Origin of the sequence: Dyella psychrodurans (genome assembly GCF_003363265.1) — a bacterium.
GTDB classification, from domain to species: Bacteria; Pseudomonadota; Gammaproteobacteria; order Xanthomonadales; family Rhodanobacteraceae; genus Dyella_B; species Dyella_B psychrodurans.
Genome location: NZ_QRBF01000003.1, coordinates 346,858 through 462,200 on the forward strand (window position 1 = coordinate 346,858; position 115,343 = coordinate 462,200).

General features: G+C 61.2%; 84 protein-coding genes (1 of these 84 running past the window's edge). 29 read left to right on the forward strand and 55 right to left on the reverse strand.

All coding sequences use genetic code 11. From position 1 onward, the window contains the following. Window positions 1-397 precede the first annotated feature (397 nt). The 15 genes from DWU99_RS10740 to DWU99_RS10810 all read right to left on the reverse strand — a co-directional run bounded on the left by DWU99_RS10740 (window position 398) and on the right by DWU99_RS10810 (window position 22,959). Entirely contained in the window at window positions 398-844 is a 447-nt protein-coding gene (locus DWU99_RS10740) for an SRPBCC family protein (protein WP_115478013.1), read from the reverse strand. 237 nt (window positions 845-1,081) lie between these two features. Beyond that, a complete protein-coding gene (locus tag DWU99_RS10745; protein WP_147292911.1) occupies window positions 1,082-9,319 on the reverse strand; it encodes a beta-1,3-glucanase family protein in 8,238 nt (2,745 codons plus the stop codon). Window positions 9,320-9,954: 635 nt separating this feature from the next. Beyond that, window positions 9,955-11,181 carry a CaiB/BaiF CoA transferase family protein gene (locus DWU99_RS10750; RefSeq protein ID WP_115478015.1) on the reverse strand — a complete coding sequence of 409 codons (1,227 nt, stop codon included), beginning with the start codon at window positions 11,179-11,181 and terminating at the stop codon, window positions 9,955-9,957. A gap of 39 nt (window positions 11,182-11,220) precedes the next feature. After that, the gene (locus DWU99_RS10755; RefSeq protein WP_115478016.1) at window positions 11,221-12,054 is read right to left on the reverse strand and encodes an enoyl-CoA hydratase-related protein; all 834 of its coding nucleotides are present in this window, start codon (window positions 12,052-12,054) and stop codon (window positions 11,221-11,223) included. Next, window positions 12,051-12,842, reverse strand: a complete 792-nt coding sequence (locus tag DWU99_RS10760; RefSeq protein ID WP_115478017.1) for an enoyl-CoA hydratase-related protein — start codon at window positions 12,840-12,842, stop codon at window positions 12,051-12,053. Before DWU99_RS10760 ends, DWU99_RS10755 begins: the two co-directional genes overlap by 4 nt. Before the next feature lie 42 nt (window positions 12,843-12,884). Then, on the reverse strand, window positions 12,885-14,105 hold the full coding sequence (locus tag DWU99_RS10765) for an acyl-CoA dehydrogenase family protein (RefSeq protein ID WP_115478018.1): 1,221 nt from the start codon (window positions 14,103-14,105) through the stop codon (window positions 12,885-12,887). 88 nt (window positions 14,106-14,193) lie between these two features. Continuing rightward, on the reverse strand, window positions 14,194-15,153 hold the full coding sequence (locus tag DWU99_RS10770) for a 3-hydroxyacyl-CoA dehydrogenase NAD-binding domain-containing protein (protein ID WP_115478019.1): 960 nt from the start codon (window positions 15,151-15,153) through the stop codon (window positions 14,194-14,196). A gap of 1 nt (window position 15,154) precedes the next feature. After that, window positions 15,155-16,084, reverse strand: a complete 930-nt coding sequence (locus tag DWU99_RS10775; protein WP_115478020.1) for a 3-hydroxyacyl-CoA dehydrogenase — start codon at window positions 16,082-16,084, stop codon at window positions 15,155-15,157. 160 nt (window positions 16,085-16,244) lie between these two features. Beyond that, entirely contained in the window at window positions 16,245-16,925 is a 681-nt protein-coding gene (locus DWU99_RS10780; RefSeq protein WP_115478021.1) for a YoaK family protein, read from the reverse strand. Window positions 16,926-17,156: 231 nt separating this feature from the next. Then, entirely contained in the window at window positions 17,157-18,575 is a 1,419-nt protein-coding gene (locus DWU99_RS10785) for an alginate export family protein (RefSeq protein WP_199535767.1), read from the reverse strand. Between the two features lie 110 nt (window positions 18,576-18,685). Further along, on the reverse strand, window positions 18,686-19,603 hold the full coding sequence (locus tag DWU99_RS10790; RefSeq protein WP_233511044.1) for a VOC family protein: 918 nt from the start codon (window positions 19,601-19,603) through the stop codon (window positions 18,686-18,688). Window positions 19,604-19,617: 14 nt separating this feature from the next. After that, on the reverse strand, window positions 19,618-20,070 hold the full coding sequence (locus tag DWU99_RS10795) for a DoxX family protein (protein ID WP_115478023.1): 453 nt from the start codon (window positions 20,068-20,070) through the stop codon (window positions 19,618-19,620). Between the two features lies 1 nt (window position 20,071). Next, complete coding sequence (locus tag DWU99_RS10800; RefSeq protein ID WP_115478024.1) at window positions 20,072-21,955, reverse strand: amidohydrolase; 1,884 nt, start codon at window positions 21,953-21,955, stop codon at window positions 20,072-20,074. After that, window positions 21,952-22,245 (reverse strand): XapX domain-containing protein, encoded by a 294-nt coding sequence (locus DWU99_RS10805; RefSeq protein WP_115478025.1) that lies wholly within the window; start codon window positions 22,243-22,245, stop codon window positions 21,952-21,954. Before DWU99_RS10805 ends, DWU99_RS10800 begins: the two co-directional genes overlap by 4 nt. Before the next feature lie 60 nt (window positions 22,246-22,305). Continuing rightward, complete coding sequence (locus DWU99_RS10810; protein WP_115478026.1) at window positions 22,306-22,959, reverse strand: hydrolase; 654 nt, start codon at window positions 22,957-22,959, stop codon at window positions 22,306-22,308. Window positions 22,960-23,077: 118 nt separating this feature from the next. Between DWU99_RS10810 and DWU99_RS10815 the strand changes: the two genes are divergently transcribed. Together DWU99_RS10815 and DWU99_RS10820 are read left to right on the forward strand one after the other, a co-directional pair. After that, window positions 23,078-23,242, forward strand: a complete 165-nt coding sequence (locus tag DWU99_RS10815) for a hypothetical protein (RefSeq protein ID WP_158543266.1) — start codon at window positions 23,078-23,080, stop codon at window positions 23,240-23,242. A gap of 688 nt (window positions 23,243-23,930) precedes the next feature. Further along, window positions 23,931-27,026 (forward strand): sensor histidine kinase, encoded by a 3,096-nt coding sequence (locus tag DWU99_RS10820; RefSeq protein WP_115478028.1) that lies wholly within the window; start codon window positions 23,931-23,933, stop codon window positions 27,024-27,026. A gap of 137 nt (window positions 27,027-27,163) precedes the next feature. On the opposite strand, the gene DWU99_RS10825 is transcribed toward DWU99_RS10820, so the two are convergent. Together DWU99_RS10825 and DWU99_RS10830 are read right to left on the reverse strand one after the other, a co-directional pair. Further along, the gene (locus tag DWU99_RS10825; RefSeq protein ID WP_158543267.1) at window positions 27,164-27,535 is read right to left on the reverse strand and encodes a tautomerase family protein; all 372 of its coding nucleotides are present in this window, start codon (window positions 27,533-27,535) and stop codon (window positions 27,164-27,166) included. A 19-nt stretch (window positions 27,536-27,554) separates the two neighbouring features. Next, window positions 27,555-28,811: an MFS transporter gene (locus DWU99_RS10830; protein WP_115478030.1), complete on the reverse strand. Its 1,257-nt coding sequence runs from the start codon at window positions 28,809-28,811 to the stop codon at window positions 27,555-27,557. A 263-nt stretch (window positions 28,812-29,074) separates the two neighbouring features. Between DWU99_RS10830 and DWU99_RS10835 the strand changes: the two genes are divergently transcribed. Both DWU99_RS10835 and poxB read left to right on the forward strand, forming a co-directional pair. After that, window positions 29,075-32,164: a sensor histidine kinase gene (locus DWU99_RS10835; RefSeq protein ID WP_158543268.1), complete on the forward strand. Its 3,090-nt coding sequence runs from the start codon at window positions 29,075-29,077 to the stop codon at window positions 32,162-32,164. Between the two features lie 294 nt (window positions 32,165-32,458). Beyond that, a complete protein-coding gene (gene poxB, locus DWU99_RS10840) occupies window positions 32,459-34,177 on the forward strand; it encodes a ubiquinone-dependent pyruvate dehydrogenase (protein ID WP_115478032.1) in 1,719 nt (572 codons plus the stop codon). A 161-nt stretch (window positions 34,178-34,338) separates the two neighbouring features. Here the strand turns inward: poxB and DWU99_RS10845 are convergent, their stop codons facing one another. The 3 genes from DWU99_RS10845 to DWU99_RS10855 all read right to left on the reverse strand — a co-directional run bounded on the left by DWU99_RS10845 (window position 34,339) and on the right by DWU99_RS10855 (window position 35,852). After that, window positions 34,339-35,142: an acetoacetate decarboxylase family protein gene (locus DWU99_RS10845; RefSeq protein ID WP_115478033.1), complete on the reverse strand. Its 804-nt coding sequence runs from the start codon at window positions 35,140-35,142 to the stop codon at window positions 34,339-34,341. Window positions 35,143-35,287: 145 nt separating this feature from the next. Next, window positions 35,288-35,572, reverse strand: a complete 285-nt coding sequence (locus DWU99_RS10850; RefSeq protein WP_115478034.1) for a DUF2384 domain-containing protein — start codon at window positions 35,570-35,572, stop codon at window positions 35,288-35,290. A gap of 16 nt (window positions 35,573-35,588) precedes the next feature. Next, complete coding sequence (locus DWU99_RS10855; RefSeq protein WP_147292913.1) at window positions 35,589-35,852, reverse strand: hypothetical protein; 264 nt, start codon at window positions 35,850-35,852, stop codon at window positions 35,589-35,591. A gap of 302 nt (window positions 35,853-36,154) precedes the next feature. On the opposite strand from DWU99_RS10855, the gene DWU99_RS10860 reads away from it, so the two are divergent. From DWU99_RS10860 to DWU99_RS10905, 9 genes are all read left to right on the forward strand, one after another. Further along, window positions 36,155-36,766 carry a response regulator transcription factor gene (locus DWU99_RS10860; RefSeq protein ID WP_199535777.1) on the forward strand — a complete coding sequence of 204 codons (612 nt, stop codon included), beginning with the start codon at window positions 36,155-36,157 and terminating at the stop codon, window positions 36,764-36,766. A gap of 359 nt (window positions 36,767-37,125) precedes the next feature. Then, the gene (locus DWU99_RS10865) at window positions 37,126-38,670 is read left to right on the forward strand and encodes a LuxR C-terminal-related transcriptional regulator (RefSeq protein ID WP_115478036.1); all 1,545 of its coding nucleotides are present in this window, start codon (window positions 37,126-37,128) and stop codon (window positions 38,668-38,670) included. A 36-nt stretch (window positions 38,671-38,706) separates the two neighbouring features. Further along, window positions 38,707-41,760 carry an ATP-binding protein gene (locus tag DWU99_RS10870; protein ID WP_115478037.1) on the forward strand — a complete coding sequence of 1,018 codons (3,054 nt, stop codon included), beginning with the start codon at window positions 38,707-38,709 and terminating at the stop codon, window positions 41,758-41,760. Window positions 41,761-42,109: 349 nt separating this feature from the next. Then, entirely contained in the window at window positions 42,110-43,039 is a 930-nt protein-coding gene (locus DWU99_RS10875) for a helix-turn-helix domain-containing protein (protein ID WP_158543269.1), read from the forward strand. Between the two features lie 44 nt (window positions 43,040-43,083). Further along, window positions 43,084-43,371 carry a YtcA family lipoprotein gene (locus DWU99_RS10880; protein ID WP_158543270.1) on the forward strand — a complete coding sequence of 96 codons (288 nt, stop codon included), beginning with the start codon at window positions 43,084-43,086 and terminating at the stop codon, window positions 43,369-43,371. Between the two features lie 15 nt (window positions 43,372-43,386). After that, window positions 43,387-44,412, forward strand: a complete 1,026-nt coding sequence (locus DWU99_RS10885) for an HlyD family efflux transporter periplasmic adaptor subunit (RefSeq protein WP_115478040.1) — start codon at window positions 43,387-43,389, stop codon at window positions 44,410-44,412. Next, on the forward strand, window positions 44,396-46,339 hold the full coding sequence (locus tag DWU99_RS10890) for an FUSC family protein (RefSeq protein WP_115478041.1): 1,944 nt from the start codon (window positions 44,396-44,398) through the stop codon (window positions 46,337-46,339). Before DWU99_RS10885 ends, DWU99_RS10890 begins: the two co-directional genes overlap by 17 nt. Further along, window positions 46,320-47,750 (forward strand): TolC family protein, encoded by a 1,431-nt coding sequence (locus DWU99_RS20795; protein WP_158543271.1) that lies wholly within the window; start codon window positions 46,320-46,322, stop codon window positions 47,748-47,750. The genes DWU99_RS10890 and DWU99_RS20795 overlap by 20 nt, the downstream gene beginning before the upstream one ends. A 53-nt stretch (window positions 47,751-47,803) precedes the next feature. Then, the gene (locus DWU99_RS10905; protein WP_115478043.1) at window positions 47,804-49,513 is read left to right on the forward strand and encodes a thiamine pyrophosphate-dependent enzyme; all 1,710 of its coding nucleotides are present in this window, start codon (window positions 47,804-47,806) and stop codon (window positions 49,511-49,513) included. Between the two features lie 73 nt (window positions 49,514-49,586). On the opposite strand, the gene DWU99_RS10910 is transcribed toward DWU99_RS10905, so the two are convergent. After that, the gene (locus DWU99_RS10910; protein ID WP_115478044.1) at window positions 49,587-50,234 is read right to left on the reverse strand and encodes a response regulator; all 648 of its coding nucleotides are present in this window, start codon (window positions 50,232-50,234) and stop codon (window positions 49,587-49,589) included. Then, a complete protein-coding gene (locus DWU99_RS10915) occupies window positions 50,219-53,137 on the reverse strand; it encodes a sensor histidine kinase (RefSeq protein WP_158543272.1) in 2,919 nt (972 codons plus the stop codon). Before DWU99_RS10915 ends, DWU99_RS10910 begins: the two co-directional genes overlap by 16 nt. Before the next feature lie 215 nt (window positions 53,138-53,352). Between DWU99_RS10915 and DWU99_RS10920 the strand changes: the two genes are divergently transcribed. Both DWU99_RS10920 and DWU99_RS10925 read left to right on the forward strand, forming a co-directional pair. Beyond that, window positions 53,353-53,706 carry a hypothetical protein gene (locus tag DWU99_RS10920; RefSeq protein WP_115478046.1) on the forward strand — a complete coding sequence of 118 codons (354 nt, stop codon included), beginning with the start codon at window positions 53,353-53,355 and terminating at the stop codon, window positions 53,704-53,706. Between the two features lie 30 nt (window positions 53,707-53,736). Then, entirely contained in the window at window positions 53,737-54,765 is a 1,029-nt protein-coding gene (locus tag DWU99_RS10925; RefSeq protein ID WP_115478047.1) for a helix-turn-helix domain-containing protein, read from the forward strand. Here the strand turns inward: DWU99_RS10925 and DWU99_RS10930 are convergent. Next, on the reverse strand, window positions 54,713-56,191 hold the full coding sequence (locus DWU99_RS10930) for an HD domain-containing phosphohydrolase (protein WP_115478048.1): 1,479 nt from the start codon (window positions 56,189-56,191) through the stop codon (window positions 54,713-54,715). The two genes, DWU99_RS10925 and DWU99_RS10930, sit on opposite strands and share 53 nt — an antisense overlap. 468 nt (window positions 56,192-56,659) lie before the next feature. On the opposite strand from DWU99_RS10930, the gene DWU99_RS10935 reads away from it, so the two are divergent. After that, window positions 56,660-57,433 (forward strand): alpha/beta fold hydrolase, encoded by a 774-nt coding sequence (locus DWU99_RS10935; protein WP_115478049.1) that lies wholly within the window; start codon window positions 56,660-56,662, stop codon window positions 57,431-57,433. A 71-nt stretch (window positions 57,434-57,504) separates the two neighbouring features. On the opposite strand, the gene cueR is transcribed toward DWU99_RS10935, so the two are convergent. The 9 genes from cueR to DWU99_RS10980 all read right to left on the reverse strand — a co-directional run bounded on the left by cueR (window position 57,505) and on the right by DWU99_RS10980 (window position 65,904). Continuing rightward, window positions 57,505-57,963, reverse strand: a complete 459-nt coding sequence (gene cueR, locus DWU99_RS10940) for a Cu(I)-responsive transcriptional regulator (protein ID WP_115478050.1) — start codon at window positions 57,961-57,963, stop codon at window positions 57,505-57,507. Window positions 57,964-57,973: 10 nt separating this feature from the next. Next, window positions 57,974-60,409 carry a heavy metal translocating P-type ATPase gene (locus DWU99_RS10945; RefSeq protein ID WP_115478051.1) on the reverse strand — a complete coding sequence of 812 codons (2,436 nt, stop codon included), beginning with the start codon at window positions 60,407-60,409 and terminating at the stop codon, window positions 57,974-57,976. Window positions 60,410-60,492: 83 nt separating this feature from the next. Next, window positions 60,493-60,690: a heavy-metal-associated domain-containing protein gene (locus DWU99_RS10950; protein WP_115478052.1), complete on the reverse strand. Its 198-nt coding sequence runs from the start codon at window positions 60,688-60,690 to the stop codon at window positions 60,493-60,495. A gap of 134 nt (window positions 60,691-60,824) precedes the next feature. Then, the gene (locus DWU99_RS10955) at window positions 60,825-61,385 is read right to left on the reverse strand and encodes a hypothetical protein (RefSeq protein WP_115478053.1); all 561 of its coding nucleotides are present in this window, start codon (window positions 61,383-61,385) and stop codon (window positions 60,825-60,827) included. A 404-nt stretch (window positions 61,386-61,789) separates the two neighbouring features. After that, window positions 61,790-62,551: a substrate-binding domain-containing protein gene (locus DWU99_RS10960; RefSeq protein ID WP_115478197.1), complete on the reverse strand. Its 762-nt coding sequence runs from the start codon at window positions 62,549-62,551 to the stop codon at window positions 61,790-61,792. 93 nt (window positions 62,552-62,644) lie between these two features. Next, the gene (locus DWU99_RS10965) at window positions 62,645-63,157 is read right to left on the reverse strand and encodes a TlpA disulfide reductase family protein (protein ID WP_158543273.1); all 513 of its coding nucleotides are present in this window, start codon (window positions 63,155-63,157) and stop codon (window positions 62,645-62,647) included. A 26-nt stretch (window positions 63,158-63,183) separates the two neighbouring features. Further along, window positions 63,184-64,260: a TQO small subunit DoxD gene (locus tag DWU99_RS10970; RefSeq protein WP_115478055.1), complete on the reverse strand. Its 1,077-nt coding sequence runs from the start codon at window positions 64,258-64,260 to the stop codon at window positions 63,184-63,186. A gap of 41 nt (window positions 64,261-64,301) precedes the next feature. Continuing rightward, window positions 64,302-65,282 carry a substrate-binding domain-containing protein gene (locus tag DWU99_RS10975; RefSeq protein WP_115478056.1) on the reverse strand — a complete coding sequence of 327 codons (981 nt, stop codon included), beginning with the start codon at window positions 65,280-65,282 and terminating at the stop codon, window positions 64,302-64,304. Between the two features lie 67 nt (window positions 65,283-65,349). Further along, window positions 65,350-65,904, reverse strand: a complete 555-nt coding sequence (locus DWU99_RS10980) for a DsrE family protein (protein ID WP_115478057.1) — start codon at window positions 65,902-65,904, stop codon at window positions 65,350-65,352. Between the two features lie 133 nt (window positions 65,905-66,037). Here DWU99_RS10980 and DWU99_RS10985 point away from each other — a divergent pair, with 133 nt between their 5' ends. Beyond that, window positions 66,038-66,928, forward strand: a complete 891-nt coding sequence (locus DWU99_RS10985; RefSeq protein WP_115478058.1) for a LysR family transcriptional regulator — start codon at window positions 66,038-66,040, stop codon at window positions 66,926-66,928. Window positions 66,929-67,075: 147 nt separating this feature from the next. Further along, window positions 67,076-68,278: an aminotransferase class V-fold PLP-dependent enzyme gene (locus DWU99_RS10990; protein ID WP_115478059.1), complete on the forward strand. Its 1,203-nt coding sequence runs from the start codon at window positions 67,076-67,078 to the stop codon at window positions 68,276-68,278. 60 nt (window positions 68,279-68,338) lie between these two features. Here the strand turns inward: DWU99_RS10990 and DWU99_RS10995 are convergent, their stop codons facing one another. From DWU99_RS10995 to DWU99_RS11015, 5 genes are all read right to left on the reverse strand, one after another. Then, window positions 68,339-69,760 (reverse strand): carbohydrate porin, encoded by a 1,422-nt coding sequence (locus DWU99_RS10995; RefSeq protein ID WP_115478060.1) that lies wholly within the window; start codon window positions 69,758-69,760, stop codon window positions 68,339-68,341. Window positions 69,761-69,948: 188 nt separating this feature from the next. Beyond that, a complete protein-coding gene (locus DWU99_RS11000; RefSeq protein WP_115478061.1) occupies window positions 69,949-71,595 on the reverse strand; it encodes an NRAMP family divalent metal transporter in 1,647 nt (548 codons plus the stop codon). A gap of 64 nt (window positions 71,596-71,659) precedes the next feature. Then, window positions 71,660-72,094, reverse strand: a complete 435-nt coding sequence (locus DWU99_RS11005; RefSeq protein ID WP_115478062.1) for an S-adenosylmethionine decarboxylase — start codon at window positions 72,092-72,094, stop codon at window positions 71,660-71,662. Window positions 72,095-72,179: 85 nt separating this feature from the next. Then, window positions 72,180-72,359 (reverse strand): hypothetical protein, encoded by a 180-nt coding sequence (locus DWU99_RS11010; RefSeq protein WP_115478063.1) that lies wholly within the window; start codon window positions 72,357-72,359, stop codon window positions 72,180-72,182. A gap of 145 nt (window positions 72,360-72,504) precedes the next feature. Continuing rightward, window positions 72,505-72,819, reverse strand: a complete 315-nt coding sequence (locus DWU99_RS11015) for a hypothetical protein (protein WP_115478064.1) — start codon at window positions 72,817-72,819, stop codon at window positions 72,505-72,507. Between the two features lie 434 nt (window positions 72,820-73,253). Between DWU99_RS11015 and DWU99_RS11020 the strand changes: the two genes are divergently transcribed. Continuing rightward, the gene (locus DWU99_RS11020) at window positions 73,254-74,135 is read left to right on the forward strand and encodes a LysR family transcriptional regulator (protein ID WP_233511046.1); all 882 of its coding nucleotides are present in this window, start codon (window positions 73,254-73,256) and stop codon (window positions 74,133-74,135) included. Between the two features lie 19 nt (window positions 74,136-74,154). On the opposite strand, the gene DWU99_RS11025 is transcribed toward DWU99_RS11020, so the two are convergent. Further along, window positions 74,155-74,823: a peroxiredoxin-like family protein gene (locus DWU99_RS11025; RefSeq protein WP_115478066.1), complete on the reverse strand. Its 669-nt coding sequence runs from the start codon at window positions 74,821-74,823 to the stop codon at window positions 74,155-74,157. 242 nt (window positions 74,824-75,065) lie between these two features. Between DWU99_RS11025 and DWU99_RS11030 the strand changes: the two genes are divergently transcribed. Next, window positions 75,066-76,031, forward strand: coding sequence for an AraC family transcriptional regulator (locus tag DWU99_RS11030; protein ID WP_115478067.1), 966 nt, complete (start codon window positions 75,066-75,068; stop codon window positions 76,029-76,031). A gap of 21 nt (window positions 76,032-76,052) precedes the next feature. Here DWU99_RS11030 and DWU99_RS11035 read toward each other — a convergent pair whose 3' ends face one another. Continuing rightward, window positions 76,053-76,589 carry a carboxymuconolactone decarboxylase family protein gene (locus DWU99_RS11035; protein ID WP_115478068.1) on the reverse strand — a complete coding sequence of 179 codons (537 nt, stop codon included), beginning with the start codon at window positions 76,587-76,589 and terminating at the stop codon, window positions 76,053-76,055. A 335-nt stretch (window positions 76,590-76,924) separates the two neighbouring features. Here DWU99_RS11035 and DWU99_RS11040 point away from each other — a divergent pair, with 335 nt between their 5' ends. From DWU99_RS11040 to DWU99_RS11050, 3 genes are all read left to right on the forward strand, one after another. Further along, window positions 76,925-77,680 (forward strand): SDR family NAD(P)-dependent oxidoreductase, encoded by a 756-nt coding sequence (locus DWU99_RS11040; protein WP_115478069.1) that lies wholly within the window; start codon window positions 76,925-76,927, stop codon window positions 77,678-77,680. An 84-nt stretch (window positions 77,681-77,764) separates the two neighbouring features. After that, on the forward strand, window positions 77,765-78,343 hold the full coding sequence (locus DWU99_RS11045) for a carboxymuconolactone decarboxylase family protein (protein WP_199535768.1): 579 nt from the start codon (window positions 77,765-77,767) through the stop codon (window positions 78,341-78,343). 213 nt (window positions 78,344-78,556) lie between these two features. Then, window positions 78,557-81,913, forward strand: a complete 3,357-nt coding sequence (locus DWU99_RS11050) for a hypothetical protein (protein WP_115478070.1) — start codon at window positions 78,557-78,559, stop codon at window positions 81,911-81,913. Between the two features lie 55 nt (window positions 81,914-81,968). Here DWU99_RS11050 and DWU99_RS11055 read toward each other — a convergent pair whose 3' ends face one another. Further along, window positions 81,969-82,496, reverse strand: a complete 528-nt coding sequence (locus DWU99_RS11055; RefSeq protein WP_115478071.1) for a MarR family winged helix-turn-helix transcriptional regulator — start codon at window positions 82,494-82,496, stop codon at window positions 81,969-81,971. A gap of 232 nt (window positions 82,497-82,728) precedes the next feature. Here DWU99_RS11055 and DWU99_RS11060 point away from each other — a divergent pair, with 232 nt between their 5' ends. From DWU99_RS11060 to DWU99_RS11075, 4 genes are read left to right on the forward strand one after another with little or no spacing between them, the layout of a single operon-like run. Beyond that, window positions 82,729-83,814, forward strand: a complete 1,086-nt coding sequence (locus DWU99_RS11060) for an HlyD family secretion protein (protein WP_115478072.1) — start codon at window positions 82,729-82,731, stop codon at window positions 83,812-83,814. Next, the gene (locus DWU99_RS11065) at window positions 83,811-85,391 is read left to right on the forward strand and encodes a DHA2 family efflux MFS transporter permease subunit (protein WP_115478073.1); all 1,581 of its coding nucleotides are present in this window, start codon (window positions 83,811-83,813) and stop codon (window positions 85,389-85,391) included. The genes DWU99_RS11060 and DWU99_RS11065 overlap by 4 nt, the downstream gene beginning before the upstream one ends. Window positions 85,392-85,422: 31 nt before the next feature. Beyond that, on the forward strand, window positions 85,423-86,997 hold the full coding sequence (locus tag DWU99_RS11070; protein ID WP_199535769.1) for an efflux transporter outer membrane subunit: 1,575 nt from the start codon (window positions 85,423-85,425) through the stop codon (window positions 86,995-86,997). Window positions 86,998-87,020: 23 nt separating this feature from the next. After that, the gene (locus tag DWU99_RS11075; protein ID WP_115478074.1) at window positions 87,021-87,566 is read left to right on the forward strand and encodes a MarR family winged helix-turn-helix transcriptional regulator; all 546 of its coding nucleotides are present in this window, start codon (window positions 87,021-87,023) and stop codon (window positions 87,564-87,566) included. 12 nt (window positions 87,567-87,578) lie between these two features. On the opposite strand, the gene DWU99_RS11080 is transcribed toward DWU99_RS11075, so the two are convergent. From DWU99_RS11080 to DWU99_RS11100, 5 genes are all read right to left on the reverse strand, one after another. Next, window positions 87,579-88,655 carry an acyltransferase family protein gene (locus DWU99_RS11080; protein WP_115478075.1) on the reverse strand — a complete coding sequence of 359 codons (1,077 nt, stop codon included), beginning with the start codon at window positions 88,653-88,655 and terminating at the stop codon, window positions 87,579-87,581. Beyond that, window positions 88,652-90,994: a beta-N-acetylhexosaminidase gene (locus DWU99_RS11085; protein WP_115478076.1), complete on the reverse strand. Its 2,343-nt coding sequence runs from the start codon at window positions 90,992-90,994 to the stop codon at window positions 88,652-88,654. Before DWU99_RS11085 ends, DWU99_RS11080 begins: the two co-directional genes overlap by 4 nt. A gap of 50 nt (window positions 90,995-91,044) precedes the next feature. Continuing rightward, complete coding sequence (locus DWU99_RS11090) at window positions 91,045-94,077, reverse strand: TonB-dependent receptor plug domain-containing protein (RefSeq protein WP_115478077.1); 3,033 nt, start codon at window positions 94,075-94,077, stop codon at window positions 91,045-91,047. 104 nt (window positions 94,078-94,181) lie between these two features. Next, window positions 94,182-95,201 (reverse strand): ROK family protein, encoded by a 1,020-nt coding sequence (locus DWU99_RS11095; protein WP_199535770.1) that lies wholly within the window; start codon window positions 95,199-95,201, stop codon window positions 94,182-94,184. 14 nt (window positions 95,202-95,215) lie between these two features. Then, window positions 95,216-96,628 (reverse strand): APC family permease, encoded by a 1,413-nt coding sequence (locus DWU99_RS11100; protein ID WP_115478079.1) that lies wholly within the window; start codon window positions 96,626-96,628, stop codon window positions 95,216-95,218. A 206-nt stretch (window positions 96,629-96,834) separates the two neighbouring features. Between DWU99_RS11100 and DWU99_RS11105 the strand changes: the two genes are divergently transcribed. Then, window positions 96,835-98,034: an ROK family protein gene (locus tag DWU99_RS11105; protein WP_115478080.1), complete on the forward strand. Its 1,200-nt coding sequence runs from the start codon at window positions 96,835-96,837 to the stop codon at window positions 98,032-98,034. Window positions 98,035-98,179: 145 nt separating this feature from the next. Here DWU99_RS11105 and DWU99_RS11110 read toward each other — a convergent pair whose 3' ends face one another. From DWU99_RS11110 to DWU99_RS11135, 6 genes are all read right to left on the reverse strand, one after another. Beyond that, complete coding sequence (locus DWU99_RS11110; RefSeq protein ID WP_115478081.1) at window positions 98,180-99,229, reverse strand: hypothetical protein; 1,050 nt, start codon at window positions 99,227-99,229, stop codon at window positions 98,180-98,182. A gap of 249 nt (window positions 99,230-99,478) precedes the next feature. Then, window positions 99,479-100,201, reverse strand: a complete 723-nt coding sequence (locus DWU99_RS11115; RefSeq protein ID WP_158543274.1) for a DUF1223 domain-containing protein — start codon at window positions 100,199-100,201, stop codon at window positions 99,479-99,481. 1,066 nt (window positions 100,202-101,267) lie between these two features. Beyond that, window positions 101,268-102,302 (reverse strand): HDOD domain-containing protein, encoded by a 1,035-nt coding sequence (locus DWU99_RS11120; RefSeq protein ID WP_115478083.1) that lies wholly within the window; start codon window positions 102,300-102,302, stop codon window positions 101,268-101,270. A 209-nt stretch (window positions 102,303-102,511) separates the two neighbouring features. Continuing rightward, window positions 102,512-104,443, reverse strand: coding sequence for a M61 family metallopeptidase (locus DWU99_RS11125; protein ID WP_325048471.1), 1,932 nt, complete (start codon window positions 104,441-104,443; stop codon window positions 102,512-102,514). A 136-nt stretch (window positions 104,444-104,579) separates the two neighbouring features. After that, window positions 104,580-106,136: an amino acid permease gene (locus DWU99_RS11130; RefSeq protein WP_115478085.1), complete on the reverse strand. Its 1,557-nt coding sequence runs from the start codon at window positions 106,134-106,136 to the stop codon at window positions 104,580-104,582. A gap of 272 nt (window positions 106,137-106,408) precedes the next feature. After that, the gene (locus DWU99_RS11135; RefSeq protein ID WP_115478086.1) at window positions 106,409-106,825 is read right to left on the reverse strand and encodes a DoxX family protein; all 417 of its coding nucleotides are present in this window, start codon (window positions 106,823-106,825) and stop codon (window positions 106,409-106,411) included. A gap of 327 nt (window positions 106,826-107,152) precedes the next feature. On the opposite strand from DWU99_RS11135, the gene DWU99_RS11140 reads away from it, so the two are divergent. Next, a complete protein-coding gene (locus DWU99_RS11140) occupies window positions 107,153-109,681 on the forward strand; it encodes a TonB-dependent receptor (protein WP_115478087.1) in 2,529 nt (842 codons plus the stop codon). A 44-nt stretch (window positions 109,682-109,725) separates the two neighbouring features. Here DWU99_RS11140 and DWU99_RS11145 read toward each other — a convergent pair whose 3' ends face one another. The 4 genes from DWU99_RS11145 to DWU99_RS11160 form a co-directional block, all read right to left on the reverse strand. Then, window positions 109,726-110,994 carry a sterol desaturase family protein gene (locus tag DWU99_RS11145; protein WP_115478088.1) on the reverse strand — a complete coding sequence of 423 codons (1,269 nt, stop codon included), beginning with the start codon at window positions 110,992-110,994 and terminating at the stop codon, window positions 109,726-109,728. Between the two features lies 1 nt (window position 110,995). Continuing rightward, on the reverse strand, window positions 110,996-111,733 hold the full coding sequence (locus tag DWU99_RS11150) for a lysoplasmalogenase (protein ID WP_115478089.1): 738 nt from the start codon (window positions 111,731-111,733) through the stop codon (window positions 110,996-110,998). Window positions 111,734-111,924: 191 nt separating this feature from the next. Then, window positions 111,925-114,273 carry a beta-N-acetylhexosaminidase gene (locus tag DWU99_RS11155; RefSeq protein WP_115478090.1) on the reverse strand — a complete coding sequence of 783 codons (2,349 nt, stop codon included), beginning with the start codon at window positions 114,271-114,273 and terminating at the stop codon, window positions 111,925-111,927. Continuing rightward, window positions 114,233-115,343: the 3' portion of a glycoside hydrolase family 9 protein gene (locus DWU99_RS11160; protein ID WP_115478091.1), read on the reverse strand. 725 nt of this gene lie beyond the right edge of the window; the window shows 1,111 of its 1,836 coding nt (coding positions 726-1,836); its start codon lies off the right edge, out of view; its stop codon occupies window positions 114,233-114,235. The genes DWU99_RS11155 and DWU99_RS11160 overlap by 41 nt, the downstream gene beginning before the upstream one ends.

The following is a 115,343-nucleotide window of genomic DNA, read 5'->3' on the forward strand; positions in this document are numbered from 1 at the left end:
CTAGCGTGCGTGCCGTATGATCGAGGATAACCATGGTCAACTTCTCTTCAGTTGGTTGTGGCCAGCGGATCGTTTGGGTTGCCGCCCAGGCGATCCGCGCTACTTCACTCATGTCGGGCGTGCCGTAATCATCGAGTCGGGATGGGCACGCCCGACGGAAGCACCTTTGCATAAGTGGGGTGCGGTGTTCTGTCAGGGGACGCGGATTGGTGGGGGCGGGAAAGCTGATTGCGCTTGCGGCAGCAGAGCCGACATGCGGCGCGTTCGCTCGTTATTTATGTTGAGTGCTTTGCACTGCGTATTGATACTGGGTCCCGGCTTTCGCCGGGACGACGGTGAGGGGAGATGGGAGACCTCGGATCTCGGGGGCTGGTCGCTTTTTTTCGGTGTGTTTTTCTTACTGCCTGATTTCGGCTTCGACCAGCTTTGCCAGCAACACCAGTGATTCTTGCCAACCGAGGTAGCAAGCTTCGGCGGGAATCACTTCGGGAATGCCTTCCTGCACCACGTTCAGTTCCGTGCCGCAGAATACGGCTCGCAGTGTCACTGTCGTCTGCATGGTTCCCGGCAGGTTCGGGTTGTCGAACACACCGTTGTAGCGAAGGCGCTCGTTCGGCACCAGCTCCAGGTACTCGCCGCCGAACGATTGGCTATCGTCCGTGGTGAAGTTGGTGAACGACATTTTGTAATGCCCACCCACCTTGGCATCCATCTCGTGGACTTTGCCGGTGAAGCCGTTGGGCGGCAGCCATTTGGCCATGGCTTCGGCATTGAGGAAGGCGCGGTAGACGCGCTCGGGCGTGGCACGGAGTACGCGGTGGAGGCGAACCGTTTGGGTGGTCATGTGTCAATTCCTTATGCAGAGGACGGCCCTCTGATGGTACGACGAACGCCGTACGGTGGAATCGACATATCGCTTTGCTGCTGTCATCAGGCTGTGCAGGCAGTACGCCGATAGGGGCACACTGCCTGAAGCCTTCTCATTTTCCTCACATCCAGCGGACTCGTTCTCGACGTCGAGTCCGCCTTCTCGACCATCCTGCTGGACCTCGGTCCAGCAGGATGGGTTGAACTTCAAGCATTACCAGCCGATGCCGAATGCCATGTGTTCCGGCTGTTGCGTGGCGATGGTGGTGCTTTGGTTGTTGTTGTCGTCATACGAGAAGCCGTACGCCAATCCACCTACCGAGTGCTGGTGCCAGAACCACGAGTAGAAGTTGGCTGGCGAGGATTGGTAGTAGGTCGACGCCGTTGCCCAGCTCGTGGACGTGAGCAGTACGCCACGGTTGGTTGCCGCGCAGATCTGGTTTTCCAGCTGCAACTGGATGGCGTTTTCGTCTTGTTGCTGCGGCGAGCTTCCCGGCACGCCGGTGGCCATCGTGCCTGCGCATTGCAGGATGTCCTGCGTGGACGGTTGCTGGACGACGAAGGTTTCGCCCACGTTGGCCGCGGCGGGATTGACCTCGGCGAAGGTGATGGCCGATCCGGAGGCGGTGCCGTTGAATTGGCGGCCGTTGACGGTGATCGTCACGGGTGTGGTGCTGTACTGCGCCCACGCGCCGGCGATGTAGCTGTCGAAGTAGTTGCCGTTGGTTTGTCCGCTGCCGAAGGTGGTCTGCGCGGGCGCGATGATGCGCAGGTTGTTGGGCGCAGGCGTGTGGAACGCTGCCGGCGTCTGGTTGACGTATTCCTGGTCGATGTTCGCGATCGACTCGTTGATACCCACCTGCATGTGGAAGGTTTCGTTGGAACCCCACACATCCAGCAGCAGCGGCAGGCCGAACTGATTGACCTGGGTGGTGTTGATGAAGATGCCGCCGTTGGTGCCGTAGGTGAACTCGTACCAATCGTAGTGAACGTTGATATTCGGATCGGTGTTGTTGAGCGGATTGGGTCCGGCGTATCCGTTATTGCCACCGTTCGCACCGGCCACGATCGACATGTACAGCGGGCCGCCTTCCGAAATGTAGATGCGTCCGGAAGTCAGCGGCGGCAGCTTGAGCTGATGGCTCTGGGCCAGCGTGAAGGCGTAGTTGGGATACGTCTTTCCGTTCGGCCCGACCAGTGCGTTGGACGCGGTGTTGTCCGCGACATTGGCCGGCGTGATCGTGCCGTCGTAGTTCACCCACGAGAGCACGCCGGTGGCCGGATCGTTGCCGAGAATCTCGACATAGATCTGGTTATCCGGCCATGCGCCGCCGGTGTTGTTGTTGAGGTCGGTGACGATGTAGCCGGGAACGACCGAGTACGTGGGCGAAAGGTTGACGCTCAGCGTTGCCGCCGACGATGTCGCGGAACCGGCGGAGTTGGTGACGGTGACCGTGAAGCTGGCGGTGTTGTCTGCCGCCGTGGTTCCCGGCGTGGTGTAGCTCGCGCCGGTTGCACCGCTGATGGCCGCGCCGTTCTTGTTCCACTGATAAGTGAGCGAACCGCCGCTGGCAACCACGGAGAACGTGGCCGCCTGTCCAACGGTGACCGATTGATTGGTTGGCGCCGTGGTGATGGCGGGTGCCGTCGTCGGTCCCGAACCCGTTGCCGATGTCGTCGAGATGGCGGTGTTGGAAGCGGGCGACGCGCCCGCCGCGTTCACGGCTTCGACAACGTAGGAGTACGTGGTCGATGCCGTGAGGCCGGTATCGCTGTACGTGGTGCCGGCCAGGCCATTCGCGACGGAGGCGCCGTTGCGTATCACGGTGTATGTCACACCGGATGTCGTCGACGCGGTCCAACTCAAGTCGATTTCGCTGGAAGACGCCGCCGTGGCCGTCAGGTTGGTCGGCGCAACCGGAATCGCCAAGGTGCTGGCGCTCGCTTGCGTCGTCGGTGCCGACGTGCCGGCGGTATTGGAAGCCTCGACCACGTAGTAGTACGTGGTGTTCACCGTCAGGCCGGTATCCGAGTAGCTGTTGGTGTTCGCCGTGGCAATTTGGTTGGCACTGGAAGGCGTGAAGCCAGCCGTCGTGCTGCGGAACACGTCGTAGACGACGCCGGGCGCCGACGAAGCCGTCCAGCTCAAGTTGATCTGGCTGGCGGAAACGGCCGTCGCGGTCAGGGTGCTGGCGGAGGCCGGCGGCGGTGCGATCACTTCGATGCCGTTGATCTCGGCATTGTCGGTGATCGTGGTGAACTGCAGCACGATCTGTCCCTGCGCATTGGCGGTCGCCGTGAAGGGTTCGACGATGGCAATGTCCTGCCCGCCCGCGGTCGCGACGATGTCGAAGTTGCCCAACACCTGCGTGCCGTTGATGGCGACGTTGAACACGCGCTGGCCTGCCTTGGTCCAGTAGAACTCGTCGAAGTGCAGGCGCACCGTGTAGCTGGCACCGGCGGTGAGACCGGGAAGCGTATAGGTGAAGTTGTTGCCGGAACGCTGGTGCTGGTAGACCGACTGCGGCGCGGGATTCGTCACACCGGAGGTGTTGATCGTCGAGCCCGTGCCGGATTCGCCGCCGCCATTGAAGTATTCGTCGGCGGCGTAATCACCCGAAGCAGTACCGCCGGCGCTGATCGCCAACGCATCCGTGCCGCAACCCGATACGCAGTCGACATCGAACGTGGTGGCGGTGGCGGTGTTGGACGCCATCGACGTACCCGCCGTATCCAAGGCTTCGACCGTGTAGGAGTACGTGGTGGAGTTGGTCAGGCCGGTGTCGCTGTAGGTGGTTCCGGTCTGGCTGTTGCTTACCGCTGTGCCGTTGCGGAAGACCGTGTACGTCACGCCCGAAGTGGCCGAGGCCGTCCAGCTCAGGTTGATCTGGCTGGAGGAAGCCACGGTGGCCGTCAGGTTCGACGGTGCATTGGGCGGCGTGTTCGTTGCCGTCGCGTTTTCGATTTCGATGCCGTTGACCGCGGCATTGTCCTTGACGGAGACGAACTGGATCACGACCTGACCCTGCGCATTCGCCGTTGCCGCGAACTGCTCGGCCACTGCAATGTCCTGGCCGCCGGCGGCTGCGAGGATGTCGAAGTTGGTCAACACCTGCGTGCCGTTGATGCTGACGTTGAATACGCGCTGGCCTGGCTGAGTCCAGTAGAACTCGTCGAAGTGCAGGCGCACGACGTAGCTGGTTCCTGGCGTCAGGCCGGGAAGCGTGTAGCTGAAGTTGCCGAAGCGTTGATTCTGGTACACCGACTGCGGCGCAGGATTGGTGACGCCGTTGATGTTGATCGCCGCATTGGTGCCCGAGGGCGTACCGCCGTTGAAGTCTTCGTCGGCGGCGAAGTAGCCCGCACCGGGACCGCCCGCGCTGATCGCGATCGCATCCGGGCTGGTGCAGTTCGTCGTGCACGTCGAGACGGGCGTGGTCACCGTGGCGGTGTTGGAAGCGGCCGAAGCGCCGACCGCGTCGCTGGCTTCGACGATGTAGTAGTACGTTGCGGCGGCCGCCACGCTTGTATCCGTGTACGTCGTTCCAGATGTGGTGGCTATCTGGTTGGCGTTGGACGGCGTGAAGCCGGCGGCGGCGCTGCGATAAACGGTGTAGCTGACATTGCAGCTGCTGCCCGCCGTGCTTGCGCCCCACGCCAGGTTCACCTGGTTGGATGCGTTGAGTGCCGCAGCCAGTCCGCCCGGTGCGCTCGGCACGGCGGTGCAGGTGTTCTGTTGCACGCTGAGCGTGGCGGTGCTGCTGGTGGTCGCGCCAAACACATCGCCGATCGCCACGCTGAACACCGAGCCATTGTCGGCTGCGGCGGTTGCCGGCGTCGTGTAGGTGGGCAAGGTTGCGCCGACGATGGGCGTGCCGTTCTTGGACCACTGATAGGTCAAGCTGCCAAGACCGGTGGCCGCGACGCTGAAGGTGGCCTGTTGTCCGACGTTGACCGCCTGGTTCGCCGGTTGCGACGTGATGACGGGCGCGGCACCGGCATCGGTGCCGGAGGTACACAGCGTGGCGCCAGGATAGTTGTTGGTCACCTGATAGGCGGACGTGCCGTCGAAGTTCACCACGGCGGACTTGGTGGAATCGTCCGGGTCCACCGTCGAGGTCCACGTGCTCCACGTGCCCGAGATGGCGCAGGTGGTGTTATTGGAACCGCTGATGGTGTGCGCTTCCGATTGCGTGGGCAGACGCATATTGATGCCCGCGCAATACGCCTGCGCGTTCACGCCGGTGAACTGCGAACCGGGCGTGGTGTACGTCATCACGGTGCGGGTCCAGTTCAAGCCGGTCAGGTTGTCCGTCACCAGATTGGGATTCGCGGCGTTGACGGTATAGCGCTCGGTCGAGCCGCCGCATTGCGGCACGTTGTAGACCTGGAACTCGTAGACCGAGTAGCCGTACTGCGTGGCGCGCTGCGTGCCGTTCAAGCGGACATAACGCGCGCTGACCGTCGGGAAGGTGAGCGTTTCCGTGCCGCCGGCGCCGGCGCTGTTGGAGGTCGCCGTTTTCCAGGAGGTCGGATCGTTGGGATCGCCGTTGCTATAGAGGATCTGGTACTGGGCCGCATAGGCGTTTTCCCAGTTGATGACCACGGTGTTGAACGGCTGCACCGAGCCCAGATCGATTTGCAGCCACGACGGATCGACGCCCGGAACAGCCGGTGTCGGCGGTGCATTGGCGGTCGCGGAACCCCAGCGCGTGGAAAGATTGCCGTCGACGGCATTCTCCGCGCCGAGGCAGTTGGTGCCCGAGTACGGCGGATTTGTCGTTCCGTCGTTGCACGCGTTCTGCGAGCTGCTGGCAGTCGCCACGGCATCCAGCGCCAGATTGACGCCCGGCGGCGCGAGCGTAAGTTGCGCGGCGTTGCTGGTGGCAGGCGCACTGGCGGCGTTGTTCACCGTCACGCTGTACGCGCCGACGTTCGCGGCGCTCACCGCGGGAATCGTATAGCTGAGCGTGCTCGACGGTTGCGACCCGCTGGTGAGAATGATGGGCGAGCCGCCCGCGGGCGTGAACTGCCATTGATACGTGTACGGACCGGAACCGGCAACGACAGCGGTGAATTGCACCGGCTCGTTCACCGGAACAATCGCGTTGGTCGGTTGCGTGGTGAAGGATACGGGCGTTGCAGCGCCCACCGTCACGGTGGCGTTATTGGATTGAACCGTGCCGAGATCGTTCGTGACCGCGACATAGAAACTCTCGGTACCGGCCGCGCTAAACACAGGCGTGGTGTACGACGCTTGCGTTGCGCCGGCAATGGCGCCGGAGCCGACCTGATACCACTGATAGGTAAGTTGCGGCGAACCTGTCGCCGCTACCGTCAGCGTTGCCGATTCGCCCACCACTACCGCCTGGGAAGCAGGCTGCGTGGTGATCACCACATTGGCGGGCGCATCGACGCTGAGCGTGACGGGCGTCGACGTCACCGAACCGACACTGTTGGCGATCGTCACCGTGTAGGTGTCGCCGTTGTTGGCCGAGGTGGTGGCAGGCGTGGTGTACGTGGCGCTGGTTGCACCGGCGATCGGGCCGTTCACGTCGGACCACTGATAGCTGAGCGTGCCGGAACCCGAGGCCACGACACTGAAGGTGGCCGTATAACCGGACGTGGTGGCCACATTCACCGGAGGCACGATGATGACCGGCGCTTCCGATTGCGTCTGCACCGGCGGTGCCACCGAACTCAACGTCACGCTGCCGCTTTGCAGACCGGGTGCCGTTGCCGTCACCGTGACGCTGCCGGGCGTGAACGTGCTGCGCAAGGCGATCTTCTGCAATCCGCCTTCGAAATTCAGTTCCGGATCGCCGGGCGAATGGAAGAAGGCATAAGGCAAGCCGCCAATCACATTGGCGTTGGCTTGGGAGAATGCGTCCTGGTAGTAGCTGGTCCACGACGGATCGGCCACCAGCTGCTGCGTGCCGCCCATGTAGGTGGCCGGTCCGCTGACGGAGAACGTGACGTTGTCCTTGGCCGTCGGCACGAGGTTGCCATCGGCATCTTCCACTTGCGCAACCACGAAGGCGGCATCGGAACCGTTGGCGGTCCATTGGAAGCTCGTGCCGTCCGGCTTGATCACGTCAGGCACGACGCTGAGCACGATCTTGGCTTCCGCGCCTGCTGTCGTGCGCGTATCGCTTACACCCGCAACCGGATTGCCATTCGCATCCAGGCATTCGGCGGTGACCGTGCCGGGGGCCCAGTTCACCATCCAGTGCACCTGCCCCGGCATGACCGTGGTGTTCTGCGCCAGGTTCGAACTGGAATTGATGTTCCACGGATTGGGCGTCTGATCCTGAAGCACGGTGCCCGTGACCGGATCGTTGGGAACGCCGTTGATAAGCAGACGCACACCCGGGCAATTGCTGAATGCGTTCTCCTGGATCGGCGTGCCCGCGGTGTATTCGTAAGCGCGGTTCCAGTGATGCGCCAGGTGCACGACCGGCTGCACCGAATACGGAATCCAGTTGGCCTGATAGATGTAGTAGAGCAAGCGCGGGAAACGATTCGCGTCGGTCGAGGAGTAACCCAGCGAGCGCACGAAGTTGAGCATGGCGGGCTGGTTTTGATATTCCGCCCACAGGCTGATTTCGCCCGGCGATTCGGCGAAATACCACTGCGCCATGCCGAAGGCATTGGCCGCCCTGCCCTTGCGCCAGTCGTCGAGATACGGCGCGGCAAACGCGAGCTCATAGTCGTAAGCCAGGCCGCGGCCCGTGCCCATGTTGTCCCAATACTCGGCGCCGAAGGCCGGGTTGTTCGGGTTCTGCTGCTTGTTGCCGGCCTCGCAGCCGGCGCCGTCGCACTCGTCGATCAAACCGTAGGAGGAGCTGTACGTGCGGTCAGCGCTTCCGCGCGGATTGATGTTGTCCCACGTCGTCTCGATGGTGCCGAGTTCGCTCGCGAGCGTGGCATTCATGCCGCCGTTGTCGCGCTCCCAATCGAGAATCGACGGATGGCTGCGGTCGCGGATGATCATGTCGCGATGCAGTTCCTGCTTCAGTTGCAAGTCGTCGGCGGACGGATTGGAGCTGGCGTTCCAGTAACCTTCGCCGTCGCCGCTGGGCTGGTCGATCATGATGCCGTAGGCATCGGCGGCGGCGACCAGCTCTTCACTGCTTGTCGAATGGCCGGGACGCCAGACGTTGCCGCCTTGCGCCGCGATCTGCGCCATGTCGCGCCACACTTGCTCGTCGGGCACCGACGAGCCAAGCGCGGGATAGTCGTAGCGGCCCGAACCGCCCCACAGATAGACGGCGTGACCGTTGAAGTACGGAAAGTTCGCATCCCACGTAATGGTGCGGATGCCCAGCGTGTCTTGCGTGGAATCGACCACGACGCCGTTCACGCTGACGATGTGGTAGACCTTGTAGAGGTAAGGCGAACCGCACGACACCGCCGGTGTTCCGCAGCTCGCATTGTTCGGGTACCACAACGTCGGATTGTTGATCGTGATCAGCTGATCGAACATCGGCGTGGCGCCGGACGGAAAGCTGCTGGCCGTCATCGCGGGCACGGACTGCGTGACCGGCGGCGCCGTGGCCACGACATTGCCCTTGGCGTCCACGATCTGCGTCGTCAGCGTGACCTGCTGCGCCGTCGATGTTTCGTTCACGACATTGGTTTGCACATCGACGACCGCCGAAGCGGCCGTTGCCGTGCCTTGCGCGGCCGGGACTTCGGAGACCGTTCCGACGTAGGTACCCCAGGTCTTCTGATTCGAATAGACGTTCGGCGGAATATGGATCGGGTTGGTGACGTACAGCTTCACGTTGCGGAACAATCCCGCCATGGCCTGGCCGAAACGGAAAGCGCCCGAAAAGTTGGGCTGCTCATACCACGGCGCACCGCGCGAGACGTCGATGGCAATGACGTTGTCCGTGCTGCCATCCGCCACGATATACGGCGTCAGGTCGACGACCACCGGGATGAAGCCCACCACGTGCGTGGCCTGCGAGTCGGCGGCGACGGCGCTGACACCCTGCAACAACTTGCCGTTGATAAAGACCTGGACGCCGGTGTGCGAGCCTTCCAGCTTCAGCAGGAACTTCTGGCCTGCGTACTTCGGGTCCACCTTGAAGTGCAGGCGGTACCAGTTGTAGTTGCCCGTCAAGGAACCCTGCCCGCCACCGGACGCCTGGTTGATGAAGGTGCGCGAGATGTTCGCGTCGTAGGGCAGGCCCACTTGCGTCCAGTTCGCGGTGGTGTCGGAGCTCTCGTTGAAGCTTGTCGTCGAGTAGGCGGTCGAGTTGTTGGTGTTCTCGAACCACCAGTTGCTCTGCGGCGCATTCGACGTCGAGCTGGCGCTCCCGATGTACTGCGGAATGCCCGCGGCAAGATTGATCGTCTGGCGCTGCGAGGTGGGCAACGTCGACTCCACCTCCTGGCCATGCGCGTAGCGGCCGCTCACCGATGCCAGCAGCATAAGCAGCATCATGCAGAACGCACGCGCGCTGTCCGCTTTCGTCACGCTGTCGAATAGCGTTCTTCGGTGTTGAGGAGCCGGACTGCACTTCGAAGCTACGAAATCCCACGCACCAAACGTATGCAGTCTCACTGTTGCCCCCTGTTACTATCCAGCCGCACACAAAGCTATGTATGCAGCGCGTAGTTTCCGTCAGATAGCCGTAAGCCCGGCTACGACAGACTCATGTTCCACGGATCAGTCCTGAGCGACCCTGATCGAACGGGCGGAATGATCCGCACTGCTCATGAGCACCGCAATGAACAAAAGAAGATTTTTACGCGGGTTTTGTGTAAATGTTTGTAGTATTGCGATGCACTGCTCATTTAGACGTCTAAATTTAGGCATACGCATTGCAATAAAAAGGACACAAATGCGCTGGTCGCGGTGGTTTGTTTATTCGACCGACAATTTTCCGGCGAGAAAGTCAGTCGTCTTATAGTTGCGGATTGAAGCTTTCGCGAGGCGCACCTTTGATGCTCGCTGATGCTCGTCATTCCGGCGAAGGCCGGAATCCAGTGTCCACACGCTCAATTCAAGCCGCGCACTTACAAACGGTGTCGACACTGGATTCCGGCCTTCGCCGGAATGACGAGGAAAGGGCCGCGCTAGACGGCGTGCTCTTTTACGTTCGGGATCGCACCGCTCGCGCGCAACTCATCGATATCGCCCGCACTGAATCCAAGCTGCGAAAGAATCTGCTCGTTGTGCTCTCCGATCTTCGGAGCGCGCTTGGCGGACACCTTGGTGACGCCATGCACCTGCAGCGGGCTGCTGATCGTGGACGTCAGCTTGCCGCCGGCACCTTCGAGCGGAACGATGATGTCATTGGCGTGCAGCTGCGGATCGTGGATCACTTCCTGCGGAGAACGCACGGCGCCAAAGGTCACATGGACGCCACTGAATACCTTGTACCAGTACTCCATCGGTTGCGACTCGAAAACGCCGTCCAGGATGGCCGTGAGCTGCGGCATATTCGCCATCAACTTCGTTGGATCGGCGAATCTCGGGTCGGTCAGCAGATCAGGCCGGCCGATCGCTTTTGCCACGGCCTCCAACTTGTCGGACGTCACGACCAGGACGAACCACGTGTCATCCGCCGAGCGATAGACGTTCATGGCCGCGTTCGCAGGATTCCTGCGATCGTGCAGCCCGAAGAATTTGGCGTCGCATAGCGCCGCCTGGATCGACACGCTTGCGGACCAGATGCCTTCCGCAAGCAGCGATGTGGTGACGTGCGCGCCCTCCCCCGTTCGCTCTCGACGATACAAGGCAGTGACAATCGCCGAATAGAGACCCATGGCGGTCGCGTTGTCGCCACTGCCCGCCACCGGCCACGTTGGCGGCGCACCGGCGTCGCGCGTCATCGACAGCAATCCGCTGCGTGCCCAGTACGACGTGATATCGAAACCGGGAAGGTCCGCGTCGGGACCCTTTTCGCCGAATCCCGTGATGTCCGCGTAAATCAGGCGCGGATTCCATGGCAGCACATCCTGGTATTCGAGCTTGAGCCGCGCGCGTGCCGGGTGCGGCGTATTGACGATAAGAACGTCGGCCCATTTGATGAGCTTCTCGAGCACCTTCCGGGCCGCCGGCGATTTCAAGTCGAGCGCCATGCCACGCTTGTTGCGATTGGCCAGATGCCAGGGGTAAGCATCCTCGGCGACCGGCTGCGGCGGAAAGTTGTGCGCGTGTCGCCACAACTCGCCGCTCGGCGGCTCCACCTTGATCACGTCGGCGCCGAAATCGGACAGGATCACCGCGGCGCTGGGGCCGGCGATGAAACTCGCCAGATCCACCACTTTCAGTCCAGCAAAAATAGGATCGTTAGCCATGTCTATCCCTTCTGAATCGCTAAGCGCGGCGCGGTTGTCTTACCGGCCGCGAAACTGAGGCACACGTTTCTCGAGGAAGGCGGCGGTGCCTTCCTGCTTGTCTTCCGTAGCAGCACAAATGCCGAAGTAAGCGGCTTCCAAGGCAAGGCCTTCGCGCTGGCTGGTCTCCAGGCCCTTGTTCACGGCATCCAGCGAGAACTTCACGGCGATCGGTGCGTTGGCCGCTATCTGCTTCAAAAGGCTTTCGGCGCGCCCGATCAGGTCGGCTGCAGGAACGACTTCGTTGACGAGGCCGATGCGATAGGCCTCCTGCGCTGAAATCGTTTCGCCAGTAAGAATCAGCTGCAGTGCGCGCCCCTTCCCTACCAGGCGCGGCAAGCGTTGCGTGCCGCCACCGCCGGGCAGCAGGCCCAGCTTCACTTCGGGTTGTCCGAACTTGGCGTGTTCCACGGCGATCCGCATCGTGCAGGCCATCGCGGTTTCGCAACCGCCACCCAGCGCAAAGCCGTTGACCGCCGCGATCACCGGCTTGCCGAGGTTTTCGATGAGGTTCAGTACGTCCTGCCCAAACCGGCTGGATTGCTCGGCGTCGTAAGCGCCGACGTGCGCAAGCTCGCCGATGTCGGCGCCGGCGATGAACGCCTTGTCGCCCGCGCCGGTGAGGATCACACCTCGCACCGAGGCGTCGGCCTGCGCGTGCTCGAATGCTGTCTGCAGATCGGTCCAGGTCGCCGTATTCAGCGCATTGAGCACCTTGGGCCGATTCACCGTCACGTAGGCGATCGAATCCTTTTTCTCATACAGAACGTTCTCGAGCTTCAGCTCCGTCGCTGAAGAAGGTTCGAGTGTCGAGGCAGTCAGGGGCGAGGTCATTGCAAGGATCCTCCAACGATGGCGTTGGACTTAGTGAAGTCGGGCTGGCGCTTTTCGAGGAAGGCCGCGAGGGCTTCCCTGGCATCGCCCGACTGCAAACGCGACGCGTACTCCTGGAACTCGATTTCCGCAGCGGCCGCCATGTGGGCGTTCAAGGTGCGCCTCATCATCCGCTTGCTCGCGCGCACGGCCCCGGCCGGCAGTCGTGTCAGTTTGTGTGCCGTGTCCAGCGCTGTCGCCATGAGGTCCGCCTCGGCCACGACGCGCGTGACGAACCCCAGCTCCGCGGCGCGGTGTGCATCGAACGGCTGCGCCAGCAGCACCAATTCCGCGGCGGCGAGGTAGCCGATCTGCGCGGGAAGCCAATAGCTCGTACCCAGCTCCGGCACCAGGGCGAGGTTCACGAACGGCATCTGGAATCTCGTGTGCTCCGCGGCGTACACGAAGTCGAAGTGCGTGAGCATGGTCGTGCCACCGCCGATCGCGACGCCATGCACCGCGGCGATAAGCGGCTTGTCGAACGCGATCAGCGCAGCGAAGAATCGCGCCTGCGGGCTGTCGTCGCCCTTCGGGGGGTTGTGGAGGAAATCCCCGAGGTCGTTGCCCGCGCAGAATGCATCGCCGATGCCGTGCAGGAGCACAACCCGCGTTTCGTCGTCCTTGGCAGCGGCATCGAGCAGCTCGGCTATGGCCGAGTACATGCCGGACGTCATCGCGTTCTTCTTTTCCGGCCGGTTGAACTGGATGCGAAGCATGTTCCCCAAGCGCTCGGTTACGATCTCGGGCATTTCCATCTCCTTAGAATCTCTGGCTGCTTGTCGTGGCGCGCATCAGACAAAGGCGCCGTAGCCGGTGATGGCTTTGCCGACGATCAGGTTTTGCATCTGATACGTGCCTTCGTAGGAATAGAGTGCTTCGGCGTCGGCAAAGAAACGGCCGACGTCGTAGTCGGCGAGAATGCCGTTGCCGCCCAGCAGCTCTCGCCCCCACGCGACGGTCTCGCGCGATTTGGCCGTGCAAAATGCCTTTGCGAGTGCGGCCTGGTGATCGCTGAGCTTGCCCTCGTCATCGAGTTGCGCGAGCCGCAGCATCAAGCACTGGCACGCCGTCACGTTGGCGAGCATTTTTGCAAGCATGTCCTGCACCATCTGGAACGAAGCGATCGGCTTGCCGAACTGCACTCGTTCCTGGGTGTATTTGAGCGTTGCCTCGAACGCACCCATCTGGATGCCGGTGGAAGCCCAACCCACCATGTACCGCGTCATCCGCAGCACGCGTGCCGTATCGCGGAACGAGTTGCCGCCCTGCAGGCGGTTCGCCTCGGGCACGCGCACGTCGGTCAAGGTGATCTGTCCGTTCTGGACCACCTTCAGCGCGATCTTGTGCTCCATCTTTTCCACGCTGAAGCCCGGCGTGGTCTTGTTCTCGACGATGAAGCCCTTGACCTGATTGTCGGCCACATCCCGCGCCCAGATGATCGAAATGTCGCACCATGGCGAGTTGCCGATCCATCGCTTCTGGCCATTGAGAATCCAACTGTCGCCGTCGCGCTTAGCGGTCGTGGTCATGCCGCCGGCAGTACCCGAACCGACCAGCGGTTCGGTCAGCCCGAAACAACCGATTTTTTCCCACCGTGCCATGGCCGGCAGCCACTTTTGTTTCTGCTCTTCCGATCCATCGAGATAAATCGAGCCCATCGCCAGGCCGCTGTGCACGCCGAAGAACGTACACATCGATGCGTCGGTGCGCGCGATTTCCATCGCGACGTAGCCGAACAACTTCTGGCTTCCGCCCGCGCAGCCATAACCTTCATAGCCAAGGCCGCCGATGCCCAGCTCCTTGAACGAAGGCAGCAGTTCGAACGGAAACGCGTCATCCGACCAATACTTGTTGATGATCGGCCGGACCTTGGTCTCCATGTACGTCCGAACTTTTTTGACGACCGCCCTCTCCTCGGGAGTGAGAAGCTCGACAAGTTGATAGAAATCGCCGTTCGGTACGGGAATCGGGTTCGGTTCGGCGGTTTTGCTTGTTGCAGTTGCGGTGGACATGAGGCACTCCCATTCCTTCGGCTTGAAAGCCCGAAACAAAGTAAAGACGATTGATCACTACGGACGGCGATGTCTGGACCGGCGCCGCCTATCTGGCCTGGCTCGACTTGCCGGCTTTGCTGCGCAGCTCAAGCAGTCCAAGCAGAACTTCATCGCGCTCCGCCGCGAGCTCGTCGATCGAGCGCGAACCGACCTCGGCGTGCACGCCATCGATCAGTTTCTTCTGGACGTCGGGGGTCAGTTGCGGGTTCCCCAGCACCTTCCACCAGGCGGTCATGGGGCCGGTGAATTGCTGAAAGAAGTGTTCGATGCCGCCTTGGCCGCCACCGAGATGATTGAGCATCAGCTGACCCATGATGCCCCAGCGTAGACCGGGCCCCCAGCACAACGCAGTGTCGACATCGGCGGCGCTGACGACATCGTCGGCGACGAGATGGTAGACCTCCCGAGCCAATGCAGCTTGCAAACGATTCGCCACATGCCCGGGCACTTCCTTCTTCACGCGGACAGTCCGCTTGCCAAGGCTCGTGTAAAACGCGTCGACACGCTCGATCGTATCCTTCGATGTCTTTGTCCCGCCGACAATCTCGACCAAGGGAACCAGATGCGGCGGATTGAAGGGATGGCCGATGACGCAGCGTTCGGGATGCCGTTCGCACGCCGATTGGATCTCGCTCATCGTCAGGCCCGACGAGCTCGAAGCGATGATGACGCCGGGCTGCAGCAGCTCGTCCAGTTGCCGATAGAGCGTCCGCTTGAACTCGATCTTCTCGGGTCCGTTTTCCTGCACCAGATCGGCGTCCTTGACGGCGTCGGCAAGGCTCGCCGTGAACGACAGCCTGTTCTGGGAAGCACCGGCTGCGAGGCCAAGCCGTTGCAGTGCGGGCCATGCCGCCGCAACAAAGCGCCTCAGCGCTTCTTCCGCACCCGGTGCAACGTCCGTTGCCACGACGTCGAGGCCTTTGGCCAGGAACAGTGCCGCCCAGCTCGCGCCGATGACACCCGTACCGATGATCGCAACCCGCCGAATGGGCTTGTTATCCGACATGTCACTTCTCCTGGGGGATTTCGGCGTATGCGATGCCGGTAAGGTTGCCTTGCGCGTAGAGGAAATTTTTCTCGCCGGATCCGTCGAGTCGCGCGGAATAGATCGATCCCGCGAGATCGGTCACGAACATGCGGTCGCCGGCTACATCCAGGGCGATGCCGATGCCTTCCATCAGATGGGTTATCACGATTTCCGGCTCGGCCGGCCTGTCGTCGACGGACGCGCGATTGACCGTGTTGCCGCGTGGCGGGTCGCCGCGGTCGGTCCAGTATAAAACGCGATTTTCGACATCGAGTTCGAGATCGATCGGCTCTGGCAGGCCGTCGAAGAAAACCTCGATGTCGGATCTTGCCGCCGCGGTTTGACCAGCAGGGATTTCGATATTGGCGCGGTAGATGCAGCCGAGCCCGCCATTATCCGGCCCCTTTTGCGTCCAGTAGATCTGTCCGCGTTGCGCATCGATCGTCAGTCCGACGCACCACCGTTTCAGGTCCTTGCGATCGGACTCGCCATGGCCGGTCTGTATGAGCGCCTCGAGCTGCGAGCCGTCGAGATTGCAGCGCATGACGCGCATGCCCTCGCGATCGCACCAATAGAGTTTGCCGTTGCTCTTGTCGAGAATGATCTGTTTCGGCGTGTGGGTCTGTCCCTGCGCGACGATCGTCTGGCGATTCTTGCCGTCGATGTCGGCACGCTCGATCGATCCGTCATTGAGATTGGGGACGCCCATGTTGGTCCAATAGATATGACCGGCGTCCACATCCACGACGATGCCGTCCGGCAAATGGCAATCCGTCACGATGGTTTTGCGGTCGGAACCATCCGGATTCATCGTGTGGATGCATCCGGCATTGAGCTCAAGGACAAACAGGCGAGGGATGGTGGAGTTGGCGTCAACGCTTCGATTGTTTCTTTCGGCTACTTTGGACATGCGATACCTGCGGGGCGGTCTGACACGAGTTCGATGGGAACTGGAGCGTTACCATGCCGCGAATACCGATGTCCGTATAGGACGAAACTATCGCCTCAAGAATGATTGTGCTTACGCCCGATGTCATTGCATCGACATTAACTCGGTCGAATCTTGGTTTTTATTTGGTGTTTGTTTCGTTGTGTGCGTAAGCCAACGCAGCAACGATCGGTAGCAGCGCGAAGCACTTCACGCTGAAGATGGCGAACAGAAGCGCACCGCATCCGCATCCCAGTGCGAACACGGCGACGTTCGCGCTGAAACGGACCAGGCGGGAATCGATGGCCGATGCCTGCTCCTCGCTCAAGCCGCCATGCCACTTGTCCGCCAGGTCGAGCATGATTTGCGTGGTGGTGCCCGTCATGAGCGTCGAAGGCGGCGCGTAAGTAAGATGAACGCGATGCACCGCGTTCTGGATTGCCATGGCGGTGACGAAGATCATGCCCACGACGACCGTTCCGGTGTTGTCCGCATCCGGGAAAGGTCCAAGTGCCCACGCCAGCGATGCCCCTGCAATCAGGAAAATCAATTCCACCAGGAAGAGCGTTCGCAGAATGGGTTTGCCGAGCGACTTCAATTTGTAATGCAGAAGGCGTGCGCACACGACGACGACGCAAAAGACGGGGATCGCCAAAATCTTCGCCAACGTGCCACTCGTTCTGAATACGAGCGAGGCACCCAGCGTCACGAAGTTGCCTGTGACATGCGCGGTGAACAAACCGTGCAGCGCCAGAAATCCGGCCGCGTCGACATAGCCGGCATTGAAGCTGAGCAGGGTTGGAAGATTCGGCTTTTTCAACATGGTGCTACTCCGAATGATTTTTCTGAATCATGACGACGCGATGGAGAAATCCGTCAATGCGAAATACACACTCCCTCCCCTGCTTGCAGGGGAGGGCTGGGGTGGGGTCATTCAATCTTGCCCTGAGGCAAGTGCGAGCCACCCCCTCCCAACCTCCCCCTGCGAGCAGGGGGAGGAGATCAACTCCGCGCCTCATCCGAGCACGCCTGTATCAAACGAAGCGCTTCATAGTCACCATCCCCAGCGAAGTTCAAGCTCGAAGAAATCGGAATCGTGGCCGCCTGCGCGCCTGAGCGCCTCCGCTACCCAGTACCGATCGAACTCGGCGTCGAACGATAAGCTTCGCGAAACATTCCATGTCGCTTGCAACTGCCCGTAAGTGCTACTCCGCTTGCCAGCCTCTCCCGCGGTGCCAGGCACGGGCAGATCCGGTTGCACGTAGATGGCGTCATGCGTCGTCTGGCGCCATAGCAATCCCACGGATGCGATCAGCTTCAATGCCTGCAAGGGCTTCAGAGTCAATGACGGCTTGACGTGAATGAAGTTCGTGTAGCCCGTATAGCCGGACAACGTGACGTAGTAGCCGTTTGGAAAGAGCGGGTTGAACGTGCCCACATGGTTGTCGGACAGGTTGTGATCGCCGGATGCGGCATCCCACTGCAATCCGATGCGCGGCGCCCAGGGCAGGCCGGACAATGTGTATCCGCTTAGCGATCCGAAGGCCCAGGCGTTGACGTCCTTGGGCCCGATGCTTCCGTCCTGGTGCATGCCTTCAATATCCCAGTCCAACCCGTCATAAGTGCCGTTGTAGTGCACGTCGACGTTTTTTCGTGTCTCGTCGCCCGTGGCCGCGAGGAAGTGCACGTTGTCCTGCCTGAATTCCGAAAAGCTGACACTCAATTCGCTCGTCGCGCTCATCCGGCGCTGAGCACGAACGCCGCTGAAGGTGAGGTGACGGTTGCTGAAATCGTCGAAATCCGTTTGATTGCGGTACTGCACGGGCTGGCTCGTGAATCCCGTGAATCGCCAGTCCCTGGTTTCGTAGTCCGCCCAGATGGCATCGTAGGCCTGGCGCACGTTCGGGCCATCTCTGACGGACACGAATCGCTGCAGATCGAAGGCGATTTCCTGCCGCCCGACGCGCAGTTTGAATTCGCCGTCGCCAAGCTTCTTCTTGGTGTCCAGAAAGAACAGGCGCAGATCCAGCCGATTGACGTCGACGGGCGTTGGATGTTGAAGCCACGGCGCCAGGGCATTTTCCAGCTGCACGAAGACACGCGTGTCGGCGGTGATATGGGCGTCGGCGTGCAATTCCAGGCGATGCAATAGATAGTCCTGATGCTTGCCGCGCGTCACGCCGAACATCGGCGGGTCCGTGCTTACGAACCGCTCGCGCACGGTCAGCCCCAACGACAGATAGCTTTCAGGATCGGTGCTGGAGAGCGGAATGTATTTGAGTGCGTCGCCCGGTTCCCTTGGTATGCGAGGGTCGGCGAGCACGGACCAATCCTCCTCCCATCGATAGAAGTTGATCGCGGGACGCTGCGGCACAGGCTGGGCATTCGTCACCGATGGCGTCTGGTCGGCGACCATGGAGCTATCGGTAGCGGTGCACGCCATGATCAGCAGTAGTAAGCAACCCGTCGCCACGAATCACTCCATCAACCGGCTTAAAAAAGCCGGCACGCTGGGGGCGCGCCGGCTGCGGCAAAAGAGGCAACCCCAAGCAACCGCGTGGGACGCCGGCGCCTGGAAGAGGCTCAGTGCGCCTTGAGCGCGTGAATCTCGGCGATGTAGCCGCCAGGAAATTGCACCATGGCCGAACTGCGATCCGCGGAGTCGAAACGTGGCGAAAGGACCTTGGCACCGGCCGCCGTGGCCTTCGCCAGCGTCGCGTCGAGATCGCTCACTTCGTAGCCCGAGATTTCATAACCGAACGGATAAGGCAGTTGCCCATCGGTGACGTTCACCTGCATCTTGCCGAAGCCGGACTCGATGCGAATGCGGCGATAGGTCTGACCGGACTTGCCGATTTCGCCGGCGTCGGCCTTGCGATCGTCCGAAACGACCTTGCCGTGCGAGAAGCGCACAAAGTCCCGCACGAAGGTATCGGCCGTATCCGCCGACACGTAGACGCGATTGTCGGGCACGGTCTGCAAGGGATCGTAGTGCGGCGCCGTGAAGTGCCAATACAGCTGCATCTTCACGCCGCCGGGCCACTGGATCACCGCATCCAGTCCGATCGGATCCTTGAATTTGTCGACGATGACTTCCGCGCCGGCCGCGCGCGCCTCTTTGATCGCCTGATCCATGTCCGTCACGAGATAGCCGGTGCGCTCCTGCCCGAACGGATAAGGAATCGGCGTCAGGAAAGCGAACGTCGACAGCGTGCCTATCGGCGTCCACACGTATTGCGCCTGCGTGTTGGCGGGAACAGGCATGACGTTGAAGGTGCCGCGCTTGGATGGCTTGCCGCCGAACGTGGCGGTGAAGCTGTTGACGAAGGCGTCAAAGTCGGCAGGTGCGATATAGACGTGCGTCGTATCGTATTGCGGACCCACCGACACGCCCTGCGTTGCGGCTTCCTTGGCGCTTAGCGGCGCGAGTGCCGATACCGACCAGGCGATGGCGACGATGGCCGCCATCCGAACACCGGCGTTGAGCGATCGAGTAATCATGATATGCCCCATATTTAGATGCCACCCGGCTTCCGTCGACTCCGGGCCTTGTGTAGATACATCGCCGCGAAGGCAAATCCGGCCATCAAAGCAATGTGCTCCAGAAACGTATTCATCTCCGCCATGCGCTGCGCCCCTTCCAGCTTCCAGAAAGCATGCGCCAGGTAGGTGACGATCAACGTGAACACGGCCAACGCGCCTGCTCCAAGCCATGCGCGGCGATTGAAGATCACGGCAAACGAACCGCCGAGCTGCACGAGCAATAGCAGACCATAGATCGTCCACGATGGTGGCAGCCCCGTGGCCTGGAACTCCGCCAACGCCGCCATGGGATGGAACAGCTTGTTGAGACCGCTCCACCAATACGGCAGCGTCAGTGCGATACGCGCCAATACATCCGTTCCTCTCCATTCCAAAAGGATGCGGATCAGTTCGGGCGTATCGCTCTGTCGATTCGATGCGGACATCTCAGACCGCCCAGCAGGCGCAGCCCAGGGCGCCCCAGAACGACTTCAGATCCGCATCCGATATCGGCAGGTTCGTGGTCCATGCACGGGGATGATTGTGTCCATGCACCGCGCATCCGCCGCAATTGCAACTGTGCATCTGCCTGGCCGCCGCGGGCGCCGTGTCGGCACCCCACGCCGCGTAGCCGCCGTAACGACGCACGGGCGACCAATCCGGCATGGCGGGCGGTAGGGGCTGGTCGTCGAACTCCTTGAAGCCGTTCGCGCCGTACACGACTTTGCCGCCCACGATCGTCAGGTCGGAGGTGATGTCGGCGATGTCGCCTTCCGCGCAGAAGAAGAAGTCGCGCGAGGGCACGATGAGATCGGCGAGCTGTCCGACCTTGATCTGGCCCTTCGCCCCCTCCTCGTTGGAGAACCAGGTGACGTACTGCGTCCACATGCGCAGCGCGCGCTCGCGGTCGATACAGTTGTGCTGCGGATAAATCCGCATGCCGCCGACTGTCCGGCCCGTCACGTGCAACGAGAGCGATACCCACGGGTTATAGGAAGCGACCCGCGTCGCGTCCGTTCCGGCCGAAACGCGAATGCCTTTTTCCAGCATGCGTGCGACCGGCGGCGTGGCCTCCGCCGCAGCGACACCGTAGCGCTGGACAAAATACTCGCCCTGGTACGCCATGCGATGCTGGACGGCGACACCGCCACCGAGTGCGGCGACGCGATCCATGGAGCGCTCGGTAATCGTTTCGGCGTGATCGAAAAACCAGTTCAGGCCTTTGAGCGGAATATCGCGATTGACCCGCTCGAACACGTCGAGTGCGCGCGAGATCGTTTCGTCGTACGTCGCGTGCATGCGCCACGGCCAGCGATTCTCGGCCAGCACGCGCACCACCTCTTCAAGATCGCCTTCCATCGACGATGGCAGGTCCGGACGGGGCTGCCGGAAGTCCTCGAAATCCGCGGCGGAGAACACCAGCATTTCGCCGGCGCCGTTGTGCCGGAAGTAGTCGTCGCCCTGCTTGTACTTGGACATCTTCGTCCAATTGAGAAAATCTTCCTTCTCGGCCTTGGGCTTCTGGGTGAAAAGGTTATAGGCCAGCCGGATGGTCAGATGCCCCTCTTCGGACAGCTTGCGAATCACCTCGTAATCTTCGGGGAAGTTTTGAAAGCCTCCGCCAGCATCGATGGCACCCGTTACGCCCAGGCGATTCAGTTCGCGCATGAAGTGCCGCGTCGAATTGAGCTGGTATTCGAACGGCAGCTTGGGTCCCTTCGCCAACGTTGCATACAGGATGCCCGCGTTCGGCTTGGCCAGGAGAAGACCCGTGGGATTACCCGCACTGTCGCGCACGATCTCGCCGCCGGGAGGTTCCTGCGTGTCCTTGGTGTAGCCCACGGCGCGCAAGGCCGCTCCGTTGAGCAAGGCGCGATCGTAGAGGTGCAGAAGGAACACCGGCGTGTCGGGCGCCACGGCGTTGAGTTCGTCGATCGTCGGCAATCGCTTTTCGACGAACTGGTGTTCGGTGAATCCGCCGACGACGCGAACCCACTGCGGCGGCGGCGTGATCGCGACTTGCCGGCGCAACATGTCCATGGCGTCGGCCAGCGAGCGCACGCCGTCCCAGCGCAACTCCATATTGAAGTTGAGACCGCCGCGTATGATGTGCAAATGGTTGTCGATGAGACCCGGCAGCGCAGCGCGGCCTTTCAGGTCGATGACGCGCGTACCCGGTCCCGCCAATGCCATGACTTCGCTGTCATCGCCGACGGCCGTGAATCGACCGCCCGAGATGGCCACGGCGGTCGACGCCGGATTGCCCGTATCGAGCGTCGTGAATCGTCCGCCGCGCAGAATGAGATCGGGGACGGAAGTAGATGTACTCATGATGCATCTCCTCCTTGCGGGGGAATATCTTTGTCCTGCGAACTTTTTTTAAGTTGCCCGCAGGGCAATTCGCCGAAGACATGCGGTTTGACCTGGTGGCCCACCCATGCGCTGGTGGTGGCTTGTCGGCTCACCACCTGCTTGAACCATGGCGGAATCTGTTCGCCGATGAGTATCCCCAACAGTCCGACCAGTGCGATCACCGGCGGTGCCGGCGAGCGCACGTTGATCAATCCGTAGACGACGCCTACCAAAAGCCCGGCAGCAAGCGATAACAAGTAGGGTTTCATGGCGCTTTCTCACATGTGGCGAACGGACTCCGGCGATGCGACAGCTACTCGCGCCGGCGCTCAGCCACCTTGCGCGTGTAACATCGTCTTGGCGTAGATGAGGCCGAGGCCGTAACTGCCGCCGAAGTCCTTCGCGATACCGGTCGTGCTTTCGTAGGTCTCCGTGCGAGCCCAATCGCGCTGGAGTTCAAGCAGGTATTGCAACGCCGTCATGGGGCGCGCACCCGCTTGCATCATGCGGTCCAAAGCACGGTTGTGCGCTTCGGCGGAAACGTCGCCGCACGCGTCGGCCACGACATAAACCTCGAAGCCCTGCTCGATGGCCGAGAGCGACGGACCGACGATGCATACCGACGTCCACAGACCACCGAAGACGAGGCGCGTCTTGCCGATCGCATTGACCTGCTTGATGACGGCGGCATCTTCCCAGGTATTCATCGACGTGCGGTCGATCAATGCCTGCCCCGGAAACGGATCGGTGACTTCGGAGAACATCGGACCCGAGAAGCTCTTCTCCGCCACCGTCGTCAGGATCGTCGGCACCTTGAAGCTGGCAGCCGCGCGGGCAATCAGGCCTGCGTTATTGCGCAGCGTGACCGCGTCGATCGAATGAGTGGCGAACGACATCTGCGATTGATAGTCGATCAAGATCAGCGCGTGATCTTTGGGCGTCAGCAGCTTGGAACCGGGCGTGGGTTTTGCGGTAATGCTCATGACGGTGCCTCGATGTGGAGTGATGAAGTGTTCGAACGGAACGAAATCCTTCGACGAATTCGCACATCCTCGGATGAAGACGAACAAGATCACATGGAATGGCGATGGATCGCTTGACGTGATCCACCCGATGCACGCTCAGTGCTACGTGCGCGGCGAAGCCTTGATCGGCTATTGGACGGTCGATCGACACCAACCGCTGGTTGTCGCGTCGGGCAACCAAGGTCGATCCATCGACCCTTTCGCATCTTCGGTGACGTTGTTCGTGATCACTGCGTGGTAGAGACGCATTCTATCCATCGCCACTCTGCGAATCGCCCCCCGAACGGGTAGCTATTTGCCTCGCGCTTCAGCAACCGTGTCCCATTTGAAACACCTTGTACAAACATGGTCATCATGTTTGAAAGGAACGACGTTGCGAACGCTATTGTTGCGCTCCACGGACAAGGATTTTTTAAACCTTCAACGTGTCGTTTTGGTAGAATTGTCGGTCTTGTCTGCCACTAAGATGACGACGTTCCGGACTTCGCGCGATGCATTGATCTTGAGCCGGCGTCTCTGATGATCAAGTATTGGTACGACTCAGTTCCTCCAGCGGGAGAGGAACGATTCACAGGATCACTTGGCCGCATGATGATCTTCAGTCGCGGGCTTATTTTGTTGGGGATAGTCTCTCAAGAAAATCCATCTCCAACTCGCCCTCGTAAGTCTCGGCACCGGCCATCAATGCTTTCGTGACACATGCCTAGGCGCCATAGATTCGATATGGCCAGGGTTGCTTCTTGATTCAAAAACTCTTCCTAAGGACCCATAGGCCAAGCGGCCTCGCGATGTTTATGTTTAGACCGAAGCTAACGCAGCGCAGTCTTTATCGCTTGTAGGAGACTGACTGGGTATGTATAAAAGTTACGCGACTTGAAAGAGATTGGACGAAGCTCCCCGCGCCAACTACGTGCCTGGAATCACCCCGCATGACGATCCGTAGTCATTTTGTGCCGGAAGAGATGGGGATACTTCATTTCGTGTCGCACCATAAGTGCAATAGGGTCCGGGCGTTTTGTGGATGGGTGCTGGCCATCAGCATCCTTTTAGTGTCGTGTCAGACCCACGCCGATCCGCGTCCATGGACGCTCGATCGTTACCAGCATGTCGCATGGACCGGAAAAAGCGGTGCGCCTACGGGCGTGAGCTCATTGGCGCAGACGCCGGATGGCTACTTGTGGATTGGTACCGACCACGGTCTATACCGCTTTGACGGTGCTCGCTTCGAGCACGTTGAAGAAGAGTCACCCTCGAGACGCTCGGTCTTTGGCTTGTATGCCAGTACAGATGGCGGTCTATGGATCAGTTACGAATTCGGCGGTGTGAGTTTTCTCAAAGACGGGCATATCGCGCATTACGGTCCGGAAGCCGGACTTCCTGCTCACGGCCAAATTGAAGGGTTTACTGAAGATAGCCATGGCGCGATTTGGGCTTATGGCGCGGGCTATCTCTACACACTCGTCGGGGGACATTGGAAAAATAGCGGTGGCGACGCAGGACTCAAGAGCAACTACACGGCGTTCTTGTTCATCGCGCGAGATGGTGCCCTTTGGGTGGGCAGTGGTGAAGGGTTGTTTTACCGTGCCGCGAATGCCAAGCAATTCGTGCCCCTGGAGAAGGGGAATGTGAGCCACATCGCACAGGCCTCCGATGGAAGCATATGGGTCGCGCATTTGCGCGGAGCCATCGAACGCTGGACAACCACGACTGCAACGCCGACAAGGACTGCCGGAAGCATAGCGACGACGTCCGCAGGGCACATACTGTTCGATGGTCAGGGCGGACTTTGGATCAATGGACTGGGCGACGGTGTACGTCATATCGCGTCCAATGCGATCGATCAACAGACGGATCTGTCTGCGCTGAACGCAAAGATCGAGCTGTTCAACAGCTCCAACGGACTCAGCGGCGACTACGCGTGGCCACTGCTGATCGATCGGGAAGGAAACATCTGGGTCGGCACCGGCGCCGGCGTGGATCGATTCAGTCGCAGCAATTTCACGCCAGCCCCCTTCCCGTCAGGCACCCACGACTTCGCATTGGCTGCTGGAGCGGATGGATCGGTTTGGACAGGAAGTTCCTCGAAACCGGTCATGGAACTCAAAGACTCGCAGGTCAAGACGTTCGATGTGCCGCCTTACACGCTTGCGGCATACGCTGACCGCGACGGTGTGGTGTATATCGGAGGAGCCGGCGGCATCTGGAAGATGAGCGATGCGGGCGCCGAGCATCTGACAAATCGCCCCAATGCCGATGCGGCGCCATTCGCGCTTGTCTTGGCCATGACCAAAGACTTGCACGGTACGTTGTGGGTCTCGGTCGGCGGCACATCAGGGTCGGGGCTATACACATGGGCCAATGGCCAGTGGAGGAAATCGTCTATCAGCGGCACGCCGCGCGCCGACTTTACCGATGCCGACGGACGAGTCTGGTTGGGCTACAGGGACAATCGCATGGTCGTCGTCGACGGGGATAACGTCACCACGTTAGGCCCCGATCAAGGCGTGGCGATCGGCGATGCGAAAGCCTTTCAACAGGATGATCATCGCTTGTGGATAGGGGGCAGCGAGGGACTCGGTTACATGGACGGGCTGCGTTTGAAGATGGTGAGCCTGGCTGATGATGGCACGCTGAAAAACGTCACGGGGATGGTGTTCTCGACGCAAGGTGATTTGTGGGTTCATACGCTGGACGGCGTCTTCCAGCTGCCGGCAAGGGATGTGCATCAAGCCGAAATAAATCCGTCGTATCCGATGCATTTTCGAAAATTCGATACGCTGGATGGACTACCTGGCTCCCCGGCATTGCAGTTTCCGCTACCGTCGGCCATCCGAAGTGCCGACGGAAGGCTCTGGTTCGCGACCAGTAACGGTGTCGTGTGGCTCGACCCTGCGCAATTGATCTCCAATCCCTTGCCGCCTCAAGTGGCTATCGATTCGGTCGAGGCGGATGGCAAGACCTATGCGTCCCATGACGGGCTGATATTGCCTGCGCATACCGAGAATCTTCGGATCACCTTTTCCGTGCCGAGTTTGACCATGCCGGAACGCGTGAACGCAAAAATTCGCATGCGTGGCCTGGACAAAGATTGGCGCGATGTGGGCTTGCAACGCGAAGTAAGCTATTCCCATCTTGCGCCCGGACACTACCATTTCGATGTCATCGGGGCCAATCAAGATGGCGTCTGGAATAACGCGGGTGAAAGCGTTGAATTCAGCATAAAGCCCACGTTTTATCAAACGCTCTGGTTTGAAGTGCTCTGCGCATGCCTGGCGGTTCTCGCACTTTGGCAGGCTTTCGCATTTCGTATCCGTCAGGCCAATCGTCAGCTGCGCGTTCGCCTCGAAGCACGGCATGCAGAGAGGGAACGGATCGCGCGCGATTTGCACGATACGCTGCTGCAGAGCTTTCCGGGGTTGTTGATGAAAATGCAAGCCGGTGTAAACAGGCTTCCGGAAGATGCAGCCGAGCGGCAATTCCTGAATCAGACACTGGAGCAAGCGCGCAAGATTGTCGTGGAAAGCAGGGATCAGGTGTCCCGGTTGCGATCCGAAGAGTACGGCAATCTCGCCGATGTTCTATCAGCCTTTCCCACAGAACATGCAAACCGCCTCGGCATGACATTGAACGTGTCGATAGAGGGACGGGAGCGACATCTCAAGAAGGAGATTTTTGAAGAGGCTTCGTTCATCATGAAGGAAGCCATGTGCAATGCCTATAAGCATTCCGGTGGAACTCAGTTGACTGTTCGTTTGGACTATCGACACGATGTACTGATTTTAGAGGTACACGACAATGGCACCGGCATTGATCCAGCCATCCTGAATGCCGGCGAGCGGCCCGGACACTGGGGATTGATGGGTATGCGCGAGCGCGCCAGACAGATGTCGGCGAAACTCTCCATCGAGTCTCCATCCAGGGACGGAACTCGCGTCACGCTCTGCATACCGGCGCGCATCGCCTATGCGACGGTTCCGAGGACTAAATTTTTTTCCCGGTTTGGGAACCGCGCTGCCGAGAAGTGAGTCATCACGCGACTAGTTGGGTGCCGGACTGAATTGACCGGGTACCCAGCTCTGCAACCCGCATCGTAGCGGCACCCCCATCAACGTCTCGCTTTGCCATAAGTCCAAGATGAAGCCGCAGGCCCATGCTTGCTTTATTACTCCGCAACGTCGGGCATGATCTGCCCCATTTCCATGGCTTGGCTGGGAGAAACTTCTTGTATGCCTATGACGATTTGATCGTCGGGCGCACCCGTCGCCGTCTGAAATATGCTCCACAACTGAAGCAACAATCCCTTCTTGTATTCGGCTGATCGTCCGGATCGAATCAGCAGCGTAAGTGCCGCGGCAGGTGCTGGCTCGCCGGCGGTGAAGCCATCGCCGGGCGGAAAATCCTGAAACACGACATGCACCCAGTTTTGCGGCACGCCGGCATATTCGGCATGAAACGACGTCAGCTGTTTCGCCAGGCGAGCCTTGGCCGCCTGATCAAGCGTTCCTTTCTGTGTAACTAGCGTATAGAGAGGCACGTCGATGTCTCCACCATCCTCAACGGGCCGTTTCCGGCTGCCTCCCTGTCTCGCGCAATGCGAACGACACCAACAGCGCCAGCGCGATGACTGCCACCCAGAACAATCCCGACTGGAAGAAATGAAACTCGGGATTGGTCACCGACAAGCCCAATGTCTTTCCGAAACGATTGGAAAAGACCGGACCGAGCAACGCGGTGACGCTGAACGTGATGAAGTTGATCGCGCCCGTCGCGCTGCCTTTGACGTTATCCGGATTGACTTCCTTGATGATCGTGTAAGGAATCATCGCCGATCCCGACGCAATGCCGAATACGAGCAGCGTGACCCAACTGGGCACGGCGGTGGGAAGGAAGGTCAGCTGCAATGCGCATACGAGCATGGCGCTTACGCCAATAATCAGCGCCAGCTTTCTGCGATGCAGGGTATCGGCCAGCCAGCCGAAAAGCGGACAACCGAAGACCCAGCCAAAGGGAACCATCGAGATGGCGAACACGGCGTCGTGGTAGCTGAACAACCGGTCCACCTGGAACATGCGAACGCCCCACACCATGTCGCCGATGGTCGTCGGCGCAAAGAGCAGACCGGAAACGATGCCGCAGAGATACGATTGCGGATTGCTGAGCACGACTTTATAGGGCGTGAGGAAGTTGCGCTTTTCGCCGGTCGCGGCTGCGTGCTTCTCGCTTGGCGTCATGAGCAACAGACCCACGGCGACCAGCAGCACCACGACACCCATGCCGACCCAGAATTGCCCGATACCGACCATGCCGTGAATAAGCGGCCCCACGGCGATTTGCCCCATGGAACCGCCCAGCATGCCGAAGCACTGCGTGAATCCGATCGCCGTGGCGAGTTTCTTGGCGGAAAAGCCGTGCGACGCCAGGTACACCGCGCCGGTAAAGGCGAATGCCGATCCCGCACCTTGCGCGAGACGCCCGACATTTCCCATGAAAGACTGAGGAATGGCGAAAAGCAGGCAGCCCAGGGCAAGCACCGCCATGCCCGCCGGTACGACGTAGCGGGCGCCGAAGCGATCGAGCAGGACGCCCGCCACCAGACTGGTGGTGGAATAGGTGTAGTAGTACGAGCCCAGGATGGCGCTCACGCCGAGTGCGCTCACGCCGAATGCCTGCGACAGCTCGGGGATCATCACGGCCGGCGCCGAGCGCGAAGCGTATTCCAGGAAGTAAAAGATGGCGGCGAATCCCCACGCCATGGCGTAGGCGGTTTCCAGCTTTCGCGGCGATTGGACGACTGCGGCTTTGACGCTCATGGGGACACCTTGATGGTCTGCCAGCTCCCTTCCAACTTTATCGACGCCGCCACTGCCGTTGGTCCCCCAAACGGGTAGTTATGTGTCTCAGGCGGTAGCAGTTCCGTTCTATTTGCAGCATGGTTGTCCAAACAAGCTGTACATGCTTCAAAGACGGTGCTTTTCGGTGTCAGTGTTCCATCCTCGCCTCACAAAAATCGCTGGTTGCGGTCACCCGGGGTGTGATGCCTAATAGGTACTCGCACATCTTTCGGTGTTGCTCCATGGGCATGCATGCCATCGGCACGGAAGCCCTTTCAACGCCCAGGCGATGGGTTGTCGGCCGGATTCGGTCTCTGCGTTCGTCCTTCGCGTGCCTGCTTGTGCTCGGCCTGTGCCTTCCACCAGCGGCCATGCCGGTCGAGTCGGCCCATGTCGTCGTCCCGCTGTCTTCGCAAACACCCTTTCGATTGCAGCTGAGCCAGCTTCAGCATCGCGCCTTTTCATCCAGGGACGGCGCTCCCTCCAGCAGCCAGGCCATCGTCCAGACGCCGGATGGCTTTCTATGGTTCGGGACGCAAAACGGGCTGTATCGATTCGACGGCGTCCGCTTCGATAAAAGCGTGACCCGCCTGCTGCCCACGCCGAACATTCTCTCCCTTTACGCGGAGCCGAACGGCGACTTGTGGATCGGCTACACGTTTGGCGGCATCAGCGTGCTCCATGGCGGGAAGGTGTCGAACACTCCCGCTTCCGCCTTGCCTGGCGGAAGCGTCGTGGGCTTCGCGCGCGCGTCGGACGGAACGTTGTGGGCTGCAACGACACGCGGTCTTGCGTGGCAGGAAGGCGATCGCTGGGAAAGGGCGGGCGCCGCTCAAGGGTATCCCGACCAGCATCCGCAATGGCTCGGCACGATCCACGGCGAGATCTATCTTTTCGACGTCGACGACGCCTACGTACTCGACCAGCAACAGCATCGATGGCGCGCTGTCGATCTGTTGCAAGCCCAGCACGATCTCATCGGATTGCCGGCCAACGTTGCGCTGGCCAAAACCAATCCCTATTGGGCAAGCCTTCGCGACCCGTCCGGCGCACTTTGGTATACGCGCGCGGATCAGGAAGGCATTACGCGCGTACGTTGGAGCGACGGAAGCGCCTCGCCCACGTCGGAAGAACACTTCGATCAACGCGACGGACTGACGGGCCAGTTTGCGCTCGTTTATTTCATGGGTCGCGAATCGAACGTGTGGGTGGCGACGGAAGGCGGTGTCGACCGCTTTACCGTCGGGAAATTCACACCCGTGCGCTTTCCGAACAGCATGACCAACCTCACCCTCGCTGCCGATAAGAAAGGCGGCCTATGGGTTGGCAGTCTTCGCGAAAATGGTTTGTATATCCAAGGCGACCACGATCCCGTACGCGTAGCCGGCTTTGGACTCGGCGCGGATTGTTCGACCGTGGATAGCCACGGCGTCGTCTGGATGTCGGGAAGCAACGATCTGGAAACCTACGACGGCTCGCGCGTTGTACATGTTGCTCCGCCACCCGGCACCCTGATCGACAACCACGGCGAGCAGGTCCTGCAGGCCTGCCAGGGCATCGCGAACGACGCCGCGGGCGATATGTGGGTATCCATCGTCAAAGTGGGCGTCTTCCGGTTGTCCAAGGGAAGCTGGTCCCTCAATGGCGGCCTGAAAGCGTTGCCTGATGGGCCGGCCATTCGCGTGCTGGGCGACGAATCCGGCCGCATCTGGCTGACGTATCCCGGCAGCCGCATAGCCGTTGTAGACCATGATCGCGTCACGCTCTACGACAACAGGAATGGCTTGAACATCGGAAATGTCCTCAGCCTCTATGTGCGCGGCACGCACGCCTGGGCTGCCGGCGATCGCGGCGTCGCCTACCTGACACCCTCAGGCATCTTCGCGAGTCTGGTGGGCAAAGGCGACGACACCTTTCAAAGCGTGACGGGCATCGTCGAGACGCGAACCGGCGAACTCTGGCTCAACGCACCTGATGGCGTCTATCGGATAAGTGCGGAGGAGCTGGCGAAGTGGCTCAAGCAGCCAGCATATCAACCAGGCTACGAGCTCTTCACGCAAACGGATGGCATCAACGGCGTTCCCCTTCCCGTTCGTCCCGGGCCGACGATGATCGAAAGCGCGGACGGACGCATTTGGGTCGCGACCAAGCAGAATCTTTCCTGGATCGACCCTGCTCATATCCGCCGCAATGCGATCGCGCCGAACGTTTTCATCAGCACCGTGACGTCGGCGAATGCAAGCTGGCCCGCAACGCCCTCGCCGCGGTTGCCCCCGGGCACGCACAACATCCACATTGCTTATACCGTACCGCTGCTGTCCATGCCCGAACGCGTGCATTTCCGGTATCGGCTGAAGGGCGTGGATGAAGACTGGCAGGACGACGGTGGCCGGCGCGAGGCTTTCTATACCAATCTGCAGCCCGGCCGCTATCGCTTCGAAGTCACGGCGCTCAACGAAGATGGCGTGGCCAGCGTGCAACCCACCGTGCTGAACTTCACGATCGCGCCAGCCTTCTACCAGACCCTCTGGTTCAAGGCATTCGTGGCTTGCGTCGCCTTGCTCATCCTTTGTCTGATCTACATGCTCCGCGTGCGGTTTGTCGAGCGACGCTATCAATTGCTCATGGTCGAACGCCACTCGGAGCGGGAGCGTATTGCGCGCGATTTGCACGACACCCTGCTTCAAGGCATGCAGGGCATCCTCCTGCAGGTGGAGATGCTTTCCACCAGCCCCGATCTATCGGATGCCCAGCGACTCCGAATCACCCGGATAGAAGAGAAGATGCGCAGTTCGCTGATCGAAGGACGCGATGCCATCAGCGCGCTTCGGCAGGCGGATTCCGATCACGCGGACCTGATAGAAAAGCTCAAAGCGATCGGCAGCGACGCGTCGACGTATTCGGATACCCATTTCTCCATAAACGTCGAAGGCGAAGCACGACCGCTTTGCGGCATGCGTTGCGATGAAATGATCGCCATTGTGCGGGAGAGCGTCATCAACGCTTTCAAGCACGCCCAAGCCGAATGGGTATTGGTGTCGGTCAGCTACGCGGATGACGCGCTCATCGTGGATGTCACGGACAATGGCGTCGGCATCACCGAAAAAACCATCCATGACAAGCAGAAAGAGGGGCACTGGGGCATCGCCGGCATGCGCGAACGCGCGGCGAAGCTCGGTGGCCGGCTGACCATCCGGCCCGCTCATCCACGGGGCACGACGATCGAACTGGTCTTGCCCTGGCAGACGATCCAGGCAACCCGCGCATTCATCCGGAAGCGCTGGCATTTCGGCGATCACGACGACGATCACACGCATCCTTCCGTGGATTGAGATTTTCGCCAGGCGCGCTCGGCGGCCATCGACGCGGCCGGCGACGCCATGCGGTGCAGCCTTGTATGCATGTTCTTCACACAGCGCTTCGTGAAACCATGGCGACGGACGGCGAGACATGGATTTCGTCCAACGTCAGGCAGACATGTACAAGCCGGCCGCGTCCCTTTGGGGTAACGTCGCGGCATCCGCTGGCACTCCCGTGCTTGGGTCGTCGCCGATGTGCCATGCACCGCCGATTTGTCATGTCCCGGCAAATCGCGCCCCGTCTTCACCATTAGGGAGATCATCATCATGGCCATGTCCTCCGCCGAATACGTAGCCAAAGTCCTTGAACAGGCAGGCGTCAAACACGTTTACGGCGTCGTCGGCGATTCGCTGAACGGGCTGACCGATGCCTTTCGCCGCAACTCGATCGAATGGCTGCACATGCGCCATGAAGAAGCCGCGGCTTTTGCCGCCGGCGCCGAAGCGCATCTGACCGGCGAGCTGGCCGTGTGCGCGGGCAGTTGCGGTCCCGGCAATCTCCACCTCATCAACGGCTTGTTCGATTGCCATCGCAGCGGCGTACCGGTGTTGGCGATCGCCTCGCATATTCCGAGCAGCGAAATCGGCATCGACTACTTCCAGGCGACGCATCCGGAAATTCTCTTCAAGGAATGCAGCCACTATGCGGAGCTGGTGTCCAACCCGGCGCAGCTTCCGCAGATACTGGGCCGAGCCATGCGTGCGGCCGTCGGGCGGCGCGGCGTGGCCGTCGTCGTCATACCGGGCGACGTTTCTCTGCGGGATGCCGTTGCGGAAGTACCGCGCTGGGTCACGCCGACCAAACCGGTCCTCCACCCATCCCTGAAGGATCTGAAGCGGCTGACCAATCTGCTCAAGGAAGGCACGCGCGTCACGATGTTCTGCGGCGCCGGCTGCGCGGGCGCCCACGATGAAGTCGTGGAATTGGCGCGCCGGCTGAAAGCGCCGATCGTGCACACGCTGCGCGGCAAGGAATACATGGAGTATGACAATCCATACGATGTCGGCATGACCGGGCTCGTCGGCTTCTCTTCCGGCTACGCCGCGATGAAGGAATGCGACACGCTGCTTCTGCTCGGCACGGATTTTCCCTACCGTCAGTTCTTCCCCAAAAACGCGAAGGTGGCGCAGATCGACGCGCGTCCGGAGGCGCTCGGCAATCGCTGCCCGCTGGATCTTGGCCTGATCGGCGATGTTCGTGAAACACTGCAGATTCTGCTGCCGTCGGTCGCCGAAAAGACGGATACCAGTTTTCTCGATGCCTCGCTGGCTCACTACAAGAAAGCCCGTGAAGGATTGGACGAGTTGGCCGATCCGAGACGCGGAAGCGACGTCATTCATCCCCAGTACGTGACCAAGCTGGTGAGCGAGCTGGCGGCGGAAGACGCCATCTTTACCTGCGACGTGGGCACGCCGATCTTGTGGACGGCGCGTTACTTGAAGGTCAACGGCAAGCGCCGGATCGTCGGCTCGTTCAATCATGGATCGATGGCGAACGCGATGTTGCACGCCATCGGTGCGCAGGTCGCCTGCCCCGAGCGCCAGGTGATTTCCATGTCCGGCGACGGCGGCTTTGCCATGATGATGGGCGATTTCCTGTCGCTGACGCAGCTCGATCTTCCCGTGAAGATCGTCCTGTTGAATAACGGCACGCTGGGTTTCGTCGAGATGGAGATGAAAGCCAACGGCTTCCTCGATTCCGGTTGCGACCTGATCAATCCCAACTTCGCGCAAATGGCCGACGCCGTCGGCGTCAAGGGCATTCGCGTGGAACGTGCCGAAGACCTTCGCGCTGCATTGACCGAGGCGTTTTCGCACAATGGCCCCGTGCTGGTCGACGTGGTCAGCGCGCGGCAGGAACTGGCGATGCCGCCGAAGACGACGTTCGACGAGGCTTACAAGTTCGGTCTCTTCATGATCAAGGCGGTGCTCGATGGGCGCGGCAGTCAGCTGGTGGATTTGGCGAAGGTGAATCTGTTGCGCTGATGTCTTGAACGCATGCTGCCCCTCCCCCTGCTTCGCAGGGGGAGGTTGGGAGGGGGTGGCGCTCTTGCTTCGTACTGACAGGCTTCACCCCACCCCAGCCCTCCCCTGCTGCACGCAGGGGAGGGAGTGTGAAGTGCTTGACGTGTTTTTAAAGTCGAACGTCACTTCGCCGAGTGATCGACCAGCGTCTTCAGATCGGTCACGGAATACGACACCGACATGCGATAACCGTTGCCGCATCGCACCGGCGCGAGATCCGACAACTCCTCGTTCTCGCACTCGGGCAGCGTCAATTCGCCCTTGCCCATCCATGCGTCGGCCACGGTGAAGTTGTCCATGACGGACTCCACCAGCTCGTGCACGGCGGGACGCTCCCATTGCCCTGCGGCGAGTCGCGGGAAGTGGCGCAGATTGATGGTGGGGCGCGAGCCCAGGGCGGCGGGATCGGTCACCGCTTTTTCGAGCGTGACGAGCCCTCGCGCGATGCGCTGTCCGGCGGTCGAGGCACTTGCACCGAATCGGCCCCCGGGCGCGAGCTTCGGCGAAGCGGGCCCGCTCGCGGCAAACAGGCGCGTCTGCAGGATCGTGCCGTAGCGCTTGGGGAATCCCTGTGCCCAGCCGCGCGCAATCGCCGCATCGTTGTCGACGAAGATGTAAGGGCAGAATGCAACAGGCTTGCCCTGGAACAAGGCGTCGACGAGTACAAAGAATTCCCGGTACTGGTAGCGCGCCGGATCGAGGAATTCGTCGTGCGCAGCGGTGTACTGCCAATCGATGAAATAGGCCTGCGCATGACCTTCGGCCTTGACGTCCGGCTGTAGCTCTGCGGGCAGAAGGGACGCGACGGCATCCGGACGCGCCCAGAAATCGATGATGAGAAAATCGCCGGCATAGTGCCAGGGCGGCGGCGGCGAGATGTTGGAAAGGCCACGCGGCGTCATAGGAACGAAGAAATTGCTCTTCATGCATCCACTCCCGGATGGTTGCCAGATGAGATCGCGGCCTATCTCATGACCACGATCGGGGGCGACTATGGCATTCGGCGCCCAACCGATCTTGGACAAAGGTGACGGCAAAGGCCGGAAACAAACGCTGCACTGCACGCGGAGATCAGGTCTCGGGTATTCCGCACAGGTTTTCCACCACTTCCCAGAGGCGGTCTTCTTCGCCATCGGCAATGACCTGGTAGGCATTTCTTCCTTCCAGGTTTCGGTGCCGCATACACATCCACCGCACGGCACGCGGCCTGTCGCCCAGCGCGATGATCAGCATGCGGGAGAGATCGCCCTGCCGCTCTTCCAGCATGGAAAAAGCCGTGAGGGCGATTTGCTCGCGCGTGGCGTGGAGTTCATCCAGCCGCGTAGCCATATCCTTGAACGAATCGACGTGACGCATACGCAAAAACCTCTTCTCAATCGCGCTCACCACAGCGGATGGAACGCAGAAAACCGATCACCAGGTCTGCGCTGCCTTGCATCACGAGCTCCTGCGCGGTCATGCCTCCAAGCTCCAGGATGTGCACCGACTCGTACCACTCCTCGACACGGGAGAGATCGCTGTCGATGGCCATGGCCAATCGCGATATATGGACGAAGGCGACATGGATCGGGCGATTCAGCGACGACACTCCGGCCCTTTGCGGCGACCATGACTCCACACCGCTTCTCATAGTCATGGCTGTGCCCTTACAACGTAGATGAAGGTTACGTTACGTCAGCCGACACCCGGTTTCTTGCATCTTTTTGCGCGTGCATGTGTATTTCCGCCAACGTCATGCGGCATCGATTTCGCGGATAAGCGCCCCGTTCGCCCCGCCCGATCCCCCATGGCCCGATTTACCCTTTAGAGCATTGAAGTCTCCCCCTGCCCAGCGCATAGTTCCCGTTGACCTGGAAGGCGACCTGACTTTTCCATCCTCTTGTTTAGACGGAAGTTTCGCAGGTGAGTCGTTTGAACGAGAAGAAAGAACGATATGGAATTCTCGTCGTGGACGACCACCCGGTGATGCGGGATGGTCTTCGCGCTGTCATTGAACAGGAGCCCGACATGGAAGTGGTCGGCGAGGCAGCCGACGGCAGGGAGGCGATCGGGCAATTCCAGAAACTGTTTCCCGACGTCATGCTGATCGATCTTCAAATGCCCGAGGTCGACGGCCTGCAGGCCATCACGACCATTCGCAGCGAGTTTCCCGATGCGACCATCATCGTGCTGACCACTTTTCCCGGCGATGCGCGCGTGGTGCGTGCATTCACGCTTGGTGCAACCTCTTATCTCCTCAAGACCGCGCGCCGCGACGAAATCATCAAGGCGATTCGCGGCGCGCTTGCCGGGCGACACACCATGGCGCCGGAAGTCGCACAGGAAATCGCCAGCTATACCGGGCACGAAGCGCTGACGGAACGGGAAATCGACGTGTTGAGGCTGGTGGCCAAGGGCCGCAGCAACCGCGAAATAGCCGATGCCTTGTGCATTTCGGAAGACACCGTCAAAGCCCGCATGAAAAGCATCATGGGCAAGCTGGGTGCCGAGGACCGCACGCACGCCGTCATGATCGCGATCCGGCGCGGCTTCATGGACTCGCAAACTTAGAGCTCGGCTCAACACATGGCATGGGCTCTTGGCAGCCCCATGCGCGGGACGGATCGCCGGCAAGGAAACGGCGATTATTAATCTTGCGTTTTTTACGCCCGGGGTTTCCGGTTTGTCGACCAAAAAACCGAAAGAAGACCGGGCCACAACGGAGATTTCACGACAGGGCACGCCATCTCGCCTAATGTCCTCACCAAAAGGACGAATCACACGTTGAGCGGATAATGGGTCTGCTGGGTGAATTAGGTGATGAGTGCTTTTGACACGCGACGTGCACCGGGATTCATCCCGACAGCGTACGTGACTGAAGCCATGTTGCTCCGCTTCAGTGCTCTTCACGACGGTCGGAGGATGGATAGATGAATCTTTTGCCCGTTGCGCATAGCGCAACTACTCCTGTCGCTCTCGGATGGATGCAGGACTGGCACGATCTCGATGCCCCTGATGAGGCACTCCGGACGCTGCTGGATTCGGCCTGGCGTGCCGTGAGCGCGATGAATGGCACCGAGCTGGTTGCCGTCACGGCCCTGTTGCGTCATGCCGTCATGCAACAGCATCGTTTCCGTCACGATTTCCCTTGCGACGAAGTGGAAACGTTGCTGGCGATGGGAAGCCTCTGGGAAGACCACATCGAGGAAGCGATGTTCCGTGCGCAATCGGTATTGGCGCGCGGCACCGCGGCGCGGTACCGGTCTGTCCTCGCGGCGGTCATGAAGTTTTGCTTTTGGCGGACGCGCGACTTCATGCCGTTCTACGAATTGTCTCGCGGAAAAGCGCCGCGCAGCCATGCCACGTCCTTGCTGATGGCAACCGTCGATCTGTCCATCGAAGCCGCGGCGGAAGCCGAACAACTGCGCTTCAAACTGGCCGAACGCCTGGCCAGGGATGCGTTGGTCCTCTGCAGCACGTCGGCAGGACCGCAAGCGTATGCTTCGCTGCTTCCCGTCTCCATCCTTGCTCAATTGCAATACGAGGCCGGGTCGGTGGACGAAGCGGATGCCTTGTTGCGAGGTCGCCTCACGGCCATCGAAGAGAGCGGCGCGGTCGAGAGCGCGCTCATCGCCTATATCCTGTCCGCCAAAATTGCAGCCGCGCGGGGAAACCAGAACATCGCGTTGCTGCTCCTGCATCGCGGCGAGGAAATAGGCCTGCAACGACGCTGGCCCCGGCTGGTGCTTCGCTGCAAGGCGGAAGAAGTCGCCCTGCGCATCCATGAGGAGCGCATCGATCTTGCCGAGGCGGCACTGGCACAAATGAGGCGTTTTTTCGACGAACTCGATGCCAAGGCCCGTCCCACGAATATCGATGCATGGCCCTTGCAAATGGCCAGCCTGCGCCTGCAGATCGCGAACGGGCCAAGCCTTGGCACGGCGCGATCGCTCGACGATCTGCGTAACGCCGCCTTGCATCGCAATCATCCCGCCATGGTCGTCAAGCTGACGATTCTGCTCTCGAGTGCGCTTTACTCGCTGGGCAAGATCGCATGCGCCCACGAGGAGCTGCTCGCCGCGTTGCGCCAGGGCGCCGACGTCGGACTGTTCCGCAGCTTTCTCGACGACATGCCGCTGATCGAAACGCCTCTCAAGCAGCTTTGGCGATCTTCCGAAACCCGAAGCCTTGGCCATCTTGCGCCTTACGTCGGACGGCTGCTCGCGGCACCCTCGGTGCATCCGTCGGCCCGGAAGAAGTTCAGGACCAATCACCGGCTTGTAGAATCGCTGAGCACGCGGGAGACCATTATCCTGCGCTTGATAAGCCTGGGGCTTTCCAATAAATCCATCGCGCGCGAACTGCAGATCACGCCGGAAACGGTGAAGTCGCATGCCAAGCACATCTTCATCAAGCTGGCTTCCAAGAATCGCGCCGAAGCCGTATCCCGGGCGACCGAGCTGGGGCTCATTTAAAGACGCGACACTCACATGTGTATTAGGGGCGGTTGAATGAAGGAGTTCAAACCCTTTCGGCTCGATCCGGCCAATCATCAGCTGTGGCGGCTTTCCGATGAGGGCGAGCTTGCTTCCGTCACCATCACGTCGAAGGCGTTCGACGTACTGCGTTACCTGGTCGAGCATCCCGGGCGTCTTGTCTCGCACGAAGAGCTGCTTGAAGCACTGTGGTCCGGTGTGGCGGTTCAACCCGAGGTGCTGAAAGGGCACATGTTGGCCATCCGCCATGCGCTGGGCGACGACGCGCAGCGTCCGCGTTACGTGGAAACGCATCGAGGTCGCGGATACCGCTTTATTGCGGAGGTTACCTCTGCGCAAAAGACCGACAACCGCCTTTCGCCCGCACCCGCATCAGTCCTTATCGGCAGAAACGCGCCCTTGCTCGCTTTGCGCGAAGCGCTCGCTCAGGCGTACAAAGGCCTACCCAAGATCGTATTGGTGCGTGGAGACGCCGGCATCGGCAAAACCGCCTTGGTCGAGACGTTTTGCGGTGATGTGTCCAGTCAGCATACGTCGCTGTCGTACGGTCGTTGCATCGAAGGATTCAGCGGCGCCGAACCCTTCTATCCCATCATCGAAGCGCTGTCCCGGCTGATCAAGGGAGCGAGCGGCAGCAAGGTACAGGACGCCCTGATCGCCGTGGCGCCTTCGTGGGCCAGCCAACTGGCTGGCCTTTTGTCACGCGAACATCGCGCGCAACTGCAGAAAGTGGCGCATATCTCCGCCCGCAGCCGCATGATCGGCGAGTTCTGCGAGCTGCTCGAAGTGCTCGCCGAAGACGAACCCTTCGTGCTGCTGCTGGAGGATCTTCACTGGGCCGATTTTTCCACGCTCGATCTGATTTCGGCGTTCGCGAGGCGGAAGTCGTCCGTCAAGCTGCTGCTGCTTGCCACCTATCGTTCCGACGAATGGGCGGCGCGCGGACCGGTGCTCGGGCAGCTCGTCAACGAACTGCTGCTGCACAAGCTGTGCGAATCCATCCATTTGACCGGACTGGATCGACAGGATATCGCGGAGTATGTCTGCGCGGACGACACCGAAGAAGGCCGATCGTTTGTGCAGCTTCTCTTGCACCGATCGGGCGGCAACCCGCTGTTCCTGCGCGCGATCCTGGAGCATTTGCAAAGCCTGCGGATGGTATCCAACGAGCAGGGCCGATGGAAAAACGAGGTACCGCTTGCCCAGATCCGTTTCGAGATACCCCAGACGATCAGCCACGTCGTCGAGACGAAAATCAGCACGCTCGACGATGAAACGCAGCGCGCCCTGGAGGCGGCCAGCGCGGTGGGCGATGTCTTCAATCCCATCGTGGCCGCTACCGCCGCGGGCCTCAGCGCGCGTCGGTTCGAGGAAGTCTGCGAGACCTTATGTCGGACCCGGACGTTCATTCATCGCCACGACATGGATACGCTGGGTAATGGCGAAGTAGTCCGGCTCTACCGGTTCAACCACGCCCTGCTCAGGGAGGTGCTGCTGAACCGGCAGGGACCGCTTCGGCTGGCGCAAAGCCATGCATTGATCGGCAAGGAATTGGAGAAGTCGTATCCCAGCGAACTGAAAGCGCACGCCGCGTTCCAACTTGCCGAGCAGTTTTCCAATGCGCGCGAGTGGCCCAAGGCGCTCACCTATCTGAAGATCGCACTGCAAACCGCCAAGCGCCGTTATGCGCATCAGGATGCGCTGGCGATTCTCGACACGGCCGATGCGATCACGGTCCACCTTTCCAATGGGGAGCGCGAATTCGCCCAGGCCCTGTTGCTGGAAGATCGCGCATCCATCTATGCGGCCAACCACGATCCACGGGCGATGCAGGCCTTTACCAATCTGGCGCAGATGTCCGAACAACTGAGCCTTCCGGATATCCAGGCGCGCGCGGAACTTGGTGTGGCCTTTACGCTGAGTTGGCAGGACGCGGCTGCATGCGTCCCGCATCTGGAAAGCGCCTCCCGCTTGAGCGCGGCGCAGGCCGAGCCGCAGCTGAAGGCGCGGATCAGGCTGAGCAGCGCCGCGTGGCGAATGTGGATAGCAGGATGGGATGCCGAACAGGCCCGGGTTTGCGAGGAAAACCTGATCCCGCTGAGGAACGGCTCCGACCGTCAGATCACGGCCTGGGGATTGATCGAATACAGCATGATCTGCCTGATATCCAGCCGATACCGCGAGTGCCTGGAAACCGTGGATACGAATCTGGAGATCCTCGTGCGGCATGCCGCGGACCGGCCCGAGTTCAATATTTTTCGCGCCATCTGGATGGCCCACCTCGGCAGGCCGTGGGCGTACACATTGCTTGGAGAATGGGGACGCGCGCTGAAGGAGTTCGACGCGAGCGAGGCGCTCTTTGTCGGCAATGCTAATCGCTACAGCATTTGCACCCTGGAGACGCTGCGCGGATTCCTCTACCTGATGGCCGGGGACTATCAGGCCGTCAAGGACATCTGCGGCAAGCTCGGTTTCTACAAAGACAAGACGGGCCAGCAACCGTCCGCGCTCTATACCTTGGTGCTTACGAATGAGATCCGGCATTGCAAGCTGCTCGCCGGTGCGGCGGAGGCGGGACTCGGCGACCTCGCCGGAGGAATCGACATCCTGAAGCAGCTCGAACAGGACACGCTCGCGCAACCGGTCATCACGGACTGGTACTGGCTGTTCGTGCTGGAGTGGTCGCTAGCCAATGCCTTGTTGCGATCGGGCGATGTCGCGCAGGCGCGTCTGCACGCCGATCGCATGATCGACCGATCCGATCGCACCATCGAAGTGACGTGGCGCGCCATGGCACGCGAGGTGAGATGCCGCATCGCCATGGAAGAAGGTCGTCTCGACCAGGCATCCCGCCTGATCGACGACGCCCTGCATATGATTGACGTCGTGGGCGCCCCGATAGCCGATTGGCGCATTCATCGCACGGCCGCCCAGCTGCTTGATTTGCAAGGCGATGGCGCAGGCGCATCGCTTCAGGCGCAGCTGTTCCACAGGAAGGCGCATCGCGTGCTCGACAGCCTCCCTCCCGGTCATCGCCTGCGGGAAAGCTTTGCGCGCCTCATGGCGTGATCGACATCGCAGGGCGTGTCCCCCACGCGGGGGATTGGCGCCCGATTTCCCACGATCCAAGATGGAATCGAGGCTCGCGTCAGCGACGCGTTGCCTGATCGTATCGACGTTACAGAAATGAAATGAGCGCGCACGCTCGCTGCGCGGCTTTTTCGTCATTGAGGACGGTAGCTGTGTAGCGTGGCTGTCATAGGGAATCCATCTACCCTTTCGGGTAATTCGATGTATCCCTTTGCGTCAACAAGTGTACCCTGATGAAGGCTTCGGCCAAGGATGCATGCGCGTAAATTCCATTGAGGACGAGTTTTCATCAAGGATGCTCGACGACCCTGGGTCCGGAGAGGCGCACATGTATTGCGGTGCATACGGCGATCGGCTCGGCCGTTCGTTTCACCTGAGCAACCCCCCGGTTCTTCACAGTCAGACCAGGCGTGGCGTGCGCCTTGCGGTGACGGAAGTTCGTATCGACCAGTCCGGTTACGGCATGACGTCCCCGATGGGCAACGACGATGCCTATCTGGTCTGCCTCAATATGCGCAAGCAAAGCACGCATGAGCTGTGGTGCGACGGCCGCTCGGTATGTTCGACCTCTTATGACGGCGGCACCACCTACGTACTGGATTTGCGACGCGATCCCATCGCGTACATAAGCGATCCGATGCATTCGCTGTACTTCTACATGCCGCGCCAGGCCATCGGTGAAGCCAGCGTGGAGCTGGGAAAAACTCGCATCATCGATCTTGCGATCCAACCCGACCAGTGTTTCCCGGACACCATCATCAACAGTATCGGCCAGACGCTGCTGCCCATTTTCAATAGGGCCACCGCGGCGAAGCAGACACTTGTGGATCATCTTCTGCAAGGCCTGTGTACGTACATGGCGTCCACCTATGGCGGATCTTCGGAGCGTCCCGAGATCGTACGCGGCGCGCTGGCGCCATGGCAGCAGCGCCAGGTCACGCAAATGATGCGCGAGCGGGTTTTCGAAGGCATCTCGATCAACGAAATGGCGGAAGCCTGCGGCTTGTCGGCGGGCGCGCTGGCGCGCGGCTTCAAGAAGAGCACGGGCATGTCGCCGCATCAGTGGCTGTTGTCCCACCGCGTCGACCTGGCACTCGAGCTTATGGCCGATCCCGACGTCTCGCTGGCGGAGATCGCCTTCAATACCGGATTTTCCGATCAAAGCCATTTCAGCCGTGTCTTCACGCAAAAAATGGGTGTCGCACCGGGAGCGTGGCGGAAGTCGCTGGCCAACAACAAACGCGTGGAAGCGGCCTGATGATCGCCACCTCGCTTCAACCTGACCGAGAGAAGGATGCGCAGATGCAATTACATCGACCCATGCGTGGATCTGGCTACCTTCGTGCCGCAATGATGTCGTTCCTGTCGATGGCGATGGTCGCATGCAGTGCTTCGCCTTCGCGGAACATTCTTGGCTCCTACTTTCCGACGTGGATGGTGTGCGCGCTACTGGGCATCGTCTTCGTCGTGGTGATCCGCGGCGTGCTGGTGAAGACAGGCGTGGATGCCTCGCTTCCCGTGCCGGTGATCGTGTACCTGTGCATGTGGACGGCGGCGACGCTGGCCATCTGGCTTGTGTGGCTGGCCTGAATGGAGACCTCGTCCATGCCCGCTAAAACCGCGCTGGCCCGACTCGTCGCCATCGTCTCCATCGCCTCGGCGTTGGCGCTCATCGTCATGGCGATGATCGTCGTGGACAAACGGCCACGGACGCACGACGCCTATGTCTTCGCCTACAGCGCAGGCATCACGCCGGAAGTCAGCGGCCGGATCGTGGCGATCCACATTCGCAACGACCAGTTCGTGCACAAAGGCGACGTGCTGCTGCAAATCGATCCGGAGCCGTTCGAGCTGAAGTTGCGCCAAGCCAGTGCGCAAGTTGCCGCCTTGCAGGCGGACATCGACCTCACCGGCCGGCAAGTGAATGCGCAGGGTTCCGGCGCGGAAGCCGCGGCCCGTGAAGTCGACCGCGCGCGGCAACAGCTGGCACTGGCTCACGACACGCTCGCGCGCATGGAGCCGCTGTTGCCCAAGGGCTTTGTCACCACTCAGCAGATCGACGAGGCGCGCACGAATGAACGCACGGCGGGCGCGCAGTTGGCGGCTGCGATTCAGCAGGCAGCCCAGGCGAAGGAAGCCATTGGCGACGTGGAAAGCTTGAAGGCGCAACTGGCCGGAGCGCTCGCGTCAGAGGCGCTGGCGGCGCGCGATCTTCGCGAAACCGTCATCCGCGCGTCGGTGGATGGCAAGGTGGTCGGCTTCAATCTCGCCCTGGGATCGTTCGCGGTCTCCGGGCATCCGCTCTTTACGCTGATCGACGACAACAGCTGGTACGTCGTCGCCAACTTTCGCGAAACCGATCTGCGCGGACTGCACACCGGCGATCCCGCAACGGTCTGGGTCATGGGACACGAAAATCAGCCGCTGCATGGCGTGGTGGAAAGCCTCGGCGCGGGCGTCGCACCCGAAGGTCTCGCCGGGCCCGGACTGCCGGAGGTGGATCGAAACCTCAACTGGGTAGTCGTGGCACAGCGTTTCCCTGTGTGGGTGCATCTGGATCAACCCTCGCAGCCGTTCCTGCGCATCGGCGCCACCGCTTCCGTTCGGGTGCAACATGCACGCGCCGATTGAACTTCAGGCGCGGCATGGCCTGACGGGGCTGTTGCAGCGCGAACTGGCGCTCAACGATACCCGTGTTCGCACGATCATCCGCATCAGCGGGTGCACGGCGTTGGTGGTTGCCATCGCGATGCTGTTTCAGATTCCGTTGCCAGCCTACATGGCATACCTCGTTTTTCTGGTCAGCCAGGAAGATGCCGCTTCCACCTTGATCACTGCCGTCGGCGGCTTTGTGGCGGCCACCCTGGCGGTCGCGGTGTCGTTGCTGCTCTACGTCTTCGATGCCTCCGAGCCTGCGCTGAGACTTCCGCTGCTGGCGATCAGCACGCTGGCCGGAACGTTTCTTGCGCGAACCAGCAAGTTGGGTCCGATTGCGTTTCTTGCCGGGTTCATTCTCGTTTTGTCGCAGACGCTGCTGGACGATGTGCCGACCACGGAGTTCGTGACCCATATGGTGTTGTGGCTGTGGGTGGTCGTTGCGGCACCGATTGGCGTGACGGTACTGGTCAACCTGCTGGCCGGCGAAAGTCCCGTGGCACTCTCGCAGAAGCACGCGTCGCAGATCATGGACAAGGTCGCCGGGTATATCGAAAACCCCTATTCCGCCGATCCTTCGCAATTGCGCGATCAGCTGTTGTCGCTCAGCCAACTCAAGAACAAGGCATTCATGTGGGACAAGCGGCTCAAGGCCTTTGCGCAGGAAGACAATCGCCTGTTCGCGCTCATGCTGGAAGTGTTGCAGATCGCACGATGCCTCCCAGCGGGTGTTCCGCCTGCCTCAAGACGGTTCCTGGCTTCCGCGCTCCGGCAGAGTCGGCGCCTTTTTCTGCAACGTCGTGGCGTGGTTAGCGACGCGGCGACGGATGACAGTGCACCGGCTCCCCGTATCGAGGATCCGTCGCAAGCGGCTCTGCACAGCGCCGTCGATGAATTGCTTGAACAAGCATCGGGCAAGGCCCCCGCTGCCGCACCGAACACGCCCTCGTATCCCGCGCCATCGCCGGGTAAGGCGGCAGCGTCCAAGAACCGCTCGCATGCCCGCTTTGCGTTCAAGGTGATGTGCGCGGTCATGGCCTCCTATGCGACGTACACGCTGCTCGATTGGCCCGGCACACGCACCGCGGTCACGACCTGCTTCTTCGTCTCGTTGACCACGGTGGGAGAGAGCGTCCACAAGCTGACACTGCGATTGTCCGGCGCCATCATCGGCGGCCTCATCGCGGGGCTTTGCATCGTCTTCGTTCTTCCCTCGCTCACCGATATCGGCGAGCTTTGCCTGCTTGTCGCCGTGGTGTCGGCGTTCTGCGCCTGGATTTCCACCAGCAGCGAGGCGATCGCCTACGGCGGCATGCAAATAGCGTTCGCCTTCTTCCTGGGAGTGTTGCAGGGCTACGGCCCCGCGGATGATCTCACCGTGCTGCGCGATCGCGTGGTCGGCATTTTCGTCGGCAATATCTGGATCACGATTTTCTTCACCACGCTTTGGCCGGTCAGCACGCTGGACCAGGTGCGCGACAAATGGGCCTCGGCGCTCGGACAACTGGGCGACCTGCTCGTTGCCAAGGACACGCCTTCCGCCATGTCGGCGAAGTCGGAGGTCTGCACGAAAATCTCCGAAGCCAACACGCTGAATACGCGTGCGCTATTCGAGCGGCGGCTTCTTTCGCGGGAAGGCCAGGCCGACGTTCCTGTTCTCGAAGGTCGCCACGTCGAACAGCTCGCCTCGGCCGTCCTCGTGCTGCGCCGCCTCAAGGAAGACGCCGGCTCGCCTTCTCCGGACGAGGCAGACCGGTTCGCATCGCAGCGCCTGATGGCGCTTTCAAAAGGGATACGCCCCGATGCATGGAATGAAAGTGCAAGCCAGGCGCCGGCCACACTGCTCGACCAGGCCCGGAAACGCCTCAACGAGGAGATCGATCATGCATCGCGCGCGATCTGAATCGCCTCGGGCTGCCGGCTTTCCGCTCGTGCTCGCGATGGCATTGCTTGCACATGGCGGCGTGGCGAGTGCGCAATCGGCTTCGTGGGCCAACACGCCGTCCAACGATCGCATCGTCGCCAAAAGCAATGACGCGCCGGTGATCGAGGATCGCGTATACGCGCTGCCGGAACTCCTGACGATCGCGCTGGACATCGATCCCAAGACGCGGGAAGTCGAACAGGAAGTCGTGCAAGCCGATCTGGCCGTCAAACTTGCCAAGACCCAGTACTCCCCGCAACTCGATCTCACCGCACTGGGCGGTGTTCAGCGCACGCCGCTGGCGATTCCCACCAATGTCTCGCCCAAAGGCTATTTTGTTTCGTCCACCCAGGAAATTTTTCCAACGCTGCAATTGAAATGGCTGCTGTTCGACTTCGGCCGCCGCAAGGGACAGGTCGAGGAGGCCCGGCACAATGCTTCCGCGGCCCAGTCGGGTTTGCTTGGCGCACAGGAAAAGCTCGTGTTCGACGTGTCGGAAGCCTATTTCGAAGCGACTTCCGCGCAGGGACAGGTACGCGCCGCCGAAAAAGCGTTGAAGGCAGCCAAGCTGACCGAAGAAGCCGTCGCCGACCAGAAGAAACACGGGCGCGCTACCGTGGTGGAACTTGCCGAAGCGCAGCGCGGGACGGCGGCGATGCAACTGGCACTGACCAAGGCCAACGGCACCGCGGATACCGCCTTCGCGTCGCTGATCGCCACGATAGGATTGCCGCCTGAAACGCATTTTCAGATCGCGCCTTCCGCCGATACATCGGCTACGGAAACCGTCGCACCGCTACGGGAATTGATCGACGAAGCGCTGCAATCCCGCCCGGACGTGGTGGCGGCGATGGACAAGGTGGCGGCATCCGACGCCAAGATCGACACGGCGCGCGCGGCTTACCGCCCGACGGTCAGCCTTTCGGCGCAAGTGCTGCAGAACATCGGCAGGATCAGCAACGACGGCGGTCCCTATTCCTCCATCGATCGCACCGGCAATGCGCTGTTCGTGTCGTTCGATTGGCCGCTGTTCGACGGCGGCGCGCGCGCCACCAACGTGTCGCTGGCCGTCTCCGAAAAGACAGCCGCCGAAGATGCATTGGCCGAGGCAAAGGATACGGCGGCCAAGCAGGTGGTACAGGCGTACAGCAATTTGAAGACGAGCCTGGACAATCGCAACCAGGCGCTTGCCTACACGCATGCTTCCGAACTTGCCTATCAAGCCGCGCTCGATTCGTATCGGCGCGGACTCACCAGCATCACGGATCTGACGAACGACGAAGCCACGCTCGCCCAGGCGGAGGCCGGCCAGGAAGATGCCGACGCGAGCGTGGGCATTGCGCGTGCAGCCTTGGACCTGGCCATCGGCCACCAGCCGTCCGTCCACTAGCCCTGCCGGCCGTTCAACGGCCTCCCCCATCCCTTCATCATGCGGAGCAAGTCATGAGCAAGAAAGTTGCCGAAATCCTCGTTGAAGTTCTCGAACAGGCGGGCGTGAAGCGCTGCTACGGCATCGTGGGCGATACGCTCAATCTGTTCGCGGAACATCTGGAGCGCAGCTCCATCGACTGGGTGCATATGCGGCACGAGGAAGCCGGTGCTTTCGCCGCCGGTGCCGAGGCGCTGCTCACCAGCAACCTGACGGCCTGTGCCGGCAGCTGCGGACCGGGCAGCCTGCACTTCATCAACGGGTTGTACGAGGCCAATCGCAACCGCGCACCCATCGTGCTCATCGCCAGCCAGGTGATGATGAACGATTTGGGATTCGAGGCTATCCAGGAGGTCGATTTCAAAACCGTCTTCAAGGAATGCTCCGTGTTTTGCGACATGATCCTCACGCCCGATCAGGCGCGGAAGAAGGCCGTGATGGCCTGCCAGGCCGCTTTGGCGAAACAGGGCGTTGCGGTGCTGATCGTGCCCGTGGACATCTCTCATGGCGAAGTGCACGAGGACTTCCCCTATCGGGTTCACGTCAGCAAACCCGTGATCGTTCCGAACGAGGAGGAGATCGGCGAAATCGCCAAGATCCTCAACGCTGGCAAGAACATCACCATCTATGCAGGCTCCGGCTGCGAACACGCCCTGGAGGAAATCAAGGCCGTGGCCGAGTTGTTGAAGGCGCCTGTCGCGCACACTTCCCGCGCCAAGAGCTTTCTGGAGCACGACAATCCCTACAACATCGGCATGACCGGTTTTCTGGGTACCGAGGCCGGCTACAAAGCCGTGCTCAACTGCGACACGCTGCTGTTGTTGGGTGCGGATTTCGCGTGGCGCCAGTTCTACCCCGACGACGCGAACATCGTTCAGATCGACATCAATCCTACCCACCTCGGCCGACGTCATCACATCGCCTTCGGCGCAGTGGGCGATATCAAGCCCACCTTGCGCGCACTGATGCCGCATCTGAAGCAGAACGACGATGCGTCGTTCCAGCAGGAATACGTCGAACGCTACGCCAAGGCCATTTCAACGTGGAAGAGCCACCTGGTTCCCGGGCACGACGACACCATTCCGGGTTCCTACCTCACCTCCGTCATCGACAAGTACGCCGACGAGGATGCGCTGGTCTGCGGCGACGACGGCACGCCCATCGTATGGGCGATCCGCCACATCACCGCAAACGGCAAGCGCCAGATCTTCGGGAGCCTTCTGCATGGCACCATGGCAACCGCACTATCCAGCGCCTTGGGTTTGAAGAAGGCAGCGCCTCATCGCCAGGTGATCGCCATGTGCGGCGACGGCGGCATCGCCATGCTGCTTGGCGAACTGCTCACCGTCATCCAGGAAGATCTGCCGATCAAGATCGTCGTGTTCGATAACAGCAAACTCGGCTTTGTGGAACTCGAGCAAAAATCGGAAGGCATGCTCGACACCTTCACGCGCCTGAAGAATCCGGACTTCGGCAAGGTGGCCGAGGCCATCGGCCTATGGGGCAAGTCGGTTTGCTACGCATCGGAGATCGAGGAAGCCGTGCAGGAATGGCTGTCTCAGCCGGGTCCCGCACTTCTCAACGTCACGGTGAACCCGCTGGAATTGGTCAAGCCGCCTTTCGTCGAGCTCAAACCCGTGGTCGGCATGGCACTCTATTCGGCTCGCGCGATCTTGCAGGGACGCGGTGCGGATGTGCTGGAGCTGGTGCGCGAGAACTTCTGAAGCGTCGGCAAGCAGACGGAGGGCCACGCGGTGCCCTCCGTCTTTTAATTTTGCAATGCCTCTTTGACTCTCGTCATGGAGCGCCATTCAAGATATCGATGATGCCGCGACGAGCCGCGATGACGACGGCCTGCGTGCGATCGCGCGCGCCCAACTTCGACAGAATGCTGCTTACGTGCGACTTGGCCGTCTCTTCGCTGATGTGCATGCGATTGCCGACTTCCTTGTTCGAGCATCCCTGCGCCACGAGTCTCAGCACGTCCATCTCCCTGCCGCTCAGTGCATCGTCCATCATGTGCGCCGCGATAATTCCGGCAACTTCGCTGGGCAGGTAATGCTTGCCCTCGTGGACTTTGCGTATGGTGTCCAGCAGGTCGGCTCGCAGCATGTTCTTCAGAAGGTAGGCCGACGCACCCATTTTCATCGCCCTGATGACCTGCGCGTCGCCGCTGTAGTTGGTCAGGACGATGATGCGGGCCTTGGGAAACTCGCTCACGATGTTTCGTATGGCTTCCTCGCCGTTCATGCCCGGCATCTGAAGATCCATCAACGTGATGTCGGGGCGGCACTTGCGGAACATGTCGATGGCTTCGGGCCCGCTGGACGCTTCCGCCACGATGGACATGTCGTCCTGCGCCGCGATAACGGCTGCGATGCCTTCACGCAGCAGAGGATGATCGTCGACCATCAAGATGCGCATGCCAGTCAACTCCTCGCCCATTGAAGCATGCGACCCAGCATTCGCTGAAAGCCGCCCACCTGGGCCACGTAAGCGATGCCCGCCGGCACCAGGATCTCGATTTCGCATCCCTCGCCTTCCCGCGACCAGATGCGAAACTTCGCGGAGACCTTGCCGGCCCGCTCGCGCATGCCGCTGATGCCCCAATGATTGGGGCGCCCTTCTTGGAGCATCGTTTCCGAAAGGCCCACGCCATCGTCGCGCAATCGTACGCGAAGTGCGCTGCTCAAATAAGCGATCTCTGCCTCAAGCAGCGTTCCATTGGAATGCTGGAAAGCGTTGAACATGGCCTCCTTGGCGATCGCCAACACTTCCCAGTACACCTGCGTCACCAACTCTCGCGGCCTGCCTTCAATCAACATCTTGAAACGCATGGATTGACCGGAAGTAAGTTCCCTGCCGGTCTGCTCAAGCGCTTCGCGAAGGTCTCCCAGCGCCTTGGATCGCAGATCGAGAACGCGCCCCCGGGCTTCCGCAACCACCTTGTCCGCACGATCAAGCGCACCTTCCAGGGCGATACGGACATGCTGATCCTCGGGTATTCGATCGGCTACGGATTGGAAGCGCATCACCAGGCCCTGCACGCTTTGCAGCACCGTGTCGTGCAAATCACGCGCGATACGATCGCGCTCATCGTTGCGCGCTTGCATGCTCATGCGAATCCGGGCTCGTTCCTGCCGCATGCGCAGCCCATGCAGGGCTGCCAGCAGCGCCAGGATCGACACGGCGCACAATAGCTTGAAGACCTTGGTTTGATACCAGGCGGCGCCGATAGCGAACGCGAAGCTGCCGTCGCCGTCGCTGGGGACACCATCCTCGTTGATCGCCTCAACATGAAATCGGTAATGGCCCGGACCTAGATTCGTGTAATAGGCGCTGCGGCGATCGCCGGCGTCCTGCCATTCGTTGTCGACACCGTCGAGTCGATATCGAAAGTGAATACGCTTTGGATTCGCCAACGACGGCGCCGTGTATTCGATTTCCACGCGCCGGGTGAGCGGTCGCAGCCGGATGTCGCCGGAAGCCGAGTAACGAGCCTCACCGTCTGAAATCGCATCGATCACGACGGTCGGCGCCATCGCGGCGCGAAGGATCTTTCCGGGAGATAGCCACGAAGCCGCGGTTGAAGTGCTGAACCACAGCCTGCCATCGTCACCCTTCGCGAGGGTCGGCAGCGGCCGGATGCGATCGGCCATGCCGATACGACCGTCGTCCTGGCCGAAGAACCGGAAATGCACTTCGTAAGATGGATCGGCCTGCGCGCGAGCCAGCTCTTTCGCCTCGATGCGGTAGGCGCCGTCCAGACCATTGAGCCAAAGGTCGCCGTTGCTCCCTTCGGCGATGCCGGTTATCACGCGGAAGATTTCGCCATTTTTTCCTTTTATTTGAACAAAGCGATCTCCCTGCTGAAGGAACAGACCGCGTTCGCCTCCCACCCATACATGCGATGGGGTGACCTCGATGGCCAGCAGCTCGTCCGTCTTTAGGCCGTCGCTGGCGCCGTAGTGTCTGGTCTTGCCTTGATCCATGACGAACAACGAATCGTCCGGATAGACCAGCCACAAACGATCAAGGACATCGCTAAGCAAACGAATGGGGCTGCCTTTCCCGTAAGCGGCGGTGTCGACCTTGCTCCAGGAACCGTCGACGAATCGATATAGCCCATGCACGGTTACGCTGACCCAAAGCACTCCCTGCTTATCCACGGCGATGGCCTGGATATATGCGCCCGCATGCTGCAACTCCGGCGGCCATTCGATCTTGCTCACGTCGCCGTTTTCATACTTGAACACGCCGTATTGCCCGGCCATCCATACCGCGCCCCGCTTATCGCGCGCGGCGACCGTGATGCCGCTGGGAATTTCCGGATAGAGGCTCGCGGTGGTTCCCGTCACCCGAAACGGGGATTGCCAGATATTGGGAATCCACACCTGCTCGCCACGATCGGGAACGACGAACGGAATTTGCACGTTCCCGGGCAACGACATGGGCCTCAGGTTCGTGGCGCGAAACTGATCCAATCCGTGCCGGGTAATGACCCAGACGCTTTCCTCGCGATCCTCGAAGATATCCTCGACGCTATTGCTCGATAACCCATCGACGCTGGAAAAGGTCTCCACGATACGCTGCGGATGCCCATCTCCATCCGTTATCCAACGATCTCGTTCAACGCCCGTCGGCTCACTGATCCATAGTGCGCCTGAGGAATCGACGAGCGCGGCACCATCGTGCTCCTGGTTGTAGAGCCTTGCAGGCGTTCCTGTTCTGCGCCATTCCGCATCGATGTGCTCGCCGGCATCCATCACACCGAATTTGGTCGCACCCGGCTTGAGGTACCAGGCACCCCTATTGCCGACAATCCACAATTCGCCGTCGATCATCTGCATCGATTGGGGATGATCCTCATCGAAGCCGAGGTCTTCGCCGACTTTCGTCCATCGGTCATCGACCAAACGCGCAACGCCCGTCGTACTGGCGGCCCATAGATGCGCATCCGGGCCTCGAAGAACGGTGTAGAGCGTCCCTTGGGGCACATCTGCACCGCCCTGATAGTTGACGATGTCGTTGCCGCGGATCCGGCTCAGGCCACCCGTGGTGTATCCAACCCAGACATCGCCATTCACGTCGGCGTAGAGAGAGTTGATGCTCAGATGGGGAAGGCGGTTGGCGTATGTATCGTCGAAGCGAACACCGTCGAAGCGCAGCAAGCCCGTCGAACTTCCCAACCACAGAAAGCCATCGGGAGACTGGGCGATGGCTGTGAAGCTGCCATGTGTCGTATCGTTTTGAGCGATGTTGATGTGACGCAACTCGGCCAGCGGGCGATCGAGCGGGCTATCCGCGCTACGGAGCGCACGGTCGATTTCCTGCGCATGCAACGCCATGGCGCACAAAAATGCGAGGGCCCCGACTGCGAGGCGCTTCCAGACAGATCGACATAGAGGTTTTCCCGAGCGCACCATCGAGTCCTTCCTCTACGGCTTGAGGAGATGCGCCTTATCCAGCATCTCGTTGTCATCAGCATACCCCCGATCGGGGGATATGGAGATCCTGCTACTGCGGATCGCATCCGCGGTCCGCACCTGCATAACATCGCGACATGCAACGCCTCTATTCGATCTTTCCACAAGGCCTGCCGGGTGTTGGTCTGGTGCTTCTGCGCATGTCGATTATCCTTCGATGGTTTGCGGACCTGGGGCCTCAGCCGTCCGCATGGCAGTGGATCGCAACCGCCGTGCTCATCCCGGCCATCGCCTTGGGGCTCGTCACTTCCGCGGCGAGTCTGGCGCTGCTTGTTTCGATCGCGATTGCGGGACTCGATAGAGGCTCGACGTCGATGGCCGATGTCTGCGAAGGGCTGCAGGCCATCGCCCTGATTCTCTTGGGACCGGGCGCTTACTCGTTCGATGCCCGTCTTTTCGGTCGTCGCAGCTTTGAACTCACCAAGCGGTAACGCGAAGCCATAGCAAGCGCTGATGGTCACATGGCGCCACGCCTCTTGGTCGACGGCGCCATCCTGCAACAGGAGGCTTACATCATGCTCAAGGAAGCTTTTGGTGAATGCTTCGGGCAGTTGTCCCGGGTCCGCAACCCGCCCACGCTGGTGAGTTGCGCCATGGGCGCGCAAGTGAGCACGGTCACCGAGATTCAGAACGAAGATGCGCCCTTTGGACTCTTCCAGCCGATCACTCGGGAAGACGCCTATCTGGTGATTCTCCAGATGGCGCAGCTGCGCAGCTTCGACGTGCTGGTTGCCGGTCGCAGCGTCGGCCATGAATCCATGGAGGCAGGCGCGGTTCGCATTGTTTATCTTGCCGACGAGATTGTCGTTCGCGCCAGCGGACCTCTGCACCTGTTGATCTTTTACATACCGCGCCGGCTTCTGAAGGATATGGCCGATCGCCACGGAAACACCGGTTTCGACGTATTGCAGTGTCCTTGGGGGCAGTCGTTCTCCGACCCGATCATCCACGGTCTCGGTCAATGCCTTCTTCCTGCCCTGCGCAATTTTTCCCGGCTGCAGCAACCTTTCGTCGACTACATTCTGATGAGCTTGAGAAGCCACTTGATCGGACGCTTCAGCGGCGCCGCAGTCCCTGCAAGCGTATCCATTCGCGGATTGACAACCTGGCAGGAACGCCGCGCGAAGGATCTTATGGCGAGCCACGTGCAAGAGGGTGTGTCTGTTGCGCATCTGGCGCAGGCTTGCCACATCTCGCCCAGCGGTCTCGTGCGCGGATTCAAACGCAATACCGGATTGACGCCCTATCAGTGGTTTCTGTCCCTTCGCATCAACCTCGCCATGGATCTGATGGAAGACGATGCCCGATCGTTGGCGGACGTCGCGCTGCAAAGCGGCTTCGCCGATCAGAGCCACTTCTCGCGCGTGTTCAAGGAAAAAGTCGGCATAAGCCCGGGCGCATGGCGCAGCCGCAGCGCACGCCTGTTTGCGGCGGAAACTACTGACACTCCATCGGATCGAGAAGACCAAGCTGCGCCGCTTTCAACGTAGCGGCCGCACGGGTCGTGCAACCGAGCTTTCTGAAGACGCTTTCGACGTGGGTTCGAACGGTACTGGGACTGATGGACAGCTTCAGTGCGACGGCCTTGTTGCTGGCGCCCAGGCTGATGCAACGCAGAACCTCTTTTTCACGCTCCGTAAGAAGGCTGGCCGCTGTGGCCGCAACATGCGGCTGCAACGATGGCCGCTGCGCGCTCGGAGGAAACAGTGCGCCGACGGCGACGTCATCCAAATGCCCCTTTCGCGACTCTTCGTACAGGAACTCCCGCACTTCGTCGGCGGGCAAGGCGACGCGCCAGGGTCGAGGCCGTGAAAGTGCTGCTTTTGCGATCGCCGCAGCCAATATTCGCGCCTCGAGCGGAATCTCGCCCGCGACCAATCCCCGGTAATAACCCGATCCGTCCGACCGTTCATACGCAAGGGACGCGAGCTCGACGTCGCCTTCAAGAGAGCGAAGCAGCCGGCCGGCCCGACCGGTCCAGTAAGGCACCAGGCGCACGCGCTCCCAAGCGGATTCGGATAGAGCGCGAGGCACATCCCAAATCATGTTTGGCACCGCCGCTCTGCCGATGCCGTGAATAAGCCCGGCGCGATACAGCCGATCCTGCGTGCGCTTATCCAATCCAAGCTGCTTGGCGGCGCTTCGTGCGAACGTCGCGGCAAGTCTGGAATGCCCCGTCATCCAGGGCATCTTGAGATCGATGACATCCGCCAGGATTTCCAGCGGAGCGGTTCGCTCGAATCCCGTTGCGCGGACGCCATCGACATCGTCCGTCATTTTCACGCGTTCCAGTTCCAGGAACCATGACGATGCGTGCACAATGGCCAACTGGACCATGTGGCGGGGATATTGAATATCGGCTCGCTTACGCACCAGCTCGCAGGCTCGATCGAGGCCGTACAGGCGGCTGGAAATTTCGAGATCGCTGGCGATGGATGCCAGATAGACGGAAGGCGGAACGGCGTTTCCCGAAAGACCCTCCGGCGCGCCGTATCCATCGAAGCTCTCGAAGAGATGCCGTAACGCAAACTGCACGGCCTCGCCTAGCCCCAGAAGCGCCGCGACATCTCCGGCAATTTCGCAGTGAATCCGGGACAGCGAGAAAAATGCCTTGCCGTGCGACTTGAAAGCGCTCTCGGCGGACTCGATGGCTAGAAGCGCTTTGCGCTCGGCAACGTCGTCGCCGAAGGCTTGCGTAAACTCGTGGGCGTTCGCCGTGCATCCCGACCATCGCAGCAAGGCGACGAGGAACGCCTCCGTGCGCAGGTCTTCACCCTCGTCCATCTCTCGTGCGAGCCGGCTGGCGATCCATGCCGTACGCCACGAATGATCGGTCGGTTGACCCATGGCCAGGTCGCCCACAAAGGCGATCGCTCGAATCGCATCGAGGAGAGGCACTTCGGAGAGGGTGCTCATTCAGAAGTTTATATACCCGCGGCATGGAACTGAAAAGTCTATGGGGACTTCATCGGATGCAGACATCGGATATTTGACCGATGCCCGACGAGCGCATCGACCCGCAAGCTAGCTCTCGAACAGCAGATCTCGCGAGGCGCGCGCTTTGGCAACGCGCCTCGTTGCGCCACACCCGCGTCACGCAGCCCGATGCCTTTGCAGGCACAGCATCGAGGCGCTCCGGGCCGGAGCGGCGGGATCGCGCTTGCCCGAATTCAACAAACGGTCTGCCTCTATCAGGCAAGAAATGCGCATCGCCCGGGAGAAAACTTTGTGCCATGGGAGTTCGACTGATCGCCTCGAGATCAGGCAATGCGCAGGACAGAGGACGTTTGCATGGAGTCACTGGCACCTCCATGGGCCACATGCGGCCAGCGCAACAGCGCCGTTGGACGCATGTACCTTCACCGCGCTGTAGGAGCTTCACGTATGAATCTAAGTAAATTTCTGATCGCCGGCATGGTGGGCGGCGCGATGTTGGCGAATGGTGGGGCTCACGCCGTCGATGCTCGTCCTTCGGTCGTACTGGTCCACGGCGGATTCGTCGACGGCTCGGGCTGGCAAAGCGTCTACGACATCCTCAAGCACGATGGCTACCAGGTGAGCATCGTGCAGAACCCGACCAGCTCGCTGGCGGACGACGTGGCGTTTACCAAGCGCGTGCTCGCAACGCAGGCCGGTCCGGTCGTGCTGGTGGGTCACTCCTACGGCGGTGCCGTCATCACGGAAGCCGGTAACGCCGACAACGTAAAGGCGCTCGTCTACATCACGGCATTCGCCCCCGATGCCGGGGAGTCGGTGCAAGCCTTGATCAAGAACTCGCCGCCGGGTGCTCCGGTGCCGCCGATCCTCCCTCCCCAGGATGGATGGTTGATGCTGGATAACGCCAAGTTCGCGGCGTCGTTCGCCGGCGACCTGCCGCCGAAGAAGGCGCAATTCATGGCGGACTCCCAAGTGCCGTGGAACGTGGCCGCCCTCGGCGGCACGATCAGCACGCCGGCGTGGAAATCCAAGCCGACGTTCTATCTCGTCGTCGACGGCGACCACATGATTCCGGTGGAAGCGCAACGGGCCATGGCGAAGCGCGCGAATGCGACGGTGATGAACACCAAGGGCAGCCACGCGATCTACGTGTCGAATCCGAAGGTTGTCGCGTCGCTGATCGAACAAGCCGCGAAGAGCGTGGAGAAGGCTTCGAAGTAATTGTCGCTGTTGACACGGAAGGCCGCGCAAGGGGCCTTCTCTTTAGCCGCATGCTCGCAGCGTGGCACGGATTACTTGGCTTTCGGTGTATCGCCGGCAAGGTCGTCGAGGATGGGGCACTCGGGAAATTCGTCGCCGTGGCAATGGGCGGCCAGATCGACGAGTGTGGAGCGCATCGCCTGCATCTCGCGGATTTTTTGCTCGAGTTCGCGCGCATGCTGAAGGGCAAGCTGCTTCACATCGCTGCTTGCGCGATGCCGGTCGTCCCACAGATTCAGCAGTTGCTCGATTTCCTTGATCGAAAAACCCAGCGTGCGGGCTCGCTTGATGAAGCGCAGCCGATGCAGGTCGTTGTCGTTGTAAAGGCGATAGCCCGCGAACGTGCGATCGGCCGCGTGCATCAAGCCGATCGATTCGTAGTGGCGAATCATTTTTGGCGTGACGCCCGTCGCTTCGGCGGTCTCGCCGATGGCACGAAGCCCCTGTGCAATCGCCTGCGCGTATTCGGGTCGAGGATGGTTGCGAGGCATGCGTACTCCTTCAATCCGCCAACGATGCGGGATGCCAGCGGCGCAGCAACAAGGTATTGCTCACCACGCTCACGCTCGATAAAGCCATCGCGGCGCCCGCGATCATCGGATTGAGCAGACCGAGGGCTGCCAAGGGGATGCCCACCGAATTGTATACAAACGCCCAAAAGAGATTCTGGCGAATCTTGCGCGTGGTGCGCCGCGAGATATCGATGGCGTCGGCGACGAGGTTGGGGTCGCTGCGCATCAGCGTCACGCCTGCCGTCTCCATCGCCACGTCGGTTCCCGATCCCATCGCAAAACCCACGGCGGCGGCAGCAAGCGCAGGCGCATCGTTGATGCCGTCGCCCACCATGGCGACGCGAGCGCCGTCGCGCGACAACGTCTCGATGGCAGCCGCTTTTTGTTCGGGCAGGGTATCGGCTATGACGGTGTCGATGCCGATGTCGCGGGCGATGGCCTCCGCGGCCTGGCGACGGTCACCGGAGATCATCACCGTGCGCAAGCCCAATGCGTGCAATCGCGCGACGGCCGTGCGCGCTGTCGTGCGGGATCGATCGCGGAACACCAGCACGCCACGAACCGCGATACCGTTCGGCGTGCGTTCGGCCAGCCATGACGTCGTTTGTGCTTCCGCGTCGAGTCGTTGCGCAAGCGCATCCAGCTGGCGGCGATCCGCACCGAGTTCGAGCATCCAGCGCTCGCTGCCCAGGAAGAGTTCGCGCGCATCCACATGACCCCGCACACCGCGTCCCGCCACGGCCGCGACATCGGTCGGCGCCACGACGGTGCGTTGCGCTTCCTTCGCCACTTTCAAAACGGCGGCGGCCAGCGGATGTTCGCTGCCGGTCTGCAGGCTCGCTGCATCATCCAGCAAGGTGGCGTCATTCGCGTCAGCGGCGTAATGGCGAACCAACTGCGGGCGTCCTTCGGTCAATGTTCCTGTCTTGTCGAACGCAACCGTGGTGACGGTACGCGCTATCTCCAGCACTTCGGCATCCTTGATCAGGATGCCCGCCCGCGCAGCCACACCCGTGCCGGCCATGATCGCCGTGGGCGTCGCCAGGCCAAGCGCGCACGGGCAAGCGATGACCAGGACGGCGACGGTGTTGAGGATCGCCCGGCTCCAGTCGCCGGTGCTGAAACCCCATGCCACCAGCGTCAACAGCGCAAGGCCAACCACCACCGGCACGAAAACTTGACTGACACGATCGACGATACGTTGAATCGGCGCTTTCTTGGCCTGCGCATCCTCGACCGCGCGAATGATCTGCGCGAGACGGCTCTGCGCACCCACGGCAGTCGTGCGCAACACCAACCGGCCTTCGCCGTTGATGGCGCCACCGATCGCGGCATCGCCGGGCTGCTTGTCCACCGGCATGCTTTCTCCGGTGATGAGGGATTCATCCACCTGCGACGTCCCTTCCAGCACCGCGCCATCCACGGGAGTGCGCTCGCCCGGCAGGATGACCACGATGTCGCCGACCACGATCCGCGACAAGGGAACCCACGTTTCCTCGCCGTCTTTGCGCCGGCGTGCGCGCTCCGGTCGCAATGCCTGCAAAGCACGGATGGCTTCCGTGGTCTGGCGCTTGGCGCGTGCCTCCAGCCATTTGCCCAGCAGGATCAGCGTGATCAATACCGCCGATGATTCGAAGTAAAGCGGCGCGTGACCGTGATCGAACCCGTTGGCGAGGAGCAGGTAGACGCTCAAACCGTAGCCGGCCGTTGTGCCCAGCGCCACCAGGAGATCCATGTTGCCGGTACGCGCTCGCACAGCTTGGTAAGCGGCTTTGTAGAATCGCGCACCCAGCCAGAACTGCACCGGCGTGGCCAACAGCCATTCCAGCCATCCCGGCAAGGCGATATGCATGCCCAAAGGCATCGCCAGCATCGGCGCGATCAAGGGAAGCGATAGCGCCACACTCCAGAGGAGATGACGCCGTTCCTTCGCGCTGCCGGAAGAAACCGCACCTTGCTGCGCGGATGTGGCATCGGCATCGACCCTGCTTGCGTGGTAGCCGGCCTTGACCACGGCGTTCATCAAGGTCGCCACGTCGGTACCCGCCAACATCGCGACGCTGGCCTGTTCCGTCGCGAGATTGACGCTGACGTCGGCCACCTCCGGAACGGCATTCAACGCCCGTTCCACGCGACCGACGCACGACGCGCACGTCATGCCCTCGATGCGCAGCGTGACGGCATCGGAGGCCACCTGGTAACCGGCGGCGGCGACCGCGGCGCGCAGTGCGGGCAATGCGTCGGCGCGAGCGGTCTCCACCGCCGCCTGTTCGGTCGCCAGATTCACCGTGGCCTGAATCGTCCCCTCCACTGCTTTCAACGCACGCTCGACGCGCCCGACACACGAGGCGCAGCTCATGCCCTGGATGCCGAAGTGGAACGTCGATGTCTGTGAGGAAGGCAGTGCAGCCGCGTGCGAATTCATCTGAAGCAACTCTGGGAAGACAGGTTATAGCGTGAGGCCTTCCATGATGGGAAGGTCAAGCATCAGTGTTCGCTGCATGCGGCCTAGAGCTGCTCGGTGGCGGGATAGCCTTCGGCTGCCATGGCGGTCACGGCATCGGCCGGGGAAAAATCGCCGTGCGCCTCGACCGTGCCTTGACTCAAATCAACAGAAACTCGGGCGTGAGGGTCAAGACGCTGTAATGCGCCAGTGATGGCGCGTACGCAGTGGCCACAGGTCATCTTTTCAACCGCAAATTGCATGGCGAACTCTCTGAAATCCGGCGTGTGCCGTGTTTGCCAAGCGTGCGCCTTGCCATGATGGGAAGGTCAACCCCGGCCATCGGGAGTGGCGCGAAAGACATAAGCTTTCGCGCCACTCTCGACGCTCATGCACCTCAATACTCCTCATCGGGCGTTTGAGCAGGGCTTATGGTCAGGCCGAACAGCAAGCGGGACTTCACCGAGTTCAGCGTCGAGGCAATCTGCACGGAGGACAAATCGTCGGCCTTGACCTCGCGCCGCGACCTCACGACAAGACGCGGCCCATCGCACAGCGCCGATGCCACCATCACGTCGCCGCGATCGTTATCGGCGGTCTTCAGGACGGGAGCCGCACTGCAATAGCTGGCGTTGGTGGGCATGCGATCGCCGCCGACGTACAGCACGACGCGCGGAAGCGACTCAAGGCCCAGGGCCTGCGGATTCTTGGCGGCGTACCGCGTCGCAGTCGTTCCCTGCGGAACGCGCGCCACCGTGTCGGCGTGTGTCGTGCCCGGAATCGTCCCGTGCACGTCGATGGGCATGTCGGCCATCTGCGGCGACCAGCGATCATACGAATCCGCCTCGTTGACCCAACGATTGTGCAGCGTGCCCTGGCAACCGGCGAGCAACAACACCGCCGGGACAGACAGAAGAAGACTGGCTTTTTTGACGATCGGGAAAGATGGGACCTTCATGATTCAACTCCTTATAAACAATGTGCTGCGTGTTTTGAAAGCGAATGCAAAGTTCGACGAATTCACGTCGTTTCCTTTGGCGCAAAACGATTATGTTGTGGGCGATGCATGATGAAAAATGCAATGTTTGTAGCGGTTGCATAGATTTCTGATATAGCTCGGCGCGCAGTCTTCCTGACGCTTAGCGATTGCGCCGATAAAGAAAGAAGGGTGTACCGAGGCTCGCCGGAACGCTTCAGGCAACGAGGACGAGACCGCGCCTGCCAGCACTGCGTCGCGCATCTCTTGATTACGAGAAAAACCCAAATAGGAATGCCCAACGCGGTGCGGATTCAACCTGCATCGCGTCGGGCATCCGGCGTTTTGATGGGTTTGGGTTTGCTTCTTGCGAAACGACCGGCGATTTAAGGCGCGGCGGTCGTTGTCCAGCCGTACTTTTCGAAGATCTTCTTGCCCGCATCGCTCGCCAGGAAGGCAACGAATGCCTGTGCCTGCGGATCCTTATCGCCACGCTTCGTGAGCACCACGCCGCTATCCCGATACACGCGATAGCGCGATTCGAGCGGTACCACTTGCGCCAGGCCGGGATGCGAGACGGACCATATCGGAAAGATGATCCAGGCATCGATGGAAGGATCCGCCTTCCATGCCTTGACCGCTTCGGCGCTGTTGCGGGCGTAGACGGCAATGTGCGACCGGAAATTCGACAAGGTCGAGATGTCGCCGTCGCGTCCCGCAATGTCTTCCCACATGCCGACCTGCCCCGCGCCATTCACCACCATCACCTTGGTGGTTCCGTGCAAGAGATCGCGGAAACCTCCGATGTGCCTGGGATTACCGGGCCTCACCAGAATGCCGGCAGGCCGCAGATACAAAGGACGAACGGTTTCGGGAAGCAGCTGATCGTTAAACGCAGTCAGGAAGTCGCTCATCATCGCTTCGGAGCCGCTGTACACAACGTCGCCATCGCGTTGCATGTCGCCGGCCCATTTGGGGGTTGGACCCGCGGTGACTTGCACGTCGATACCGTGCTGTTTACCGAATGCCGCCGCGGCCTCTTGCATGGCCGGGGCAGGACCGCCTGGTCCGTAGACGTGCAGCGTTTCGGCAGCGTGTGCCGACAGGGATGCCGCAAGCAGCGCCACGGCAGGAAGCAGAACTTTCATGATCACGAAAAACCTCCGAAAAAAACGTTGAAACAATCGCGTGTCATTGCCGTCGCGTGATGAGCCCGATGGCTCTCTCGCCGCAGTGACACGTCATGGGTTTATTGACGATGACTTACCGGTTGCGCAAAGCCCGTATGCTTCAGCGAGCGAAGCCAACTCGCTTTCGTTCAAGGCACCTTCCTGGCGGAATACGATGTCTCCATCGTTGTCGACGAGCAGGGTTGTCGGCACGACGGCGATTCCGCCGAACGCCTCGTTCAATTGCCCCGACGCGTCCCATGCCTGTGGATAGGTGACATGCGACATGGCCGCTGCGGCGGCTACGCGGTTCGGATCGTCGTTCGACAAGGCCACGCCTACGACGCTCAATCCTGAGGCGCCGTAACGCATATAGGCATTTTCGAGTGCGGGCATCTCAGCCAGGCATGCTTCACAGTCGGTCGACCAAAAGTTGATCAGCACGAAGCGCCCATTCCATGCCAACGGTGAAAGCGGCTTGCCGTCGAGTCCGGTGATCGCAAGCCGATGCCATGCCTGCACACGATGTGCATGGTGGAATGACAGGAAGGGCGCAGCGCAAGCCGCCATGATCAACACGATCATGGCGGCCGCGTTCCAGCGAAAGTGTTTCATGGCAGCGTGAGCGGAAGCGTCCACGAGCGACCGTTCACCGAGGTCAACTGCAGCGTGTAGCGTCCCGGTGCCAACGTTGCCGCGTCCGCATCCGCCGGCAAGGTCACGGTGGCCATGGAGCCGATCGGACCTACCAGGCCGAACGGCCCCGTGTGGATCTTTTGGTAGTCGTAGTCGTTGTGGAAGGCCTGCTTCGGCAGTTTCGCCAGCTGCTCAGCCGTCCATGTTTTTTCCACGACACCGTTGTTGCCCGAAAGCGTGGCGCGCACCACATCGGACGGTGCTTCCGGCGTACCTGCGTCGACATAGGCCTTGAAGGTCACGGCACCCTGTTGCGTCAATTGCCCTTCGCTGAGCGACCAGTGATGCGCGGTGGGACTCACCGGACCGCCATGGAATGGCGTGACCACGGAACCGCGGAAGTAGCTGTACGTTCCGACGATGAAGATCACCGTGACGGCCAGCAGGACGCCGCTCAATTTTCCAAAGTTCTTGTCGCTGACCGGCAGCGGCGACGTACCGCCCAGCCACTGGAACCAACGTGCGTTGGCGATGTGCGGCCGCGTGCGTGCCAGCCAGCTGTCGACGGACCACGCACCGCCGCCGGCGAGAACCAGCGTGATGCCCATGGCGAAGTTGCAGGCCGCCATGGTCCACTCGTCGATGCACGTGGCGCCTTGCCATCCGAACAGCAACATCAAGGTGAAGGCGAGGCCGATCGAGAACGCCGCCGCCAGCCGCGTCAGCGTGCCTGTGATCAGCATCAGCCCGACGATCAACTCCGCCGCGCTGAATACGATGACACCCGTGTAGAGCCACACGAAGTGCTGCAGCAGCCAGGACACCACATGATCCATGCCGAATAAGGCACCCGGCATGGCGGTCTGGAACTTGTAAGCCATCCAATGCGGAGCGTGCGGGTTCAATTTGGATGGCGCGTAGAAGAAGCGACGCGAACCGCCGCCCCAGTAGATCCAGCCTTGCACGAATCGAACGGCGACAAGTGCAATCGCTGCCAGGCGCCACGCCTGTTGAAAACCGGCATTCTGTTTGATGGTGAGAGACGTGTTCATAAGAATCACCCTGATACTTGGTTCATGTGGTCGCGTTCGTTTTACGAACCACGTTGCGATGCGTCGTAGGGTTTGAATCCATAACGCTCAAAAATGGCCAGCCCCTGCTCCGACCGGATGAAGTCCAGCCAACGCTGCGCTGCCTTGGCATGCGATGTGCCTTTGACGATCGCACCGGCGTAGATGGCGGTGGTGTTCTGGCTCGCGGGAATGTCGACATGCGTAATCGGATGACCCGCTTGTTCCTGGAAGACCGCCTCGGATTGCCACGTCACGCCCGCATCCGCACGGCCCTGCATGATCCACAACGGCGTCTGGCGATGATGGATATGCGTCAGCTCCGTCGAGCCCTGCCCCACTTTTGTTTCGTAAACCTGCGTTTCGAGCGCCTTGCCGCCAGCCTTTTCCAACGACGCCTCGATCTGACGCGCGATGCCTTCGAACTCGGGATTGGGCATCGCCAGCTTGAGGCTCGGCTTGCTCAGATCCGACAGTCCCGCGATCTGCATGGGATTGCCGGCCGCCACCATGATGGTCAGCGTATTGGTGGCGTACGGCACGGCGGGTGCTTGCAGCAAGCCCGTGTCGATCTGCTTCTTCACGGCTTTGAGCCCGGCGAGATAGACGTCCGGCTTGACGGTCCAGGTCATGTTGCCGACCGTCACCGTGCCGCCCGCCTTCATCTGCTTCACCAGCAGCCCGGGCGGAATCGTTTCCCAATACAAACGTCCCTTGTATTCGGGATACTTCGCTTCGAAGGCCTTGACCAGCGGCGCCATCGCGAAGAAGTAGTTGCCGCCGACATAAAGCGACAACGCGGGGTGGTCCGGATTGCCGTGGAAATCCGCCAGATTGTCGGCGTCCGGTACCGTGAATTCAAAACCGCGACTGGCCTGATCGTTGTTTTCGCCGTGTTGCCACGGCGGGCTCAACTCGGGAGCCTTGGCGGTCTGCGCCATCGCAATGCCGGCTGCACCGGCGAAGAGCAAAGCGGCCGCGACGATGTTGGGTTTGATAAGCATGTGTCTCTCCTGAGGGGTGCCGCGAAGGCGCCCCTTGCAAAAATAGCGAGCTGTGAAAACCGGCGCCTTACAGCTGCAGCAGGTCGTAACCCTGGTGCTCGAGCGTCGTCACGGTGGTCAGCGCGGACAGCGCCAGCGTGACGTGCGGGTCCACCCATGCGTAATCGAACTGATGTTCGGCCACGGCCTGACCGCAGACCGCCACATCCACGCCGGCGCTGCGAAGCTTTTCGATCAGCGGCAGATTGGGATTGGGCACCCCGTAGGCAGCGCGATATTGCGCATCGTTGAGCACCAGCGGTGTCGCACCGCCGGAAGCCACCGCGACAAACTTCAAGTGATCCAGGGGAACGCCCGCGGCCACATAGAGGTTCACGGTACGCGCCACACGATCCAGGGAGGCATTGACATCGCGAGGCGATTTCGCGGCCTCGGTCAGTGAAAACACAATCCGGTAGGTCTGGTCCGCAACGGGCTTATAGGCGGCGTTGGGCAGATAATGGATCTTGCCGTAGCCGGTAATCGTGGGCGTGGCCCAGAAACCGGCAGGCTGGTCGGCGGCAACCGCCGCGACGGACATCATGAGACTCGCCGTGGCGAGTAGAAGGGAAAGACGACGCATGGCATGAACTCCTCTACAAATGCGATAACTGCGAAAGGCGAAGAAATGCGCCTTCCGGGCAACGCAAAGTGTGAGCACGCGGCACTCATAGATCTAATACAATTAGCCGAAGCCATTCATATAGAAAATGCATATGAACCTGCATCACCTGGCTGTCTTCAACGCCATCGCCGAAACCGGCAGCATCTCGGCCGCCGCCGAACGGCTGTACATCTCCCAGCCTGCCCTCTCCCGCGAGCTCAAGGATTTCGAGGCCCGTCTGGGCGTCACGCTGTTCGAACGCATGCCGCGCGGCATGCGCATGACGCATGCGGGCGAGGTGCTGCGCGAATATGCGGCTCGCCTGTTCGACATCTCGCGCACCGCCGAAGCCGCGATGCGCGAAATCGCCGACGCGCGCATGGGCCACCTCTCGATCGGCGCCAGCAACACGAACGGCACCTATGTGCTTCCGCAGCGACTGGCCACCTTTCGTCAAGCCAATCCTGGCGTGCGCATCACCATGTTCGTCGGCAATACGGAGCAGATTTCCCAAGGCGTCGCGGACATGCGTTTCGCGCTCGGCTTCATCGAAGGCCCGTTGCATGTCAGCGGACTGGTGGCCGAGCAATTCCAGAAAGACGAGCTCGTGCCGGTGGTGGCCGCTGACCATGAACTCCTGGAAAAGAAGCGTCTTCTGGCGGCCGACCTCAATGACCGGCCGCTCCTGATGCGCGAACAAGGTTCCGGCACACGCGAACTCATCGCCGAAATGCTGGACGCCAACGACGTGCAACAGGGCAACGTGATGGAATTCGGCAATACGGAAGCCTTGAAGCAGGCCGCCATGCACGGCGGCGGCATTGCCTGGTTGCCGCGCATCAGCATCGCGAAGGAACTGGATGAAGGCACGTTGCAGGTGCTTCCCATCAAGCGCCTGATGATTCAGCGGCCGCTGAGCGTCATTCGTCGCGCCAGCGCACATGTAGGACCCACCAGCGAGGCGTTTCTAAAAACCCTGCGCGCCAGCCTAGACACGCAGTGACACGGCGAATGCCGCTTCACGTACCTGCGTCCATCCGCTAACGGTATATATCCAATCTATACATAGGCTCCACTAATTGTATTGGCGATATGCATGAGCCGGGATCATGCTCTGCTGCGTCCCCCGCCGATCCATTGAGGCCACCCCATGCATTACCTCGACAACGCCGCGACGTCCTGGCCGAAACCGGAGATCGTCTACGAGTCCCTGGACCAGGGCTTTCGTCAGTTCCTCAGCGCGAAGCGAGGCACGTCGCAGACATCGCGCCACGGCGCCGCTGCGCTGGACGCCGCGAGACAGACACTGGCCGAGCTCCTTCACGTGCCCGACGCATCGCGCATCGTCTTCACGGGCGGCTGCACGCAAGCGCTCAACCTTGCGATCCAGGCGTTTCCCTGGCAACCGGGCGACGGCATCGTGATCAGCGCTCTCGAGCACCACGCATTGTCTCGCCCCGTACGCAAAGTAGCGCGCGAAAAGCAGCTTGAGTTCTACGTGGTTCCCTATACCGACGAAGAGCCGTTCTCGCTGGACGCCTACGAACAACTGCTGCGGACCAAGCCCAACATCCGGCTTGTGGCGACCATGCACGCGAGCAACGTGATCGGCTCGATCCTGCCGGTGGAAGCGATCGGCCGTCTCGCCAGGCAGTACGGCAAGTACTACCTGCTGGACGCTGCGCAGTCCGCGGGAGCACTTCCCATCGATGCGCAACGGTTCAACGCCGACATGATCGCGCTGCCGGCACACAAGTCGCTGTATGGCCCGCCCGGCATCGGCGCCCTGTACGTCAGCGAGAACGTGCCGCTTCAAACCTTCATGGAAGGCGGCACGGGCAGCGACTCCGGCGAACATGCCGTCCGTCTTGTCGTGCCGGATATGTTCGAGGTTGGAACGATCCCCATGCCGCAGATCCATGCGATGGCGGCGGGCGCCGAATGGGTGATGGAAACTGGCATAGAGACCATCCGACAGCACGAGACGCGATTGCTCCAACATCTTCTCGATGGATTGAAGGCGCTGCCCGAGGTGATCGTCTACGGGCACACGCATGTCGAACGGAAGACCCCGGTCGTGTCTTTCAATCTGATCGGCAAGCAGCCCAAATCCGTGGGAGAGCTGCTGTTCGACCGATACGACATCGCCCTGCGCGCCGGTTTCCATTGCGCACCGATGGCACATCAGGCGATCGGGACATTGCCCCTCGGCGGCACCATCCGGGCCAGCTTGGGTTATTACACGACCCTCGACGACGTCGATGCGCTGCTGAATGCACTCGGACATATCGGCGACGTTACGCATCATTCGGATCGCAAAGATTCCTTGAGCGAAGAACGCCAGCCGCGGTAATGCCTTCTGTCACCGAAAACCCCACCGGCGACGCATGGCGTCGACCGGTGGGTGCGGTTGTCAGATCTCCAGATGCACGCGCATGCCATAGATAAACACGGGACCTCGACGATCCGCGTTGTAGCCGGGGTTGACGATCATCTGCCCATCGGGGCTCAACTCGACGCCCTTGAAAAGGTGATAGTTGTAGTAGGCCTCCAACACTTCTTCCCGGCCATAGTGAGCAAGCTGGCCGTCGCCTAGAAAACCGCCCAGTCCTCCGGCGGCAAGATACTCGCGGTGCTGGCGATTCAAGCCGGCGGTGGAGAAAGCGATGCCGAAAACATCGTCCGGACGGTTCCAGCGCGTGCCATTGACGGAAACGCCACCCGAGAGATCGTTGTCGATTTCGGTGAATGCAAATTCCTCGACACGATCGTTGGCGCTGCTGGCGCGCAGGAACACGCCGACGTCGCTGCTGAGCCGCTGCTCGAAGCTGATGCCATATCCCACTTTCGACGAGGTCTTGAGCACGTTGCTGAGGTTGGGCACTTCACCCGTGCCGGCTGCCGCGGCGATCGCATCCGTATAGCTGCCCGCGTAGGCGCGGTTGGCAAAACCCAGCACGCGCACCAACCCCGGCAAGTCGCCGATCTTGTGATCGTGCTCCACTTCGATCTCGTCGCCGTGATAACGCCAGATGTTGTGGTCGAGGGTGGTGCCGTTCGCCTCCTTGGGCTCCATGAAGCGGCCGATGCGAACCACCCAGTTGTCCCAGTAGAACTCCCCGGCGCCACCGATGGTGTAAGCGCGCGCATCGGCGGCATAGTCCCACGCGCCATAGGTGATCATGGCCCAGTTGAGGAACTGCGTGCGCGGATCGTTGGCGTAAGTGTTCTTTTCGAAAATGTCGGTCAGGGTGATCTTGCCGAGCGTCACCACGAAGCGATGCGAATCGTAGTTGCCGGCCAGTTGGTTCGGACCATCTTCGACGTGGATGGCGTCGCCGCCAAGATCGAATGTTTGCCGCAAAAACCATCGCGCATAGTAGCCGCGCGGACGGGTACCGCCATTCTTCTGAATCTCGCCGTTCTGGATGCTGGCAAGGCCGTAAAGATGGGAGAGCGGCTGTCCCACCACGACTTCCGGATCGAAATACAGCTCACCGCCCTTCCAAAGGCGCGCCCCCATATAAGTCGTAAATGTCCACGTATAGCTGTACTCGGGCGTGGTCGCCAGACTTTGCGGGCCGGTGTAGGGCGCATTGAAGCCTTCCTTGTATTGATAGACATACGTGGTCTGAGCGTGAATGTTCCAGCGCTCCTCGCTCGTGTCTTCAGCATTCTTGCCTTGTGCCGGCGAGGGTGGCGAGCCGCGGGTTCCATCGGCCGCCGCCAAGGTGTCTTGCGCCTGGGCCGGAGCGCCAAAGGCCAGCGCTCCCAGCCACAGCATGCATGCCGGAAGATGTTTTCGCGCGATCGAAGTTTGCGTTTGCGTTTGCATAAAAAAAGCCGAGTCGAAGGTTTTTGGCGCAGCGCTGCCCGCAGCAAGCGCGAAGCGTTTGCCGGTCGAAACAGCGCAAGGAAATAGGGACTGATCCGGCGCTAGCAGCCGGCCTGCATCAGCACGATGGAGGCTGACTGCGCCGGTACCACGCGTTGGGCCATGAGCGCCTCATGCCTGCGACACCTTCAAGACTTGGCCAGAACAACCTGCACCACCTTGACGATGGCGAGGATCAGCGCAGCGGCCAGGTAGGCGCGCAGCACGCCCAGCCATATGCGCCGACGCAGGCTCAGCTTCGCCGGCGGCAGCTTGCTCAGCGGCGGCATGCGCCAATGGGCCTTGTCGACGACAACAACGTCTTTCGGCACCGTGGCGGTGTGACGGCGCCAATGCATGATCCCGAATGCGACCGCAACGGCCAGCGCCAGTACGCCACCGCCAACGAGCACGCCGATGATCTGCGCACTGGTGATCGAGGGATACAGCACCGACGCGGTAAGGATGATCGACAGCAACACCAGCACCGCCACCACCGCCGTGGTGAACAGGTTGGTGATGGGTTTGTTCACCCACGGTCCCAGCACGGCCTTGTCGTTGCACAACAAGAGCAGAAACACCGACGCACCGGGCAGCAGGATGCCAGCCAGGGTCTGCACCGCGTTGGTGATGAGGCCGAGCGGCGCATTCGGAATCAGCACCAGCACCGCGGACACCGCGACCAACAACGCATACACCGCGTAGAAGAGCTTCGCTTCCGTGGGCTTGCGATGCAGCGAATGATTGACCGCCAGCACATCGCCCACCGCATACGCCGTCGACAGCGACACGGCCGATGCTCCGATGATGCTGGCGTCGATCAGCGCGATCGAGAACAGCACGGAAGGCGTCCCGCCCACGTACTTGGCGATACCCGCGGCCACCGCCCCGGCATCGGCGAACTGGCCCATTTCCGGGCGGCCTGCGAACGTGGCGGCGGTGAACGCAATCATCGCCACCGCACCGATGATCACGAGCGCGATGCCGATCCACAGATCCGCCTTCTCGTAGGTCATGAAGCGTGGCGTGATGCGCTTGTCGATCACATAGCTTTGCTGAAAGAACAACTGCCAGGGCGCCACCGTCGTGCCGACGATGGCGATGATCAGCAGCATGACGTCGCTCAGCGGCGCCCCCTTGGGCATGCCCGGCACCAGCATGTTGTGCGCGACCTGCGCCACCGGCGGATGCACCATCAGCAACACGGGCACCAGCAGCAGGCTGCCCACCACCAGCAGCAGCGCGAACCGCTCGAAACGCCGGAAGTTGCCGGTGGAAGCGGTGATGATGATCAATGCGGCCGCGATCATCACTCCCCAATTGCGCGAAAGGCCCAGATGATCCAGGCCCAGGCTGATACCGATGAATTCGGTGACGATGGTGAGTGCGTTGAGGATGAAAAGATCGATCACGCTGAACGCACCCCAGAACTTGCCGAAGCGTTCGAGGATCAGCCGCGCGTGGCCGACGCCGGTCACCGCACCGAGGCGCAGCACCATTTCCTGGTTCACGTACAACACCGGAATCAGCAGCGAAAGCGTCCACAGCAACACGGTGCCGTAATTTTGTCCGGCCTGGGTATAAGTGCTGAAGGCACCCGCGTCGTTGTCGCCCACCATCACGATCAGGCCGGGGCCGAGAATGGCAAGCAGGGTGCGCAGGCGCGCGCCCCAGCTGTCGCGTCGCGCGCGATCGTTATAGGCGATGGTGCCGAGTGCGCCGCGGATGTCGCCCACATGGGCGCTATCGAGCACGGCGGTATCGTCGGCTTCTTTTAATTCGAGAACGGTATTCATGGTTAAGCCTTGTCGTGGGGCGGTAGACGATGGGGCGATGTGCAGGCAATAAACGGCGACTGGGCTAGGCGATCCTCTGTACCGGTTTCGTCAGAAAAACTTCGGTGGGCTTGCGCGGCGTGCGCCCCTGTACCGGCAGCGACTGGCCGTCGCGCTGCACGCGGTGCAGCAGCGAACGCAGCGGACGGAATTCGTCGCGCAGGCCGTTGAAGACCTGCATGGCGGCCGTGATGTCGGCCGGTTCGACTTCTTCGACGAACAGATCCGCGATCACCGCGTCGCGGCGCGGAAACGTGCGCACCACGAGGTGGATGCCGTTGCCGCTCATCGCGCCGATCACGCCGTCCAGCGCCGTGGCGGTGAAGTGTTCGTAACGGATGGGCAGATGGCGACGCGCCACGTGCGCCATGCAATGTGCCTGGATGGCTTGTGCATCGGTGAGCAACGCCTTGGGCGCGCAGCAGTCGAACCATTCGCCGACGAAATGGATGTTCTTCATGGGAGTCTCTTCGCTTTCTGGGCCCGCAGCGGTTCTGCGGGCATGCACAGGAAAACCTCGGCACGCACGCGTGCCGAGTGCGGATTCAGGCGTTATGCGCCTTGCGAGATCGCGCGAGGCCGCGACACCAACGCGCCGAAGCGCGCAGCAAGGTCATGACCAGACCGGGCGAAGACGGTTTGGCCGTGCGGCAAGCGACATAGACGTTGAGCAGCCGATCGGGGGTATGCATCGGCGTGCGGGCGTGCAGGAAGGAGAGTTGCATGGCTCGGTCCTCGTGATTCGCCGCATGGGCGACACGGACGCGAGCCGGCTCACATCATGACGACGTGAGCGGGACGCATCGCGTGCGCGTCCAGACGGTAGAAAAGGAAATGTGGTTGTTACTGGCAGGAGGAGGTCGCATAGGACTACCCGTTGGCGTACTGGCACGAAGGAGGACGCATGCCGGCACTGCGAAGACGCCATTGCATGCGGAACTTGGAAACGACATGCCTGCTTCTCAGGCCCGGGCTCGGTTCGTCCGGCGCATCGCAAACCCAATGGCATTCGAGCACGCCCGTGACGGCGTTCCGATGCCACTGCGCGTGCAGTGGAGCAGCGTGATGCGAAGGGGAAACGGCCACGTCGGGGCGCGCCCGGTTCCAGGAACCGCGCCAGGCCTTGTGATGATGGGGTGCGCTCGCCGCACGACGGCGGACTGCACGCAAATACAGCTTGTTCATATGACTCACCTCGTCAGCGCCAACGACGGCGCGAGAGGCGAGCCGGACTTCCCTAGTCGAGGAAAGCGCCGGCCGACCGAACGCGGCCGCCGTTAAGGCTTACGTTGTTCAACTGGCACGCCAACATCGGATGGGTGCATCCGAAATTGGCGCATCGACTAGGAGGGTTACTGTCCATTTCTCGTATTTGGGTTATCGGAAAAATGCCGCAGGAAAGGCTTCCCGGAGGCCGGCGCACGATACCCCTGGGTCATAGGTGTGTCAACCGAGCGACCGACCATTTCGGAAACAGCGCCACCGGATGCCCAGCGCAGTCATGCATCCCAGGGGTGTCGGCACTGGTACATTACTTTCCTCAGCAACGGCGGCGCTCAATGCGTTGATATCGGCATCTACTCTGCTCGAGAACGGGGAATATGGACCGATTCGCAGTCATGGAAACCTTTATCTGTGTCGTGGAGGCGGGCTCGTTTTCCGCGGCGGCGAAGCGTCTCAATGTCGGCCAGCCCGCGGTTTCCAAATCCATCGCCCAGCTTGAGGATCGGCTTGGCGTGCGCCTGGTCCTGCGCTCCACGCGCGGCCTGACGCCTACCGAAGCGGGCCAGCAGTATTACGAGCGAGCGAAGCGTTCCATCGAAGAAGCCCATGAGGCCGAACTGGTCGCACGCGGCACGGGCAAAGGTTTATCGGGAAAACTCCGCGTGAGTGCCGCCGTGACGTTCGCCAGGCTGCATATCATCCCGCGATTGAACACGTTTCTTAGCGCGCATCCGGATCTGCGGATCGACGTGAGGCTGGACGACCGGAATATCGATCTCGTCGAGCAAGGTATCGACGTGGCCTTGCGCATGGGAACACTGCCCGACTCGAGCATGACCGCGCGGCATATCGCCCAGACGCGGCGTTACGCTCTTGCCACGCCGCGCTACCTTCAATCGCATGGAACGCCCAGGACGCCCGCGGAATTGGCGCAGCACGAGATCGTGGTCTACAGCCCCAATGGCGGTAATGCGGCGTGGGATTTTCAACGCGGCGATACGGTGACATCCGTGGTGGTCACCGGACGAATCCACGTATCCGCGGCCGAGGGTGTGCGTGCCGCCGTACTGGCCGATATGGGTATCGCCATCGCTTCCGAGTGGATGTTTGCATCGGAGATTAGTAACGGCGAAGTTCAAGCGGTTCTCGAAGATTGGTCGTTGCCGCCGATCGACGTTTGGGCGCTGTTTCCCACCGGCCGCATGGTGAGCGCGAAGGCACGGGCCTTCGCCGATTTTGTGGAAGCGATCTTGAAGGAGATCACTCCCACGACATGACGACCGTGCTCCACAGCCTTCAACGGTTGCCGTACTGATTCAGCACAGGAAGCAGATCTTCCGGTTCAGGACGGTGCGTGTAATCCGGATTGACTTCCGCATACACGATGGTGCGATCCGGAGCGATGACATAACGCGCCGGAATGGGAAGCGTCCAGCTGTCGTCGCCATTGAAAGCCGGAAGGTTGTTTTTCAGTCTCTTGTAGAGTTCGACGAGATAATCCGGCAACGCGTAGCGCAGGCCGAAGTCGGCGGCAACCTGATTGTTCGCATCGCCGAGAATGGGAAAGCTCAGGTGATTGACGCGCTCCGACTTCTGGCTGTTGACCGCCAGCTGCGGCGAAATCGCCACGAGGCTTGCCCCCGCTTCGCGAATCTTCGGCAACGCGGCTTCCAGCGCCTGAAGCTCGAAATTGCAGTACGGGCACCACACTCCGCGATAAAAACTCACGACCAACGGTCCCTTGGCCAACAGTTCCTGCGAGGAAACCGCGTGCCCGTGACCATCTCGCAAAACGAATGAGGGTGCGATGTCGCCGGCCTTGGCTGCACGGCTTGCCTGGCCCGACGCGATCAGATCGGCCGTGGCGCGTTCCATGATCGGGTGAATGTCGGACGGCGCGTTATAGGGTGGTTTGCCTGCGCGGAAGTCCGCTTTGAATGCATCTAACGTGGCTTGGAGAGACATGATGGTTAGCTCCTTGGTGAGGTGGCGCCATGGTCGGCGCGCACCTCGGCCCGGAGAACCCGCGGCGCGCACATATCTGTCATTCCCGGGAGGAATTGGCGTGACGGCTTCTACGCGCGAAGCCGGAGAGCGGAGAGCCCCGCAAAGCTTGCGGAAGGTGGTTGCACTTTACGAGGCAAGAATGAGCATGGTAATGTCGTATTAGCTAATATCCATGCCAGTAAGTATCAACGGAGGTTCTCATGTCTCCGCCGCAGGACTGGTTGAGTCGTCTGCTGGAAATAACGCCCGTGCGCGGTCAGCTCGATCTGCGCTGCCAGTACGGCGCACCCTGGCGCATCGATCAGGAAGCATCGGCCGCTGGCGAAATGGCTTATCACATCGTGCTCGACGGATCGGCGTTGCTGGAAGATCCCGCGGACGGATCGCCGGTGCATCTGACTGCCGGCGACATCCTGCTGCTTGCCAACGGCGAGGCGCACACGCTGCATGATGGCAGCGGCAAGCGCGCCAAGCGAGCGGTGACGCGAACCGCTGCGAATGTGGTTTTCAGCGAAAACACGGGCAACGGTGCGCACCTCGACATGCTGTGCGGCCGATTCGCGCTTTCTCCCGCACATGCGCGACTGCTGCGTCGCTATCTGCCATCGCACCTGGTGGTACGTGGTGCCAGCGGCGACGCATCGAACGAAGCGCGCGAAACCGGTTCGCAGTTGCTGGGGCTCATGACACTCATGCGCTCGGAGAGCGGTGTCGATTGCCTGGGTGGTCGCGCCATGCTCAATGCATTGTCCACTGCGTTGTTCGCATTGACCCTGCGCTTCGCCAGCGAATCGCGCGAGGCACCGGCTGGATTACTTGCGTTGGCGGGCTATCCGCGGCTCGCTCCGGCACTCGAAGCACTGTTCCACGATCCGGGTTACCCATGGACGCTGCCGCTGCTCGCGCAGAAGTGCAGCATGTCGCGGGCCACCTTCGTGCGCTTGTTCCAGGAGAAGCTTGGATGCTCCGCCAGCGATCTGTTGACGGATATCCGCATGACGCTGGCGGCCAATGAATTGCGCCAATCGTCGGCGTCCACCGGAGCGGTGGCGGAAAACGTGGGATATCAATCCGAAGCGGCGTTCCAGCGCGCGTTCAAACTCCACATGGGCGTCACACCGGCACAATGGCGTCGAACGTCGCAGACGCCGGACGAGGCGCCATAGCGCCCCGCCTGATTCACGAGCTTACTTCACGGCCGGAAAGTCGAGCGCCGTATCGTTGATGCGATTGAACACGTTGGTGAAGACGATGACCGTAATGGCCAGGCTGATATCCACCAGCTGCGCGTCGGTATAGCCCGCCTGCTTGATGGCGCCGAATTCCGCTTCGGGAATCGTGCCGGATGTCGCCACAAGCGTGCGGACGAAGTGGGCGAGCGCATCGCGCTTCGCATCGCCGGTCGGCTCTCCTGCGCGGATTTTCGCCAATACGTCGGGCTTGAGGCCCGTCATCTTGCCAAGCAACGAGTGTGCAGCCACACAGTAGTCGCAACCGGCGACCGTGCTGACGATCAACTTGATCGTTTCCTGATCCTGCTTGCTCAGCGTGCCTGCAGCCAGCACGCCTTCGGCTTGCAGAACTGCCTTCAGCGCCGCCGGATTCAACGCGCCAATCGCGGCAAAGGTGTTGGGCACGCCGCCTGCGGCTTTGCGGATCTGCTCGAAAACTTCGGCGGTGGCACCGGTGGCCGTTTCCACGGCGGGAGTGAAAATGCGAGACATGGGAGGACTCCATCGTTGTGTTGAGGTGGAGTCACTTTAGGATCCAAAGGCGATCCTTTTAATACTAATAAGTCTTTCATTTATGCTCCAAAGTATCACGTCGCGAAATACCCCTGCGACGAGCCTTGGAAGCACTCCCGTGGATGGTCCATTTCCCGGCACGCGCGCATGCGGGCTGCTGGCCTTCCCTGCGCGTCAGACAAGGAAAGAGAGCAGCCGTGCAGCCCTATTCCCTTCGCGACTAATTGGTATTCCCCGCAGCTTTCTAGTTGAAGCGCAACGACTCGGCCAAAGTGCGTTCCGTCCAATCTTCCTGACATTGACGGAGTCGCAACATGAATACGAATACTCAAGTCGTTTTGATCACAGGCGCCCTCGCCGGCATCGGTCGCGCCACGGCGATCGCTTTCGCCAAGGAAGGTGCCCGCCTTGTCGTAAGCGGCCGTCGCGAAGAGGCCGGTTACGCGCTCGCCGACGAATTGCGTGCGTTGGGCGCCCAGGCCGAATTCGTTCGCGCCGATGTGCGCTTTGAAGCCGACGTACGCAACCTGATCGATCGCACGGTCGAGCGTTTCGGCCGCATCGATGTGGCCGTGAACAACGCAGGCACCGAAGGCGAGCTGGGTCCTGTCGTGGAACAAACTCCCGAGGCCTACGAAAACACGTTTGCCACCAACGTGCTCGGCACCGTGCTGTCGCTTAAGCACGAGATGCGGGTGATGCTGCCGCAGGGTTCCGGTTCGATCATCAATCTCTCATCCATTGCCGGCCAGGTCGGCATTCCCGGTGCCGCGGTCTACGCCGCCAGCAAGCACGCGGTCGAAGGACTCACCAAGAGCGTTGCACTGGAAGGCGCCGCGGCCGGCGTGCGCGTGAATGCAGTGGCGCCAGGCCCGGTAGCGACGGACATGCTGGACCGGTTCTCCGGCGGCAATGAAGAAGCGAAGGCGAATTTCCTCAACTCGATGCCTGCCAAGCGCGCCGCGACGGTTGACGAAATCGCCCAGACCATTCTTTTCCTCGCGAGCGACAAGGCCCGTTATCTCACCGGTCAGCGCATCGCGGTCGATGGCGGCTACACGGCGCAGTGATACACCGCGTTACAACGCCAGGCAACGAAAGAACGTTCGCTACTTCTCTCTCATCACCCACTTTCACACCCGAGGATACGTCCCATGACCATCAATGCCTTCCAGGTTCACGACATTGCCACGGCCCCCGCGGGCTCGGCAGATATTTTGAAGAGCGTGCAGGACGCGTGGAGTTTCGTTCCCAACCTGCATCGCATCCTCGCCGAAAGTCCCGCTGCGCTTGAAGCCTATGCAACGTTGTGGACGATCGCCGAGAAGACCAGCTTCACGCCCGTGGAGCGCAACGTCGCTTACCTTTCGATCATCTACGAGAACGAGTGTGTCTACTGCATGGCTGGCCACACCAACTTGTCGCGGATGGCCAAGGTCGACGATGCCGCGATTAACGCGGTACGCGATGGTCGCCCGATCGCCGATGCCAAGCTGGAAGCTCTTCGGCGTTTTGCCGCCCAGGTGACGCGTCAGCGCGGTGTCGTGAGCCCGTCCGATGTCGACGCGTTCAAGGCGGCAGGTTATGACAACCGCGCCATGCTGGATGTGCTTGTGCTCGCCGCCACCAAGCTCATTTCCAACTACACCAATCATCTGGCCGATACGCCGCTCGACGCTTTCATGAAGGGCGCGGAATGGAAGGCTCCCGGCAAGCTCAAGGCTGTTGCCTGATCGCTCCGATCGAGTGACTCCGTATCTGTTCTACTGCGGCTACGGAGTCACTCGATAGTAATGACCGGGATAGTTCATCACGAACCAATAAGTGTCATAACAGCCATCTTTGCGTATCGCCGAGGCTGTCATCTGCATCTGACGCGTTGTGCACGTCGTCTTTGATAGTGTGGTCTGAATCACTGCCACTGCGTAGGACGCAGAGGGGGTTTTATGGCCGCGATTAATGTTCTTGTCGTGGGTGATGGCCCTTACCTGGCAAACAATCCTCCTCAGGATGGCATCAATTTTGCCCCGAGCCAGGACACGACGGACGACACCTTCACCGTCTCGGAATTTCTCTATCTCCTGACGCACGGTTCGGCCGTGTCCATTGCGGTGGATACGGCGCATCGGCGCAACGACCCCAACGCCACCTTCCAGAACTTCGTCTTTACTACCGCAAGCATCGGCAAGTACGACGTGCTCTGGCTGATCGGTTATGAAGGATGGAATTATCGCGATCCACCGGCCGGCGGTGCGATCGGCGCATCGGAAGTGGCCGCCATCACCGCATTCATGGACGCGGGTGGCGGCGTGTTTGCGACGGGCGATCATGCAGGCATGGGTTCGTTCATGGGCGGCAGCATTCCGCGTGTCCGCACGATGCGCAAATGGTTTGCACGCACGCAGGATCTTCCAGCAGGTTACCCCTCCACGGCGACCGACTATGCAGGCAACAGCGTTACGTCGCTCAATTGGCCGGGCGTTTCCAACAATCCCAATCCTGGAATGGGGCGCGCCGACACCCTGGTCATGAATCCAAGCGACACGACGTCGCAGTATCAGTTCGACGATCAGTCGGACAACATTCCGCAACAGCTCGCCTTTCCCAACAACATCGTCCATCCGATTTTGGAAGGTGCCACGGGATCGCTATCGCGCTATCCCGATCACATGCATGAAGGCGAAGTGGTCACGCCGAGCGATCTAAGCGCGACCATGACCGTCAATGCGCAAACCTACACGGAATACCCTGCCGTTGGCGGCTTTCAGCCGGCTCCCTCGGTCGTGGCGACCGGCACGATTGCCGGCGGTCACAGCACCGTGGTGGAAGGTTCGCAGTGCGAGCAGAACAACTTCACAACCGACACGACGCTGACCACGGCAGGAACGATCGGCATCCTGTGCGCTTATGACGGCCGTGGCTCCAACGTCGGACGCATCGTCACCGATTCGTCGTTTCATCACTATCTCGACCTGAACCTGGTGGGCGACCCTTGCGGCAGTTCGCCGGATCGCATGGCCGGTTTCGGTACCGCCTTGTCGGTACCCGCCAGCGGCAGCGTGCTCGCCGACTTGCAGGCGTTCTACGTCAATACGGCCATCTGGCTCGCCCGCCCCACCAAGAACTTCTATTTCGTGGTCGACAAGAGCACGTTCGGATACGACGAGGCCTCCGCAGGAAGCACGTTCCCTCTTTTTGCGAACACGTTCTGGCTGGTCGTGGACGGTTACAACCTGAGTCAGGTACAGGCCGCCATCAGTGCCCATGCCCTCACGCTTGGCGGTCCCTTCAGCGGCATCAACGGAATCACCATCACACCGGGTACTCCGATTGCCACGCAGGCGTTGCGCGTTTTGATTCCCTACAGCGTGCAATTCTCCGGCCCCGCCATGAGCGCCTTCCCCGGAACGAATGGAAATCCCGTGGAGAAGCTGCTGCAGGCGGGCATCGCGGTTGCCGGCAATGAGTACACGGCAGAAACGACCTTTGAACTGGTGGCGGGTGCCGACCCGTATTTCGAGAACGTCAATCCTCAACAGAACAATGTTTTCTATCTGAGCCAGGATCTGTGCGTTTTCACCATCAACCCGGATTCGAACCCTTCGGTGCCGGGAATCCCGGTGACGTTCAGCACCAGCAACCCGAAGGGGCAGGATCCTGGCGCCGCGAGCACGTTCATCGAGGGCGTGCTCAAATACATGAACGGCTCCACGACATTTACCGATGCGGGCAATAGCGACCCGTTTTCGCATTTCCCCAGTCCGGTGATTGCCACGGGCGATTCATCCGTCACGCCGAGTTCGAACGGCATCACCAATTACAACTTCGCCATCGCCCGTGTACGACTGAGCGGACCGACGGGAACCAGCGCCAATCCGGTCAAAGTGTTCTTTCGGTTGTTCCTTACTCAAACCAACGACACGGATTACCAGCCCGCCACGTCATATCTCAGCACACTCGACACCAGCGGGTTTCCGGATCAGCCGCAGTCGGCGCCGGATGGAGAATCGGTACCGTTCTTTGCAAGCGGATCGAGCGCCGGCGACTACGGAACGGGCGGCGTCAACGTTCACTCCATCACGGTCGACGCAACCGGCGAAACGTCGATGTATTTCGGTTGCTTCCTGGATGTCTACAGCGGCACCTACAACTGGAAAGCGCGCGGCTCGCATCATTGCCTGGTGGCGCAGATTGCCTACGACGGTGCACCGATCATCAACGCCAACGGCATTACCCTGGGGCCGAACAATTCGGACAAACTCGCGCAGCGCAACCTGCAGATCACGCCGTCGGGCAACCCCGGTGGACCGGCCGCGCATCGCATACCGCAGACGTTCGATGTGCGTCCCAGCCCGCCGATAAGCACGACAGGCGGCACGCTGCTGGATTATCCCGACGAGTTGATCATCGACTGGGGCAACACGCCGGTCGGAAGCACGGCGACCATTTACTGGCCGCAAGTGCAGGCTTTAGAAGTGGTACGGATGGCCAGACGACTGTATGGCACCGACGAGTTCACACTCGCAGACCCGTCCACACTGCAATGCACCGTCAAAGGTGGCGCGACGTGCGTGCCTATTCCCAGCGGAAGTGGACCGCGGTTTGCAGGACTGTTCACCGTCGATTTGCCCGCCGGCGTCAAGGTAGGGCAAGAGTTCAACATCGTCGTGCGGCGATTCTCCACGCGTCGCGCCGGCAACGATGGCACTATCGGGATCATACAAAATCTCCCACGCACTGCCGCTACGGCAACGGCGACCACGACGGAGGCAGTAGCCAGAACAAATATCCAACGCAACTGGCGATATGTGGTCGGGACTTTCCAGGTGAAGATTCCCGTCGCGGGTGAAGACATTCTTCTACCGGCCGAGGAAAACCTCTATGCCATCGTGCTGTGGCGACTCAACCAGTTGTCGCCCACCGATCGTTGGTATCCGGTCCTGCAACGATATCTTTCGTATATCGCCGGGCGCGTCACGGCATTCGGAGGAAATCCAATAACTATTCTTCCGTCGCCGACCGGCGTCCCCCAACCCGTGGGAATCGGAGAGCATCATCACAGGCACGAAGCGGAGGAATTCACCGGCAAGGTGGAAGGATTGTTGTACGACCGCTTCGGCGACTTCGAAGGATTCCTCCTGCGCACGGAGCACGGTCACGAGCACAGGTTCCACGCTACCGAGCACGAGATCGAAGAAAGAGTGCACTACGCCTGGACGGATCGCATCGTTATCTCGGTGCGGGTGCACAAGGATCATCCATCGATACCTGTATCGATCATTCTGCGCCGCAGGCCGCATTAAGCTCGCGCAAAGATCGGTCCTTGAATTCCCTGCCGCTACGGCGGGGATGCGTGAGTTACTGCTTGGCTTCTTCGTCGACGACTTTCAGGAAGCCATCTCTCAGGCGTACGAACAGGCTTTGAAACAGGGCAATTTCTTCCGGCGCAAGACCGGAGAACGCCTTCTGGATCCGGCTCGCATTGAGATCCATCGCACTGGTGAAAATGTCCTTGCCTTTCTTCGTGAGTGTGGCGAGCAGGCGACGACGATCCTGCTCATCGCCGACAGATTGCACGAAGCCTTCCTGCTCCAGCGAATACATCATCGCGGAGACGGTTGCGCGTTTGACCTTCAACGTCGCAATGATTTCCTGATGCGGAACCGGGCGGCCACCGGCGCCCCACAGCAATGCGAGCGTCTGAAACCGCGCGGGCGAACCGGCCGTGCTTTCCAGCCACCCGTTCAACACGTTGGTGATCTGCTGGCTGGCCGACTTGAGCGTGAACACCATCTCCATCCGCTGGGCGGCCGCGACGGGGAAGCGCTGCAGATAGGCCGCACGAAGAGAGGGGGTCGGAAAGTTCGTCTGATCGCTGGAATCCATGTCTTTCAAAGAGTTACCTCGCCCCGGAACGATCCGATAGTGGATTGTATGGTACGTGACAAGCGGCTTTGGCCGCGACTGGCGGAGGAAAAAGTAGCGGCATAGAAATACTACGTCCCCTAATTGTATGGCAGTTGACTTATTTGTTAGGCACCACTATTGTTCGTCTCCATACAAATTACGGCATGACTCGCGATCGGCGCAAGTCAGCCCGGAACTGGAGGAGTGGGTCATGAGCAACACCGAAACACAGGAGACGGCAGCGCCCCAGCCTGCGCGGCGCCCCCTGCCCCGCAAAACCCGGATCGCGATGATCGTGGCCGCGGCGCTATTGGTCGTCAGCGGCGTGGCCTACGCCGTCATGGCGGGCCGCGACATTTCCACCGACGACGCCTATACGGATGGCCGCGCGATCACCGTCGCCCCGCATGTGGCCGGGTACGTTTCCGAACTCGATGTCACGGACAACCAGTTCGTCCATCAGGGCCAGGTGCTAGTGCGGATTCAGTGCACGGACTACCTCGCCGCACGCGACCATGCCCGCGGTGCGCTGGAATCGGCGCAAGGACAGTTGGCGGCCGCGCAGGCGGATCTCGATCTGGCCAGGATCACCTACCCCGCCAAATACGCCGCGGCCGAAGCCACGCTGACCACGGAACGCGCGAATCTTTTCAAAGCGCAGTCGGAATTCCTTCGTCAGCACGATATCCCGAAGGAAGCCACCACCTCGCACGATATCGATTTCGCCACCGCCACGCGAAACGCGGCAGCAGGCGACGTGGCGCAGGCCGAAGCGCAATCGCGCATCGCCAAGCCGGTCGATATCAACATTGCCGAAACCCAGGCGCACGTCGAACAACTGCAAGGCGACGTCAAGCGCGCGCAGGGCGATCTCGACCAGGCCAGGCTCAATGTCGGCTGGTGCGATGTCACCGCGCCGCAGGATGGCTGGATCACCAAGCGCGGCGTCGAAAAAGGCGACTACGTGCAGACCGGCCAGCAACTGTTCGCCATCGTCAGTCCGGAAGTGTGGGTCACCGCCAACTTCAAGGAGACGCAGCTCGCCCATATGCGTCCCGGACAGCATGTGTCGATCGAGGTCGACGCCTATCCGAGCCTCAAGCTGAAAGGCCACGTCGACAGCATCCAGGCCGGTTCGGGCGGCAAGTTCACCGCGTTCCCGGCGGAAAATGCCACCGGCAATTTCGTGAAGATCGTGCAGCGCGTGCCGGTGAAGATCGTGATCGACTCCGGCCTGGATGCGAAGCAGCCGCTGCCGCTCAACCTTTCGGTCGAACCGACGGTAGAACTGCAATGAGCGCCGCCTCCGCTGCCCATGATGTCGCATGGAAGCCGCGCGGCAATCCGTGGCTGATCGCGGTGGTGGTGACGCTCGCGGCGTTCATGGAAATTCTCGACACCACCATCGTCAACGTCGCGCTGCCGCATATTGCCGGCAGCCTGTCGAGCAGTCCTGACGATGCTACTTGGACGCTCACTTCGTACCTCGTCGCCAACGGCATCGTGCTCACCATTTCCGGTTGGCTGGGTACGGTGATCGGAAGAAAGCGCTACTTCATGATCTGCATCGCGATGTTTACGGTGTGCTCGCTGCTCTGCGGCGTGGCGCAAAGTCTGCCGCAGCTGATCGTGTTCCGTTTGCTGCAAGGTTTCTTCGGCGGCGGCCTGCAACCCAACCAGCAGGCGATCGTGCTGGATTCGTTCGACCCGCGCAAGCGCGGTGCGGCCTTCGCCATCACCGCGATTGCCACGGTGGTCGCGCCGGTGCTCGGTCCCGTGCTCGGCGGCATCATCACGGATAACGCGTCCTGGCGCTGGATCTTCTTCATCAACGTTCCGGTGGGCCTCTTTGCGCTCTTTGCAGTCAATGCTCTCGTGGACGATCCGCCGTGGGCGGTCAAGCGGAAACGGTCGGTCGATTACATCGGTCTCGCGCTGATCACCCTGGGCCTGAGCTGCCTGCAAGTGATGATGGATCGCGGCGAAGACGAAGGATGGTTCCAATCGCCCTTCATCGTGCACATGGCCATCATTGCGGGCGCGGGCCTTGTGGGTGCGGTGCTGTGGCTGTTGATGGCGAAAAAGCCGATCGTGAACCTGGATGTGTTCAAGGATCGCAACTTTGCCATCAGCAGCATCCTGATCGTCGGCATGGGTTCGATTCTCTACGGCACTGCCGTGCTCATCCCGCAACTTGCGCAGACGACGCTCGGCTACACCGCAACGCTGGCAGGACTGGTACTCGCACCGGGCGGCCTGGTGATCATCTTCCTCATTCCCTTCGTGGGACGCCTGATGAAGGTGGTGCAGCTGCGTTATCTGATTGCAACAGGTTTCGGCGTGATGGTGATGGCGCTGTGGTACTCCAACACGCTGGCTCCCAACGTCGACTTTCATACGCTCGTGGCCATGCGCAGTTTTCAGACGGCGGGCCTCGGATTCCTGTTCGTGCCGATCAGCATCATGGCGTATCACAGCCTGCCCAAGTCGCTGGGCGCGGATGCATCGTCGCTGTTCGTTATGTTCCGCAATGTTTCCGGTTCGATCGGCATTTCGATTGCAACCGCACTCGTCTCGGAACGCACGCAGGCCAGCCAGGCGCATTTGTCGACGTGGCTGACGTCGTACAACCAGTCGTTCAACGCGCTGATTGCTCAGAACGAAGCCACGTTGCGTGCACTCGGTCGCGCGGCAAGCACGCTCCACAGCGACGCTGTTGCCTACACCTTCCAGACCATGCTGCACCAGGCATCCATCCTGGCCTACAGCGATGTCTTCATCTACTGCGCCGTGCTGGCCGTCGCGATGGCGCCCATTTCGATGTTTCTTTCACCGGTCAAGGACGGCGGTCATTCGTCCGCGCCCGTGCACTGACGGCCATTCGAATCAACTGAGGATCAACGTCATGAACGTCTTCAAATATCAGATGATAGCGGCCGCCATATTGCTGGCCGGATGCACGGTGGGCCCGAACTTCACGCGGCCCGATGCGAAACTGCCAGGCGCGTGGTGTGGCGCGCGGTGCGAGGCAAAGCAAGCGGTTCCGAGCCAAACGGCACCTGCGCCGATGAGCACGGCGTGGTGGACGTCGTTCAATGATCCGGAGCTGGTCAGGCTGGAAGAACGTGTCGCCGATGCCAACCTGGATCTCAAAGTGGCATCGCTCCGGCTCGCCGAAAGCCGCGCCGAGCGCTCGATCACGGCCGCCGATGAATACCCGACCGTCGACGGCAATGCGAGTGCGGTGCGCGAGCGCGCAAGCGCCAATGGCGTGACGAGCATTGCCGGTGCGCTGACTCAATCGACCCATGCAGCGACGGCGGCCAATGGAACCGGGGCCGGTGTATCTGTCAGCCCTTCGGGCCACAACGGTTCGTCGGGCTCTGCACCGTTCAATCTTTTCCAGGCGGGCTTCGATGCATCGTGGGAACTCGATCTGTGGGGTCGTGTACGTCGCGAAGTGGAAGCGGCCGATGCGTCGGTGGATGCGCAGGCCGATGCGCGTCGCGATCTGCTGATGTCGACCATGGCCGAAGTGGCGCGCGACTATATCCAGCTGCGCGGCACGCAAACCGACTACGCCATTACGCTCGACAACCTCAAGGCCGCCAAGGATGCCGAGCGCGTGACGCGCGAACGACAGGCGAACGGTCTTGCTACCGAGCTGGATGTCGCTGAGGCCGCCTCGCAGGTATCGGCCGAAAACGCGATCCTGCCGCAACTTGCGCAGCAGGAAGACGAAACCATCAACCGCCTGAGTTTCCTGCTTGGCCAGGCGCCAGGTGCACTGCGCACCGAGCTTGAGGAAACCAAACCCGTACCGCCTACTCCGCCGGTGGTGCCCGTGGGCATTCCTTCGGACCTCGCTCGCCGCCGCCCCGACATTCGCGAGGCGGAAGCATCCCTGCATCAAGCCACCGCGGAAATTGGCGTTGCGAAAGCCGACTTCTATCCGAGCATCACGCTCTCGGGCAGCGGCAGCTTGCAGGCGTTGCAGTTCAGCCAGCTCGGAAACTGGAGCTCGCGTCAGTTTTCCATTGGCCCCTCGATCAGCCTGCCTATCTTCGAAGGCGGCCGGCTGAAGGCGACGCTCAATCTCCGCAAGGAGCAACAGCAGGAAGCCGCCGTGAATTACCAGCGTGTCGTTCTGTCTGCATGGCATGAGATCGACAATTCGCTGACGCAGTACTCCTCCCAGCAAGAGCGCCACGATCAGCTCGCCGCGGAAGTGCAGGACAACCAGAAGGGGCTCCGTCTGGCGCAAGCCCAATACACCGCCGGCACGGGATCGTTCCTGCAGGTGCTCGATGCGGAACGCCGTCTGCTCGCCTCGCAGCAGGATCTCACCGACAACACCACGCAGATCTCCACCACGCTGGTTTCCCTGTACAAGGCGCTGGGCGGCGGTTGGGAATCGACCTATCCGGACACCGCGTCCAACGACAAGGTCGCGTCATCGGCACAGGCACCACGCTCCTAGAGCGTTCACCGGAGCGATGATTCATGAGCAAGCATCTTTCCGATGAATGGGGCAAGGGAACGCCAAACTCGACGTCACCCGAACACGAAACGGCCGGCACGACGACTCAGACCGAAGCCGATGCGCTCTACAAAATGGCGGAGGTCAGCCGCGTCCTGAGGAGCGCGACCTCCACCATCGAGAAGCTCGCGCACCTGGTTTCGGGAACGAGCGATCTCACGCTTATGCACTGCCTCGTGCTGGTTCACCTGTCGAAGGCAGCCACCTGCAAACAACTGGAACTGAAGTCCGCCACGGGCATTCCTCCGGCCCATCTGACGAAGCTGTTGGACGAACTCGCTCACCGTGGCCTTGTCAGGCGCATCCGGTCGTCGTGGGACCGCCGACAGATCATCCTGGCACTGACGGAGCCTGGACGGGAAACCGCGCTGCGCCTGTTGACGTCACTGCACAAGCTCGCCGACAAGACGCAGCTCGACGAAATCGAACGCCTCGGCTCCTCGCTGGAACATTTTGTCTCCACCACCGAGAACGACGCACGGCTCGACGGTAAAGGTGAAGAAGACTAATCAGCCCGCGCATCAAAGCTTCAGGTAAATGCGGCGACGATCCATAAGCAGAACGATCAGCCACCAGAGGACCACGAAGGCGACGGCATAGGCGAGCGACGCCATACGCGGATCGAACTGCCACTGTGTCGATGCGCGGGTGAGCAACGAGGTGAACGTATCTTGCAGGCCGCTTGCCGGTATCACCGTCTGCATGGCTTCCGCGCCGGCGTAAGCGGCAATCGCATTGACGCCGAAGCGACGCCCCACCGGCGCCCAGCCGCGTTCGTCGACCAGGTAATGGAAAAGCCAGGTGGCAAGCATCGCAAGGCCGGCCGTCCAGAGCGAGAACGACGATGTCCAGAGATTCTTGTTGAAGGGAAGCCAGTACGACCAGATCCACGCCATCACGATGGATACGGCTCCCGCGACCAGCAGGTTGCGAACTTGCCGGTGGCGGAGCCAGGTGCCCGCGCACAGACCGAGCAATGTCGTCGCCAGCGCGGACAGCGTGGACAGCAATCCTTCGGGGTCGTGGCCGTGTCCGGTTGCCGCGTCGAGCTGGTACACCGCGTGTCCGAAGATGGCAGTGTCGACGCGGTCGACGATGTTGACCCAGCGGTCCAATGTTCCTCCGGCCAGCAGCAGGCCCCAATAGCCGAGCAGAAGCACGGCGATGGCTGTCCACCACGTGCGTGGCTTTGTATAGACCGCGAACAGGCTGACTCCCGCAAAACACAAGCCGATGCGCTGCAGCACACCCGGTATGCGCAGGTATTCGCCCGGCGTAAGCAACTTGTCGAACAGGTGAAGTGCCAGTCCGAGCAGCACGATACGCATGGCTCGCACCATGGCACCGCCGACCAGCTTTGCCTGCGACGCACCCTGTTCTAGCTTTGGTTGAAAGGCCAAAGCAGTGGACACGCCAACGATAAATAGAAAGAACGGAAAAATCAGGTCCGTGGGCGTGCAACCATTCCATACGGCGTGTTCAAACGGCCAGTAAGTGTGGGCATCGTCGAGGCCGGGATCGTTCACCAGCAGCATCGCCGCGACGGTGCATCCCCTGAGTGCATCGATGGATGAAAGACGGCCCTGGATGGCGCTCATGGACTTCCCTTCGCCGATGCAGTGCCGGCGGTATGTAGCTGCAAGCGGGCCACGCCGTAGTAAGGATCGTGCGGCGAGGCGGTGGTGAGTACGCATATGGCGTGAGTGCCATGCATGGGAGGAACGCTGGCTTTGAGCGCGAACGTGCTGGGCGAGCTTGCCGGATCGGGCAGCGGGACGGTCGCAAAGGCCGGGCCGTCGCAGCGATCGGCGCGCAACTCCATCTCGCCATGCGGCGTTGCCGCTTTGCGCTGCACGATCAGGGTCGCATCGTGCGCAAGGGCCACGTTGCGAGGAAGGCGCGCCAGGCCGACGTCGATGCTGCGCACGCCGTCGAGCGGGATGGCATTGGAAAGCCGGCAGCTGTCGAAGTTGTTGATGGTGTAGACGGGCGCCATGGAGGTCGCGTCGGGTGTGGGCTGCGCGCGCATTTCGTCGACGTTGGGTGTCGGACATGCGGACAACTCGTTGCCGGCCACACTGCGCAGGCTTTCGTCGTCGATCACGCGCTCGCGCGGCTGGGAAAGCGCCTGACCCGCATTCGTCATGGTAACCGCGCGCACCCTGGTAGGCAGCTTGACGGTGAAGGGAGCTTTGTAGATGGGCGAGTTGGCATCCGGCGATGTGCCGTCCACCGTGTAGCGTATCGTTTCGCCGCCGACCTGATTGGACAACGTCACCGTCGTGGTGCCCGTGGCCAGCGCCTGCTGTCGACTCACATCGATGTTCACCGCGAACGCGCTATCGGCGTAGTGAATGTCCTGACGGCGGTATCGATCCAATTGTCCGGAAAGGCGCGTCAGGAAGCTTTGCCAATTCTGTTCGCCTGCCGGCGTCCACACGATTTCCGCGACAGCGTCCAGGCGCGGAAAGATGGCGTGTTGCAGGTGCGCATCGCTTGGCATGTGCTCGGTCCACACATTGGCCTGCGCACCGAGGATACGCTGCGCCTGTTGCGGCGGCAGTCCCTTCGGCGCCACCCGGAAGGTGTAGACGCTTTGCAGGCTTCGCACCGGCAGGCGGCCGGCGGTTTCGTCGTCGCGCGAACTCTGCACGTAATCCAGATAAAGATAGGGATCGGGCGCGACCACGACATCGTGCCCGGCATGGATCGCCTTCTCGACACCGCTGGTGCCGCGCCACGACATGACGGCGGCATCGCCGGGAACACCGCCTTCGAGAATTTCATCCCAGCCGATCAGGTGTCGGCCGTGATCATGCAGGTACTGCCCAAGCCGACCCATGAACCAGCTTTGCAACTGCTCGGCATTCTTCAGCCCGAATGCGCGCATCTTTGCCTGCACCGCTGGCGAGGCATTCCATTGGTCCTTGATGGCCTCGTCGCCGCCGAGATGAATATAGCGAGACGGGAACAGCGCCATCACTTCGTCCAGCACGTTTTGCAGGAAGTGCAGCGTGTTGTCGTCCGCGTTGTAGAGATAAGGATTGATGCCCCAATCGGCGGACACGGTGGGACGCTCGCCCGTTACGCCGAATTGCGGATAAGACGCCACAGCCGCCTGCGCGTGGCCGGGCATGTCCAGCTCGGGCACGATGGTGATGTGCCGTGCCTGCGCATAGGCAACGACTGCCCGTATCTGATCCTGCGTGTAATAGCCGCCGTAACGGGCAAGCTCGCCGTTCTTACCGGCGTCGGGCGGCGTACGCCACGCGCCGATGCGCGTCAGCTCGGGGTAGCGCTTGATCTCGATGCGCCAGCCCTGGTCGTCGGTGAGATGCCAGTGCAGCGTGTTGAGCTTGTGCAAGGCCATCTGGTCGAGGATGCGTTCGATCTCCTCGACGCTCTGCTTGTGTCGCGCCGAATCGATCATCAAGCCGCGCCACGCGAATTGCGGCCAGTCTTCGATGTGCACCGCAGGCGCGGCGAATGTGCTGCCCTTCTGGTTCGCGGTCAGCAATTGCCACAGGGTGACGGCGCCGTAGTAGAGGCCGCTTTCGTCGCGCGCCACGATGCGCGCCTCACCGGGCGACACATCCAGCACGTAACCTTCCGATGAGGTCACCCGTGCATTCGCGTCAAGCCGAATGACGATGATGCTTGCCCCTGCGGCGGCCCGCTCCGGTGTCGCCAGTCCTTCGACGACAGGCAGAGACGGGCCGCCCATTCGCGCCAGCATGTCCGAGAACGCATGGGCCACGCGAAGCCCCGCGGTGTCGGACGGAGCGACGCGAAGCGTCGTCCCGGGCCCGACCAGCAATTGCCCCTGATGCTGATCCACCTTCGAGGGCAGGGGAATCAGCGGCAGCTCGCTGCCTCCGGCGAATGCCAGGCACGAAAAGGAAAAAAGTACGCTGAACAGAGCGGCGCGGACTCTCATGGTCAATGGCGATACCTGTGCGGCAACGAAGACATCATTAGGCGGCTTGCTCAGAACTTCTGCGTGTACCGTAGGTACACGAGGCGTCCGTAGTCATACGCAGGGTTGTACACATAATTGGCGTCGAATCCGTTGTAACTGCCGTAAGCGTAGGGACCCACGCGGTTGAAGATGTTGTTGGCGCCGATGGCGATGGTGGCGTGCCACGGCGCCTTCCAATACACCTGCAGATCGTGGAACGTTACCGACGGCACCTGCTGCATCGGCGTAACGCCGACGCCTTGCGTGTAGTAGTTCGGAAGCTGGCAAGGCACGGCGCTGTCGAGCACGTTGTAGCAGGCGTCCTTGAGCGGCGAGAAATAGCGCGCTGTCCATTGCGCGCCGAAGTTGTGGTATTCCCACGACAACGACAGGTTGGAACGCACGCGCCAGTTGGAGAGCATGCCGGCCTCGTAACTCACCGGCACGCCCGGATATTGCAGCACGTTGAAGTACGTGATGTAGGTGGAGTGCGAATCGATCTTGAACTGTCCGAAAGAAAATTTCGGCAGCGTATACGACAGGTCGACATCGTACCCCGCCGTGTCCATGTAGCCCTGATTCTCCGCGCCCATGAACAGATTGCTGACCTGGAAGTTGTCGGAAGCATTGCGCTGGAACAGGGCGCAGTCCGCGGCGATGCCCAATTCGTAGCAATTATCCAGCACCTCATTAGGCTGGATGCTCGAAATGACATGGCGGACGATGTACTTGTACCAGTCCACCGTGGCATTGAAGCCCGTCAGGAAACTTGGGCTGTAGACAAAACCGATCTGCGTACTGCTGGATGTCTCCGGCTTCAGCTTGGGATTGCCGCCTTGTATGAAGGGCCCATACACAGGAATGTTGCCCGGCGTGGTGATCAATTGGCCCGGCGATTGTTCCTGTCCGAAACCGTTGGCGTACTCGGCGCCCAACCCCGCTGCGGTCAACGCAGCCACGCTCAAGGCCGGTTGCCCGCCAACGCCGTTGACGCAGTTTTTCGCCACCGTGGCGTTGTAGCGGGCGAGGCCGTAGGTGACATCGCAAGGATCGGTGTAATACGGATACGTCGTCGTATTGCCCGCGTAGAGGTCCGCCACCGTCGGCGCGCGGAAGCCGGTGCCATAGCTGGCGCGAACCAGAAGATCGTTGAACGGCTTCCAGGTGAGCTTGTAGGAGCTGTTGTTGGTATTGCCGAAGTTGTTGTAATGCGAAAAGCGCTTTGCAATGTCCAGGTTCAACGACTGCGCACCGGGAAGATCCTTCAGCAACGGCACGTTGACTTCGCCGTACGCCTCGCTGACGTTGTAGCCGCCATGCGTCGGCTGACCCGCAAGATTGGTGGTGAGACCTTCGGACGACGCAGTATCCGGCGTATCGAAACCGGAAATGTTGCGATGAGAGATGCCCATCGCGACGTTCAGGTCGCCCGCCGGCAGTTCGTAGATATCACCGCTAATGTCGGCCTGCGGTCCTTTTTCCGTACTGCCATACACTTCGTGGCCGAAGGCCTCGATGTAATGCAGCATCGACGAGGTGTAGCCGCCCGGACCGGCAAGCACATTCAGCGGCACGCAACCCGCGATGACGTTGCCCGGCGTACCGCACTCCACCACACCATTGGACGCCACAAAGGAAGGACCCAGCGCATTCACGAGATTGGGCAGATAGAGGTTGCCCGAGGTGTAAATGTTGCCTTCGTACTTGGTCGCGTAATAGTAGGCATCCCAATTGAACATATGGGTGCCCACGTTGAAGGAACCGTCCAGGCCGAGGTTGTAACGGAAATTGGTGTCCTTGTTGGCCGTGATGCGCGGCATTTCGATCAGGTAGCGCTGGAAGGACACGTCCTGCGGCGTCTGGCCTGGCGAGTTGTACGGGTTGTAGTAACTCTGCGCCGACAGCATCGGATTGGTGAACTGCGGCGCCTGCGGATCGGAGATGCCCGGCGTCGACAGCGGAAGGCCACCCAGCATGGAGGTATTGCCCTGCCGGTTGTAGCTGGCGGAGAAATCCGCCGTGATGTTGTCCGTGATGTCGTAATGACCCTGGGAGAACAGGTTCTTCATGCTCGTCGCGCTTAGCAACGAGTACTGATAGTTGTAGTTGTAGGTGTCGCCCGGTGCCACCACGTCGCCGTTGGAGCCCAGGGTCGGCGGAACCTGCACGTGATAGTTGTTGAAATTGCGCGGATCGCCGCCGTTGTTCAGCACCAGCGTGTTGCCGCTGGGGTCGTTGAGGATCTGACCGAACGCGCCTTGCGTCTGAAATGCGTCATAAGGGAATTTGCAGCTCAGCGGACAGGCGCTCCAGTTGCGGTCCGCGGCATTGATCATGTCCTGATTCTGGTACTGCGCCGTCAGCATGATGGAACCGTGCTGATAGGTCTTGCCGATCGTCAACGCATATTGCTGCTGCGTACCATCGTGGCCCGGTTGGTATTGGCCGTCGTAAGTATCGAGCTGCGCGCCGTTGAAGTTTTTCTTGGTGACGATATTGATGACGCCGGCGATGGCGTCCGAGCCGTATACCGCCGAAGCGCCGTCCGCCAGCACGTCGACGTGATCGATGATGGACACGGGAATGGTGTCGAGATTGGTAAGGCCGGTGTAGGACGTTCCCACGCGCCTGCCGTCGATCAGCACGAGGGTACGCTCGGCACCAAGGCCGCGCAGATCGACGAAGCTTCCCCCGGCATCCGGACCCGAATCGTACGGATCGGATTTGCTCATCTCCGATGAGCTGTTGCCCGCCGTCAGGTTCTGCAGGAACTGGCCGACCGTGGCAAAGCCCTGCTTCTGGATGTCCTGCGCCGTGATGGTCACCACCGGCTGCGCGGTTTCCACATCCACGCTGCGGATCAGCGAGCCGGTCACCTGTACGCCTTGCAGGGTCTTGGCGGTCGCGCTTGCTTGCGACGATGCCTGATTCGAACCGGCCGCCTGCTGCGGCGCGGTCGATGACGAAGCATCTTGCGCAAACGCCGTACCGGCATACATCGCCACGCCGCCCAGCACAGCGCAAATCAGTACAGGCAATGGCCTCTTTCGTTGCTTGATCATGTTCCCTCCCCAATCTTTCTGGTCTTGAGTGCCGGTTCGGCCTTCCCAACGATCTGTGTCAACGCGGTTCGGGACTCCCCAGCCATGAACCGCGGCTTTTTTCGCTATCGATAACGTGTTGCCGCGCGCGGCCCGGCGTCGCGGGTCGACTTGTTTGCAGATGTGTCGAAGATCGCGTCAGGCAGCGGCGGCAAGGCGGCCGCACGGCGCGCCAGTTCCATCGCACCCCAAAGCGGTGCATCCTCCGCGAAGCGTGCGCGCACCAATGCGGGCGGAAATGGCACCAGCCGCTGAAGCAGCCGCGTCAGGTTCGCCTCCAGCATTGGGAATTGCCGGTTGACGCCACCACCGATGGCGATGGTTTCCACGTCGAACGCAATGGCAAGGTTGACGAGTTGAGCCGACAACGCATCCATGCGCCGCTGCAACTGCTGCTGCAGCGCAGGCTCGCTGCTTTCGAACAAATCCTTCGCACCATGCTCCGAACCGAGTGTCCTGCGCGCCAAGTCATCCAGCGCGGCACCGGAGAACAGGTCCTCCATGGGGGCTACGCCGTCCTGCCAGCCCTTCCATCGTGCGGAGTCAATGCCATCCAGAAAGGGCGTGAGCTGATAACCGATTTCCAGCGCCGCACCGTGGCCGCCGCGGTAAACCTCGCCGTGAATGATCGCGGCGGCCGCGAGCCCCGTGCCGATATTGAGATAAAGCGCGTGTTCGGTTCCGCGTAGCGCGCCCCACACATGCTCGGCGATCGCACCAGCCTTTACATCGTTGTCGAGCACGATCAACGCGTCGCCAAACGCAGCGACAAGTTCCTCATGCAGGCTCACGCCTTCCAACCCGGGCGCATTGGGTGCCATCAGCAATTGATGCCTGCGCACGACACCGGGGAACACAGCAGCCAGCCCCAGCAGCGGGGCATTCGGATCGAGCCGAAGGCTCACCTTCACTTCATGGATGATCCGATGCAGAGCCGGGCGACCAGTGAGGCCATCCGCATGCGTGTCTATGCGGCAGCGTTGCAACGCACCGGTCGACGTGTCGAAGCTCGCAGCCTGAGTCTTGGTGCCACCGACATCGATGGCAACCAGCATGCCGTTTGACGACGAAGTAGACGACTTCAAGGGTGTGTCCTTACTCATGCGTGCTTTGCCCGCAAGCCATGCGTGCGAGTCCAGAATCGGTGCGCGATCGAGCCGATCAGAAGCCACGCCAGCGACCATTGGATCGGATACGCCCCCGGTGCGTTCTTGTCGGATGCGACGTAGATGTAGAGCCAGCCGATGAGCGCGATCAGCGCCGGCAGCGGGTACAGCCACATCCTGTAAGGCCGGGTCATGCCGGGTCGTTCGCGTCGCAATACGAAGAGCGCCACGATCTGCGCCACCGACTGCACGAGGATCATCACCGCGGTCAGCAACTGGATCAGCGTGGTCAGCGACGTGAGGCGGCCGATGATGAAACCGAGCGAAGTGAGGATGCCCATCGACAGCAACCCCCAGGTGGGGAAGCCGAGCTTTCGATGGATCTGCGCGAACGATCGGAAAAACACGCCGTCGCGCGCTGCCTCGTATGGCACGCGCGAACCGCCCAATATGCCGGCGAATACCGAGGCGCCGCAGGTGATGAGAATCAGCACCGTGACCACGCCGGCTGCCGTCGGGCCCCAGGTCTCGTTCAAAACCACCGACGCCACCGCGTTGAACGCAACCGATTGCTGATCGAGCATGCGATGCCAGTCGACGACACCGAGGATGCCGATCTGCATCGTGAAATACACGACGAACATGCCGAGGATCGAGAGCACGATCGACGCGGGAATCACCGATCCGGGACGCTTGATCTCGGCACCGAGATAGGCCGTCGTGTTGTAACCGAGGTAATCGTAGGTTCCGATGGTGAGGCTGCCGGCCAGACCGAACCAGAACGCGCTGTTGCCCAGATCGAAGGCGCCGCGCGGAAAACTGAAGGCACGCGCGGCATCGAAGTGGGTAAGCGACGCGACGATGAGGCAAAGAATGCTCGCGAGCATGATGATCCACAGCACGATGCCCAGGCGGCCGATGGCGCCGGTGGTGCGCCAAAGCAAGCCGATCGTCACCCAGATCAGCGCGAGACCGAGCACATGGCCATGCATCGCGCTCATGTTCGGAAAAAACCAACCCACGTATTGCACGAAACCCATGACGCCGGTGGCCATCGTCATCGGGATGAACAGCATCGCCGTCCAGACGAACAAGAAGGGCAGCAGCGTGCCCGAGCGCTTGGCGAAGGCTTCGCGCAGATAGATGTAAGTGCCTCCCGAACCGGGCATGGCCGCGCCGAGTTCAGCCCAGACAAGGCCATCGCACAGCGCCAGCAGAGCCCCGAGCAACCACCCGACCAGCGCCTGCGGACCGCCGATGACCGCTACCATCGCCGGGATGGTGATGAAGGGTCCCGCCCCGCACATCTGGCTCATGTTGAGCGCGACCGCGGCGGCCAGTCCCAGCCTGGGCTTCAGTTCGGGTGTTTCGGGTGTTTCGGGTGTTTCGGGCGTTTCGGGTTGCATGCGCTTGGGCGGCTCCGGAAAAACAGCGCGAACGAGTTGGACGGGACTGCCGGAGCCAAGCAAAACACAAGTTCTATATTAATTCAAGTTGAAGAAATTAATACGACCCTGATGTAAGGTGACAAGGCCGCTCCCCGCCATGCCCCATGCCCGGCTCCACTAGAATTCCCGCGCGATCCATTCGAGCAAAACGAAACCCGCCAGCGATGCAGACGCCCTTGAAGTCCAACAAGCCAACGACGGGTACCAATCTCGAGCATGCTCGGCTGCACAATCGCCGCGTCGTGCTGGAAGCCATTCGACAGGCCGGTCGCCTGACGCGCGCCGACCTCACCCGCATCACATCGCTCACGGCGCAGACGATCTCCAACATCGTGGCGGAGCTGCTGGACGAGTCGAAACTCTCAGCGCACGCACCGGAGAAAATCGCGCGCGGGCAACCACCTGTTCCCCTGTCGATCAATCCGGACGGCGGCTACTCGATCGGCTTCCACGTGGAGCAACACCAGATCGTTGCCGTGCTGCTGGATTTGAAAGGCGTCACGCGCGGACGGCGCGTTTTCTCCGTGAGCTACCCGACGTTCGCCGAAGCCCTGCCCGTATTGATGAAAGGCGTCGAAACCTTTCGCCGCAAGGTGGCAGCCGACCGCTTGCTGGGCATCGGTATTGCGTTGCCGGGGCCGTTCGGCGTGGAAGGCATGAGCGCCGTCGGTCCCACCGGCATGCCCGGATGGGACGATCCGCAAAGCCTTGCTTCGTTGCGGAAGATGGCAGGACTTCCCGTGCTGATGGAAAACGATGCCACCGCCGCCGCGATGGGCGAACGGCTCTACGGCATCGCCGGTGGTTTCAAGGACTTTGCGTATCTGTTCGTCGGGCACGGCCTCGGCGCCGGTCTGTACTTGGACAACCGCCTCTACTCCGGGCATTGGCGCAACGCCGGAGAAATCGGCCACATCATCATGACGCCGAACGGCAAGCCCTGTTACTGCAGCAAGCAAGGGTGCATCGAGCGCTATGTCTCGGGTGCATCCCTGCTCGAACACATGGGCATCAAGGCCGACCGCAACCTCAGCGATCTGGATCTTTCCGAGCGCAAATACGCCGCCGGCATCAAGCGCTGGCTCGCCGAAGCGGCACCCGCCTTGCGTCATGCCGTGGGCCTGCTCGAATCGCTGCTCGATCCGGAAACCATCCTGGTCGGCGGAACGCTGTCGAACGACATCCTCGGACGTCTGATCGAACAAACCCTTCCACTGTTTCCGTCGGTCAGTGTGAGGGCCGAGCGTGCGCACGCGCGCTTGCAGCTCGGCACGGCGGGACCCGATTGCGTTGCGCTCGGTGCGGCAGCACTGGTGGTGTTGGCGGAACTCAGTCCCGATTACCAGGCGCTGCTGAAAGCCTGAGCGGCCAAAGCAGCCGTCACCGCGCTGCCTCTTCGTGGTATGCACTGCCGCTTCGCCTGATCATCGGCTACGGCTTTTTCGCGAGATAAGAATCAAGGCGCCCTCCCAGGAGGGCGCTTTGCGTTGCGTGTCCGCAGACGACCTATCAATAATTGAAGCGGCTGTCGTCGCGAAGGATCGCGATGCCGTTCGTGGTGGCACTGTTGATCGTCGCTGTGCTCTTGAGGTTGAAGTTGCCATCGCCATCGACATGGAAGATGGAAACGTGTGAAACGGCTCCGTTGGCATCCACCACGGCGGCGAGATTGTCGCGGTACGTGATATCGGTCGGATTACCCTGGAAGGTCGCGACCACCGCGGCATCCTGAATGATCTTTTGTCCGTACACCGCATAACGCGACACGGAGTGACTGGGCGAGTTCGCCGAGAACAGGAACGGGCCGTCGAGCGTGACCCAGCAGGGCGCCGACTGCGTACCCGATCCGGTGACCGTCAGCACCGCGTCATCGCGCACCAGGCTGATCTCGTTGGCGTGCGCGATCGTGACGTACGCATCGTTGCCGCGGGTGGCCAGGCCGAAGGGAGCATTCACGTTCGCGGGGATATTCGCGACCAGCTTCGTCGAACCCGTCACCGCCCCGCCGTCGCTCAGATTGACCGTCTCGATGGCGTTGCTCTTTTCGCTGATGACGAGTTGCCCATGCAGTACGCCGACCTGCGCGGCCGAGCCGTCGCCGATCACCAGGGAAGCCTCACCGTCGGCGGTCGGGTGCACGCCGTAACGGTCGATGAGATGCGACTCGATATGCGTGGCGGTCAGGATATAAAGGTGATCTTCGCCGAAGGCCACGCTCACCGGGTTGGTGATGGCGGGAACGAGCTTCTCGAAGCGAAGACCGCCCTCGGAAGAATCTTTCGCAAAGACCGATACGTTTCCAGATCCGAAATTCACCACGGCAAGCAGGTCGTGGTTCTGCGCGATACCGCCGGCGTTGCCGCCCACGCCTCCCGCGCCGCCAGTCGGGATTTGCTCAACGAGCGCACCGCTGGTGTTGTAGACGAGAAGCGCGTTGCTCGACGTGTTGGTCGCGGTGACGATGAGCGCGTGATCGACCCAGGAGAAATTGTCTTGGGCGCTGGCGACGCCTGCGGTCAATAGAGTCAACGCCGCTACGCCGACGAGTGGCTTTTTCATGGTTGTTCCTCATTCAAGTCGTCATGTAAGGAAGGCGATGCGTGTGATCGCCAATTTCGACTTCCGATGACCGAATGCATCGGCCATGGATTACTTCGACGACTTCATCGAGATGGTTACAGCTTTCGTTATTCGTTTTCCGAAAAAGACCTTCGTGATGCGAACTGCAAGGCGTATGACGCAAACGTGCAATGTTTCATCGATGCCTGTTGCACTTGTGTTTCACGCAGAGAACACACGCGCAGCCAATCAGCCGCGCGACGTCTCCGCGCTCGATGCGCTCACGATGTCACCGCCGCCGGCGATTTGCACGAGTACCGCCGTCGACAATCCCTGCGATTTCGCGGCTGGAATTTGAAATGCCTCGGAGCTTCCGTTCCAGCGCCCGAGCTTGACGAGCTCGCGCACCACGTTTCGCTGCGGCAGCGTGCGCCCCGCGTTTTCTCCGGCGCCGACGGCGACCCGTAGCGTGCGCGGATCGTAGCGAACGAGCCACACGTCGCAAGGCGCCTTGACGGACGCGTCATCCCCGACCGTTACCTCATGCGCGATCCACGTCACGGATGGACCATGCATCGATGCGGCGTGAATCGCATCGTCGAGTTCGGCTCGATCGATGCCGACGAGGCTGGTATGTCCGTTGACATAGACCTGCGGCGTGTAAATCGTATCGCTCTCGTGATATCGCGCGTACGCTTGCTGCCGGTCGGTGTAGGCCGTCGCTCCGAAAGTATCCTTCCACCCGAGGTCGTCCCAGTACGTGACGGCGAACGACAGCGCCAGCACGTTGGGCTGTCCGGCGATGGCATTGATGTTGGCTTCCGCGGGCGGGCAAGAGGAACATCCCTGGCTGTGGAAGAGTTCCACGACGACCAAAGGTTGGGCTTTTGCTTCCGTGGCATAGCCGTTGGAGAAGGCACAGATCGTTAAAGCGAACCCGACGAGGGTCGAGAGGACAAAGTGCTTTGTCATGGTGTGGCGAATATTCCGTGTGCTGAGGATGCAAAGCGTGCAAGGACGCGCGCCTGCCTGGTATTCGCTCATCACTCTTCGGGAGTTACACACCGCCTCGGCCGGTCGGATGTCGCAAGCCGCGCACCGGCTTCTTCACGCAATGAAAGCGGACAAATTCAAAGTTGTGCGTTATCGCTAGGTTGCTCGCCTGCGCGGCGGGCGTTTCGTGCTCTCATGTGTGCGCACGCTTCATTTCCGTCGTCCCGGCGAAAGCCGGGACCCAGTGGCGTCGGGTTTATTTGTGCGTTGCCGCCAGGTTGCTCGCCTGCGCGGCGGGCGTTTCGTGCCTCTGCCGAGGCCCGAGTCACTTTCTCTTGCTTGCCCAAGAGAAAGATAACCAAAGAGAAGGGCACCCCGGAGCCGGTGCTCTGCGGGCTACGCCCTCCGAGGCGTGAGCTGGGGCCGGGCTTTTCGACAGGGCTTCCTGCCCTGGCGAAAAGGGATCGGCATCCATGCCGATCCCCCTGCGGGCCTGATCGTCCCCAGCTCACTCACCGACTACGGGGACCCGGGGCGCGCGATGCGCGCACTTTTCAAAAGAGCAACACCCAAGAGCCAGAGCAAAAGAGCAAAGAGCGGCATGCAACGACACGCCCGCTCTTTCCGGCGCTATGCGCCGGCATCGAGTGCGCGCATAGCCCGCTGCTCTGGCTCCGCTCTTGATCTTGGGGCCCCTTGGACCCGGCGGAGGGATGGAGGATCAGCCCGTAGGGGAGCCGACATGGATGTCGGCTCGTTTTTCGTCAGCACAGGATGTGCTGTCGAAAAACCCCGTAATCCCTCCGCGCACTTTGCGGGCATCGCCCGCAAAGCGGGTACTCGGGGCTGCCCTTTCTTTGGGTTACTTTTCTTTGGGCAAGCAAAGAAAAGTGACCCGGCCGCTGGCAAGCGGACGGAACGCCCGCCGCGTAGGCGAGCAATCTGGCGATACCACACCAATGAAAACTGAGCCCACTGGATCCCGGCCTGCGCCGGGATGACGACCAGGAGACATAACGCAAGCAGCGAGGCGACACACCAAACATCAAACCTGCCGAAAATTCCTCCGCAACTCCTGCTGCGCCCGATCCACCAACGCATCCGGCAACCGATCCACCCGCGCACTCGCCGGCGGCGTCGCCCGATCGATCACATGGTTATCCGCCAGCATCTGGATCATCGCCAGATGATCCGCCGCCAATAACGCATTACCCAGCTCGGTCACCGGCGGCCTCGAACGCGCCTCCAGCCGTTCGCGCAACGCCTCGATCACATTCGGCGGCATTTCCCAATGCCTGGCCGCACGCAGCGTAAGATGGTTGGACATGCTCACGTAGCTGTTGAGAAAAGCGCGGCTGAAAACACCCAGCGTCGGCGGCGCTTCCTGATCGAGCAAGCGGATCATCGCGCCCACGCCCGCGTTGCAGACCACGCCGGCCAGATACGCCTCGAAGGGATCGCCATGGCCCTTCGCCAGATACGTGCTGGCGGAGGCACAACGTTCGGCGTGATCCCACAGACGCTGTCCCGCCGCATGGCCGAGCATGCCGGCGCTGGCCTGCAGGATCGGCTTCATCACGTGCTGCGTCACCATCTGCCGCAAGCCATCGTGCCCCAGCAATACGACCGCATGCTGCAGGCTGGAGATCGGCCGCGCGGTGCGGTAATGCGCACTGCGGCTGACCCGCATCACTTCGCCGACCAGCACCGGATCGCGTCCGATCAACTTGGCGACCTTGGTGCCATCGGAGTTTTCGCTCTTGAGCAGACGCAGCAGCTGCGGCAATACCTCCGGCAGACGCGGCAGCGTGGTGATGTCGAACCGGTCGCCGCCGCACAGCTCGTCGAGCCGCTTGAGCATGACCTGCTCCGGCGGCCGCAGCTCCGTGGCGTCGGAACCCGGCATGCCCAACACCAGCCGGTAGAACCAGTCCTGGACATCGGCGCCGCTGAGCGCCGGCGCGGGCTCGGCATCGGCATCGGCAGGTTTGGCTTCGTCCGGCCACGGGAGGACCACGCCGAAACGCGGCCGCTCTTTCGGCTCTTCGCGCGCGAACAGTCTCTTCCAGAACCTAGCCATCGCCCTACCCCGGCAAGAATTTGCGAATAAATCCTTCGCTCCTGCCCGGTATATCGGCAGAAATTCGCAAGGCTTAACGGATCACTCAACCAGGCGGAAAAGGCCGTGGCGGTTCGGGGTAACCCAGAACGCTGGCGAAAGCCTAAAAAAAGGCGGCCATGGGCCGCCCCTTTTCCATCGATTCGCGCGATCGGGTAGCGCCGTCTCGCTTATTTGCGCGGCGCGACGATCGCCCCGATCAGATCCTTGCCATCGGCGCGCACCAGGTGCGGATAACGCAGGCCGCCGTGGTAGTCCACCTTTACGGTGCTGTACACATCCACGTTCTTGACCAGCAGTTCGATCGGCGCCTGCGACGACTTCGCGGCGGTCACCGCGTCCTTCAGCACATCGGCCGAATAATCGCGCCCGTTCACGGCGACGATGGTCAGGCCCGGAACCAGGCCGGCCTGGAAGGCAGGACCGTTCCACTGCACATCGCCGATCCGGCCGCTTTGATTGACCATCAGGCCCATCGAGTAGGCGAGATTCACGCCGTGGCGAATGCCTTCGTACGCTTTCTCCTCACCGTTGGGCGTGTCGTTGAAGACAAGCTTCCAGCCCCCGCGCTCGATACCGTGTTCGGGCAAGTCGGCGCCGGTGTAATCAAGACGATCACGCAGGAACTTCGCCCAGTCGAACGGCTGCACTTGGTTGAGCGTCTTGATGACGTCGTCGAACGTGTAGGTCTTGGTGATGTAGCTGCCGTTGTCCATGCCGTAGAAAGCATGGGCGAAGTCGTCGAGCGAATGCTTGCCGCCGCTCAGTTCGCGAATCTTGGTGTCGACATCCAGCCACAGCAGCTGGCCTTCCGGATAGAAGTCGGTATCGCGTATCCAGTTGATCCAGCTTTCCGAACCGTAGTAGGTGAGCGGCGCGGCGTCGGCGGTGTCTTGCAGCGAGCGCCATGCACGGCCGGTGCGATAGGTCATCGAGGCGGCGATGTTGGCGATCGAGTCGCGATACTGATCCGGACTCCACAAACCGGCACGGGCGGTGAGGATGCCGCACCAGTAGTCGGTCAGGCCTTCGTAGACCCACAGCAAGTCATCCTGCATGGGCACGTTGAAGTTGGGTGTCCACAGATCGGCGGGACGGCGGAATTTGCCGTTCCACGAGTGCACGAACTCATGCGGCATCAGGCTGGCGGCCACCAGATGCATGTCGTCGTCGGTGAAGAAATCGGCCGGCAGGCGATCGTCGCTGGACTGGTGATGCTCAAGGCCGAAGTGGCCCGTGTGGTCGGAAAGCGTCAGCAGGAAGTCGTAATGATCGTAGTGATGCGCACCGAACAGCAGGTTGGTCTGCTTGACGACCTTGCGCTGCTGATCGAGCTGCTTGTCGGTGAGCTTGACGTCTTTCGCCGAATCGCCCACCACATTCAAATGCACCGGCACGCTTGCGCCCGGCGCGAGATCGACGCGATTGAAATTCGCGCCCGCGATGATCGGCGAATCGACGAAGTTGTTGAAGCTCAGCGGCTTGAAGTGAACGGTGTTGCCCGATTGGCTATCCACTTCGAGCGCCGAACCGAACTTCCAGCCCGCGGGCAGTACCACGCTGGGCTGGATCTGGATCTGGCGCGTGTAGTAGCCGGCGGGATAGAAGGCGACCTGGTTGAATTCCACGTCGACCAGGTCCGGTGTTGCCGATGCGCTGGCGCCGAAGTTGCTGCCTTCGCCATCGCCCGGCGACAGGAACTGGAATTCCAGATCGAGCTGGCTCACGCCTTCCGGCACATCCAGATGCAGCGCAAACATGTCGCGCAGATCGCGCCGCCACGACAGCTGCTTCCCATTGGCGCGAATGATCAGGCCCGACACGTTCTCCACCGGACCGGAAGGCGCATGCTCGCCGGGAATCCATTTCGGATAGAACAGCGTGAGCGCGCCCGGCTTTACCGGAATGGTTTCGTGCGAACGGAAGATGCGTTTGCCGGCATCGGTCAGGTCGACGTTGACCGTGAGCATGCCGGCATAGGGTTGATCGACAGGCGCCGGCGCGTCGGTAGCTCCGGTTTGCGCAGCCGCCGCGGCCGAGAAGGTACAGGCCGCGAAGATGGCAGCCGCGATCACGCTGAAACGCATCGGTTTTACTTTCACAAAACAACTCCGGCAGACACTGTCCGCGGAGCGCCCGCAAGAACAGCAGGTGGGTGATGACCGCTGATCAGCGGTTTACTCACCCATGGTAGAGCCAAGGCCCTACCCGTCCTCCCCTGCCAGAGGTCATGACTAATTAGTTCTTGGTCGATGCGTGAATTTCTAAACGACTATGGCGTATTCCGTATCCGAAATAGATCAGGCAGCCCAGCGCCATCCAGATGATGAAGCGCTCGAAGGTGATCCACGGAAGACCACCGATGCGATGCCAGCCGTCAGCATCCGACCACGGCACGCCGAAGATCAGCAGCAGCGAAAACAACACGCCCAGAGGCGAGACCAGCGCAAGCGCCGGCGCGCGGAAACTGCGCGCGACATGCGGCTTGCGCAGGCGAAGCACGAGTACGGCCGTGCAGATGATGATGAAGGCGCTGAGCGTGCCGATGTTCACCAGCTCGGCGACTTCGCCGATCGGCAGCAACCCTGCCACCAGCGCGGTGAACACGCCGATGATCACGGTGGGACGCGCAGGCGTGCCAAAGCGCGGATGGATGTGCGCGAACCACGCCGGCAGCAGGCCGTCGCGCGCCAGCGCAAACCAGATGCGCGCTGCGCCCAGCATGAAGGCGAACAGCACGCTGGTGACGCCGATCACCGCCGCCGTGGCGATGGCGACGCTCACCCAATGCAGGCCAATCGATTCGAACGCTTCGGATACCGACGCATCGCCGCCGAGATGGCTGTAATGCGTAATACCGGTCAGCACCAGCGAAACGGCGATATACAGCACCATCGCCACCGCCAGCGACAACAACACGGCGCGCGGAAGATCGCGCTGCGGATGCTTCGCTTCTTCGGCAGCCGTGGTAAGCGTGTCGTAACCGAACACCGCAAAGAACACCACGCTCGCACCCGTCAGCACGCCGGCCCAGCCGAAATGTCCCACGCCCTGCGCATCGATCACGCGCGCGGGAATGAAGGGCTGCCAGTTCGCCTTTTGCACATAGAAGACGCCGACGCCCACCACCAGCAGGACGCCGATCACCTTGATCGCAACCACCAGCGTGTTGAACCGCGCACCCCATTCGGTGCGGATGGTCAGCAGCGCGGCGACCAGCAGCGAAATCGCCGCGGCAATCACGTTGAAGCGATGGCCGTCGCTGGGACCGGCGATGGCCTGTGCGCCATGCACGCCGAATATCTGCTGCAGGTAGTACTCCATCGTCTGCGTGCTCATGCTCTGCTGCGCCCACACCGGCAGATGAATACCCGCCGAGCCGAGCAGCACCTGCACGTAGCCGGACCAGCCGATCGCCACCACGGCCACCACCAGCGCGTATTCCAGCAACAAGTCCCAGCCGATGATCCAGGCCACGAATTCGCCCAGCACGGCGTAGCCGTAGGTGTACGCGCTGCCCGTCACCGGAATCAGGCCGGCGAATTCCGCGTAGCACAAGGCGGCGCATGCGCTGCCGAAGCCGGCGATGATGAAGCTCAGCGCCACCGCCGGCCCTGCGTTCATCGCCGCCTGCTGTCCGGCCAGCACGAAAATGCCGACGCCGATAATGCCGCCGATGCCGATCGCGGTGAGCTGCCACAGGCCGAGCACGCGCCGGAAATCGCCGCGCCCGCCCGCTTCCGTCTGCAGTTGTTCGACGGACTTGTGGCGCAGCATCCTGCTCAGGAAACTCATCGGCGGCTCTCCAAAACGAAAGCGTCGATCATAGCGAATGCGGGAAGCCGGTACGGCTGCCGGAAGGGATATCTGACAGAGTCCTGCCGCGACCATGCTGCGGTGCAGCTTATGCGGATGCGGATATGTGGTATCGGCTACCTCACGATGAAAAGCCGATGCGCAGATTCACCGCGAGCGGTGGCGGAACCCTCGTTCCGCCGACCGCATTTGATGTCACACACCCGGACATCTCGATTGGCGCGTGGCGCCAACTGCGGCGTCCATGCCGCCTAGCGCCGGTCGATCGAATATTTGCCTGGCCCGGTCAGGCACAACAGCAGCAATCCGCCGGCGATGCTCATGTTCTTGTAGAAATGGATCATCGTGTCCAGGCGCATGCCGCCGGTCAGCTCCCAGAACTTGTGGCCGATCAGGGCGGTGAGCAAGGTATACAAGGCGAGGAGCAGCGCCAGCGGCCGCGTATAGAGGCCCACCAGTATGGCCAGCCCGACGACAAGTTCCATGATGAGCGCACTCAAGGCCGCAAGCGTGGCGAGGGGCAGCCCCACGGATTCCATATAGGCAGCCGTGCCCGAAAAATTCATGAACTTGTCCCAGCCGAAGATCACGAACAGGCTCATCAGCAGTACGCGGGCGATCAGGAGCAGGATGTCCCTGTAGCGGTCGAACAACTGTGTGTATCGCATGATCATTCTCCCAAGGAGAACCACACATCACACCTGGCTCGCTCGACGATGCCATCCCGGGCCAGGCGACCCTCTGGCGTCCACTATGGAACAAACCGGCTTGCGTTCCAACTCGGATAGGCAGCAGATTTTCGTCCCAGTTTCACACCTGTGCGCACACGGCTGTGCCGGTCCCTTATTTCAAGCGATGGCATGTGCCGCTTGTTGCAGCGCAGCTATACACGCGCAGTCACGGCAAGTGAACATACCTGTGCGTATCCATGCTGCAAACGGGATGGGGATCCCAGGCGTGGCGCTGCGAAGCATTGTCTGACCGGGGAACAACTCATGCTCATTTGCAAGCGGAGGCTCGCCTCCGGGATTGGTCTTGCCCTTTTTGCTGGTGCCATCGGCTCCATCGCCTGTCCAACCATCGCGCAGGATGCATCCGCGCCATCCAGCACCACCAAGTCGGACCGCACGGCGAAGCAAAAGCCCGCGCAGGCCACCAAGCTCGAACAGATCACGGTGACCGCGCAAAGCCGCTCGCAGGAAATGCAGGACGTGCCGATTGCGATGAACATCGTCACCGCCAAGCAGATCGATGCAGTAGCCGCGACCGACCTTAGCCACATGAATCTGTTCGTGCCGGGCCTGGTCGTCGACAACACCGACGAAACGCAGCCGACCTATCGCCTGCGCGGCATCGAAACGGACGACTTCGGCATCGGCACCGATTCGGCCGTCGGCGTCTACATCAACGGCGTTTACCAGACACGCGACGGCGGCTCGCTGATGGCGTTCAACGACGTGGCGCGCGTCGAAGTGCTGAAAGGTCCGCAGGGCACACTGTTCGGACGCAATACCGCGGCCGGCGCCATCTCCATCATCACCAACGAACCCACCGACAAGTTCGAAGGCGATGCGCGCATACGCATCGGCAACTACGGAAAGCGCTACGGCGACGCACGCATCAACATTCCCTTGAACAAGGACATGGCGCTGCGCATCAGCGTGGTGGACAACCAGAGCGACGGCTGGCTGAAAGATGCGGCCACCGGTCAGCACTACGGCAAGGACGATGAATGGGGCTTGCGTGCGGTCTATCGCTGGAACATCACGCCCGATACTCAGGTTCACCTGGCTTACGACCATGATCGCGTGAAGCAACCTTCGCGTATCGACATGGGATTGGTTCCGGTGTCGTCGACGAATTTGTATGAACGCGCGCCCTTCCCGGCCAACCCATCCACGTTCTACAACCCGCTCAACGCGCCGTTCTACAACAGCGCCACCGACGGTCGCGAGGAACGCAACTACAACGACGCCACGCTTACCGTCGATCACAATTTCAGCTGGGGCAGCCTGACGTCCACCACCAACTTCACCGACTACAGCATGTCGCACATCGAAAATGGCACAGGCCTGCAGCAGGTGACCGAATACCTCAACACCGGCGTGATCGGCACCGGACACACCTGGTATCAGGAATTCAAATTCAGCGGCAACAACGATCTGCTCGACTGGGTCGCCGGTGCCAGCTATTACCAGGAACACTCCGACGAAACGAGCCTGGCACGCGTCAACACCGACACCTACGACACGCTCGCGCTCAACACCGGCATCGGCAAGCAATACACGCCGACCGGCACGATCTTCGGCTACTTCAATTCCGTACTGCAGTCGTTCGGGCTGCCGTACAACCTGCTCGGCGATCCGTGGACGGAAACGGTGTACAACACCGGCCGCTTCAGCGCGATCGCGGGCTACGGCGACACCATCTGGCATGTCACCGACAATCTCGATTTCACGGCGGGCCTTCGCCTCACGCACGACGTGAAGGATTTCAGCTGGTTCACGCCACCGCGCTACGCGCCGCAACTGGACGCCACGCTCGCGCAGATGCAGGCGGCGGGCCTGCTGAACCTCGTTCCGATCCTCACCGGCGGCAAAGTGACTGCGCAGCAGTTGTTGAACATTTTGACGCAGAACCAGATCTTCACCACGGCGGTAAACCAGCTGGTGCAGAAGCGCGCGAACTGGAACGATGCCAGCCCGCGTTTCGTGCTCGATTACAAATTCACGCCAAACATCATGGGCTACGCCTCGGTCGCCAAGGGTTACAAGGCCGGCGGCTTCGACGGCACGGAACCCGGTGCCGAATTCGCGCCGGAGAAAGTCTGGAACTTCGAGACCGGCGTGAAGAGCACGTTCCCCGACCAGAATCTGCTAGTCAACGCATCCGCCTACTACTACCGCTACGACAATCGCCAGACGCTGACGCTGATTCCCTCCAGCGAAGGCCTGGGTGTCCCGGAATATCAGGTCAGCAACACCAACCAGGCGGCGAAGGGCCTGGATCTGCAGGTGGAATGGGTTCCTCTGGACGACCTGCGACTGGCCTTCAACGGCGGCTATATCGATTCGAAGTACACGCACGCCGAAGTGCCGATCGGCGTGAGCACCGCGGGCCAGATCCAATACGCCAACGTGTCCGGCCAACCCGTCGACGAGCCGAAGATCTCCTACTCCATCAGCGGCTCCTACACGTGGCACGACATCGCCAACGGCAGCGTGACGTTCAACGCCAACTACGGATTCCGTGGACCGCTTCGTTGCAACGATGCGTCGGTGTTCCAAGGCAAATGTTCGTTGCCGAGCAATTTCGATCTCAACGCCACCCAGAGGCGCACCGACATGCGCGTGGACTGGACGGCCAATGGCGGACGCTGGGGCGTCGGCCTTTTCGTCAACAATGTCTTCAACCAGCGCAACGTGATCGGACTTGGCACCGTATCCCAATCGGTGTTGGGTACGCCTTATGCGTACATCACCGCACCGCGCGCGTATGGCGCGGAGTTCCGCGTGAAGTTCTGATGCATCGAGGCATGGTCGTCCCGACCTCTGTCGGGACGACCGGGTCAGCCAAGCGCCGGTCGTATCGATGCCGAATGACGCCGCTCATAACCGGCGACGAACAACAGTGCCACTGCACTGAGGCCGAATACGACCGTCATCGCTACGGCAAGCCGTGCATCCAGCTGGGCAACACCAAACCATCGCTCGCTGAGTAACACCGCTACGGCGGTACCCGCCGTGCGCGCCAGCTCAAGCCAGATGCCCACGCCGCGCCCTTCCAGCAGAAAGCCCAGTGCCCACAAACTGTAGACAAGGTAGGCTGCATAAGCAGCAGCCTCGGACAACGCCATCTTCGGCGCAGCGCCGAGGAAGTTCACGCCGATCAATAGCATCATCGTGAACTGCACGAGACAGTAGATCTTCAACGGGCGTGACATCGGCGGGTTGTAGCGGGCATGACCGATGTCGAACGCCGCCTTGGGAAAACGCGCCGCCGCGTCGGCCGGACGCCAGCCCGGCGGCTTGAACCACACGCGCAGCTTGTCCAGCCAGTTGCGCGCGTGCCAGCTGTCCTTGAGCATCGCCCAATACACCTCGATATTCGCCCAAAGCGGATTCCAGCTTTGCAGCGGCGCACGCGTGCCGTAGACCGGCGGATCGTCGTCGTTCTCTTCGACAAAGCTGCCGAAGATGCGATCCCAGATGATCAGGATGCCGCCGTAGTTGCGATCGAGGTAACGATCGTTCACGGCATGATGCGCACGATGATTGGATGGCGAACAAAATACGCGGTCGAACCAGCCCAGGCGATCGATCACCTCCGTGTGCACCCAGAACTGGTACAGGAGATCGATGATCGCGATCACCGCGAACACTTCGGTGGGATAACCGAGCAGTGCCATCGGCAGATAGAACAGCCAGCCCAGCAGAAATCCGCTGCCTGTCTGGCGCAATGCGGTGGTGAGGTTGTAGCTCTCGCTCTGGTGATGCACGACGTGCGCGGCCCACAGCACATTCACTTCGTGCCCCAGGCGATGCAACCAGTAGTAGAGCAGATCGTAAAGCAGCAACCCGCTGATCCACACCCACACGCTGTTCGACGGCAGTGTCCACGGCGCAAGATGCGCCGCGCACCAGCCGTAGATGCCGATGGCGAACAACTTGGTGAATACGCCCACGATTTGCGAGATCACGCCCAGGCCAAGGCTGTTGATCGCATCGTTGCCGTAATACACATCCCGGCCGCGCCACTTGGCGACCAGCCATTCGATGCCGATCAACAGGAAGAAGCCCGGTATGGCCCAGGTCATGATTTGTTCGGGTGTAATCATGTCAGCCTTGCCCGCCTGTGAGCGCCGTGGGTCCTCGTTCGACGGAACGGGCGATCAGCCACAGTGCTGCGTAGTACGTGGCCAGTATATATAGCGCGGACCACGGTAAAGAGGTGCGAAAACGATCCCAGGCGAGCAGGCTGTCGCTGGCCATGAACAACAGCGCGCCGAGACCTCCGTAACCCGCCGAGATGGCCCTCGCATCCCCCTGCGTCCGCAGCCACAGGGCTCGCCCCAAGGCCTGGCCGGCCATGGTCGTCAGCACACATATATATAGAAGCACGGGTGCCCGCATCGCCGGCGCCATGCCGGGCCAGAGCAACGCCGCCATGCCCGCGCCGAAAGCCAGGCATACCAGCCATGGCCACCATCGCACGGCAAAACGGACATCGCTGCTGAATGCTGCAATGAACCATCCGTGCGCGAGCAGAAAGCTCACCAGCCCGGGTACGAACAGATCCACGGGCAACATCAGCAGGATGTCGCCAAGCAGGCAGAACGCGATGCCGACAAGCATGTAGCGGCGATACATGACGGATACCGGCCATGCGACGCGCCAGGCCATCATGAAGATCGCAAACGTCGCGAGCGGCTTGCACAACCAGTGCAACCCATGCCACGCATCCGCCCCACCGCTGGTGGCAAGGGAACCGACAATCGCGCCGGCAGCAAGAACGACGATCAGCAAAAGCCTGCGGCCTGATGCGGGCGATGCATGCGTGGACGACACTGCGGACATGCGCGATCTCCGTGCGAAGCTGTCCGCCGATCATAGCGGGTACGCCGCTGTTGCGACGACGCACCGTTTGAAGCGCTTGAATCAGGAACGCGCGTTAACGTTGAAGAAGCATTGGCGCGGCGCATCCAACGGCTGCGTGAACACCCGCCTGCCTTGCGCTTTGCCGCATGTGGCAAAGCGCTCGATCACACTCAAGGCTTACGCTGTTCCAGCGAGACACGACCGATCGCATACAACGGCCCGTCCGTCGGTGCGGTAAACACCAGGCACAGCGTATGTTCACCATGCTGGACTGGTACCGATGCATCGAGTGCGATGTGCCGATCGCTCGCAGCCGGATCCGGCAATGGCATGCTCGCCAGGACAGGACCGTCGCACTTGTCCATGTGCACGATGAATTCGCCATACGGTGTACTGTGGGCGCGCGATTTCACCAGCGATATGTCGTGCGCGAGCGCGTAGTTGCGCTCCAATCTCACCACGTCGGCGTGAATGCCGACGACACCATCGAGCGGCGCCGACGAGAACTGCTGGCAAGCGTCGAACACATTGACCGCATAGACCGGCGACATGCTGGTTGCGTCGGGCATGGGCTGCACGCGCAAGCGGAAGTCGCTGCCAGGACAATTGGGGAGCTCCACGCCATCGCGACTCAACAGGTCCGCATGATCCAGCACGCGCGTACGCGGCGCGGCAAGCAGGCTTCCATCACTCGCGAAGCTGGCTGCCTTGATCGTCACGGGCCATCGAATCGAGAACGGAGCGCCATAAAGCGGCGAATGCAGGTTCGGCGTGCTTCCGTCGACGGTGTAATGGATGGCGCCGAAATGCGCCTGATTCGATAACGCGACTTCCGCCTTGCCGCTCTTCAACGCGCGATTGGCATCGACCTGGATGTTCGGCGCAAACGCGCTGTCGGCATAGTCGACATGCTGATTCGCGTAACGCTCGAACTGCGATGGAAGACGGCCGAGAAAATCCTCCCAGTTCCTGGCGGAAGCCGGCGACCAGACGACTTCGCTCAATGCATCGAGCCTCGGAAACACGGCATGCTCGACGTGCTGCATGGTGGGCATGTGCTCGGTCCACACATTCACCTGCGCGCCCAGCACATGACCGGCCTGGCCGGCCGTCAATGCCGCGGGAACCGGATTGAATGCATAGATGCTGGCGAGGTCGCGCACGGGGATGCGTCCTGCCGCCTCGTCGGCACGGTCGCTCTGCACACTATCCATGTACAGATCCGGCGCGGGCGACATCACTACGTCATGCCCCATTTTCGCCGCCTTGATCGCACCATCCGTGCCCCGCCACGACATGACCGTCGCGTCGGCCGGCACGCCGCCATCCAGAATTTCATCCCAGCCGATCAGGCGGCGGCCGTGTGCGGCGAGGTACGTACCGACGCGACCGATGAACCAGCCTTGCAACGCGTCTTCATCCTTCAGATGCAGCGCCTTGATCTTCGCCTGGACAGCCGGCGAGGCTTTCCACTGATCCTTGATCGCCTCGTCCCCGCCGACGTGAATATAGTGCGAGGGAAACAGCGCCATGACTTCATCCAGCACGTTGTCCACGAACTGGAACGTCGCGTCGTCGACGTTATAGAGATAAGGGTTGACGCCCCAGTCCACCGACACCGACGGACGCTTGCCGGTCACGCCGATCTGCGGATACGACGCCACCGCCGCCTGCGCGTGGCCAGGCATGTCGATTTCCGGCACCACCGTGATCTGCCGCGCGGCGGCGTAGGCCACCACGTCGCGAATCTGATCCTGCGTGTAATAACCGCCATAGCGTTGCGGCTCGCCATCGTGTCCTGCGTCGGGCGGCGTACGCCAGGCACCGATGCGCGTGAGATCGGGATAACGCTTGATTTCGATGCGCCACCCCTGGTCGTCCGTGAGGTGCCAGTGCAGCACGTTGAGCTTGTGTTGCGCCATCTGGTCGAGCAGTCGTTCGACATCCGCCACGGACTGGAAATGCCGCGCGGAGTCGAGCATCAATCCGCGCCAGGCGAAGCGCGGCCAATCCGCGATATGTACGGCGGACACCTGCACCGGGCCATGCCGGGTGTTGGATGTGAGCAGTTGCCAAAGCGTCACGGCACCGTAGAACACGCCGGCATCATCGCGCGCATCGATGCGAATGCTGCCCGGGTTAATGTCCAGCGTGTAACCTTCGGCGTGCGACACCTGCGCCTTGGTGTCCTTGGCAAAGACGATCGCATTCGATGCAGCGCCATCTTCCACGATCTTCAACTGCAGACCGCGCGTGCGCGCGAGCAAGTCTGCGAAATAAGCCGCCGACTGCCGCGTCGCCGTATCGTTTGGCGGAACCACGATGACGGTTTGATCGTCGACCTTGAACGACCCGCTGGCGGCGTGCCATTGCGCCGGCATTGGAATCACGGGGATAGGAGACGCCTGTACAACACCACACAACGCCACGCAGAAGATCAGGCCGGCGAATTTGAAGAGTGGACTCAACGAGGTGTCCTTAGTCGTGCGGCAGGCTGACGGCGTAGAGATACCACGCATCGTGGGGCAGCCATTGTTCGGTCCATCGCCAGTCATCGTCGCGTCCGGTTTGTGCGTAGCCCAGATTGAAGGCGATTCCGTCCTCGTCGTCCAGCCCTGCGGTGATGCCGTTGATGATCGCGCCGGGAGCGCTGGTGTATTCGTACGAGCGGAAGAACATGTATTGAGCATTGCGCTGGCCGCTGCCCATCAACATGCTGGTGTCGTAGGGGTTGCGGCCGAGAATCCAGTGCAGTTGATTCCACGCGTAGCTTTCCAGCTTCGCTTGAAATGCCTGATCGTCCGCAAAGAGCGGCGCGGCCATGCGCGCGGCAGCAGCGAGGGATGCGAGACGCGCATTCTCTCCCTGCCACCACGGCGCCGCCTCGGTGTCGTGCGGGAAGAAGAAGGCAGTGCGAACGGTGCCGTTGCCCATGCGCACCAGCTGGCGCGCGTAGCCAAAGGGATTGTTCACCTCGCCGGTAACGCGCAACTCGTAGGCGAGCGAGCGCTTCACGACCTCACGCACGGCGTTCTGCTGCGCTGGCGAGGCGATGGATGCATATGCCAGCAGCGCCACGACAGGCAGGCCTGCGTCGGTGGGATGAAAGAACGGTCGCGTGCCGGCATCGGCGCGCCAGTAGTCCTGTTGGCCATCGTGCGTGGTCAGGCGCGTCATCAGACTTTCCGCGCGACGGTCGGCGGCGTGGCGCCAGGCTTCGTCGTGCGTGGCGCGATAGAGTTCGGTGGCCGCCAGCAGCGCGCAATAGTCGTCGACGATGTTTTCCACACCGTCGTTGATCAGTTCCTTGTTGTGCGCATCGAGGAAGCGATACGCCGACTCCGCGGCTTGCAAGTAATTCTGCTTCGAGAAATCGCCGTCGGCGTCCATGGTGCTCGCCAGCGCCAGCGCGGCAATCGCCATGCCGCCGCCCGCCCGGAAGCTCGCCTCGTATGCATGAGGACCACGCGCGGGCGCTTCGACACGCGCCCCCATGTCGTTGACCGAGCGCTTGATCTGCGTGCGCCAATTCGGATCGCCAATGAGGCGATCTTTCGGAAGCTTGCCGCTACCCGGCGCATCAATCGAC

What these genes read in the sequence shown, in the direction of transcription:
- DWU99_RS10740 (WP_115478013.1), bottom strand. Translation starts at nt 844, where the DNA reads ATGACCACCCAAACGGTTCGCCTCCACCGCGTACTCCGTGCCACGCCC.
- DWU99_RS10745 (WP_147292911.1), bottom strand. Translation starts at nt 9,319, where the DNA reads ATGATGCTGCTTATGCTGCTGGCATCGGTGAGCGGCCGCTACGCGCAT.
- DWU99_RS10750 (WP_115478015.1), bottom strand. Translation starts at nt 11,181, where the DNA reads ATGGCTAACGATCCTATTTTTGCTGGACTGAAAGTGGTGGATCTGGCG.
- DWU99_RS10755 (WP_115478016.1), bottom strand. Translation starts at nt 12,054, where the DNA reads ATGACCTCGCCCCTGACTGCCTCGACACTCGAACCTTCTTCAGCGACG.
- DWU99_RS10760 (WP_115478017.1), bottom strand. Translation starts at nt 12,842, where the DNA reads ATGCCCGAGATCGTAACCGAGCGCTTGGGGAACATGCTTCGCATCCAG.
- DWU99_RS10765 (WP_115478018.1), bottom strand. Translation starts at nt 14,105, where the DNA reads ATGTCCACCGCAACTGCAACAAGCAAAACCGCCGAACCGAACCCGATT.
- DWU99_RS10770 (WP_115478019.1), bottom strand. Translation starts at nt 15,153, where the DNA reads ATGTCGGATAACAAGCCCATTCGGCGGGTTGCGATCATCGGTACGGGT.
- DWU99_RS10775 (WP_115478020.1), bottom strand. Translation starts at nt 16,084, where the DNA reads ATGTCCAAAGTAGCCGAAAGAAACAATCGAAGCGTTGACGCCAACTCC.
- DWU99_RS10780 (WP_115478021.1), bottom strand. Translation starts at nt 16,925, where the DNA reads ATGTTGAAAAAGCCGAATCTTCCAACCCTGCTCAGCTTCAATGCCGGC.
- DWU99_RS10790 (WP_233511044.1), bottom strand. Translation starts at nt 19,603, where the DNA reads ATGATTACTCGATCGCTCAACGCCGGTGTTCGGATGGCGGCCATCGTC.
- DWU99_RS10795 (WP_115478023.1), bottom strand. Translation starts at nt 20,070, where the DNA reads ATGTCCGCATCGAATCGACAGAGCGATACGCCCGAACTGATCCGCATC.
- DWU99_RS10800 (WP_115478024.1), bottom strand. Translation starts at nt 21,955, where the DNA reads ATGAGTACATCTACTTCCGTCCCCGATCTCATTCTGCGCGGCGGACGA.
- DWU99_RS10805 (WP_115478025.1), bottom strand. Translation starts at nt 22,245, where the DNA reads ATGAAACCCTACTTGTTATCGCTTGCTGCCGGGCTTTTGGTAGGCGTC.
- DWU99_RS10810 (WP_115478026.1), bottom strand. Translation starts at nt 22,959, where the DNA reads ATGAGCATTACCGCAAAACCCACGCCCGGTTCCAAGCTGCTGACGCCC.
- DWU99_RS10820 (WP_115478028.1), top strand. Translation starts at nt 23,931, where the DNA reads ATGACGATCCGTAGTCATTTTGTGCCGGAAGAGATGGGGATACTTCAT.
- DWU99_RS10830 (WP_115478030.1), bottom strand. Translation starts at nt 28,811, where the DNA reads ATGAGCGTCAAAGCCGCAGTCGTCCAATCGCCGCGAAAGCTGGAAACC.
- DWU99_RS10835 (WP_158543268.1), top strand. Translation starts at nt 29,075, where the DNA reads ATGGGCATGCATGCCATCGGCACGGAAGCCCTTTCAACGCCCAGGCGA.
- poxB (WP_115478032.1), top strand. Translation starts at nt 32,459, where the DNA reads ATGGCCATGTCCTCCGCCGAATACGTAGCCAAAGTCCTTGAACAGGCA.
- DWU99_RS10845 (WP_115478033.1), bottom strand. Translation starts at nt 35,142, where the DNA reads ATGAAGAGCAATTTCTTCGTTCCTATGACGCCGCGTGGCCTTTCCAAC.
- DWU99_RS10850 (WP_115478034.1), bottom strand. Translation starts at nt 35,572, where the DNA reads ATGCGTCACGTCGATTCGTTCAAGGATATGGCTACGCGGCTGGATGAA.
- DWU99_RS10855 (WP_147292913.1), bottom strand. Translation starts at nt 35,852, where the DNA reads ATGACTATGAGAAGCGGTGTGGAGTCATGGTCGCCGCAAAGGGCCGGA.
- DWU99_RS10865 (WP_115478036.1), top strand. Translation starts at nt 37,126, where the DNA reads ATGAATCTTTTGCCCGTTGCGCATAGCGCAACTACTCCTGTCGCTCTC.
- DWU99_RS10870 (WP_115478037.1), top strand. Translation starts at nt 38,707, where the DNA reads ATGAAGGAGTTCAAACCCTTTCGGCTCGATCCGGCCAATCATCAGCTG.
- DWU99_RS10875 (WP_158543269.1), top strand. Translation starts at nt 42,110, where the DNA reads ATGTATTGCGGTGCATACGGCGATCGGCTCGGCCGTTCGTTTCACCTG.
- DWU99_RS10880 (WP_158543270.1), top strand. Translation starts at nt 43,084, where the DNA reads ATGCAATTACATCGACCCATGCGTGGATCTGGCTACCTTCGTGCCGCA.
- DWU99_RS10885 (WP_115478040.1), top strand. Translation starts at nt 43,387, where the DNA reads ATGCCCGCTAAAACCGCGCTGGCCCGACTCGTCGCCATCGTCTCCATC.
- DWU99_RS10890 (WP_115478041.1), top strand. Translation starts at nt 44,396, where the DNA reads ATGCACGCGCCGATTGAACTTCAGGCGCGGCATGGCCTGACGGGGCTG.
- DWU99_RS20795 (WP_158543271.1), top strand. Translation starts at nt 46,320, where the DNA reads ATGCATCGCGCGCGATCTGAATCGCCTCGGGCTGCCGGCTTTCCGCTC.
- DWU99_RS10905 (WP_115478043.1), top strand. Translation starts at nt 47,804, where the DNA reads ATGAGCAAGAAAGTTGCCGAAATCCTCGTTGAAGTTCTCGAACAGGCG.
- DWU99_RS10910 (WP_115478044.1), bottom strand. Translation starts at nt 50,234, where the DNA reads ATGGGCGAGGAGTTGACTGGCATGCGCATCTTGATGGTCGACGATCAT.
- DWU99_RS10915 (WP_158543272.1), bottom strand. Translation starts at nt 53,137, where the DNA reads ATGGCGTTGCATGCGCAGGAAATCGACCGTGCGCTCCGTAGCGCGGAT.
- DWU99_RS10920 (WP_115478046.1), top strand. Translation starts at nt 53,353, where the DNA reads ATGCAACGCCTCTATTCGATCTTTCCACAAGGCCTGCCGGGTGTTGGT.
- DWU99_RS10925 (WP_115478047.1), top strand. Translation starts at nt 53,737, where the DNA reads ATGGCGCCACGCCTCTTGGTCGACGGCGCCATCCTGCAACAGGAGGCT.
- DWU99_RS10930 (WP_115478048.1), bottom strand. Translation starts at nt 56,191, where the DNA reads ATGAGCACCCTCTCCGAAGTGCCTCTCCTCGATGCGATTCGAGCGATC.
- DWU99_RS10935 (WP_115478049.1), top strand. Translation starts at nt 56,660, where the DNA reads ATGAATCTAAGTAAATTTCTGATCGCCGGCATGGTGGGCGGCGCGATG.
- cueR (WP_115478050.1), bottom strand. Translation starts at nt 57,963, where the DNA reads ATGCCTCGCAACCATCCTCGACCCGAATACGCGCAGGCGATTGCACAG.
- DWU99_RS10945 (WP_115478051.1), bottom strand. Translation starts at nt 60,409, where the DNA reads ATGAATTCGCACGCGGCTGCACTGCCTTCCTCACAGACATCGACGTTC.
- DWU99_RS10950 (WP_115478052.1), bottom strand. Translation starts at nt 60,690, where the DNA reads ATGCAATTTGCGGTTGAAAAGATGACCTGTGGCCACTGCGTACGCGCC.
- DWU99_RS10955 (WP_115478053.1), bottom strand. Translation starts at nt 61,385, where the DNA reads ATGAAGGTCCCATCTTTCCCGATCGTCAAAAAAGCCAGTCTTCTTCTG.
- DWU99_RS10960 (WP_115478197.1), bottom strand. Translation starts at nt 62,551, where the DNA reads ATGAAAGTTCTGCTTCCTGCCGTGGCGCTGCTTGCGGCATCCCTGTCG.
- DWU99_RS10965 (WP_158543273.1), bottom strand. Translation starts at nt 63,157, where the DNA reads ATGATCGTGTTGATCATGGCGGCTTGCGCTGCGCCCTTCCTGTCATTC.
- DWU99_RS10970 (WP_115478055.1), bottom strand. Translation starts at nt 64,260, where the DNA reads ATGAACACGTCTCTCACCATCAAACAGAATGCCGGTTTTCAACAGGCG.
- DWU99_RS10975 (WP_115478056.1), bottom strand. Translation starts at nt 65,282, where the DNA reads ATGCTTATCAAACCCAACATCGTCGCGGCCGCTTTGCTCTTCGCCGGT.
- DWU99_RS10980 (WP_115478057.1), bottom strand. Translation starts at nt 65,904, where the DNA reads ATGCGTCGTCTTTCCCTTCTACTCGCCACGGCGAGTCTCATGATGTCC.
- DWU99_RS10985 (WP_115478058.1), top strand. Translation starts at nt 66,038, where the DNA reads ATGAACCTGCATCACCTGGCTGTCTTCAACGCCATCGCCGAAACCGGC.
- DWU99_RS10990 (WP_115478059.1), top strand. Translation starts at nt 67,076, where the DNA reads ATGCATTACCTCGACAACGCCGCGACGTCCTGGCCGAAACCGGAGATC.
- DWU99_RS10995 (WP_115478060.1), bottom strand. Translation starts at nt 69,760, where the DNA reads ATGCAAACGCAAACGCAAACTTCGATCGCGCGAAAACATCTTCCGGCA.
- DWU99_RS11000 (WP_115478061.1), bottom strand. Translation starts at nt 71,595, where the DNA reads ATGAATACCGTTCTCGAATTAAAAGAAGCCGACGATACCGCCGTGCTC.
- DWU99_RS11005 (WP_115478062.1), bottom strand. Translation starts at nt 72,094, where the DNA reads ATGAAGAACATCCATTTCGTCGGCGAATGGTTCGACTGCTGCGCGCCC.
- DWU99_RS11010 (WP_115478063.1), bottom strand. Translation starts at nt 72,359, where the DNA reads ATGCAACTCTCCTTCCTGCACGCCCGCACGCCGATGCATACCCCCGAT.
- DWU99_RS11015 (WP_115478064.1), bottom strand. Translation starts at nt 72,819, where the DNA reads ATGAACAAGCTGTATTTGCGTGCAGTCCGCCGTCGTGCGGCGAGCGCA.
- DWU99_RS11020 (WP_233511046.1), top strand. Translation starts at nt 73,254, where the DNA reads ATGGAAACCTTTATCTGTGTCGTGGAGGCGGGCTCGTTTTCCGCGGCG.
- DWU99_RS11025 (WP_115478066.1), bottom strand. Translation starts at nt 74,823, where the DNA reads ATGTCTCTCCAAGCCACGTTAGATGCATTCAAAGCGGACTTCCGCGCA.
- DWU99_RS11030 (WP_115478067.1), top strand. Translation starts at nt 75,066, where the DNA reads ATGTCTCCGCCGCAGGACTGGTTGAGTCGTCTGCTGGAAATAACGCCC.
- DWU99_RS11035 (WP_115478068.1), bottom strand. Translation starts at nt 76,589, where the DNA reads ATGTCTCGCATTTTCACTCCCGCCGTGGAAACGGCCACCGGTGCCACC.
- DWU99_RS11040 (WP_115478069.1), top strand. Translation starts at nt 76,925, where the DNA reads ATGAATACGAATACTCAAGTCGTTTTGATCACAGGCGCCCTCGCCGGC.
- DWU99_RS11045 (WP_199535768.1), top strand. Translation starts at nt 77,765, where the DNA reads ATGACCATCAATGCCTTCCAGGTTCACGACATTGCCACGGCCCCCGCG.
- DWU99_RS11050 (WP_115478070.1), top strand. Translation starts at nt 78,557, where the DNA reads ATGGCCGCGATTAATGTTCTTGTCGTGGGTGATGGCCCTTACCTGGCA.
- DWU99_RS11055 (WP_115478071.1), bottom strand. Translation starts at nt 82,496, where the DNA reads ATGGATTCCAGCGATCAGACGAACTTTCCGACCCCCTCTCTTCGTGCG.
- DWU99_RS11060 (WP_115478072.1), top strand. Translation starts at nt 82,729, where the DNA reads ATGAGCAACACCGAAACACAGGAGACGGCAGCGCCCCAGCCTGCGCGG.
- DWU99_RS11065 (WP_115478073.1), top strand. Translation starts at nt 83,811, where the DNA reads ATGAGCGCCGCCTCCGCTGCCCATGATGTCGCATGGAAGCCGCGCGGC.
- DWU99_RS11070 (WP_199535769.1), top strand. Translation starts at nt 85,423, where the DNA reads ATGAACGTCTTCAAATATCAGATGATAGCGGCCGCCATATTGCTGGCC.
- DWU99_RS11075 (WP_115478074.1), top strand. Translation starts at nt 87,021, where the DNA reads ATGAGCAAGCATCTTTCCGATGAATGGGGCAAGGGAACGCCAAACTCG.
- DWU99_RS11080 (WP_115478075.1), bottom strand. Translation starts at nt 88,655, where the DNA reads ATGAGCGCCATCCAGGGCCGTCTTTCATCCATCGATGCACTCAGGGGA.
- DWU99_RS11085 (WP_115478076.1), bottom strand. Translation starts at nt 90,994, where the DNA reads ATGAGAGTCCGCGCCGCTCTGTTCAGCGTACTTTTTTCCTTTTCGTGC.
- DWU99_RS11090 (WP_115478077.1), bottom strand. Translation starts at nt 94,077, where the DNA reads ATGATCAAGCAACGAAAGAGGCCATTGCCTGTACTGATTTGCGCTGTG.
- DWU99_RS11100 (WP_115478079.1), bottom strand. Translation starts at nt 96,628, where the DNA reads ATGCAACCCGAAACGCCCGAAACACCCGAAACACCCGAAACACCCGAA.
- DWU99_RS11105 (WP_115478080.1), top strand. Translation starts at nt 96,835, where the DNA reads ATGCAGACGCCCTTGAAGTCCAACAAGCCAACGACGGGTACCAATCTC.
- DWU99_RS11110 (WP_115478081.1), bottom strand. Translation starts at nt 99,229, where the DNA reads ATGAAAAAGCCACTCGTCGGCGTAGCGGCGTTGACTCTATTGACCGCA.
- DWU99_RS11115 (WP_158543274.1), bottom strand. Translation starts at nt 100,201, where the DNA reads ATGACAAAGCACTTTGTCCTCTCGACCCTCGTCGGGTTCGCTTTAACG.
- DWU99_RS11120 (WP_115478083.1), bottom strand. Translation starts at nt 102,302, where the DNA reads ATGGCTAGGTTCTGGAAGAGACTGTTCGCGCGCGAAGAGCCGAAAGAG.
- DWU99_RS11130 (WP_115478085.1), bottom strand. Translation starts at nt 106,136, where the DNA reads ATGAGTTTCCTGAGCAGGATGCTGCGCCACAAGTCCGTCGAACAACTG.
- DWU99_RS11135 (WP_115478086.1), bottom strand. Translation starts at nt 106,825, where the DNA reads ATGCGATACACACAGTTGTTCGACCGCTACAGGGACATCCTGCTCCTG.
- DWU99_RS11140 (WP_115478087.1), top strand. Translation starts at nt 107,153, where the DNA reads ATGCTCATTTGCAAGCGGAGGCTCGCCTCCGGGATTGGTCTTGCCCTT.
- DWU99_RS11145 (WP_115478088.1), bottom strand. Translation starts at nt 110,994, where the DNA reads ATGATTACACCCGAACAAATCATGACCTGGGCCATACCGGGCTTCTTC.
- DWU99_RS11150 (WP_115478089.1), bottom strand. Translation starts at nt 111,733, where the DNA reads ATGTCCGCAGTGTCGTCCACGCATGCATCGCCCGCATCAGGCCGCAGG.
- DWU99_RS11155 (WP_115478090.1), bottom strand. Translation starts at nt 114,273, where the DNA reads ATGCGTGGTATCTCTACGCCGTCAGCCTGCCGCACGACTAAGGACACC.